Here is a 115,343-nt window from a genome sequence, read left to right on the forward strand (position 1 = left end):
AATCACGGTTAATCAGAATTTGTGTGATCAAACCGCCCAGAGAATGGCCGATAATGATCGGTTTTTCGGGTAATGCTTTGATGAAATCGGCATAATGGTCGACCAGCTCTTTGAATGTCAGACCGGCCAGTGCGGTATCGTTGGGTTGTCTGTCTCTCAGTTCAGCTGCGGGTGCATCTTTGTGGGGCCAGGCCGGTGCGTAAGTGGTGTAACCCTGGTCTTCAAAATACGTTTTCCATTGGTCCCAGCCATTGTGGCTTACGAATGCACCTGTTACAAATACGACGGTTTTGGTGTTATTGGCTTTCATGATTTCTATCGGTTAAAAGTTGATTTTCTTTCTCGTTCAATCTTTGAACATGACAAAATTCAGCACAAAGCCAGACTATATTCTTAACCCAAGTTAAGATCGTCATTTACCCACCATTCTTTTTCTGATCCGGCTCAAAGAAGGTGCCTGAATGCCCAGATAAGAGGCTATATGGTACAACGGGACGTTGTTAAAAATGTCGGGATGGTTCTGGATCAGTTCGAGGTAACGCTGCTCGGGCGTACGGAACATGAATTCCTCGGCACGGTTCATGGCCAGGTTAAATGCAGTTTCCGCCACCAGCCGACCGAAACGCTCCCAATGGTGTGACCTACCATATAATTCATTGAGATGATTTATATGAATGTACAGTACGGTCGACTCCGTCATCGATTCCGTATAATAGCTACACGGCGTTTGTGTTACGAAACTCTTATACGCTACCACCACTTGGTTCTTTGAAAAGAAAAAGACATTCTTCTCGTCCGCCGATTCGTCATCTATATAGTAAGTCCGGAACACACCGTCGAGGATAAACCCCAGGTACTTGCAAACATTTTTGTATTCATTATAAAACTCTCCTTTCCCGTAGGTCTTTCGTTGCCAGTACGGGGCCGACAATTCAAATGCTTCGGCATCGATCCCCGCGAACTGATTGAGGGCGTAGTTCAGGATTTGTGTTTCGGTCATGAGTTATGCAGGTGGTTGACGTATATTCCAAAAATAGCCAGCAAATGCATTATTTCCGAATCGAATCGGGCACTAGCCCACCGGGACCGGGATATTCATACAAAAACCTCATTACCAGCCACCTAAAATGCCGATTATTCGTTAAATTTGATTACCTCCCCTGACGATGCAGCTTCGGACCTCAAACGTTTCTTAACTATGCTGAGAAAGATTCTACCGCTCGTGCTGGTTTTCCTGGCGCAGGTCTGTCTGGCAAACCAGATCCTGATACCGATGGACAATACGCAAACCAACCATTTGAAGGCATACGGACTGGCTTACATTCTGCTGAAAGGGGATATTGAAGTCGATTGGCTGCTTAATTACCGGGGTGGTAGTTTTAAAATCCAATACAGCAAATCGATTGAAAATGAGTGCAAACTGAGGGCGGTTTCCTATGAAGTGCTTTCGGAGGCGGCAAGTGCCCAGATCGTAAACGAGATCAGCAATCCGAATGTGAATATGGATGTGGTGAAACTGTTCAAGGCGGCGAAAATCGCGGTGTACTCGCCGATCAAGATCAGTCCGGCCGAATTTGAAAATACCGACGCGGTGTTACTTGTGCTCAAATATGCCGAAATCCCTTTTGAAGTCATTTACGACGAAGAAATACTCCGCGGCGACCTTCCCAAATACGATTGGCTGCATTTGCACCACGAGGACTTCACGGGGCAATTCGGGAAAAACCTGCGCCGTACCAGTGAGGCCGATATCAAAGCCCAGGAAGCCATTGCCAGTCGTTATGGTTTCTCCAAAGTACCCAAAATGAAACTTGCCGTCGCCAAGGCCATTAAAGAGTTTTGCGCGGGCGGGGGCTTTCTATTCGCCATGTGCTCCGGCGCCGAAACGTTCGATATTGCCCTTGCAGCTGAAGGCGTAGACATTGTGGATAACCTCGACGGCGACGGCATAGATCCCGACGCCCAGTCTAAGCTGGATTTCGACAAGACATTCGCATTCTACAATTTCAAATTGCAACTTGACGAGTACGACGGGATGAATTTCTCGGATATCAATTCCGCGGCCGGCCGCTACCGGGGCTGGGGCGAAAACGATGCCTATTTCTCCCTATTCGATTTTTCGGCTAAATGGGACGTGATACCCGCCATGCTCGTGCAAAACCACGAGCACCTGATCCGCGAGTTTTTCGGACAAACCACCGCATTCTCCAAATACACCGTCAAACCGAGCTCGCTCGTCATGGGCACCAGCAGCAACTCCGACCGCTACATCTACGGTGAACTTGGTCGCGGGCAATGGACCTTCTACGGCGGCCACGATCCCGAAGGCCGCGGCGGAGGTGGTCGCCGGATGCCAACCGACCTGAACCTCTATCCCAACTCGCCGGGTTACCGGCTGATATTGAACAACGTGCTGTTTCCTTCCGCTCGAAAAAAGAAACGGAAGACCTGATCATTCAGAATGGGCATCTGCTCATCCGTTGTTGACTTCCGGTGGTATTTTGGGTAGATTTACTTAAAAGAACGCGCTATGCCCACAATCGTAACAGATATCAACGAACTAGACCTAAGCGGAACTTATACTTACGCCGATTATTTGCTTTGGCATTTCAAGGAGCGCGTGGAACTGATTAAGGGGAAGATTTTTAAGATGTCACCCGCGCCGAGTACCCGGCATCAGCAAATCTCAGCGAAATTACATTTGAGGATAGGTGGCTATTTTGAAAACCATTACTGTCAGGCTTTTTTCGCTCCGTTCGATGTAAGATTGCCTAGAAAGGACCAAAATGTCGCGGATCAAAAAATCTACACCGTGGTACAACCGGACCTGTGTGTAATATGCGACGAGGCAAAATTAGACGAGCGTGGTTGTTTAGGAGCGCCGGATCTGATCGTTGAAGTACTTTCTCCCGGCAACTCGAATACAGAGATGCATAACAAGTTTGAATTGTACCAGGAATCCGGCGTCCGGGAATATTGGCTTGTTGAACCGTCTCAAAATGCGGTGTTGGTATACGTGCTCGATAAGACAGGAAAATATGTGGGATTGCAGCCAGCAGTTGAATCGGTACAATCGTCCATTTTTCCCGAGCTAAAAATCGATTTGGAAAAGATATTCAACTAGGAACCCAATCCCAGCTCCATCTTAATATCCGCCCGTTTGAAGTTATGCCCCGTAAGCGGCACTTCTTCAAATCCCAGCTTTTTGTAGAGATTAATACCTGCCGCCGAGCCTCTCCGGTTGGAATACAGGATCACTTTGCTCGCTCCCAGCTCCCGCGCCTTCTCAATCACTGCATTACCCAGCAAATCGCCGATCTTTTTCCCCCGCATGCTTTTTGAAACAGTCATTTTGCTCATTTCAACTACATCGCCGTTGCGCTTTAACGCGCAGGTACCAACAGGCTCATCGCCGTACAGCGCGATCAGGATCGCGCCGCCGTCTTTCAGATAATAGGTTTCGGGATTGGAAAGCGTCTTCTCATCTTCCGGCTCTACTTCATAGGTCTCGGAAATCCAGGCGTAGTTTAGGTCGTAGAAGGCTTGTGCATACTCCGGTGTGTAGTCTACAATTCGAATGGCTGCATTGGTCTCCTCGTTTTCCATTCTTTTGTAGCGCTCAAAAAATCCTTCTTTGTTGAGTTGATATTCTGTTTCGTCCATAGCTTGCAAAAGGTTATTTGCATTATCGATAATCTGTTCCGCAGTTTTCCGGATTTTCCCCCAAACAGGCTGCATTTGCTCCACCAGGGCCTTGGCTTTCCCGGAAAGTCGCACCATACGTTTCCGTTCGTCGCGCCCGTCCTTAAATGACTCCACGAGCCCTTCTTTTTCCAGCTCCTTTAAAAGACTAATCGTGGACGGATGCGCGTATCCGATTTCCTCCGAAAGCTCCATAATACCCAAAGCTTCCTTCGCATGAAGCGCATAAATGACCGGAAACCATTTCGGTTCGAAGTTGATCCCATTGTGCTGGTAAATGAGCACGCCGTCCTTCCGGAACTGATCGCTCAGCCGCTGCAAACGCGTTGAAATTGCCAGAGCGCCTACTTCATTGAAGATGTTCATTTCAAAATATCATATTTTAAGTTCAAATATACGTAGACAGCTACGTAATTGCCAAACAGAGATACGTTTTGTGCTGCCTTTTTGTTTAAAGTAATTAATAAAAGGAAAAAACGATGGACACAACGATGGTTACGGCAGACTTCCAGGCACTTCCTGAGGATTTGAAAGTTATTGGAGATATTTAACTATTAAACCGCCTGTCCGTTCAGAAGCTCCCGCACCTCCTACCAACTCCGCAAGGCGTTCATAATCCCGCATTTGCCCTACATTTTTATCGCCGCCAGGCACAATGCATTTCAGCTCCGCCACGAGATTTTCTTCATTCAACTCATCCTGGATCAATTCCCGCACAGCCTCTTTCTCCAATATCAGATTTACCAGAGAAATAAACGGAATGCGGATCAGCCGCTTGGCCAATGCATACGAAATAGTGCTCGTGCGGTAGCAAACCACCTCCGGTACTTTGAGAAGAGCCGTTTCCAATGTAGCCGTACCCGAAGTCACGAGTGCCGCGTCCGCGACTGACAGCAGATCATAAGTACTTTCGTATACAATCGCAGTCTTGCCGCCGGATAAATGTTGATCGTACAATGTAGAAGGCAAATTCTTCACACCTGCAATCACATATTGATACTCCGGGAAATGCTTTTGTGTCGTCAGCATGGTGTCGAGCATGCCGATGATCTCCTGCTTGCGACTGCCCGGAAGCAATGCAATGATGGGCCGGTCATCGAGGTGGTGTTTCCGGCGAAAATCGGCATCGGGGCGAAATGCGGCAATAGCATCCATGAGCGGGTTGCCCACATAATCCACTTGGTAATCGTATTTTTTGTAAAAATCGATCTCGAACGGGAAAATCACGAACATGTGATCCACATTGGCCTTGATCTTCCAGGCGCGTTTCTGATTCCACGCCCAGACTTTCGGAGAAATGTAGTAGAACACTTTCAGCCCCTTAGACTTTGCAAATGATGCAATGCGCAGGTTGAAGCCCGGATAGTCGATGAGGATCAATGCATCCGGCTCATAATCGAGGATATCAGCCTTACATTTTTTGAGAAAACCGGTAATCGTCCGCAGGTTCATGACCACTTCCAGGAAACCCATAAAGGCGGTGTCCTTATAATGAGTTACTAGGCTCATACCCTCCGCCTCCATCATATCGCCGCCCCAGCCCCTGAATTCCGCATCCGGATCACTGGCCCTGATACCCTTGATCAGGTTGGAACCATGCAGATCCCCAGAGCGCTCGCCCGCGATCAGGTAATATCTCATAAACGACCGGCTGTCGATAGTCGGCCGGCGGCAGTCAACCTATTCCCCATAATACTCCACAAAGTTCTTAGGTGTCTCGATCAGCTTTATATAATGCAGTTTCGCATTCGGCGCGGCCTGCGCGATGGACGGTTCGAGGATATTCCAGATTTCCATCACGAATATTTCGCAGGAAGCCATCTTGCCTTGCATGAAATCCACGTCAAGGTTCAGGTTCTTGTGGTCAACCTTGTCGACGATCTGCTCTTTCATGATATCGCCCAGCACTTTCAGATCAATCACAAAACCCGTATCCGGATCCGGCTTCCCTTTTACGGTAACAATCAGCTCAAAATTATGCCCATGCCAGTTGTTGTTGGCGCAGGGGCCAAATACTTCCTGGTTTTTCTCATCAGTCCACGCCGGATTGTAAAGCCGGTGCGCCGCATTGAAATGCTCTTTTCTTGTTACGTAAATCATAAAACTTCCTGCCACTTGATAATTCTGGCGCAAAATTACACCTTGTATCCGTAGTTTTGTTTGTTAACAAGAGGATAACTAAAAAAAATCCTATTTCGATCTTAAAATTTAAGAGTAGATCGACGTGGTTCGCTACTCTTATCTGGCATTCTTTTTACCGTTTAACATATAATCTAGATGATTATCGTAACAGGAGCAGCCGGCTTTATTGGCAGCGGGCTTATCAGCCGCCTCAATCAGGACGGCTTTAAAAACATTATTGCAGTGGACGATTTTTCCAAAATCGAGAAAGCAGAGAACCTCGAAGGAAAGATTATCAAGGAAAAAGTAGAAAGGAATGCACTTTTCGAATGGCTGGATGCGAACAACCGCGACGTGGAATTCATTTTTCACATCGGCGCGCGTACCGATACCACGGAATTCGACAAGGAAATTTTTGATGAACTGAATGTAAATTATTCCAAAGGCATTTGGGAGAAATGCGTAGCATATCAGATCCCCCTCGTGTACGCTTCGTCCGCAGCTACTTACGGGTTGGGCGAGCACGGGTACGACGATAATGAATCGACGATCGGCCAGTTGAAACCACTAAACCCCTATGGCGATTCCAAAAACGAATTCGACAAATGGGCATTGGCGCAGGAGAAAAAGCCTTTTTTCTGGGCCGGCCTGAAATTCTTCAACGTTTACGGGCCTAATGAATACCACAAAGGCCGGATGGCCTCGGTGATATTCCATGCTTATAACCAGATCAATGCGACGGAGAAAATGAAGCTTTTCCGCTCTCATAACCCGGATTTTAAGGATGGTGAGCAAATGCGTGACTTCATTTATGTAAAAGACCTGATCGACGTCTGCATTTTCTTCATGCACCACCGCAAAAACTCGGGTATTTACAATCTCGGAAGCGGTAAGGCGCGGACTTTCAAAGACCTCGTTACCAACACATTCCTGGCAATGGGTAAGACGCCGGACATTTCGTTTATCGATACTCCGGCCGATATCCGCGACAAATACCAGTATTTCACCCAGGCCAATATGAGCAAGCTGCGCTCGGTAGGATATACCCGTCCGTTCAGCAGCCTGGAAGACGGTATCGACGATTATGTAAAGAACTACCTGTCGTCAAAAACCTATTTATAACGCTTTTCGCGTACCAAAAAACAAAAGACGCGTCTGGCCAGGCGCGTCTTTTGTTTTAATCGGTCGAAAACCTATTTCCACCTTCAGCTACCGTAATCTCCACAATTTTCCGTATTTTTGACCTTCTGATTAAACTCAATCCCACTTCTCTGTGTTAGCATTATACCAACCAGAGTGTGACATTATTACGACTATGAGCAAAGAAGAAGAATTGTTGGAGGAAATCACCAGTTCGGAATACAAATACGGCTTTGTAACTGACATTGAGGCAGATGAGGCCCCTCCGGGTCTTAATGACGATATTGTCCGGTTTATCTCTGCCAAAAAGAATGAACCCGAATGGATGCTGCAATGGCGCCTGAAAGCATATCATTTGTGGCTGACTATGGACGAGCCGAAATGGCCGAATGTGCATTATCCGGCTATCGATTTCCAGGCTATCAAATATTACTCTGCGCCAAAGAAAAAGAAGGCGGTGGAGAGTATCGACGACATCGATCCCGAGTTGCGCAATACTTTCGAAAGGCTGGGAATTTCTTTGAATGAACAAAAAAGGATTTCCGGCATTGCCGTTGACGCGGTAATGGACTCCGAGTCGGTCTTCACGACTTTCAAGGATACGCTCAAAGAAAAAGGCATCATTTTCTGCTCCATCAGCGAGGCAATTCGTGAGCATCCGGAGCTTGTGAAGAAATACCTGGGCTCGGTTGTACCTCCGAAAGATAACTACTATGCAGCCTTGAACTCGGCGGTTTTCTCCGATGGATCATTTGTATATATCCCCAAAGGCGTTCGCTGCCCGATGGAGCTTTCGACTTATTTCCGTATTAATGCGGCCGGAACAGGGCAATTCGAACGAACGCTGATCATCGGCGACCAAGACAGCCACGTGAGCTACCTCGAAGGTTGCACAGCGCCAATGCGTGATGAAAACCAGCTGCACGCTGCGGTGGTTGAAATCTTCGCACACGACAATGCAAATGTTAAATATTCGACCGTACAGAACTGGTACCCAGGCGATAAAGAAGGGAAAGGCGGTATTTACAACTTCGTGACAAAACGCGGCCTTTGCGACGGCCCCAATTCGAAAATTTCCTGGACACAGGTTGAAACCGGTTCTGCGATTACCTGGAAATATCCTTCGGTGATCCTGAAAGGCGACAATTCGATCGGTGAGTTCTACTCGGTAGCTGTAACCAACAATATGCAGCAAGCCGATACGGGCACGAAAATGATCCACATCGGTAAAAACACAAAAAGCCGGATCGTTTCCAAAGGTATATCTGCCGGAAAGAGCCAGAACTCTTACCGCGGTTTGGTTCAGGTGTTCAAAAAAGCGGAAAAGGCACGCAACTTCTCGCAATGCGACTCCCTGTTGCTCGGCGATAAATGCGGCGCGCATACCTTCCCTTACATTGAGGTAAACAACCCGTCGGCCACCGTAGAACACGAAGCGACCACTTCGAAGATCGGTGAAGACATTCTTTTCTATTGCAACCAGCGCGGTATTCCTACCGAACAAGCCGTTGCATTGATCGTGAATGGCTATGCTAAAGAAGTATTAAACCAGCTTCCGATGGAATTTGCCGTCGAAGCGCAAAAACTACTGGAAATCAGCCTGGAAGGAAGTGTAGGTTAAAATTTCCTATAAGATAAAACACAGAAAGCCTTTGATTCGTCGAAGGCTTTTTGTATTTTATTCATCTTAGTAAATTTTCCATCAACGATCCACCCCTTCATGACGCACGTTCCACAACTAATCATTGACCTATCTTTAATACTCACGATGGCGGGTATCATTACCCTGATCTTCAAGAAATTGAAGCAGCCTGTCGTGCTGGGTTACATTTTGGCCGGGTTACTTGTTGGTCCCAATTTCCATTTGTTCCCCACCATTACCGACATCAAAACCATCGAAATCTGGGCGGAGATTGGTGTGATATTCCTGCTCTTCAATTTGGGTTTGGAGTTCAGTTTCAAAAAACTGGTCAAAGTAGGCAACACGGCCGCCATTACCGGTTTATTTGAAGTCTCGATGATGCTGGGAACCGGCTTCCTGACGGGCCAATTGCTCGGTTGGAGTAAAACAGACAGCCTTTTCCTGGGAGGTATCATTGCCATTTCATCCACAACCATTATTTTCCGGGCATTTGATGAACTGGGCCTGAAAACCCAAAAATTCACCCGTGTGGTAATGGGGATTCTGGTTATAGAGGACCTAACCGCCGTGTTACTCATGGTCTTGCTGTCGACATTGTCCCTCAGCCAGCAGTTTGCAGGATTTGAATTAATCCAATCGAGCTTAAAACTCTTCTTCTTCCTCACAATCTGGTTTCTGGGCGGCATTTTTGTGTTCCCTACCCTGCTGCGGCGCTACCGGCACCTGATGAACGACGAAAGCGTGCTGATCACCTCTGTCGCGCTTTGTTTCGGAATGGTATTCCTGGTAACCCAGGCCGGGTTCTCCGCTGCATTGGGTGCGTTTATCATGGGTTCTATTCTTGCAGAAACTACGCATGCGGAGAAAATCGAACATTTGCTGAAACCGGTGAAGGACCTTTTTGGGGCTGTGTTCTTTATCTCCGTGGGCATGTTGATCAACCCCGGCTTATTGCTTGACTATGCGGTTCCGACGGCCATTCTGGTGCTCGTTGTAATATTCGGGAAAACCATGTTCGTTACACTAGGGGCGGTAATTTCCGGTCAGCCGCTAAAAAAATCGCTGCAATCAGGTATGAGCTTGTCGCAAATCGGCGAATTCTCGTTCATTATAGCCAATCTGGGCCTATCACTGAAAGTCACGAGTGGATTCCTTTACCCGATTGCCGTGGGAGTTTCCGTGATCACGACATTTGCAACACCCTACATGATGAAGGCCTCCGAACCACTGTATGAATGGCTGGACAGACGCTTGCCCGAAAAATGGCGGCTCTACCTGAACCGGTACAGCACCAGTACCGAAACCATTGTGCACACCACACAATGGAACCAAATCCTTAAATCTTACGCCCAAACGGTGATATTAAATTCGGTTGTTGTAGTCGGGATCATCCTCGCGTCGTCGCGCCAGCTCGCGCACCAGTTGCATACACGTGTACCCGAAACTTTCCTTACCAACTCGGTGCTATTTGGCATTACATTCCTCTTGATATCTCCGTTTTTGTGGGCGCTGGTTTTCAAAAGGGGCAACAGAAAAGCCTATTCCGCCATCTGGCTGAGCCGCAAATACAGCCGCGGCCCGCTTTTGCTGCTTGAACTTTCGCGGGTGATAATCGCCATTCTGCTAATGGCCTTCCTGCTCAATTCATTCTTCTCGACAAAGACCGCATTCATTGTAGCGGGCGGCATTATGGTACTGGGGTTCGCCATTTTTTATCAAAGGCTTCAACAGTTTTACCACAAAATCGAAGACCGGTTCTTGCAAAATCTCAATGCAAGGCAGCTTGAAGGAAGTGGTAAATCTAAAAGGATCCTGCTCCCCTGGGACGCGCATTTCGCATTCCTCGAAGTAAGTGCCGACTCCACCATGATCGGTAAAAGTTTGCAGGAGCTCAAAATCCGGGAAAGATTCGGAATTAACGTAGTGCTGATCGAGCGGGGAAGCAAGACCATCCACTTGCCCCGGCCCACCGAGGTGCTCTATCCCTGCGATCGCATTGAGGTAATCGGCACGGACGATCAGCTCGATGTTTTCAGAAGCCACATTGAAGTCAGTACGAATGGCGATGTGTATATGGCACACGAGGATAATATCGCACTCGAACGCGTTGAAGTGAAGACCCAGCACAATATCCGCGGCAAAACCATCCGCGCAAGTCAGATCCGGGAAATGACGCACGGCATGATCGTCGGCCTGGAAAGGAACGGCGAGCGTATTCTCAACCCGGATTCATCTATGGTAATTGAGAACCAGGATGTGCTATGGATCGCAGGCGACAAGGAGCTTATCAAGGAATTTATTTCCAATAAACCGGCCAATAACGAGGAAGAAGTCGAGGTGGCTACGCCCTGATCAAACCTTGCAATCCGCCGGTATGCACCGCTACAATCGTTGTTCCGGCTTTGAAATAACCATTTTTAATGAGGTCGAAAAGGCCGTAAAACATCTTGGCGGTATACACCTGCTCTAATTGGATATCAAATTCGGCCCGGAAATCTTGCATGAATTTCAGCAATTCATCGTTCCATTTGGCATAACCGCCGAAGTGAAAGTCGGTGAGCAATGTAAGGTGCCCGGGCCGCTTATATTCGTGCAGAAGCTCATGAATGTCTTTACTGAGAAAATCTCCGCCTTTTAATGCGGAAAAAGCAAGCACATCAGCTCCCGCCGAGAGGATCCCTGCCGCTGTACCGCCCGTCCCGGCTGCTGTTGCCATGAAGTCCGGCATTATTCCTAGCTGACCTTTTACCTCGCCGACCATTTCGGCGACGCCTTTCAGCGCGAGCCCGGTAGTACCTCCCTCAGGAATCATATATGGATTTCCATACTGCTCCGAAATCCGTTTGAGATAGTCTTCCGAATTGCGCTGCCTGTATTCTTCCCTCGTTACGAAATGTAACGCCATCCCTTGCTCGCGGCAAAATCGCAGGGTCGCATTTTGCTCACGTTCCAGTTCCAAGCCCCTTACAATGCCGATTGTATCCAGGCCTAGTGCGCGTCCCGCTGCCGCTGTTGCGTATAAATGATTGGAATACGCCCCGCCAAAAGTCAGCACTGCCTTTTCGCCACCGGCCTGTGCTTCGAGTAAATTGTATTTCAATTTCCGCCATTTGTTACCCGAAACAGTCGGGTGAATGAGGTCGTCGCGTTTGATAAACAATTGTACCGCCGCCCGCTCAATATCTCCATTAGAGAGCCGTTGCAGGGGCGTGGGTATCGTTGGACTTAGTAAATCCACTTATTTTGATAATTTTGTTGATAGTAACTCCAAAAAGAATGTCCGTAGAACTTGTTGATATTGCCTCGGAAGAGGATGATTTATTTGAACATTACCGCATCGTCGCCGACAAAGGTCAAAGCCTGATGCGGCTGGACAAATTCCTGAATCTTCACGTAGCCAACGCTTCCAGGACAAAAATACAAAACGGGATCGAAGCGGAGGCCGTAAAGGTGAACGGCCAGCCGACGAAGGCCAGCTACAAGGTCAAGCCTTTGGATGTGATCACGCTTTCGCTCCCAGAGCCTCCGCGCGACACGGGAATTGTGCCGGAAGACATTCCGCTGAATATCGTGTATGAGGACGACGTGCTGATGATCATCAATAAACCGGCTGGAATGGTTGTTCACCCGGCTTACGGCAACTGGACAGGCACGCTGATCAACGGTTTGGTATATCACTTCCAGCAACTGCCAACCGGCAGGAACGGTGAAGGTCGTCCCGGACTGGTGCACCGTATCGACAAAGACACATCCGGCTTGCTCGTGATCGCGAAAACCGAATTCGCCATGACTTTCCTGGCCAGCCAGTTCGCCGATCATTCAATTGAACGAACCTATCACGCGTTGATCTGGGGTGAACCCAAAGCCGAAAAAGGAACCATAACCGGTCACATCGGGCGCAGCGTGCGCGACAGGCGCGTCATGGACATATACGTAGACGGGAGCCAGGGCAAACATGCGGTGACGCACTACGAGGTTATTAAACCGCTTCGCTATGTGTCGCTGATTAAATGCAACCTCGAAACCGGTCGCACTCACCAAATACGCGCGCATATGAAGCATATTGGCCACCCGATCTTCAATGATCCGATGTACGGAGGCGACAAGATCCTGCGGGGTGTTTCGAGCGGCAGTTACAAGGCGATGGTCGAAAACGGATTCAGCCTCATTCCGGGACAGGCATTGCATGCAAAATCATTAGGTTTCATACATCCAACGACGCGGCAATGGATACAATTCGACACCGATCTGCCGGAAGGGTTCCAGGCCATCCTCGAAAAGTGGGAAAACTATGTGAACTCTCAGTAGGAAATAGTATATTCTCGATTCTTAACCTTTCTAATCAATAAAACGCTTATCATGAATATCTCGACCAGGCAGGGAACAGCTGAGGATATACCAGCAATTTTTGAATTGGTAAAAGAGCTTGCGATCTACGAACGGGCCTTGAACCAGGTGACCAACAATGTTGATAAAATGACCCGGGATTACAACGAAAAACTGTACGACTTTTTCGTTGCCGAAGTGGATTCGAAGATCATCGGGCTTTGCCTGTACTACTATCGTTACTCGACCTGGAAGGGAAAACGGCTTTACATGGAAGATATAATCGTAACCGAATCGATGCGTGGCAACGGGATCGGTAAGATTTTATTTGACGCAACGGTGGTTGCTGCAAAAAATGTAGGCTGTACGGGAATGATGTGGCAGGTGCTCGACTGGAATACGTCGGCGGTTAATTTCTACCGCAAATACGGCACCAATTTCGATAATGAATGGATTAACTGTAACCTGGATTTTTAAGCGATTACAGGCATAGTTAGGGGTCGGACCGCGTAGGTCGGGCCCCGTAGGCCGGGCCGCCCGTTGTCATTGCAACAGGTCCGGCCTTCTTTCCTTGGTTCTTTTGAGCGATTGCTCGTAACGCCACTCCTCGATTTTCGCTTCATGCCCCGACATGAGGATCTCGGGTACTTGATGCCCTTCAAAATCGGCCGGGCGGGAATATACCGGAGGCGCCAGGAGATTGTCCTGAAATGAATCCGTCAACGCGGAAGTTTCGTCATTCAAAACGCCGGGAATAAGGCGAATAATGGCGTCTGAAAGTACAGCGGCGGCGAGTTCTCCGCCCGAAAGTACGTAATCCCCAATACTGATTTCTTTGGTCACAAAAAGGTCACGCACACGCTGATCGACGCCCTTGTAATGCCCGCATAGCATCATCAGGTTTCCTTTTAACGAAAGCTGATTCACCATTCGCTGCTGCATTTGCTCGCCGTCCGGGGTGAGGTAAATGATCTCGTCGTATTCCCTTTCACCCTGTAATGCGCGAATGCAGCGCGCGATCGGCTCGATCTGCAACACCATTCCGGCACCGCCGCCGAATGCGTAATCGTCGATCGTACGGTGCTTATTAGTCGAGTAATCGCGGATGTCGTGGACTACCACTTCCACGTGATTTGCCTGCTGCGCCCGTTTCAGGATGGAATGCGCGAAAAAGCTGTCGAGCAGGTTCGGAACGCAGGTCAATATATCAATCCGCATCATCGGGAATGCTTTCTGATGAGTTATCGAGATAAACTTCCAACAGGCCCTCCGGCAGATTTACAAGCAGTGATTTAGCCTCCTTATCAGCTTTAATCACAATATCATTGGCTGTTGGGATCAGCACTTCCGAGCCCTGGTAATCCATCGCGATCAGGTCCTGACCATTCAAAGCATACACTTCGCGCACCACGCCAAGCTCGCCTTTCGTTTCGTCTACCACCGTGAAACCTTTGATTTCATGATAGTAAAACTCGTCATCGCCGAGCTCGTTCAGTTCTTCCAGAGGCAGGTAAAGCGAGCTTCCCACGAGCGCCTGTGCTTTTACGATGGTATCAACATCCTCAAAGGTCACAATCGCATTGCTTTGCTTCTGCAAGTTGATGTCTTCGATAAAATAAGGCACCAATTCGCCTTTGATTTCGATATAAACCGTTTCTAGGTCGTCATATTCGTCCGGATAATCCACATCCAGATAAATCACCACGTTGCCGGCAGTGCCGTGGGTCCGTACGATATAGCCCAATAAATAACAGTTGTCCTGTGTCATTTGCGGGATTTAATATTTTAGTTCTGTATAAAACAATATGAGTCTGTGCGGAATACCGACAGACCCATAAAGCATGTATGTAACATTAAATTATTCTGCTGACTCTTCTGCGGCCGGAGCTTCTGCTGCTGCATCCGTTGCGTCGATAGCAGCTTCGTCGGTAGCAGTTTCTTCAACCACTTCTTCGCTAGCTGGCGCTTCTTCCACAGGAGGAGCATTTTTCTTGGCGATCGCCTCAGCACGAGCGTCGTTAACTTTACGTTCAGCGTCGAGTTTTGCTTTCTTGTCAGCCTCTTTCTGCGATGCCAGTGTATCGGCAGCAGTAGCTTTACGATCTGTTTTCGAGCCTTTCCACTCTTCGAAACGTGAATCTGCAACTTCTTGCGAGATAGCACCTTTCAAAACACCTACTTGCAAGTGCTTGCGGAGCAATACACCTTCGTGTTGCAAAATTGAACGGGCTGTATCCGTTGGCTGAGCACCTTTCAAAAGCCAGTCAACTGCTTTGTCTGATTCCAAAACGATGGAAGCAGGGTTGGTACCTGGGTTGTAGATACCCAATTTTTCGATGAAGCGACCATCACGTGGTGCTCTGGCATCTGCGACTACGATATCATAGATCGCTTTCTTTTTGCGTCCCCGACGCGCTAATCTTATTTTAACTGCCATTTGTGAATTTGTTATGGTTGGGAGCTCGTCCCGTAATTAAACAGGGTGCAAAGGTACGCAAAACTTTCCTGTTTTTAAATAGAGGCAAACAAAAAAGGGAGACAATTTCTTGCCTCCCTTTTCAGTGTATTTCCCTAAACTACTAGCGGCGGAAACCAGCCGGGTAAGTAGAGCGGATTGTATTGTTAGGCAGAATCTTGATCTCAACACGACGGTTGGATTGAAGACCTTCCACCGTTGTGTTTTCTGCGATCGGACGATATTCACCGTAGTATTCAGTAATGATACGGCTAGGATCTGTCAAACCAGCACGAACCAGGAAGCGTTTTGCTGCATCCACACGACGACGTGACAGGGATACGTTGTAGCTGTCGGAAGCACGGGCATCCGTGTGACCTACGAGTACGATGCGGCAGTTGGTGCGCATGTTCAGGAGCTCAACTACTTTGCTAAGTGTTTCTTTCGATGGGTTGCGGATGATAGCCTTATCGGTATCGAATTCAATGTTACTGAACAAGGCTTCGCATTCGTCTTTCGGCAGGTTGTTTTTGATAGCGTCACGGATGATCTTGTCGATATCCAATGCTACCCCACCCCCTGAAACGATACTACCAGCAGGTGTATTCGCTTCTTTGTCGAACAGGTCGGCTACACCGTCACCATCAGAGTCAGTATAAAGACGTGGGTCAACCGGCTTAGGCATGTTAGCTTTCGCGATTGAATCCGCATCGTTCATAGTCGGGTTGTAAGGTACAGGGATCAGCTGTTGTGGGTTAGCCCAACGCAGGTGGTAACGACCCGCGGCTGCATCGTATTTGCCATCTTTGGCTCTTACCGCGTTCTTACCAAGCTTGTAGGTAAGCGCCAGTGACAGCATTCCGTAAGCATCGTTTTTCGAATCACCTTTTGCAAACGTCCAGATTCCCTGTTGGCTATCGTAGTCGCTCAATCCTCCAACAGTCGCATCCAGCTTCTCTGTATTCACAAAGTTATGGGTGTAATCCAGACCAAGGTCGAACCGTGAGCTAAGTTCGTAGTGAACGGTAAAACCAACCGGCACTACCCATTCGCGTGTGTAAGTGGATCCGTTTCGTTCCCATTTACCAGCTGTTTTCGAACTGGCATCGGTGTTGGTGGAAAAATGTTTTTCAGGACCTCCTTTGGTTACGTTGGTGTAGTCTACGTCCGTGTGGTAGTAAATGATACCACCTCCCAAATGCGCATCTACTTTCCAACGGCGCAATTTGTTGTAACCGAGCAGCAAACGGTTCACGTTAAGTGTTCCGTCCAATGTCAATTGAACAAATGATGGGCTGTTGAAAGTGGCACTGTAAGTATCACCGCTCAGCGAGCTCTGGTGATTGTCCTTGGCTCCCTGAAGACGGCCGTTGTAACCCGTCAGCTGGATACCCCAAAGCGGCGAAAGCTGCTTGTTGACTGAAAGCCCCCAACCACCTGTTAATTCTTCCCGGTCTCCACGCTTGAAGCCATTGTACTGGGTCAAATCTCCGAAGAATTTTGTAATACCTCCGTAACCTGTGATCGACCAAGTATTCATTTTGTTGGGTCCATCATACGTGCGATTTTGAGCGTACGTATTGTAACTCAGGAGGGTAGAACAAAGTAAAGCAACGTAAAGATTCTTTTTCTTCATGGGAAACACGCGTTATGTGATTCAATTCAAATATAGCATTATAAACAAATTCAAAAATCAGAAAAAAAGCCAAAGCCTATAAGCCGGATTCTGTCACTTCGATTGGTTGCCCGATCTCCGCTCCTGCCATTTATCCAGGATTCCGGTCACCCGGAACCTCTAACGATCTACCCGTGCCGGCGTCCCCGAGGGAACAGGGACGAGTAGCCCCATTAACCGACACCTATTTGATCTTTCAGCCCGTAAGGTTTACCATGCATTCCCTGTCACCAGGGAACCGGTGGGCTCTTACTCCACCTTTTCACCCTTACCGAGGCATACAAAAAATATGCCAGGGCGGTATCTTCTCTGTGGCACTTGCTGTCAACGGACCGTCGCCAGTACGTTGCCTTCCCGTTAGGAAGTACGGCACTCTGTGCTGCCCGGACTTTCCTCCCCGGTTTAAAAACCGCAGCGGCAGGACAGCTTAGACCTTTCCTCTGACCACAAAGCTAAGAAATACTTTCTTTCGATCAGCAGTCAATATACCATAAAAAGTAAAAAAAGATGGCACTCTGGCTGATTTTTGTACAAATTTCTGATCAGATTCCTTTCAATCCGTCGACTTTCAAATTCACTTTTCCAGTCGCAAATACAACAGAATAAAGATGTTTCGGAGTAAGGTAAACCTTATCGGGCACAATATCGGAAAGTATTCCCTTTACAACTACACCTTCGGTGACTTTGTAGTTAGCAAGTGTTTTCTGGATGGTATTTTTTGCGTCGGCAATCTGGCCGCCAACCGGAAACACCATCCGCTTTTCCATCATCCTGCTGAACTGCCCCTGCAAGAGCCAGCCGGCTGTCCGGACCATCGTATTTTTCGTATCCAGGTCGTAATCAAGGCCTTTGAGCGACAACTGCTGCGTGGCGGGATCATAGTAAGGGGTTCCCTTTAAATAAATATCGCCGCTAATGCTGCCTTTCAGCCCGGCTTTGATCACCAGCCGGTCGTTCTGCCCGTACATCTCAACGGAAGTAACCTCCACGTTATACTTTCCGCTCAAAAACGAGAACTTCTCGCCGGCAAACTGCCTGGTAGCCAATTTTGCCGCGTCTTCATACGACACCAGGCTGATCAACCCGATCTTGAAGTCGTCCTGGACCTTATCCACAATCCGCAAGTCGGGCAGCTTCTGTCCAGGCGCCACGGCGGGTTTCACTGCCGACGTAATAGTTTGCGTATAACCTTTAATACCAATGACCGAACGGAGGATATTATTTTTCGCAAGTAAGGGCGTCATCTCCACACCCGTGGGCACGATCACCAGCCAAGTATCATATTCCTTAGCGAGCATAACCGGCTGCCTCGCGATGTTCCAGGCCAGCTCCGCATTCTTTTTGAGTGCGAGGTTCGTTGCTACCTGCTCGTCGATGGCCTCGGTGATCTTATCAAAATTCTTGTTCAGCATACGGCTCACCATTCCCTTAATGGGGATATTGATGCCCGCCACGCGGATGTTCGGTTCGCTGAGCCAGTCGTAACTGTCAACATAGGTTTCCGATTTAATCTGCCACGACGGCGTAATGCCTATTTCGGAAATCAGCCGAATGCGGATTGAAAACTCGGTATCTTTGTATCCCGACATCGTCATGCCCAGCGGACTGACCTTATACCCGGCACTCACCCAGATTTTCAGTGGTACTTCAAATAGAAACGAAGAATCGATCGCGACGACTTTGATAGGACTGATCTTCCACACCTTCGCTTTCAGGTTGTCGTTATTCTCGTCCTCGTAACTGTCGTCGTCGTAGATCAACCCTTTGATCTGGTTGTTGATCTGCTTTTCGATTTCCGCAACCGGAATCTCGACCGGTACGTTCAGCACCGACAAATGTTTCTCGTTCTGGATCTCCTTATCCGAATATTTGTATTCTTCCATAGGGGCCTTAGGGGAGGTTTTTTTAGAACCGCAGCTCCAAAAAACAACGGCTGCCAGCGCGATTACCAGAAAATAACCGCGCCTGACGTATACATTACTTGATTTTGACGAGGGTTGCACCGTATCCGAATTTCTCTTTTAATGCATCTTTAAAAAATTGCACATGCTGGTTCTTTCCCAGCCTGCGGTGCAGCTCATTTTTCAAAGCGCCGCTGCCAGCGCCATGTATAAACGTAATTTCGTCCATTCCATTGGCAATGGCCGATTCGAGGTTACTCTCGAAAATATCCAGCTGCTTTTTCAGTATCGCGTCACTGGACAGGCTTTTGTGGTTGTTAACCAGCTTTTCGATATGCAGATCGACCAACTGATCGGGTTTGGGAAGGGTGTTTTGCTCCGAAACCGGTTGACCAAGCATACTCGCCTTGATTTCCCCTGCGATATCCTCCGAAATACCGGGCGACTCGCGTTTCAGATTTTCTTCATCCAGCTGATACACAAAGCCATCCTTCGCCAACACCGGCACTTTGCCTTTGTTTTTGTAAAACGACTGGGCACGGCAACGAATACGTTTGTTCAATGCGACGGGCAACTGGTGATTGCCTTCGCGGAAATACAATGCATGAATGTCGAAAACCGGCCACGACTCGAAATCCTTCATCAGTACTTCGGTCAGCTTTTGCGAAGTGCGCGGTTGCAAAACGCCGGCAGCGAGGCCGGTAGTCACCGATTCGGAAGCCGCTACGGCTGTGAATGGTAATATCCAGTCGGTATTGTTAATGACGTGAACAGTCAATGAACGGTCGTTCACGGAAATGAATGCCAGGTAAATGCCTTTTTCAGCGAATGGAGCATTGCGCGGTACGATCACATCCGCACGTGCCGCCACTGTCTTCGGTTCTTCGGGCTTGACCATTCGTTGCGATTCCACAGGCGAAATCGTCACAATTTCGTTTCTGAGAACGGGAATGCGAAACCCGTCCTCGATCTCGATTTCCACCACATTACCAGGCAAAAAAGCGTAAATAACACCCTCTTCCCTACCGTGCACCAACCGTACTCTATCTCCGATATTCATAGTAAATATTGCTTTCCGATCAGATGAACCACTTTTCGATTCAAATAATACTGTTAAAAATAAAATGGTTTGAAGTCCACGCCTTTCCTGCTGATCTGCAATGCAGGGGCTGGAATTTTGATGGAATTGGCCAGGAAACCCAGCGTCTTAACAAACTTGCTCCGCGTTTTGATCTTCGTGAGATCGATATCCAGCGATAAATAATATTGCCGGTAAGGCCGGTAACCCTTTTCAATGCTTACGTCTTTCTGAGCCGAGACCATATTCTGGATACCATAACCTACTGAAAAACACAGCCAGGCAGGCCAGTCGGAGCCCTTAAAAAACGACCTGGGGCTGGCCGAGAACCAGTAAGTCTGCCCGTTATAATCTTTCAGCCATCGCTCCGACCAGGTGCTTCCGAGCAATTGGGGCCTTATATGCGCAAGCGAAGTGTAGTGAAATGAAAACTTGGGCTGAATGCGAACCTCATCCCACAGCGCTACCTGGCCGAGGTATAATGCCGAACCCGTGATGTTCGCGATCATGTCCCCGGGCGAAAAACCATAGTCGGGCGAAAAGCCGTCGAGAATTTCGATCGGTGTTTGAAAAATAATCCCGGAAATGGCGCCATAAACCAACATCTGCCGTTTCGAAATACCTGTTTTTTTATACAATGCCGCAGTATGGCGGGCAATCTGGTAAGATGTGTAAAGGTGCCCCATTTTGTCCATTTGTAACCACTCGCGGCTGTCGTCTTCGATCGTGAATTTGGTCAACGGATTTTTGTACCACGATTTGCTCAATCCGTAAATAGTACCCAGGTAAATGGCCGACTGAGCGGCAAAAATACCACGTAGCATTTTGTAGTTGGGCCTCACCTGAGATACGGTGTCCCGGACAAGCGTGTCGCGGACAGGCGTGTCGCGGACAAGCGTGTCGACCGGCGGCACCTGCGCGCACACGGGAGACAGCGTTCCAGCCAGGAGGCAAATCAGTAAACAATGAAGAGTAAAACGCATTCGATCACACCGGGACCAGACATTAATAACCGCCATGGTATTTTCTAAGTCCCCATTCCGCTCCCAGCAATATTACGATCAGGAAGAACAGCCATTTCAGATAGATCAGCTCGACCATATCTTCGGTACTGTCCAGCCTGTCGGCCGGGCGGTCATTTTTAAGTTTTTGAATAAATTGTTGAAGTGATGCAGGCGTCATGAATGTTCCTCCCGACCGCCTCGCCAGATCGCGGAGCATTCCGAAATCCGCTGTGGTATTGCTCAGTTCAAGATCGGCGTTGCGGATCACAAACTGGCCCGAAACACGTTCCTCTTTACCTTTCATGATCGTCGACGCCGCGTAGCGGTAAACGCCATCGGCAAGCCCACTCACATTGAAACGGGGGGTCTCCTTCGAATGGGTGTAGGTAAATTGTTTGCTTTTACCCTTTTCATCCACCAGTTCCAGCTTCACTTCCTGACCAAAAATCGGCTCGTAAATATCGTTGTAAACTTCCGTCTGAAATGCTACCTGTTCGCCGGCCTCAAACTCATTGCTGATCGGGTACACCCGGAATTTCCGGCGGTCCTCCTTCACAGAAAGCACCTGGATCAGCTTCTGAAAAAGGTTATCCACTACTTCCTGTTTGCTTGTCTGGGCAAATTCCTCCTGTCGCCATTGCCAGATCCCCTCTCCTGCCAGCACGGCCGTTTTCTGATCACCATTGGTGTTTAAAACCAGCAGCGGCTTGTTCGTATTAAGCGTTCCTACCTTCTGGAAAAGGATTGTTTCCGTGCCCGAGGATATATTGTACTCTCCAAAAGGCACCGACAGCGGTGGAAGGCGTTCGAGCAATTTCAGGCTCTCCGCATCCAGATTTAGTTGTGAAAATGCAGGATTGAACCGCGCTGTAACCTTATCCACCTGGTTGTTGGCCGCCACATTGATGAACAGCGACCGGTTCAGCGAGCTCGCCAGCGGCACCGCCGATTGATTTCCCAGGATAAAAAACAGCGGCATTTTCGCATCCAGAAACTTGCGCACCTGTGCATTACCCAACCCGAGCACATTCGGGATCTGGTGCAGTATCACGAGGTCGTAAGGCTTAGTATTGGCCGGTGGGTTATTGGCAATGGATAAAATATTGATATCCAGCTCATAGTTATCGTTCGCCTCGATCACACTCCGGATACTTTTGATGTCGGGATGTGGTGCGAGCGCCATAAGCAATACCTTCTGGCGGCCATCGATAATGTCGATGTAAACATCCTTCCGGTTATTCCGGCCGGATGTTTCTCCCGAAACTGCGCCCAGCTCTATCGTATAGTGCTGAACACCTTTCTGGGCGGAAGATGTTTTGAAGTCGAATGCCTTGAAGTATTCCGCACGGTCGATGACGACGGGCTGGCTTTGGATCACACGCCCATTTTGCTTTAAAGTAATCGTCGTGCTTTTGCCTTGCAACCCATTCGCTCCGACCTCGGCCCTGACCGGGAACTCGTTGCCCAGGTACGCGATGCGGTTACTCACCACATCTTTAATCCGGATATCCAGCTTTGGAACCGAATCTCCGACTGCCAGCGCATTGATCCTGAACGGATAACGATTATAGGTGGGCGATATGCCCTGGTTCACGATGCCGTCCGACAGGAGTACGACGTCCGTCACGTTTCGGCCTTCAAAATTGGTACGGACCGTTTGCAGCAGCCCTGCCAGGTTGGTGCTATTCTGATTGAATGCAATCGAATCCGCATTCTTCCCGGCGCCTCCGAGCGATTCAATGCTTACTTCAAATCCTGAATCGTTCAGCTCGCGGGAAGCGGCTCTCACCAGCTCCATTGCTGCCTGTCCGTATTTACCAACAGATTCCGAGTTGTCGATCGCGAAAACGATCTTGGCCTTATCGACCGACGTTTGTGAACGCCGCACGAGCGGGCTCAGCAAAAGGAAGCAAATCAGCGCGACTACAATGCCACGCACAGCGGCAAGCGCGTAGTTCAGTTTCTTACCCCAGGCCGGTTGCGGCTGATACAGCAACCAGGCGTACGCCAGGCCCGCAAGCACGCAGAAAATGATGAACCAGTAAGGGGTTTGGAATATGAGCTCTGACCGCATGGATTGGGATTCAATAGCTGGCGATCCTACAATATACGGCGAAACCGCCAGCTATTTACTAACGAAGAAAGACTCTATGTTAACATACCACCGTCGACCTGGATTACCTGGCCGGTAATGTAGCGCGACATGTCCGAAGCGAGGAATACGCAGGCATCCGCCACTTCTTCGGGCTGGCCCCCGCGCTTCATCGGGATAGATTGTTTCCAATCGTCGACCGCCTTGGCATCGACCGCGTCGGTCATTTCAGTTTCGATAAATCCGGGCGCTACTGCATTTGAGCGGATATTTCTTGAACCCAGTTCCAGCGCGATAGATTTGGTAAAGCCGATGATACCGGCCTTCGAAGCAGCATAGTTCGACTGACCCGCATTACCACGTATACCAACTACCGATGTGATATTGATAATCGACCCGCTTTTGGCACGGATCATGGATTTCGTAGCAGCTTTGGTAACGTTGAAAACCGATTTCAGGTTGATGTTCACCACGGTGTCCCATTGCTCTTCGCTCATGCGCATAAGGAGCCCGTCGCGGGTAACGCCGGCGTTATTGATGAGCACGTCGAGCTTGCCGAAATCAGCAATAACATCGGTAACGAGCTGATCTGCCGCCTGAAAATCGGACGCGTCCGAGCGGTAGCCTTTCGCTTTTACCCCGAACGATTCCAGCTCCTTGGCCAGAGCCTCGCCCTTTTCGACGCTGGACAAATAGGTAAATGCGACATCAGCACCTTCCTGAGCCAGGCGCAACGCGATCGAACGTCCGATACCCCGCGAAGCTCCCGTTACCAATGCAACTTTATTTGCTACTAACTTCATAAATAGGATTAGAATCTGTCAAAATGTATACTGCCGGCAAAAATAGGATATTGGGGAGAGACCGGCAAATAAACGCCCTATGGTACTTTATCACAAAATGATGTAATATTCAGGCAAAATACCTTCTCCAACAATTTAACTTACACTAACATGAACACTACAAATGCCCAGAAAACCTCCGGAGCCTTCATTGCCGCGTCATGGATCGCATTGGGCGTAGGAATGGCCGGCTTCATCATCGGCCTTTGGCGGTCGGAAATGCTGCTGAGCGAAAAGGGATATTATTTTACGGTATTAATGTACGGGCTTTTCGCAGCGGTGTCAGTCCAGAAGAGCGTACGCGACCGGCTGGAAGGCGTTCCGGTGACGGCTATTTACTACGGTATCGCCTGGTTTTCGACCATCCTCGCCATTGTGTTGCTCGTAGTGGGCCTCTGGAATGCGACATTACTGCCGAGCGAAAAAGGCTTTTACGCATTCGCCTTCCTGTTGGGCATCTTCGGCGCTATTGCGGTTCAGAAAAATACCCGCGATACGGCGATTTTTGAAACCGGCAGCTCATTTTCCAAACCTTCTGATCATTGATGCTGTTAAGCCGTTACGTGTAAATTTTTGAAATAAAAACTCAGGTAATGGCAGAAACAATCAAAACAGCCCTGATCACAGGCGGTTCAAGGGGAATAGGATATGGTATTGCCGAAGCGTTGATCCGCGACGGGATCTATGTGGCAATTACGAGCCGGTCGCAACAAAATGCCGACGAAGCTGCACTAGCTTTGAACAAAATCCGTGCGGGTCACGCACTGGCTATCGAATCAGATGTAAGAAATCTGGAATCCCAGGAAAAAGCGGTGCAAACCGTGCTCGACCAATGGGGCCGGCTCGATTACCTGATCGCGAATGCGGGTGTCGGCCATTTCGCGCCGATTCACGAACTGAGCGCCGAATTGTGGCAAGAAACCATCGATATTAACCTCACGGGCGTGTTTTTCAGCGCGAAAGCGTCCATCGCTGCATTAACGGAGTCGAAAGGTTATTTTATCAACATCGCGAGCCTGGCAGGCACCAACTTCTTTGCCAACGGCACTGCCTATAATGCTAGCAAATTCGGCCTCGTCGGCTTTTCGCAGGCTATGATGCTCGATGTGCGCAATGCGGGCGTGAAGGTTACGACCATCATGCCGGGTTCCGTCGCTACGGAGTTCAACAACCACGAGCCTTCGGACAAGGATGCTTGGAAAATCCAGCCGGAAGACATCGGCCAGATCGTGTCGGACCTGATCAAAATGCCTGCAAGAACATTACCAAGCAAGATCGAAGTCCGCCCCACTACACCGAAATAAGCTCGCATCAAATGTGATTAAGTTGTCACGCTGATTTCTATGATAAAACCAAGTGATCTTGATAGGTTGCTTGGTTTTTTATTAGGGCAAAAATGGTGTGAACGATTTTGTTTCTTACTGCATTGAGAACTGACATTTTATTTTTTCCCTCGGCTACTTTCCTTAGATAGTAATCCCTGAACTTGTTATCAAACCGGATGGCACTCATTGCGGCCAGATGCAGGGTGCTTTTTATACTTTTATCTGCATAAGTCGATACTCGCGGCTGTCGTTTGATAGAAGTCCCGGACTGATGATCGAAGGGAACTATCCCGCAATAGCAAGCCATCTTTCTGGGTTCGGTAATTGTGGAAAAGCCCTCCGTTTTAGCGATCATTGTCCAACAGGTGACCGGGCCTACCCCTGGTACGGACCGTATTTGCCTGGCCTGCTCTTTGATCCTTTCATCTGCCTGGATAATTTTTTCTATCTCGGCTTCCAGTTTTTCGATCTGTTGCTGTATTGACTCGATCAGGCTCTGGTTCATCTTAATGAGTGGCTTTTCCAGGCCGATTGTCTTCATCAGCTTATAATCAGATTGCAGCCCTAGTAGCTGCCTTTTTATTTTGATCCTACCATTGCGCTCTGTTAACAACACTTTCATTTTCTGAATGTTAACCGATGTCGGTTTCCATGCCACACACTCGTCCTGGTTCTTCTGGATAAACTTACAGATCCGCTCCGCATCTACCTTATCGCTCTTGCCCCTAACGAGTCCCAGGCCCTTTTTTAAGTGCAATGCAGGGATTACATAGACTTCAAAACCGTATTGGGGCAGTGCTTCGTACAGCTGCCAGTTATAACGTCCTGTATTTTCCATAGCCACAACAACCTGTTGGCGGGCCAGTTTTTTGAAAAACACGTGAATCGCCTTCACTTGGTTAGCAATCGTAAAATGCGCTGACGAGCCTTCTGTGTTCAGACAGATATCGAGTGTTTTACTACTGATATCGATACCAAGAATGATCTTTTTCATAAATTAGTATTGGAAAAGTGAAGTGAGAAATTCATCAATTCAACTCAACTCCTTAATAATGGGCTCTGAGCTCGAATTTCTATTTGAGTTATTGATGAAAGGGGAAGTAAAGTCTAAATCAGCAGTATGAGTCATCAGCTCAGAGCGCGTGTCATAGTTTACTTTACTTCCCTTTCTCATTTCATTAAGTTACCTACACCAATCCTGTTTCCCAATACATCACGAATCTAAAGGAGCGAAGTCGAAGGGTATTTGCGAGATGCAAATAATGTTTCGACTTCGCTCAGCACGACAACAAGCGTCATTTTGCTCTTTTATACAACCTCTTTACATTTTATACCACCTGGGGAATGCATAAAGCGAGAAAGCAATGCCGAAAGCCGCCATCAACAGCAGCGGGATTTTGTATAATATAAGCAAAGTAAGGCCCACAAACCCAAACAGAAACACCTGCATCGCATTTTCCGGCAGTCCCGATCTTTTATAAAAATAGAGGTGTGAGACTATGAGGATGGTTAACCCGAGCACGTACAATTGTGCCACCTCCGCAAAGCCGAGGGCGCCACTACGCAGCACGACAAGCGTTTCGGGGACGATCAGGATCAAATGCGCCGTCACTACCCTGCCCCAACGCTTCCAGACCGGCACCGGCAGCGACCTGCCCCAAAGCCAGATTTCGCCTTCCCATTGAAACAGCTCGAACGAAAGGCCCAGATTTAGCAAATAGGCCAGCGACATGCCAACGGCCGGCATTCGGATGTCGTATTCGCCGGTGCTGTAATAAAGCATCGTCCCGGCCGCTACCAGCATAGCACCCAGTTTTCCTACCAACAAGGTAATCCCCCGCTCCCGCATCAGCCATTCCATCGACCAATAGAGCCACGACGTTGGCCTCCCAAACGGCCATTTGATCAGGCTTTTACCTTTGACAGGAACATACAAAACCGGCTTCCGGATGCGCCACTCAGCAAATAGCGCAAGCATGGCCGTTAAAATAATGTAGAAAGGAATGACCGGCCAGAGACGAGCCAGCAACTTTTCCTGAATGGCGATCATAAACAGGTAAACGCCGTAGTAAAGTATCGGTTGAAGAAAGCCTAATGCCTGCCCGGCAAACCTTCGCGCACGTGTGAGCGCGGGCCATGTGCGGGCATGGAAAATGAACGTGTATTCAGGCAGCTTCCAGGTGTTAACTACGAATTGCGCACATAAAAGGCCATAAACCAGCCATATCCCAAAAAGAGTGAGCATTCCATAAGTACCAGTCAGGAAAAACAGGGCGAAAGCATGGTGCTCGTTGGCGCTCAAAAATCCGAAAAGCACGCCGAGCAAAACGAGGAACGTCCCCGCCCGCTGCCTGAAAAAAGCTGAAACGGTAGAGGTCAGCAGCATTTTCATAGCGCGTCGGTAGCTATGAGTGTTTTGTCTTTCAGCCGGAAACTTTGCGAAACGTGCAAGCCTTCCTGCTCGAAAAGCTGGTGCGAGGACAACAGAAATGTGACGCCGTTGCGGTGGTATTCCTTGATCAATCCGAACAACACTTCCCGCGCTTCGCGGTCGATAGTAATGAGCGGCTCGTCGAGAATAATGAGCGAAGGGTCGCCCAGAAATGCCAGCAGTAGGGATACTTTTTTCACCATTCCGCTGGAACAACTTCCGAACGGGTTCGAAAGGTAGTTGATCCCAAAGGCCTCGGTGAGCTTTTCACTTTGCTTGCGGGGCGCTCCTTGTGCTTCTGCTACGAAAGCAATGAGATCGGCAGGTGTCAAAAACGATGGATAGAGTGGTTCGGCTTCTCCGAGGTTGAGGCGCAACCGATATTCGACCGGATCTTTTTTAAGGTCATAACGCCCGTCGAGCTTTACAGACCCTTCGAATGGCAGCATACCGGCCAGCGTCCTGAAAAGCGTTGACTTACCTGCACCGTTTTCTCCCTGTATCCAGTAAATGCCTTTTTCAATCCCAAAAGACGGGATCGAAAGGATTTCCCGCTCACCATACCGCTGCCTCAGCTGATTGATTTCCAGTACCATATCGCGGGATGGCGGCTACTTATGGATGAATATTGAACTCGTCTTTCAGTGCCTGCAACGCTACGGATTCTTCATAACGGTAAAGATCCTTATCGAAAAGCGCATTATGGCCGGCATTCTGCATACTAATCCAGCTGTGGGTCGCGTAGGGATCGTAATCGAAATGCTTAAAGGTATGGCCCAAATTGTTCATATCGGCAAACCATTTAACACCCACATCGAGGCGGTCGTAAGCCCCGAATGCGGCACCTTTGCCGATGGGCATCGTGTCGTTCCGCGTTTTTTCGAGATCGATCATCGCTACATATTCATTGAGCCGGCATTCGGGCAACGGCCATGGCGCAGCGCGGTCGACCACCAGCTTGTACTCATGCGTGCGTGCCTGCGGGTAGGTGGCAGCCAGTTGCATCAGTTCTCCATAATCCGGCTTGTATTCCGTATATGTTTCAGAATCGCAGAGGCCCGCTTGCTTTGCGGGGCACACCCAGCATTGCCCGATGCTCCCGATACCCGATGCAGTGCCAATACCATTGACATATTCCCCTACCAGGTCACCTTTGAAATACACATCGTTATGGATGACGAGCAAGTATTTCTGATCCGACTGCTCCCAGGCATATTGGTAGCGGACCGCATGCCGGTAACGCTTGAAATTCAACAAAAAATCGAATTTTACGTTTTTTGTCCAAAGCCAGACATTAGGCTTATAGTACACGATCTTATCCCCGAAATGATCGAAAATGAATTTGAAATTCGGCGGCTCGGGCTGCTTTGCTTCCTGTACGAAATAGATTTTATTGATCCATTGGTGTGAATGCTTCATGAGCGTCAGCAGTGTGATTGCCGTCTGGTACGGCTTGCCATAAGCATTGATTGCCACATCTACACATGCCTTTGGAGAGTTCGTCATCGTGTGTTCCGTTCGTTTTTCTGAAACAAGTAGCCAAAGGTTGCCATTAAATCAGAAACCATCTGTTGTTAGATTGAAAAATTTAGTAAGTGCCCAAAAGCCCCTGCAAGTGCTGCTTTTAAACTGTTACAGTGCAAATATTTCAAAATAAGGGACTTCGACCAACAGATCATATGAAATTTCATATTTTAATTGATCACAAATTTCGTGAGATGTATATTTGAAAAAATTTTAATTAAAGTCCCGAGATATTTTTAAAATTTTGCAAAATAGATCTTGCTACTCTAAACCCGTTATGCCGGATACCATGAAAACGAATCGTAGATCCTTCCTCCGCCTGTCGGCTTTTGCCCTCCCTTTCACGCGGGTAAACCAGTTGTTCGCCAAAACACCAAAGGCCGCCAATCCGGTGGCCGGTACCCCGGTGGCCGCCGCCCCGGTCGTTATTTCTACCTGGGACAGCGGGCAGATCTCGAACGCCGCCGCATGGCCGGTGCTGGAAAAGGGAGGTCGTGCCCTCGACGCCGTGGAACAAGCTGCTATCGCCATTGAAAACGACATCAACTGCTGCGTCGGCCTGGGTGGCAATCCCGATCGCGACGGGCACGTGACGCTCGACGCGTGTATCATGGATGAAAAATCCAACTGCGGGGCGGTAGCATTTCTGGAAAGAATTAAACATCCAGTTTCGGTTGCCCGCAAGCTGATGGAAACGACCCCGCACGTGTTCCTCGTAGGCGCTGGCGCACAGCAGTTCGCATTGGCCAACGGTTTCAAGCTGGAATCCGGTAAACTTTCGCCCGACGCGGCCGATGAGTATAAAAAATGGCTCAAAAAGGCTGAGTACAAGCCGGTTATCAATATAGAACACAAACAATCGAAAGGCCACGGCCCATTCGCCCCGGCGCGTCTTGACAATGGGGATTTCAACCATGATACCATGGGGACCCTTGCTTTGGATGCGCAGGGCAATCTTTCGGGCATGTGTACCACCAGCGGCATGGGCTTTAAAATGCGCGGCCGTGTGGGCGATTCGCCTGTTATCGGTGCAGGACTTTTTGTCGACAATGAGATCGGCGCGGCAACCTCTTCCGGCCAGGGAGAGGAAGTGATCCGCGTTGCCGGGACGCATTTGGTAGTCGAGTTCATGCGCAATGGTTCTTCTCCGGAAGAAGCGTGCAAAAAAGCCGTCGAAAGGATTGTAAAACGCGACCCGGAGCGGGCCAAAACTTTCCAGGTAGGCTTTCTGGCCATCAGCAAACAGGGAGAAGTGGGTGCCTATTCCGTACAGTCCGGATTTGCCTACACCATTACCAGCGGCGATGGCAAAGGCAAGGTTGTGGCTTCCAAAAGCCATTTTGCGTAAACCCTCATACAGCAGTATTTACCAAACACTTAACCATTCCAATGAATCTTAAATCCACAGCTATCCTTCTTGCAGGGCTGCTATTTGCTTCCGGATCGTATGCGCAGCAGCATTCGGAACAAAACCACTCCAAATACGTTGCGCCTACCGACCCGCTCGTGCAGCAAAAACTCTCCAAATGGCAGGATATCAAATTCGGCCTGCTGATGCACTGGGGGACGTATAGCCAGTGGGGCATTGTGGAATCCTGGTCGCTATGCCCTGAGGACGAAGGCTGGTGCGAACGCCGCGGGCCGCATTCGCACGACTGGTATGAGTATAAAAAGGCTTACGAGGATATTTCCAAAACCTTCAACCCGGTTAAATTCAACCCCGAGCGTTGGGCTAAGGCGGCCAAAGGTGCCGGTATGAAATATGTGGTGTTCACTACGAAGCACCACGACGGTTTCTCGATGTTCGATTCGAAATACACCGATTACAAGATTACCAATACCCCCTTCAAAACCAATCCCAAAGCGAACGTTACCAAGGAAGTGCTTGCGGCATTCCGCAACGAGGGCTTCATGACGGGTACCTATTTCTCCAAACCCGACTGGCACACCGACTCCTACTGGTGGCCCTATTTCCCGCCGAAGGACCGCAACGTTTCCTACGACCCGAAGAAGCGCCCCGAACTCTGGAACAAGTTCAAGGATTTCACCTATAACCAGATCGAAGAGCTGATGTCGGATTACGGCTCCGTCGACATCCTCTGGCTCGACGGCGGCTGGGTACGCCCGTTCAGCAGTATCGATACCACCATTAGCTGGCAGAAAACTATTCCCTACGACCAGGACATCGACATGGCACGCATTGCCAAAATGGCCCGTTCGCACCAACCCGGGCTGCTCGTAGTGGACCGCACCGTTACCGGCGAATTCGAGAATTATGTAACGCCCGAGCAATCCATTCCCGATCATTATATGTCGATCCCGTGGGAATCGTGTATGACCATGGGCGACTCGTGGTCTTATATTCCAAAAGAAAACTTCAAGTCGACGCAGAAGCTTGTTCACACATTGGTTGATATCGTCGCCAAAGGCGGTAACCTGCTCCTGAACGTGGCTCCAGGCCCCGACGGAGAATGGCACGAAGAAGCATACACGCGCCTCGAAGAAATGGGTAAATGGATGAATGTAAATGGTATTGGTATTTACGAAACCAAACCGCTGGCCCCTTACCGCGCCGGCAAATGGGCGTACACCAAAAAAGGCGCCACCACCTACGCGTTCTACCTCGCCGAAGCAGGCGAAAAACTTCCTGCCAGCCTGAAACCGGAAGGGCTGGAAATTCCCGCCAAAGCAAAAATCACATTTGCGGGTAATAAAAAGGCATTGAAAGTGAAGAACGGAGCGATTGAACTACCGATGAAGACTGTCGCCGAAGTAGGCGCGCAGCCGGCATATTTGTTTGTGATTAATCAAGATCCGATAGGAAAACGGCGATAGATTTGGTGAACTCGCCTAAAAAAAACGATCTTCACTTCCGATTTGCATCACCCCCATCTGTATCATCAGAAACACCTTTTCAAATGATCAAACAAATAACCGGTCTCCTCTGCCTGACGGCGTCGATCGCTTTTGCGCAAACACCTCCGAAACCCTATGGCGCACTGCCGGCACCCCGCCAGGTCGCATGGCATGAAACCGAAGTTTACGGCATCATGCACTTTACCCCTACCACATTCGAAAACAAAGAATGGGGCTATGGCGATGCCGATCCCAAGACCTTCAACCCATCGGATTTCAATGCAGAGCAGATCATTCAAGCTGCCAAAGCAGGCGGTTTGCGTGGGATTGTACTCGTAGCAAAGCACCACGACGGCTTTTGCCTCTGGCCCACCAAAACGACCGACTATAATATCGCCCAAAGCCCGTTCCGCCAGGGCAAGGGTGACCTCGTGCGCGAAGTAGCGGACGCCGCGCGCAAGCACGGCCTGAAATTCGGGGTGTATTGCTCGCCCTGGGACCGCAACAATGCCAAATATGGCACGCCGGAATACATTAAAATTTACCGCGAGCAGCTTCGCGAGTTGTATACCAATTATGGCGACCTGTTTATGTCATGGCACGACGGTGCCAATGGCGGGGACGGCTACTACGGCGGTGCGCGTGAGAAGCGCTCGATCGACAATACTACCTATTACCAATGGGATTCGACCTGGACTAACTACACCCGCAAACTGCAACCTAATGCCAATATTTTCAGCGATATCGGCTGGGACGTTCGCTGGGCAGGCAACGAGGACGGCAGCGTGAACCCTACTTCCTGGGCAACACTTACTCCGAAGCCTTCGGAAGGGCAGAATGTAGCAGTACCCGGCCAGGCCAATGCAACTGAAAACCCGGGCGGTACACGCGGCGGGAAGTTCTGGATCCCTGCTGAATGCGACGTTCCATTGCGCAAAGGCTGGTTCTACCACGCCAACGAGAAGCCGAAAACGCCCGAAAAGCTATTCGACCTCTATTTGAAAAGCGTAGGACGCGGCGCCGCACTCGATTTGGGACTGGCACCCGACACCCGCGGCCAGTTGCATAACGACGACGTAGTAGCGCTCAAAACATTCGGCGACCACGTCAAAAACACATTCGCAACCAACCTGATCGGTCGCGCGTCTTCCAAAGCCGTAAACGTGCGTGGTTACAACTCCATTTACAGCGCCAAAAACCTGCTCGACGGCAAACCCGACACCTATTGGGCCACGGACGACGATTTCAAAACACCGGAAGTGGTGATAGAAATGAGCCAGCCGGTCGTTTTTGACGTCATCAGTCTGCAAGAATATATCAAGCTCGGACAGCGTATTGAAGAATTCGCCGTAGATGCCTGGATCGGCAATGACTGGAAAGAGGTTTACAAAGGTACCAGCGTAGGAGCCAAATGCCTCGCGAAGCTCGATGTACCCATCACTTCCAACAAAGTACGCCTCCGCATCACCAAATCGCCGGTTAGTATTGCTATCAGCGAATTTGGGGTTTATAAGGACTCGGAATAGTACGTACAACAATGTGCAAAAAGCGCCGGTTGAGTTTTCGACCGGCGCTTTTTGCTTTCTTTCCTTACCTTATTGTGCGGTCAGCCTTTCCAGCCGCGCATACATTTCCAGCATCGCCCCCTGGTCTATCAGCGTTTTCACAGGTTTGCGGCCCAGAAGGTTTTTCCCATCGCGTTCTTCTTTCCAGATCCGCTCGGCTTCGGCGACAAAGATCTGGTAATCCCCGGCCTGGGGATCTATTTTATGAAGTTCCTCGAAGCCCCGGAGCAGCACCACGTTGAACCAATAGTTGTCGGGCAGCTTATTGTTCTTATAAAAATACTTTTTCGACCCCTCTGCCAGGGCTTTTGCCTCAACGAGATATTCCTTGTTACCTGTGATGTTATGCAGCATCACAGCCGATTGCAGCATGGTGCCCGTATTGTAGGAGTACTTCGCCGAATCGATTTTCAATGACGGAACTTTGATAGCGTCATAATAAGTACCGTCGCCCGCGCGCAGGTTCTTTTTAGTCCAATCATAAAGGTTAATCGCCGTTTTCAGGTATTCCGGCTCCTTCTTAATTTGATAGAGTTGCAGCGCAACCAGTATTCCAGGGCCGTTGGAACAGGTATTTTTCGTGTTCTTTTCGTCTTCTTTCCAGTACAGCCCGCCGCCCGCTTTATCGTCGTAGCCGGTCATCATGAAGCGGTAGATTTCCTCCGCGACGACCAGGTAATCTTTATCGCCCGTGCGGTTGTACGCGTCCAGGCACGCGATCGCGATCCATTGGTTGTCGTCGTAGAACCGGGAATCCTTTTGCTCACTCGTCACATACGCCTGGTAACCAGGAGCAGGTGCAGCGGTATTGTAATATTGTTTGATGGCCCCGAGCACCGGTTTCATGTATTGCTTGCCCGGGCTCACTGCCTCCGACTCGGTGGCTGCTTGGAGCAATGCACATAGCGGCCACAAGTACGAATGCGGCTTTTCGTTCTTGCCATTGGTTTCAATAAAAAGGCCTGTGGATGACTCGTAAAATACGCCTTCGATGTTGTGGAGAATCTGCCCGCGACGCGATTTGTAATCGGGAGCGGTCTGCGATACGGCGAGGTCGAAGCGGGCTATGCCGAGCAAAACCAGCACCGTTGTGTACATACTTTTCATAAATAGTTCCGATTTTTTTGAGTAGAAGAAGGCCCTGCAAGGTTCTCTACTTGAAAGCTCCTCTGCAAAAATTGCTGGTCCAGAAAACGCGACCAACTGTTTTCTGGTAAAATAGAATAATAAAATTTGGTTATTCTAATAATATACAAAACACTGTTTTATATCCAGCACACATCACCTATTTTTGACTTAATCCCCCATTAACCTGACCGCCTTCTTGACCGCATTTGGCAAACATACCGACGATGCAGTGCTATGGAATTCGTTCCGTGGTGGGGACGAGCACGCATACACGGAGCTTGCCCGGCGACATTACCGGACGCTTTTCCAATATGGCCAGCGGTTCACGCACAATATGCAGTTGATCGAAGATGTGATCCAGGATCTGCTGGTACATCTCTGGCTCCACCGCACCACCATTAATGAGACTCCATCGGTCAAATTTTACCTTATCAAGGCATTCCGGCACCGGATGCTGAAAACGATCAAACCACTCTCCGACGAGACAGGTTTGACCGACGAATGCGACAATTTGCTGTCCGAATTTTCGAGCGAGGAAGATTGGATTGGGCGGGAGAATGACCTGGCTTTGAAACAACAGGTCAGAACGGCGATCGACCAGCTCCCTGCCCGCCAGCAGGAAGTCATTTACCTCCGTTTTTTCCAGAACCTGATGCCCGAGGAAATCGCGGGGCTGCTGGCGATCAACGCGCAATCGGTGAGTAATATCATCCAGCGGGCATTGTCCAACCTGCGCGGATTCTGGCGCACTCCTCCTTCTATCTCCGTCATACTTTGTTCTTTCTGCCAAATTTTCGCACAGTTTTAAATTAAACTGAAAAATTTTTCACACCCAACCGAGTATTCCGGCAGAATAAACGGATAATGTATAAAAACGCATTGTTCGATGTCACCCGATCCATCCGGTCATTTACTACAATCACTTCTCGGAAACCCTGCATTCAGATGCTGGGCGGAAGGAAAATGCCCCGAAGATGGTCCCGCTTGGAACAAATGGGCTGAGGAGCATGAGAACGGGCAAGATATTCTCCGACAGGCTGTGGAAATCGCGCGGGCCGTGCCAGTGCGTGACGAGCATTTGACAGACGAATACATTCACCATAAGGTACAAGAAGCGCTCCAAGCCGCGAAAAGGCGGGAGCAACGGGAGAACAGGGAAGGAAGGGAATCGTTTTTCCCGGTGTTCGTGTCAGGCTGGAACATCGCCGCGAGCCTTCTCATCATCGCCGGGCTCTGCTTTGCGCTGTTGCGCATATACAATCATACGCAACCGGCTGCGACAGCCGGGCAACCTTCCCGGTTGACGACGCCCGCTTTAAAGGAAGTCGCTAATACGGAACGACCGTTCAAATATGTACAGCTTCCGGATGGCAGCTCCGTGGTATTGCAGCGGAACAGTACATTGAAATACCCACAGGCCTTTTCCAGCGCAAAACGGGAGGTTTACCTTACCGGCGAGGCGTTTTTTGAAGTAACCAAAAATCCTGATCAGCCGTTTTTCGTCTACGCCGGTGAACTTGTCGCGAAAGTGCACGGCACCAGTTTCAGTATCAGGGCAATTGCCGAGGAAAAAGAGATCACCATCGCCGTCAAAACCGGGAAAGTATCGGTGTTCACCGAGCAGGCCTCCCCAACCCTCCTGCTTACCCGCAACCAGCAAGCCACCTTCGAACGTGCGCAGGCCAGGCTCGTGCGCTCCGCGCTTAAAAGCTCCGCACTGCTGAATATTCCCATTGAGAACCAGGAATTCACCTATTCGGAAACGCCCGCCGCAGAAGTTTTCGACGCGCTCGGGAAGGCTTATGGCGTAAATATCGCATTTGACCGTAACAGCCTGGCGCATTGCAGCATTACCGCGACGCTCGGCGACGAACCGCTCGAAAATAAGCTGAAATGGCTTTGTACCATCCTCGAAGCGAGTTACACCATCAACCAGGACAACATAACCATTACCGGAACCCCATGCGACTGATTATTCACTTCAAAACCCTGCTATTTGAATAAAAAAACAAAAGGTGAACGATGCTACCAACATCATTCACCCGATTAAAATCCCCCTCATTCTATGCTGGCGCTAAGAAATCCCGGACTGAAAGTCCAACAGGGACAAGAGAATTATTTTGCCGATTTTTTAAACCTACAAAACAGACAAAAGTATGAAAAAAACCTTTGACCGGCAGAGTTACCTGCTCAAAATTATGAGAATCAGCCTCATACAATTGTTTATCATTATCCAGGTTTCCGGGCTGGCCGTGGCGTTCGACGGTTTCGGACAGGAACTACTCAACCGTCGTTTGACGGTAAACATCCGTGAACAGAAAATTGGCGCGGCATTGGAGCAGATTGGCAAAATTTCCGGCGTGCATTTTATGTACAGCCCGGAGCTCATCCGTTCACAGCGTAAGGTCACTTTCAGTGCCAGAGAGGAAAAACTGGAAACGATACTCAACAACTTCCTTACGCCATTGCAGGTGTCTTACGAAGTTTCAGGCAAACAGATTTTGCTGAAAAGAGCCGTTTCGAAGCCTGCGTCTACCCTGCCCGAAGGAGCAGGCACGTCCATCAAAACGATCCAGTCTATTGATTTTCAAATTAAAGGAAAGGTGAAGGACGCAACAGGCGGCACCATTCCCGGCGCGACGGTCGTCCTCAAAGGCAGCTCGTCGGTGGGAACTACGACCGATGCCGACGGCGGATTTGCATTGAATGTACCCGATGGCAGTACGACCCTCGTGGTTTCGTCGATCGGCTTCCTGACCCAGGAGATCGATATTACCAGCAAAACCCTGGTGGAAGTAACCCTCCAATCCGATATTAAATCACTTTCGGAAGTAGTGGTAACGGGTTACTCGTCCCAATCGAAACGCGACATTACCGGCGCAGTTTCTACCGTTGACGCTACCGAACTCACCAAAGTGGCCGCTCCGAACGTGGCTCAGCAGTTGCAGGGCCGCGTGGCCGGTGTAACCGTGACATCCAACAATACACCCGGCGGCGAGGCGACCGTCCGCATCCGCGGTTTTGGCACGATCAACAACAACGACCCGCTTTACGTCATCGACGGCGTACCTACGAAAGGTGGTTTGAACAGCATTAACCCGAACAATATCGAATCGATGCAGGTATTGAAAGATGCTTCTTCGGCTTCGATCTACGGCTCACGCGCTGCAAACGGGGTGATTATTATCACTACAAAAAAAGGAAAAGTAGGTGCCCCAAGATTTACATTCAATTCCCGCGCGGGCTTCCAGACCGGGAAAGTTGATCTCGACCTGATCAAAGACCCGCAGCAATTCGGCGACCTTCTTTGGACGCAGCGTAAGAATGCGGGCGTGCTCACGAACGGCAACCCGTCGCACCAGCAATATGGCAATGGGCCATCGGCGGTTGTGCCTGATTACATTCTCGCAGGTTCGAGCTACGGATTGAATATCAAGACAGATCCATCGAACCCAAACAGCCCCGATAATCCGGCCGTGCTAGCTCTTGTCGATCCCTCCCGTTACAACTACAACCGGTCCGGTTTTTACCAGATCGTAAAGGCCAATAAGGAAGGTACAGACTGGCACAAGGAAATCCTGCGCCCGGCGGCGATCCAGGAATACAATATCGGAGCAAACGGCGGTACGGAGAACGGGCGTTACGCGCTTGCACTCAACTATTTCAAACAGGACGGCGTATTGATCCACACCTCATTCGACCGCTATTCGATCCGTTCGAATACCGAGTTTAGTTTCAAAAAACGCATTCGTCTGGGCGAAAACCTGGAATTGAGCTATACCGAAAACAAAGGTTACTACAATGCGAACGGTACTGCCAGCTCTACCAACAACCAGGATGGCAACCCGATCGGCAATGGCTACCGCATCCCCTCGATCATTCCGGTGTACGACATTGCGGGTAACTTCGCCGCCACCCGCGCGGCAGGTCTTGGCCCCGCTACCAACCCCGTTGCACAGCTTTGGAGAAGCCGCAACAACCAGACCAATACCCTGCGTGCTTTCGGGAATGCCTACCTGGAAGTGGATATTTTAAAAGACCTGACCGCCAAATCGAGCATTGGTATCGACTTTATCAACGCCAACCGCGTGGGTTATACTTTGCTCGACCTCGAAGAAGCGGAGATTGAAGCCGCCAATGCGATGACCAACGGAAATGCCTACGACATTAACTGGACGTGGTCGAATACACTGAACTATACGAGAAACCTCGGCGCCTCACACAAACTGAGCGTGCTGGCTGGTACGGAGGCGATCAAAGGCACCGGCCGCGACTTCTCCGCCACCCGCACGACCTTTTTCTCCGAAGACCCGTTATATATGTACCTCAACTCGGGAACCTCAGGTATTGCCAACACCGGTGCAGGCTATCAGTGGGCATTGTTCTCCGTTTTTGGGAAAATCAACTATGCATTCAAAGACCGCTATTTGCTCGAAGCTACCGTGCGCCGTGATGGTTCTTCACGCTTCGGACAGAACAACCGCTACGGTACATTCCCGGCGTTCAGCGCAGGATGGCGCCTGTCGGAGGAAAGCTTTATGAAGAGCATTCCCTGGCTGGATGATCTGAAACTGCGTGCTGGGTGGGGACAAACCGGAAATCAGGAGATTGGTAACTACAATGGTTTCAGCACTTACCGTTCGAGCCTGAGCCAGTCGTCGTACCCGATCGACGGTTCGAACAATGCCGTGCAGCCGGGCTTCGATACGGAAGCATTCGGCAACCAGAACGCGAAATGGGAGACCACCACGCAGACCAACGTCGGTATCGACGCCACTTTCCTCAAAGGGATGTTCGGCCTGAACCTCGATTTGTACAACCGTACCACTTCCGACATGCTTTACCAGGTTGCATTACCTGCAACACAGGGTGTGGCGACCATTCCGTTTGTGAATGTGGGTGAAATGAACAACAAGGGTATCGACCTCGCCATTGACTTCCATAACAAAGCACTGAACGGCGATCTCACCTACTCGATAGGCGCCAATTTTTCGACCTACAAAAACGAAGTAAAACGCCTGAACGCCAGCTCTACCGCGGTACTTCTTGGCCCTGCTATCCGCAGCTACACCTGGACCCGCTCCGTAGCAGGCATGCCGCTTTACTCATTTTACGGCTTGCAGATCGACGGCATTTATCAGAACCAGGGCGATGTGGACGCCGGTCCGAAATACCCGGGCTATGCGGCTGCGGGTAAATACAAATACCACGACACCGACGGTGACGGCACCATCACCGACAACGACCGCAAGTTCCTCGGCAACCCGCATCCGGACTTCACTTACGGTATCAACCTGAATGCCGGCTACAAGAACTTCGATTTTTCGGCATTCTTCCAGGGCGTAAAAGGTAACCAGATCATCAACATGGTGAAGCGCTGGGTGGATTTCAACAACCAAGCCGGTAACCGCAGCCTCCGCATGCTCAACGACTCGTGGACGCCCGAAAATCCGGATGCAGTATTGCCCATCCTGGACGCCAACGACAGCCGCAGCCAGCAGCCTTCGAGCTATTTTATCGAAGACGGCTCCTATTTCCGCATGAAAAACCTCACGCTGGGCTACACGCTGCCTGCAGGGGTATTATCGAAAATCGGTTTCGAGAGTGCCCGCGTGTATGTACAGGCGCAAAACCTTTTCACGATCACCAAATACAGCGGCATCGATCCCGAGGTAACGTCGGTAGGCTCTACGCCGGGAAGCACCGTTCTGGGTGTGGATCAGGGTAATTATCCCAATTCGAAGATGTACCAGATCGGTATCAATTTCGGGTTCTAGTTTGGTTTAATAAAATTCTTTTAACACGGTATCATTTCAATTATCGATATGAAAAAGAGCGTATTAGCATTAACAGCAATGGTCTGCGTGGGTGTGTTCACCTCCTGCGGGGACAGTTTTCTCGAAACCACGCCGCTGGGTGTGGGGAACGAGGCCATGCTTGCCAATAAAACGGGGGTCAATGCGGTATTGATCGGCGCATACAGTCTACTCGACGGCGTTGGTTCCGGGCCGGTAAACACTTCGTCTGTCAGCAACTGGATCTACGGCTCCATCGCGTCCGACGACGCCTACAAAGGCAGCGACGTGGGCGACCAGGCGCAGATCACCACCATCGAACGTTACATTCCCCAGGCCGATATCGGTGCCTATAACGACAAATGGGTGGCGGTTTACGACGGCGTTTCGCGCTCCAACAACGTGATCAACCTCATCGCCAAGGCTACCGACATGACCGCACCTGAAAAAGCGCAAGCCCTGGGCGAAGCGCGTTTCCTGCGCGCCTGGTACCATTTCGAAGCGAAAAAGCTCTGGAATATGGTGCCTTATGTGGACGAAACGGTCGTTGATTACATTAACCTGCCCAACGACAAGGATATCTGGCCCAATATCGAAGCCGACATTCAGTTCGCGATCGACAACATTTCGGCGACCAAAGCACAGGCAGGACGCGCCAGCAAATGGACAGCGAAAGCATTCCTGGCCAAAGTGCATATGTACCAGCAGGACTACCTCGCCGCCAAACCATTCCTGGACGACGTGATTAACAATGGCCCGTTCTCGCTCGTGAACAGTTTCCACGACAATTTCCGTATTACCACGGAGAACAATGCGGAATCTATTTTTGAGGTACAAATGTCGGTAGCCGACGGCGGTGCCGGGCAAAACGGCAGCTGGGGTGATAACTACAACTTCCCTTATGGCTCGGCACCAGGTGGTTGCTGCGGGTTCTTCCAACCTACCCAAAACCTGGTGAATGCATTCAAAACCGACGCCGCCGGGCTTCCGTTGCTCGATACATTCAATGATGTAGATGTTAAAAATGATGAGGGGCTTGCTTCCTCCGACGCATTCACACCATACGAGGGTACTTTGGACCCACGTCTCGACTGGACGGTAGGACGTCGTGGCCTGCCGTTCCTCAACTGGGGAACGCATCCGGGCAAAAACTGGATTCGCGACCAGAGCTTCGGCGGACCTTATACGTTCAAAAAATTCTTTGCTTACAGCGGTGAAAACGCGGGTGCCGAATCGCCACGTGCCAATGCCAACAACTACCGCGCCATTCGCTTCGCCGACATCCTGCTGATGCGTGCGGAAGTGGCTGTGGAGGACAATGACCTTGCTACCGCTTTGAAGCTCGTGAACCAGGTACGCACAAGAGCCGCCAATGTGGTGGTGCTCGACGCAGCCAGCAAACCCGCCGCCAATTACCTGGTTAAAACCTATCCCGCATTCGCGAACCAGGAATATGCGCGCAAAGCCGTCCGTTTCGAGCGCCGCCTGGAACTGGCGATGGAAGGCCACCGGCATTTCGACCTAGTACGCTGGGGCAATGCGGATGTGGTGCTGAATGCCTATTTAACCAAAGAAAGCAAGAAACGTACGTACCTCTCCGGTGCCACTTTTGTAAAGGGTAAAAGCGAGTTTTTCCCGATCCCTCAGGCGCAGATTGACATCATGGGTGCAAACGTTTTGAAGCAAAATCCATAAAAGTGACAAATTTTTAATATTATTATCCAAAATTATCACAAATGGAACACCACGAACAGGATACCACCTCCCGGCGCGACTGGCTCAAAACCATTGCATTAGGTGGTGCAGCGGCGATGACCAGCCATGTTGCACAGGCAGAAACGGCTCCTGCCGCCCCCACAGCGCGCAGGATACCCATCGCTGTCTCGACTTATTCCTACTGGCATTTCCAGGAACAGAAGTATCCCGTTGATAAGGTGATCGAAGATGCGGCGCGGCTGGGCTTCGACGGCGTGGAGATCCTGCACCGGCAAATGGACAACGAAACCATTCCGTATATGAACAAGCTGAAAAGGCTTGCATTCGACAACGGATTGGCGCTTCCGTTACTTTCTATCCATCAGAGCTTTGTGCAGCCGAAGCCGGAAGATCGCAAAAAGGACATTGAACATACCCTGAAATGTATTAACCTTGCCACCCAAATGGGCATTCCGGCGATCCGGATGAACACCGGAAGCTGGCGGACGGTGAAGCGCGATGCCAACTATTACAAGGATGGCAAAGAGCCGCCGATCCAGGGCTTCACGGATCAGGACGCTATTAAGTGGTGTATCGAATCGATGCAGGAATGCCTCGTAGCTGCCGAAAAGGCGGGGGTCGTTCTGGCAATCGAAAACCACTGGGGACTGTCGTCGAACATCGATCACCTGCTTGAAATTTATAAGCCGCTGGCATCGTCTCCGGCCATGGGCATGAATGTCGACACCGGTAATTTCGTGGGCGATCCCTACCCGCAGTTCGAGCGCCTGGCCCCCTACGCGACGATCGTTCAGGCCAAAACCTATTACGGCGGCGGGCATTATTACGACCTCGACCTGGATTACAAACGGATCGCAGGCATTTTGAGAAAAGCGAATTTCAAAGGTTACGTATCGCTGGAAATGGAAGGAAAAGAAGACCCGGCCACAGCGGTGCCGAAGAGCTTGAAAGTATTAAGGGAAGCATTGAGCTAACCCCTTAAAAGAGTTTCATAATTATATTCTGTAGTTAATAAAGTGCAGCTTCTCTGGGGCCGCACTTTTTGTTTTAATAGTGATACTTACACTGAGCTATCGTGATGCACCCATCCGCAACCTTATACACCAACCGATGCTCATCGGTAATCCTCCGAGACCAGAAACCGGAATAATTCGAGCGTAGCAATTCCGGCTTTCCCTTTCCTTCGAACGGTGTCCGCAAACATTCCTTGATCAATTCGTTGATTCGTTTTGCAATGTTCCGGTCGATCCGCTGCCATTCGACGTAATCCTCCCACGCATTAGGATGCCAGGAAAGGATCACAGATCAGTAAGATCGCGGGAAAAAATGTGGTTTCCTGATTCGATATCCTTCATTGCTTCCAGCAAACGGGCTTTGTTAGCCGGACTTTTCATGAGATAGGCAGTTGTATCCATTTCCTGATCCGCCATCGCGGTCTGGCGACGGTTCAGGAACTTGAAGAGATTAAATATGGATTGCCTCTTTTTCAATGGAAGAGCGAGTTTCATGTCTTTTTATTTCAGTGTGTTTGATAAATTTCGTTTAAAGTTAAGCTCTAAATGTCTGTCATCCAAACCTTCTAAACACGCCGCCGAGACGATCCCCGGACAATCAGCTCCGTACTCAAAACCCGCTTTTCATTCACGATAATGTCCTCCGCATCTACCAGTTGCAAAACCCATTCCGCTGTGGTGTGCCCGATTTGCAGAGTTGGCTGCCGAACGGTGGTCAGGCCCGGGCCAATATAGGCCGATTCGGCATTATCGCTGAAACCCACCACGCCGAGCTCATCGGGAATTGAAATACCTTTTTCCTGAGCCATCAGCATGATTTCAATGGCAGAAGAATCGTTTACGGCAAATATCGCATCGGGGCGCTCGGCGAGGTCGAGGAGGTATTGGCCGTAAATGCGGGCTTTCTGCTGGGTTAGCATGCCCTGAATGATCATGTGGTCCTTGATGGTCTTACCGTACTTTTCCATCGCCGCCTTGTAGCCCCGTAACCGCTCCTGGCTTACCTGCAACGTGAGCGGCCCACCGAGGTGGGCGATCCGCTCGTAACCATTCAAAATAAGGTGTTCTACCGCCTGAAACGATGCTTCAAAATCGTTCACAACCACTTTCGGCACGTCGATCTGGTCGCATACGCGGTTGAATTGAATCAGCGGAATGCCGCGTTTCGCAAAAAGGCTCAGGTGATCGAAGTTATTGGTTTCCTGGGTGAGCGAAATAAGCAGCCCATCGATCCGGTTTGCCAGCATTGCCTTGGTATTCGAGATTTCGACCTGGTACGACTCGTTGCTCTGCATAATCGTAAGGTTGTAACCCGCCTGCGTGAGCACTTCGTGTGCGCCTATGATCACGTTCGGGAAAAACTGGTTCTGAAATTCCGGAACGATCATTCCAATTGTATTAGTCCTGCTTTTTACCAGGTTGTAGGCAAGCTGGTTAGGTTGGTAATCGAGCTGGGCAGCCTTATCGAGCACGGCCTGGCGTGTTTCCGGGCTAATGTCCGCATGCCCGTGCAACGCCCGCGAGACGGTCGAGTTCGAAACGCCGAGTGATTTGGCCACGTCGATAATCGTCGTCTGGTGCCGTTTGCGTTTTACGAGGGATTGGATCGAATCGTCCCTTTCCGAATGCGTGAAATAGTAATTGCACCATTTGCACAGGTATCGCTGCTTGCCCCGCACGTAACCCGCCTTCATGATGCCATCCACCTGCGCACACTTCACACACTGAATCATAACCCTTGTACTTTTTAAATAAATACCCTTTCAACTACCCAAATCAATGCCCTCTTCAACACAGATTACAAAAATATAAAAATCTCCTATTAATCATCAGCAAAACCATATATCGGTAACGTCTCCGCAAACGTTACCGATACTTTTTGTTCAATTCCCGGAATTTTCAGCTCAAAAACCATATTGATACCGCCTCCCGTGGCTGCTATATTTAGGTAGAAACCGCATTTAAGCACGGTTTGTCATAAGTAATGGTAGCCCACAGCAATGCCAATTCAATGCTACAAAATTGCACTTTTCCCATTTTATCAATTTTGATCAAACCCTAATTTTCAACTACATGAAGAAAAAAATACGTGACTTGTTCCTGCTCAGCATTCTGTGCCTGGGCATTACGCAGTCGCTGCTCGCGCAGAACGTGACAGTGAAAGGCAAAGTGACCGACGATAAAGGCGAAATGATTCCCGGTGCAAGCGTGACTGTAAAAGGCTCTCAGCAAGGAACACTGACAGACGCAGAAGGTGCGTACTCAATAGATGTGGCAGGTAATGCGACGCTCGTATTCTCATTTCTCGGATATCTGAAAGAAGAAGTGCCCGTATCCAACCGCTCGACGATCGACGTTTCGCTTAAAACCGACACCAAGGCGCTGGAAGAAGTGGTGGTAGTTGGCTACGGAACACAGCGCAAGATCGAGACGACCGGCTCCATTGCTTCCGTAAAGGCGGCCGACCTCGTGCAAACACCCGTCGCGAACGTAGCCCAGGGCCTTCAATCGCGGATCGCCGGCGTGCAGATCAACCAGAACACCGGCTCGCCCGGGGGTAATGTGAGCGTGCGTATCCGCGGTACCAACTCCATCAACGGCTCTTCCGAACCGCTTTATGTGGTGGACGGTATCCAGATTTCAAATGGCGGCGGTATCAACGACGTGAGCCCGCTTTCGACCATTAACCCCAATGATATCGAGTCCGTGGAGGTATTGAAAGACGCCTCTGCATCAGCAATTTACGGCGCACGCGCAGCCAACGGGGTAATCCTGATCACAACTAAACGCGGTAAAAGCGGCGCCACACGTGTTACCTACGATGGCTACTATGGTTCTCAGAAAGTAAACAAAATGCTGAAAGTCCTGAATGCGGCGGAGTTTGGGCAACTGGAAAATGAGGTATTCAAAGACAATTATTATGCAAACCCGGCATCACTCGGCGAGGGTGTCGACTGGCAAAAGGTAATCTTCCGCAAAGCGCCTATTCAAAACCATCAGCTGTCGATCAATGGAGGAAGTGAAAAAACGCAGCTCGCATTGTCGCTCAACTATTTCGATCAGGACGGTACCATGCGGGGATCGGCGTTTACACGCTATTCTTTCCGTCTCAATCTCGACCATCAGATCAATAAGAACATCAAAATCGGAACCAGTATCCTTGGGAGCCAGTCGGTCGCGGATGGCATTCAGACAGGCAGTACCGACATCGGCAACGCGGGTGTGGTTACCGCTACGGTATTGGGTGCGGCCGTCGGCGCTCCTCCTACCCTGCAACCTTACCGCCCCGACGGCACTATTTTCCCATTCGGAGAGCAAGGCAATGGCCGGTACCGCGAAGTAACCAACCCGCTGAGTTTCATCGAAGTACTCAACAAGCGGAGCATCAAACGCGTACTGGCGAACCTTTACGGGGAGGTCAAATTGTTCAAGGGGCTTACCTATCGCGCCTCATTCAATCTCGACCAGAAAGGCGAGCTTTATAACTATTACTCGCCCCGCAGTATTGTCAACAAAAGCGACCTCACCGATGCTTCGGGATCGGCAAGCAAGGGCAACTACAATAACCTGGCGCTGCTCCACGAAAGTATCCTGACTTACAGCACCAATTTCGGCAAAAATCATTCATTCAAAGCGACGGCGGTATTTGGTACCCAGGGCGAGCAATACAACGAAAACGTCATGAGCGCCCAGGGATTTCCCAACGACGCAACACAGAACGAGGCTATGCAGCTTGCGCTTACCCGCACAGTGGGCAGTTTCCGGAGCAGCCAGCGGCTGGATTCCTACATGGGACGGGTCAACTACGGATTCAAGGATAAACTCTTCGTAGACGTCACTGCGCGGATAGACGGGTCGAGCAAATTCGGGGCAAACCTTAAATATGGGATTTTCCCCGCCATATCAGCGGCATATCGCCTCATCGAAGAGCCGTTTATGAAAGATCTAACCTGGCTTTCGGACTTCAAACTTCGCGGAAGCTTCGGGCTTACCGGTAATGCGGGCGGCCTGGACCCTTACCAATCCCTGGCCACAGTGGCTGCCAACGGTAGCAATTACATGCTCAACCACCTTTACGCAACCGGTATCGACCCGTCCAGGATCGCCAATAAAGACCTCCGCTGGGAACAATCGGTGCAAACCAACTTTGGTGTCGACGTAAGTTTGCTCAATAACCGGATCAGCCTTATTGCTGATGTTTATTACAAGAAAACAGAAGACCTGCTATTTGAAAAGACGCTGCCGATGAGTTCGGGATATACCAAGATCAATGGCAACTTCGCGGGTCTTCAAAACAAAGGGCTGGAACTGGCAGTTAATGCGCGCATTCTCGATGGTCCATTGAAATGGGATGTTTCAGCGAACACAACCATCAACCGTAACAAGGTCACAACGCTGGACGGCGGCGTGACGAGCGAGCGTTTCATTAATACTTACAGCCTTTTGAAAGTAGGCGAGCCACTGGGCATATTCAAAACTTATGTGTTTGATGGCATTAACCAAACTGGCGAAGCGATTCTCCCCGGATATGACGGGCGCCTGGGCGGGCAAAAGGTGAAGGACATGAATGGCGACGGGAAGATCGATGCCAACGACCAGGTTATTACCGGCAACCCTAATCCTAAATTCATTTACGGCTTCTCCACCAATCTTTCTTACAAAGGATTCGACCTGGCCGCATTCCTTTCCGGTTCGCAGGGGAACGACATCTACAACGCAAGCCGACTTTCCTTCGAGAACCCGCTCGGACAGCGCAATTTGCTCGAAGGCGTCGTGAACCGCTGGTCGCCTACCAACCCCAACAACCAGTATGCAAGTGCATTTCAGGCCGGGCGGCTGCCTATTTCGGACTATGTCATGGAGGACGGTTCTTATCTCCGCTGCAAGAACATTACGCTTGGCTACAAATTGCCCGCATTCAAAGGCGTGCAGAGCATCCGCGTGTACGTGAGCGCCAACAACCTGTTCACCGTTACCAATTACAGCGGTTTCGACCCGGAGGTTAACACTTTCGCTGGTTCAAACACGCAGATCGGGGTCGACAACTTCGTATATCCGCAAGCCAAATCGTTCCTGGGCGGTATCCAGGTTTCATTCTGATTATTCCGAATCCTTTTGCCGAACAAAGGCTAAAACGACATGAAAAAGCTACTAAAAATTACCACATATCTGGGCATGGCCGGGACCGCGCTTATCGCCCCTTCCTGCAAGCTTGACGAAACGGTTTACTCGTCGATCTACACAGAAAATTTTTATAAAACCGCCGCCGACGCCGAGAAAGCATTGATTTCCGTGTATGGCGCGCTGGGAAGTCTGGGCGGCGGGCCCGCGTTGACGCTCATTGCCGATTTCAGCGATGATCAGACATACCCCCGCGGCGTGGTAGGCCGTAATACGCTGACCCAGTTTACCTACGATCCCAATTATACGACGCAGAAAAGCAACTCGCGGGTGAACGAATCGCCGCAGCAGATCTGGCAGTCGTGTTATGCCGGTATCGAAAAAGCCAACTGGGTCATTGCCAAGGTGCCGGACGCCACTATGGACGAAGCGCGCAAAAAGCAGATCATCGGCGAGGCCTATTTCCTGCGGGCGTTCTACCATTGGTTTTTGAGTAAAAACTTTGGGGATATACCGGTCAAAATCACGCCGAGCTATTCGGAAGCGGATGCCCTGACGGCGAAAAGCTCCAAAGCGGATGTTTACAAGCAAATTTACGCCGACCTCGACCAGGCTTTGAATGCGGGACTACTTTCCTACCCCACTGTGGAGAAAGGCCGCGTAGCGAAAGAAGTCGTTAATGCATTGTATGCCAAAGCTGCTTTGTACAACGAGGATTGGGCCAAAGCGTTGGAACAGGCCAAAGTTGTGATCAACTCGGGCAAATATGTACTCCTGGACGATGTGCGCGACGTGTACAAATATGATAAAGAGGATGCCGCGCGCATTGAAAACATGTGGGCATTCGAGGTAGATCCTGTTTCTCCCGGCCTTGGTCACCAGCTCACGGGCCTCTGCGGCCCTCCGGGAAGCGCCGGGCCCGAATATGCCCGCACTTCCTATGGTTCGATGTTCGCCTACCAGGCATTTTTCGACTCCTTCGACCCTACCGACAAGCGCCGCACCTTGCTGGACACCAATTACACCGACAAATCCGGCAAAGTGGTCCCGCAGAAAAGCATTACGCCCATTACCACGAAAGGCGTGCTGATCAAGAAATACCAGGATCCCATTTCGACCGTAGGCATGATCCCGAACATCCCGATCTTCCGCCTGCCCGATGTGTACCTCATCGCCGCCGAAGCGGAAGCTCGCCTGAATGGCGCCACGACCGCGGCTTACGATTTCATCAATCCGGTGAGAAAGCGCGCCGGCCTGGCCAATCTAAAAACCGGCCTGACCAAGGACGCATTCATCGAAGCTGTCTTACAGGAGCGCGCATGGGAATTTTTCGCGGAAGGCGATCGCTGGTACGACCTCACCCGCACGGGCAAATTCCTGACCGTGATCCCGAAAGCGGTCAACGATGTGTATCCGACCCGGAACGTTACGGCCAAAAACAAATATTTCCCGATCCCCCTCGACGAGATCAATGCCAACCCGAAACTGGAACAGAACCCTGATTGGAAATAGGTTATTGAAATAATGATGCTGATCGCCCAAGTACTACTCTTCCTGGCAATGCTTACATCCGTTCCTTTTCCCGACAGGCAAAAGGAGCGGGTCAGGGAGTTCACGGTCACCGAGAACGACACATTAACCTACACCCTGAAACTCGCGCTCGACGATAAGGGGCAGCCGCAGTACTTTTTCAGGAACATCTTCACACCGGTTTGCTATACCAATGAATGCAAACCGGTGTATATCAATTTCTATTGGGACCTGCTGGGCAATTACGAACGCTATGACCTTCCCGAGGGCAAAGTGCTCACCAAAGTCGATCACGACGAATTCAAGGAGGCGGATTACCAAAAGTTACAGGATATTCTTGCTCAAACGAACTCCATTTTCGCGGACCTGAAAATGGAAGACCTGATCTCCAAAGGCACGGATAATCTGACCGACTCCGTCGACGCGAAAGCTGGCGCGACTTTAAAAACCATTAAAAACCAGGTGATCGACGGCGCGGTCTATACCTGTTACACCCTTTGGCATATCGCGTATGGTAAGGCGGTACCCGAAATGCGGAAGGCCATCGAAACCTATTCCAACGACGCATTGCTGCACCGGTTTCTGGAAAGCAAAAATCACCATTACCAGTATTGGGCAATGGCTAAGGTCATGGATGCAAGCGGATCTGTGAAAAGGCCTTTTGAAAAAGACATCGAGGCGATCATCGCCGGCAAGAACGGCTTCATTGCCAAATATGCGTTGCAGCATGTAGGAACCGACTTTTTCCAAACGGAACAAAGGCAAAACTGGCTTTGGGAAACCTATCAGAAAACGGGTTATGCCACGCAAATAGCCATACTGAAAAGGCTTAATACCGACACCATCTCAATCTCGAAGCCCCTTGCAGCAAACCTGCAAACCAGCTTATCTAATGCCAATGAAGAACAAACGCTACTAATTCAAAAAATCCTGCAAAAACAATGAATATCTCCCATAACCCAAGGCTTATGCCTTGGGATCCAGACGCCCCAGGCACCCGGACCAACCCAAGGCTTAAACCTTGGGCTATGACACTCCTGCTAGCCTTGCTCGCCCTACCCGCCCTGGCGCAAAACCATATCCTCGTTGAAACAGAATCCTTCGAGGACAAGGGCGGCTGGGTGATTGACCAGCAGTCTTTTGTGGTCATGAACTCGTCCTATATTATGGCCCACGGAATGGGACGACCGGTGAAGGATGCTGCTACCACTGTAAAATTCCCGAAAACCGGGAAGTATCATTTGTGGGTCCGTACCAAAGACTGGGCGCCATTTCCGAAGGGGCCCGGCAAGTTTCAGGTGCTGGTGGACGGCAAATCCGTGGGCCAAACTTTCGGCGAAAGCGGCTCCGATGCCTGGAAATGGTACGACGGCGGTGTAATCGATATTCAAAATACCGATACAAAACTGGCATTGAAAGACCTTACCGGCTTCAACGGCCGCTGCGATGCATTGCTTTTTACGGACGATTCGAAATTTACCCCGCCAAACGACCTCGAAGCATTAACGGCATTCCGCAGAAAGCTACTGAACCTAACCGATAAGCCACAGGAGGCCGGCCGCTACGACCTCGTGGTTGTAGGCGGTGGCATTGCGGGAACCTGTGCGGCCATTTCTGCCGCGCGAATGGGCCTTACCGTAGCATTGATCCAGGACCGCCCCGTGCTTGGTGGCAACAACAGCTCCGAAGTACGTGTGCATTTGATGGGCGATGTGGATAAAAACCATTACCCTAAGCTCGGCCGCATTGTCCGCGAAATGGATAATGGCGACCCGGGGAACGGCAACCCCGACGCCAAGGAGTATGGCGATGCACGTAAAATCTCTATCGTAAAAGCGGAAAAGAACCTGTCGCTATTCCTGAATACCCACGTTTTCAAAGTTGAAAAAGAGCATGACATTATTACGGCGGTAGTAGGCCGCGACATTGCTACCAACCAGGAACGCCGCTTTTCCGGCTCGTTCTTTTCCGATTGCACCGGCGACGGCACGGTGGGCTTCCTGGCAGGCGCCGAGTTCCGTATGGGGCGTGAAAGTAAGGATGAAACCGGCGAATCCCTCGCGGCAGACAAAAGCGATGATTTCACATTGGGTACTTCCAATTTATGGGCTTCCGTGGATCGCGATACCGTTTCATCGTTCCCCGAAACACCCTGGGCCATGCAGTTTTCCGACGAGTATCACATCGACGAACCGAAGTCGGACTGGCAATGGGAAACCGGGTTCGGAAACTTCAACACCATTACCCAGGCCGAACAAATCCGCGACCATAACCTGCGCGCCATTTACGGCAACTGGTCGTATTTAAAGAAAAACAAAGCTGCTAAATACGGTAAAAAGGACCTCGCCTGGGTGGCCTACATCGGTGGCAAACGGGAGTCGCGCAGGATCATCGGCGACTATGTTTTGAATCAAATGGATATCCAGGAAGGCAAATTTTACCCCGATGGCTCGGTTACGGCTACCTGGACGATCGACCTGCATTTCCCCGATGCCAAAAACAGCAAGTATTTCGAAGGGCAGGAGTTTTTCGCGGGGACCAAGCACATCAAAGTGGCGCCCTATACGATTCCATACCGCTGTCTTTATTCCAAAAACATCCAAAACCTGTTTATGGCTGGTCGGAATATCAGCACTACGCACGTAGCGTTCGGGAGCACCCGCGTCATGCGTACGTGCGGGATGATGGGCGAGGTCGTGGGATTCGCTTCGTACATCGCGGCCAAATACAAAACCACCCCGCGAGGAGTTTACAAAGACCATCTGCCTGAACTGACAGGCATCCTGAAAGGCGAAACGTTGGCCCCTCAACCCTGATTTGTATTGAAATACGCTGTGATCCATATTGCCGGAGTAATATCCGCCCTCATCTCGATGATGCTGCCGTTGGCGACAATGGCAGCCATCGATGAGGGTATGATTTCAATCGACGGCGAGGCGCAGGGTACTACCTATCATATCCGTTATTTCGATCCGCAGAACCGCAATTTCAAGCATGCCATCGACTCCATCCTGACCGATTTCGACAAATGCCTGTCGCTATACCGGCCCGATTCCGAACTGTCGGATTTCAATGCAAATGCGAAACATGCGTTCCGGTCTCCGTGGTTTCATGAGGTTTTGGTTAAGTCAAAAGAAATCCACGCCGCTACGGGCGGGGCATTTGATCCCACCGTTATGCCGCTTTCGGAGGCTTATGGTTTTGGAAATAAAAAGAATGTCGACCCGGAAAACGTGAACGTCGACTCGTTGCTGCAAAGCATTGGTTTTAAGTACATTAAATTCAATAACAAACAAATAGAAAGCCGTCCTGGTGTAAAACTGGATTTCAATGGCATCGCGCAGGGCTACTCGGTGGATATACTGGGAGAATTTCTAAAAAGCCGCAATATCGACCGTTTTATGGTTGAAATCGGCGGGGAAGTGCTCTGCTCGGGCACCAAAAACGGTAATGTGCCCTGGGTGACGGGCATCGAAAATCCTCTAAAACCTGCCGCATTGGCGGCTACCGTAAAGCTTACCGACCGCGCCATGACCACCGCGGGCAATTACCATAACCACATCACCCGCAACGGAATCACTTACAACCACATTATCGACCCGCGCACCGGATCGATGGAGCAGACCCCGCTGCTGAGCGTGACGGTGTTTGCGAAAGATGCCATCACTGCCGACGGCTACGATACCGCATTCTTCGTGATGGGCCTCGTAGCGACCAAAACCTTTTTAAAAAACCGGAAAGATATCGATGTGTACATGCTTTACACCAATGAAGAAGGGCACTTAATGTCCTTCGCCACTGACGGTATCAGAGACCTTATCCAGGAAAAATGAAACGAATAACCCTGTTACTACCCATTTTACTCAGCGTTTTAAACGTTTTGCAGGCCCCGGCCCAACGCACGTCCGTAAAGGCATTGTCCAACCATTCGATCCGCGTTCAGTGGCGGGAGACGGACGGTGCATTGAAGATCGAAGCGATTGCTGTCAATAAAAAAGGCCAATGGACGAAACTGGCAGCGCCTTCAGGCGAGTACACGTTGCTTTATTCCGAAACCAAACCTTCGACCGAATCAGCCGAAACCTTTGAGAAGATCACCGGAGGCAAATTCCCCGAGGAAGCATACCATTACCAGCAAACCCAGTGGAAAGAAAGCACTACCGGCGTGGCGCTGAACACCGTCGGGCGAGCCATTCACTTTTTCCCGCAAACAGGCGCAGCAAAGGATAACGGATTGGAATTCAAATCGGAAACCGATGTGGCGGGTATCACCGCGCATTGGAGGATCGACCCTCGTTTCCCCGGCGACGTACTGGTAACGATGACTTTGAATGCGAAGAAAAAAGGCTACTTCTCGCTGGCTACGCCCACCCTGGCCGCATTGCCTATCGACCAAATGAGCTGGGCGTCGGTGCCGGGTTATTTTCAGGGAAATTTTATACAAAAGAACTTTGTACTGGCCTACGCTTACGGCCATGGTATCCCCGACCGCCCGGTCGTGTACCGCGAGCGTTGCGCTTCAACGCTAAGCCCGCTGGTGAGCAGCAAAGACGGCATTACGCTGTCGGTCGTGCCGGAACCCGGCCTCGCGCGTGACCCGTGGGCGAAAGACCGGATCACGCAGACTGACTGGCACCTCGGCCTTTCCCACATGAACCGCAAGGCACAGCTTTCGCCGACGCTGTATTATCCTGTTTTGGGGGAAGAAAAGTCTGAAATGGAGGCCGGGCAATCGGTTTCTTACACGTTCCGGTACAGCCTTATCGCGGGCGACTGGTTCCAGGCCACTAAGCACGCGGCCGTCGATATTTACAAGTTCCGTGAGACCCTGGCGCTCCGGCAAAGCAAGCAGGCGCTTACGGACCGGATCGAGAAAATGCACCATTACCTCATCGATCCCAAGACTTCGCTCTGGAATATCGAAGAGTTCAAAGGCAAGCAGATAGGCGCACAGTCGTACCTCGGCGGCGTGGTGGGTTCGGACAAGGATGCGATGAAAAACTCAGATTACGGCGCGATGTGGATGCTGGCCAATACGACCAGGGACCCCGAACTGATCCAGAAAGTCCTTCCGCCGGCTCAGAACTTCAAGCTCGTTCAGCAGCAAACCGCCAAAGGTTTCTTCGAGGGAGCTGTCGAAGGCCAGTACTATTTAGCTAAAAAGAAGAAGTTCGTTGAAGAATGGGGCGAGGTGGTCGAGCCTATTGCATTGACTTACTATGTGATGCTCGATGTAGGCAATATGCTGCTTTTCGAACCGGACAATGCGGAGCTGAAAGAGCGTTTGACGCTAGGCGCCGAAAAACTGCTCAGCTGGCAGCGCGAAGACGGCAGCTTTGCCGTGGCCTACGACCGAAAGACCGAGCAGGAGACCTTCAAGGATATTCAGGATGTGAGGCCAACGTTTTACGGGCTGATCGTCGCTCACCGCATTTTGAAAGACGAAAAGTACCTGAAAGCCGCTGAAAAGGGAGCCGAATGGTTTCTTAAAAATGCCGTCGAAACCGGTGCCTTCCTGGGCGTCTGCGGGGACGCGCGCTATGCCCCCGACTTTGCTACCGGCCAGTCGGCACAGGCACTGCTGGATTTGTTTGATTTAACCCAAAACAAAAAATACCAGGATGCAGCCATTACCTGCGCGAAAATTTACACCTCGTCCATTTACACGCACCCGATTGCCGACCATAAACCCAAGACTGTAAACGGAACCGTCCGGGAGGATTGGGAGATCAGTCAAACGGGCCTCAGCTTCGAACATGGCGGCATTTTCGGTTCTGCTACCCGCCTCGGGCCTATTCAGCTGGCCAGTCACGCGGGATTGTTCATCCGCATTTATCAGCTCACCGGCGAGCAGCTTTTCGCCGATATGGCCCGTGCGGCGGCCATTGGCCGGGATGCATTTGTGGACAGTAAAACCAGCGTGGCCTCCTACTACTGGAACGCCATGAACCGCGGCGCCGGCCCCTATCCGCACCACGCCTGGTGGCAGGTGGGCTGGATCACCGATTACCTGCTTTCCGAAGCTGCATTACGCTCGAATGGCAAGGTTACATTCCCACGAGGTTTTGTGACACCCAAGGTAGGGCCGCACCAGACCTACGGCTTTGCGCCGGGCGATGTTTTCGGGGATAAGGCGAGCCTGGTTATTCAAGAAGGCTTCATAACCGCCGACAGCCCATCCATCGACCCTATTATTTCAAAATCAACTACTCAAAACATTTATTACGTGACGCTCCTCAACAACAGCCCGCAGCCGACGGCTTTCAACCTGAAAATCGACCATGGCAAAGTGTCTGAAAGTCATGCGGCCGCAAGCATGAAATGGGCCGAGACAAACCAGAAAGCGGCCATTGACAATATCAAACTCCCGGCATTCGGAAGCAGAACCCTTCAACTCAACTATTAACAAAGCCGACAGCCGACCGCTGAAAGCCGACAGCCTATGAACAATACCACCGATACCATCGTCATTCTCGTATTCTCCGCATTTGTAATGGGGATCGGGATGCTTTTTGCCAGGACGGGGCGCAATTTGAAATCGTTTTTCGCGGGGGGCGAGGCTGTTCCGTGGTTTATCGGAGGGTTGTCGCTGTTTATGAGCTTTTTCTCGGCGGGCACGTTTGTAGCCTGGGGCTCCATTGCCTATAAACATGGTTGGGTGGCCATTACCATTCAATGGACGATGTGTATCGGTGCGCTCATTACCGCCATTTACCTCGCTCCACGCTGGAAACGGACCGGTGCATTGACGGCCGCCGAGTTCATTCGCGAGCGGCTCGGACTGCCGGTTCAGAAGACCTACATTTTCATTTTTACGCTGGTTTCCGTGTTCATCAAAGGCTCGGTATTGTATCCGGTGGCCAAGCTTGTGAGCGCCTCGCTCGATTTACCGCTGGTACCCTGCACAATCGGATTGGGACTTTTTATGATCGCCTATACGGCAGTGGGCGGGCTTTGGGCGGTGATGGTGACCGACATTCTGCAATTTGTCGTACTGTCGGCTGCCGTATTCATTCTGCTTCCGCTTTCATTTAACAAAGTCGGCGGCTGGGAGGGGTTTACCAACAACATTCCCGACGACTTTTTCAACCTGCTCAATGGCGAATACACGCTCGGTTTCGTCGCCGCATTTGTGATTTACCACATTTGCTACATCGGCGGCAACTGGACCATGGTGCAGCGCTACACGAGCGTCGACAGCGAAAAATCAGCAAAGAAAGTCGCTTATCTGTTCGCCGGCCTCTACCTGATCAGCCCGGTGATCTGGATGTTCCCGCCGATGATTTACAAGGCAATTAATCCCACATTGACCGGCCTGGATACCGAAAACGCTTATCTGATGATCTGCAAACTGGTGCTTCCTCCCGGACTGCTGGGCCTGATGCTCACCGGCATGTACTTCTCCACCTCCGCCAGCGCCAATACGGCACTCAACGTCGTTTCGGCTGTTTTCACGAATGACATTTATAAGGGAATGGTCAATCCTGCCGCCTCCGACAAGCAGCTCATAGGCGTTGCACGTGGCTCGTCCTGGTTTTTTGGGTTGGGGATGATCGGCATTGCATTGCTGGTACCGGCAGCGGGCGGCATTGTGGAGGTGGTACTAAGCATTTCCGCTATTTCTGGCGGCCCGCTGCTCGCACCACCGCTCTGGGCGTTGTTTTCCAAAAGGTTGAATGGCAAGACCACGCTCTGGATTACCTGTATCGGGCTGTGCGTCAATCTGTTTTTCAAAACCCTCGCCCCGCTCCTGCTCGACTTCAAATTATCGCGGGGAATGGAGACGATCGTGGGTGTCGGCTTGCCGCTCCTCCTTTTGCTCGCCTATGAACTTTGGGCAAGGTCGAAAGACATCATCGCCGATGAATACACCATTTACACGCTTTCCAAAGACCAGCGCAGGCAGGAGGCGACAGCTGCCAATCCGGAAGAGGCATTGGAAATCCAAAAGCAAAATCGTTTCGGCCTGCAGGTCATCGCCGGGGCGCTGCTGTTTACGGCGGTGATGCTCTTCATTCTGAGCTTCCTGACCACCGACGGCGCAATGGTCACGGCAGGGATTGCGACGGTAGTATTGTTCTCGGCATTGATACCGTTTTGGGCAGCGCGGAAGGTGGTGTTGGTGAAAGAAGATGAGGCGCGGATTGCCGCATAAATGTCGTCAGGCATGCAACAACAAAGCGAACTGAAAGGAGTTGAACGGTCTTCAAGCCGAGGTTTCAACGCATTTGTAGGAAAATGCTTTTTACAAAAAACAAAAAATCAATCCCAAAAAACAAAACCGTAACCGAACGACACTCACACAATGAAACGCTTAACCCTTTTAACCTTCTCATTACTATTATCATTAACCTGCACGCGGCTGACGGCCCAGCCGGGTGCGGCCCAGCCGGGTGTGGCTGAGTACCACATCCGGCAGCCGAATGCGATCACGCTGCATGGTGAATGGTGGTTCCTGCTCGACCCGGCCGGGCTGGGCGTTGCCAACCAGTGGTACCGCGACGGTATTGCACAGGAAAGCCGCCAGGACAAGGTAACGGTGCCGCATTGCTTCTCGACTGACCCGCGTTATGAATTTTATACCGGTACGGCCTGGTACCGCAAGACTTTTGCATGGAAACCTGCCGCCGGAAAACGCGTGATCCTGCATTTCGACGGTGCCTACTACAAAACCAATGTGTGGCTGAACGGTCAGAAAGTCGGTGAACACGAGGGCGGCTACACGCCTTTCAGCTTCGATGTGACCGACCAGTTGAAAGACGGCAACAACCTGCTCGTAGTGGCTGTGAATAACGATACCTGGAAAACAAACACGATCCCCGGCATTAAGGACAAGGGCGATATCAACGACGGATTTGTGGGTTGGGTGAACTATGGCGGCATTATCCGGCCGGTTTACCTGACGATTGAACCGGAGGTTTATGCCGAAAACGTGAAGATCGACCCGTTACCTGATTTGGCCAAAGGCTCTGCGGTAGTGAAAGCTAAAATCAGGGTGCGGAATGCGTCGGCGAGCGCGACCAATCCCAAAATCGACTTCTCCGTTTGGCAAGACAAAAAGCCTTTGGCGCTGAAATGGAAAACGAACGAGGCGAGCATTCCGGCAGGGCAAACCGCGATGATTGAAGCCGAAGCTGCATTGACGGCAGCGCAAACCAAACTTTGGGACCTCGACCAGCCCAATCTGTATGAATTGAAAACCATCATTGGTGGCGATACGCTGGCTTCGAAATTCGGGATCAGGAAAATTGAAGTAAGCGGCACGCAGATTCTCCTGAACGGAAAGCCGGTGAGAGTGGGTGGTGGCAACCGGGTGATCGATTATCCTGGCCTCGGCTCGCTGGAACCCGATTGGCTGATCGAGAAGGATTTCAAATTGATGAAAGAGGCCGGTATGGAATTCCAGCGTCTGACGCATTACACACCGTCCGAATATTTCTACGACCTGGCCGATCGCTACGGCATGCTGATCATCACCGAAGCCGGTAACTGGCAGCTTACGCCCAAGCAAATGGATAACGACTCGATGCGGACGAAATTCCGGTCGCAGTTCCGCGAAATGGCCGAACGCGACTGGAACCACCCCAGTGTGATCGCGTACAGCGTGGGTAATGAATACGGCTCTACCACTGCTTCCGGCCAGCGCTGGACGAAAGATATGATCGCCTACGCACGCGAGCTCGACCCTACGCGCCTGTACACATTCGCCAGTATGCTCCTGAATTCGCTACCCGAGAAACCGGAAGACGAGGCCAGTCAGTATGTCGATTTTGTTTCTACTAATACTTATGGCGGCCATGCCAAATCACTGGACCATATTCACAAGCTGTATCCTAACAAACCGGTGTTTATCAGCGAATGGGGCACGCGGTCGGATGGCAAAGGCGGTGAGCAGGGACAAGCTCAACATTTAACAGATGTAATGGCGGAAATCCGGAAACGCCCGTTCGTAGCCGGTGCGTCGTGGTGGACTTATAATGACTATCGAAGCAAGCTTTTCGGCACAAATGTGAATGGTTTCCGTCCATGGGGCATTGTAGGACCCGACCGGTCTCCGAGGCTGGCCTATCCGGTCCATCAGAAAGAATTTTCCCCTGTTTTGATTGAAAAAGCAAGTTTCAAAACCGGCGGTCAGGGGGTTCATCAACTGGTTTTAAAAGTCACTTCCCGTGGTGATTTCCCTTCAAAAACCCTGCGTGGGTATATTCTGAAGGCGGGCGAGGCAAGCATTGTGGTACCCGATCTGAATCCAGGCGAGAGCAGGGAGATCGCGATACCCATCCGCGGGTTCGATAAGCAAATACATATTACAGTAATTAAGCCGACCGGCTTCATTACCATCCAAACTGACATTGACCTTAAATAATGCCGCCGTAAATGACTGGCAGACTATGACATATAAAGACCTGACAAGATGATAATAGGAGAATCGACACACAAAAGAGAACCCAAAACCATTGCGCTCGCGGCAGACCTGGTGATTGTAGGAGGCGGATTGACAGGCACCTGCGGGGCCATTACGGCGGCACGGGCCGGATTGAAGGTAGTACTGGTACAGGACCGGCCCGTGTTGGGGGGTAACTGTTCGAGCGAGGTGCGGCTATGGATATTGGGTGCCACCTCGCATATGGGAAACAACAACCGCTGGGCGCGTGAGGGTGGCGTAATTGATGAAATTATGCTTGAAAACGCCTACCGCAACCCCGACGGCAACCCGTTGATCTTCGATACGGTTTTACTGGAAAAAGTAACACAGGAAGACAACATCACGCTACTGCTCAACACGGCGGTTTACGATCTTGACAAAACACAAACTGGCGATAAGATCGAAGCTGTTCATGCATTTTGCAGCCAGAATAGTACCAAATACTCAATAACCGCGCCGCTTTTCTGCGATGCATCGGGTGATGGCATCGTGGGGTTTCTGGCGGGCGCCGCGTTTCGGATGGGTGCCGAGCCGATGGAGGAATTTGGTGAAAAGTTCGCGCCGGACAAGGGGTATGGCGAGTTGCTGGGACATTCTATGTATTTCTATTCCAAAGACATAGGCCGGCCGGTGAAATTCGTTCCGCCTTCCTTTGCTTTGCAGGACATTACCGAAATTCCGCGCTATAAGACTTTCAATCCCAAAGACTTCGGTTGCCGGCTGTGGTGGCTGGAATACGGCGGCAGAATGGATACCGTGCACGATACCGAGAAAATCAAGTGGGAACTTTGGAAGGTCGTTTACGGCGCCTGGAATTATATTAAAAACTCCGGTGAATTCCCGGAAGCGGATAATATGACGCTCGAATGGGTCGGTGCTATCCCCGGAAAGCGCGAGAGTCGTCGTTTTGAAGGCGATTATCTCCTGAAACAACAGGACGTGGTCGATCAGCAGGTATTTCCCGACACGGTGGCATTCGGCGGTTGGAGCCTCGACCTCCACCCCGCCGACGGTGTGTATTCCGACCAGGCTGGCTGCAACCAGTGGCATAGCAAAGGCGTTTACAGTATCCCCTACCGATGTTTTTACAGCAAAAATATTGAAAACCTGTTCATTGCGGGCCGCATTATCAGCGCTACGCACGTCGCGTTTGCGTCCACGCGGGTAATGGCCACCAGTGCCACCGGCGGACAGGCGGTCGCGATTGCGGCGGCGGTTGCTAAAAAGCATAACTGCTCACCGCGGGAAGTGGGCGAAAAGCATTTGGAAGAACTGCAACTGGAACTTTGGCGCTCAGGTCAATACTTGCCACAAACCGCGATTTCAGACCCTGACAACCTGCTAAATCACGCGCAAATAAAGGCTTCTTCTACACTGGAACTAAAAGAACTGGCCGGTTCCGACCTTTGGAAACCGATCGAGCATTCCGTCGCGCAAATGCTGCCTGTAAAGGGCGATATACCTGCGGTGACAGTGTGGGTTGAAGCTTCGCAGGATACAGAACTGTTGGTGGAACTCCGCAAAAGCAGCAAAGCATTCAATCACACGCCTGACGTGACTTTGGAAACCAGAAGCTATCGTTTGATAGCGGGCAGGCATGAACTGGTTCTGGATTGGGACAGCTACTTTCCGGAGGAATGCTATGCGTTCGTTTGCTTCCTGAAAAATGAGCACGTCAGAATCCAGTACAGCGAACAGCGCGTAACCGGGCTGGTAACCGTTTTCAATGCAACCAATCCGGCGGTTTCAAATTACGGCAAGCAGGAGCCGACCGAGGATTTAGGTGTGGACACCTTCGAGTTCTGGTGTCCGCAACGCCGGCCTGCCGGTTTAAACCTCGCATTTGCATTGAGCAAACCTGTTTCACTCTTTGGCACAGAAAACCTACAAAATGGTTGGCACAGGCCCATTGCCGGGCCGAACGCCTGGGTAGCCGCCATCGGCGATCGCAATCCTGAGTTAAACCTGCAATGGAATGAAAATCAAAGCATTTCTAAAATAGATTTCGTATTCGACACCGATTTTGACCACCCGATGGAGAACGTGATTTACGTCCATCCTGAAACGGTAATGCCTTTCTGTACCCAGCATATAGAGGTCCTCGATGATGCAGATAATGTGATCGGAACAATAAATGACAACCACCTGACGAAAAGAACATTGACGTTGACCATGCCGGTAACGACGCATTCGCTGAAAATCAGGCTGCAAAACAGCCACGCACATGTGCCGGTATCGCTCATGGAAGTCCGCGTTTATTAGCGCGGCTTCCGTTTTATTCTTTGAAAACTAATAAATTGATCTTAAATTTGCCGTCCTGAAATAGCAAACATCTGTTTGCTATTTTCTTGAAAGTTTACTCTATAATTATAGTATACTACATAGACTTTGAAGGAAGCGGCGGATTTTACACCCTCAACTGAAAACAGCGAAAAGAATTGGGATTCGTTACACGTTGCTTATATCGCAAGTGGTGATCCTGAGGAAGATCGGCGTTTGGCTGTGCTTGCGCGTGAACAGGGGAAGGTGGTTTTTCTGCGTGATCTGCCGGAAGAATCGGACGACATCTTCCAGCAGGCCGGAAACAGCCCCGTAAATGCCGGCCCAGCATATTCGACTTCTAAAAATAATCCAAAAATACCCCTTACCTGGGAAACCATCCAGCAAAAGCTTTGGGCAGCAACCGTCCGCAAACGGAGCCGCACCGAAGTAGCGGTTAACATCTTCTCTGCGATCGCATTGATGATTGTCGGGCATTTGCTTTTCACCTTTTTCTCCTACGACCGTCTTACGTTACTCTGGAACGAGCTCGAAGTGAGCGAAAGCTTTTTTTACTATATCCTTGGCGGCTTTGTAGCCCAGATGATCGACGGCGCGCTGGGCATGGCCTACGGCGTTACGGCATCCACCTTCCTGCTGACATTGGGTGTTCCGCCGTCGGCCGTGAGTGCCAGCGTCCACACTTCCGAGATCTTCACGAGCGGCGTTTCAGGTTATATGCACCTGAAATTCGGGAACGTGAATAGCAAGTTGTTCAAAAAGATACTCTTCCCCGGCGTGCTCGGTGCGATCGTGGGTGCCTATGCCCTATCGTCCCTCGAACAATACATTTACATTATTAAGCCGTTGGTGGCAATTTATACGCTGATACTGGGAATCCTTATTATCCAGAAAGCGTTAAAGAAACGAGTTGAAAAAAGGCCGATCAAGAAGATCGGCTGGCTGGCGATGGCAGGCGGAACGCTGGATTCCATCGGCGGTGGCGGCTGGGGACCTATTGTAACCTCTACGCTGATTGCGCGAGGAAGGCACCCCAAATACACCATCGGATCGGTGAACCTCGCAGAGTTCTTCGTGTCGCTGGCAAGTTCGGTCACATTCATCAGCATCATCGGATTTTCACACTGGCAAGTGGTATTGGGCCTTATCCTCGGTGGTATGGTCTCCGCCCCGATCGCCGCCACACTATCCCGCCGCCTGCCGATCAAGACCATGATGATCATGGTAGGGACGATCGTCATCATCGTCAGCGTGAGGATTATTTATATGGTTTTAAGCAGCTTATAACATACCGGTGCATTCCGGAAATCATCAATTATAAATCAAAGCTGACCGCCGAAAGCCGACAGCCGAAGTATCCACATCATGAAAAAACAGACCAAAGCGATACGCACCCAGACCAGTAAAACCAAGTATCGCGAGCATTCGACTCCCCTTTTCCTGACCAGCAGCTTCACATTCGAGAGCGCAGAACAGGGAAAAGCGCTTTTCGAGGAAACCGAAGAAGGTAACATTTACAGCCGCTTTTCGAACCCTAGCGTGCAGGAGTTCGTGGATAAGGTTTGTATGCTGGAAGGTCTGGAAGACGGTGTGGCAACGGCAACCGGTATGGCGGCGGTGTTCGCAAGCATGGCTGCATTGCTGAAAAGCGGCGACCACATCCTGGCTTGCCGTGCATTGTTCGGCTCCGCGCACCAGATTATTACGCAGATACTACCGAAATGGGGCATTACACACACATACCTGGATGCGGACGCAAGCGAAGCAGAATGGGAAGCGGCAGTACAGCCAAACACCCGTATGATCTACCTCGAAACCCCGTCCAATCCGGGACTCGACCTGGTAGACCTCGCGATGATCGGTCGCATTACCAAGAAGCATAATATCATTTTCAATGTAGATAACTGTTTTGCCTCACCGGCATTGCAAACCCCGGCCGATTTCGGTGCCGACCTCGTGCTGCATTCCGCCACGAAGTTCATGGACGGACAAGGCCGCGTTTTGGGGGGTATAGTTGTAGGTAAAAAAGAATATATCAAGGAGCTGCGCTTTTTCTGCCGCCAGACCGGGCCGTCGATGTCGCCATTCAACGCCTGGGTTTTGAGCAAAAGCCTTGAAACGCTGCACCTGAGAATGGAGAAACATGCTTCCAACGCGTTGGCATTGGCCACGGCTTTGGAGAAGCATCCGGATGTAAAATCGGTGAAATACCCATTCCTGGAATCGCACCCGCAATATGCGCTTGCGAAGCAGCAAATGAGCGCCGGCGGATCCATCGTGACCATCGACCTCGAAGGCGGTTTCGAACGTGTGGCGGCATTTATGGATGCATTGGAGATCGCATCGCTGTCGTCCAACCTGGGCGACACCCGCACGATCGTTACCAACCCGAACACGACCACCCACGCGAAACTGAAACCGGAAGAGAAAGCCGCATTGGGCATTACCGAAGGTTTGATCCGCATTTCGGTTGGTTTAGAGGACATTGAGGACCTCATCGAGGACTTCACGCAGGCCGTGGAAGTGTCGGTGAAAAGTGATATATTGGAATAAGCATTAAAGTGGGTTGCTATGCGGCCCGATATTCACCATGAACGAAACATTAGCATCTTTAAACGCCGCCATCGAGGGTAAAAGTGAAATCGAATCGCTCGCGATACTGGCGGATCTTTTTCCCGGTGAAGTCGTTTTTTCAACCAGCCTCGGGTATGAGGACCAGGTGATCAGCGACCTCATTTTAAAGAATAACATCAATATCGGCATCTTCACATTGGATACCGGAAGGCTTTTCGCGGAGACATATATGACTCTGCAAAAGACCAATAACCGGTACGACACCAAAATAAAGGTGTATTACCCGCAAACGGAGGCGGTAGAGAACATGGTCAGCACGAAAGGGCCCCTCAGTTTCTACGAGTCGATTGAGAACCGGAAGGAGTGCTGCTTCATCCGTAAGGTAGAGCCGCTGAACCGTGCGTTGAAAGGTGCGAAAATCTGGGTGACGGGTATCCGGGCAGAACAGTCGGGAAACCGTCATGATATGCCGAGGCTCGAATGGGACGAGGCGCATCAGCTTTTCAAGTTCCACCCGATTCTGCATTGGTCGTTCGAAGAGGTGAAACATTATGTAAAATCAAACGGCATTCCCTATAACCCATTGCACGACAAAGGTTTCGTGAGCATCGGCTGCGCACCTTGTACACGTGCGATCCAGGAAGGCGAGGATTTCCGCGCCGGAAGATGGTGGTGGGAAGACGAGTCGAAGAAGGAGTGCGGGTTGCACGCGAAGTAACCCATTAACATTTAAATCAATAACCAAAAATATGTCAATTTCAGTGAACGAGGCCTCCGACATCCAACGGGAGATTAGTGAACGCAGCGCTCCGGATTACCTGGATCAGCTGGAAGCAGAGGCCATTTACATTATGCGTGAAGTAGCCGGCCAGTTTGAGCGCCCTGCCCTGTTGTTTTCAGGAGGTAAGGATTCGATCACATTGGTTCATTTGGCTAGAAAAGCATTCGCACCCGGCAAAATCCCCTTCCCGCTCGTGCACGTCGATACCGGTCACAACTTCATTGAGGCGATCGAGTACCGCGACACGCTGGCAGAGCAGATCAATGCGAAACTGATCGTTCGTTATGTAGAGGATACCATCAAAGCGAAAGGTTTGAAAGAGCAAACCGGCAAGAATGCAAGCCGTAACTGGCTGCAAACCTTCACGTTGCTGGATACCATCGAAGAATTTGAATTTGACGCATGTATTGGCGGCGCACGCCGTGACGAGGAAAAAGCACGCGCGAAAGAGCGTATCTTCTCGTTCCGTGACGAGTTTGGTCAATGGGACCCGAAACGCCAGCGCCCCGAGCTTTGGAATTTGTTCAATGGCCGGATTCAGAAAGGTGAAAACGTGCGCGTGTTCCCGATCTCGAACTGGACCGAATTGGATGTCTGGGCTTACCTGAAAAGAGAAGGAATCGAGTTGCCTTCGATCTATTTCGCACATGAGCGCGAACTGATCCTCCGCGACGGCAAATTGTTGAACAATACGCCGGTAATCGAACCCGATCCGGAAGATCAGATCGTAACACGCCAGGTACGTTTCCGTACCGTGGGCGATATGACCTGCACCGCGGCAGTAGAATCCGCAGCAGCCACCCTGGACGAAGTAATCGCTGAAATCACCATTTCCCGCATCAGCGAACGCGGCGAAACCCGGATTGACGACCAGCAGACGGAAGCGGCGATGGAAGACCGTAAGAAGGGCGGATATTTTTGATTTAAATTGAACAAACAAAGTGGATTTACTAAGATTTATAACAGCAGGCTCGGTTGACGATGGCAAAAGCACATTAATCGGTCGCTTGCTTTACGATACAAAAAATATCCTGGCCGATCAGATGGAAGCCATTGAGCGTGCCAGCAAAACCCGTAATGCCGGTGAAATCGACCTCGCATTGCTGACGGACGGTCTGCGTTCGGAGCGCGAGCAAGGCATTACCATTGATGTCGCTTACAAATATTTCCAGACGCCGAACCGCAAGTTCATCAGCATCGATGCGCCGGGGCACATTCAGTATACCCGTAACATGGTTACCGGTGCTTCCAATGCGGATCTGGCCATTATTTTGGTGGACGCGCGCCACGGTGTGGTAGAGCAAACCCGCCGCCACTCACTGATCGCCTCCATGCTCGGCATTCCGCACGTGATCGTGGCGGTGAACAAAATGGATTTGGTAGGAAACTCGGAGGATGCGTTCCTTGAAATCGCTCAAAGCTATAAAACATTAGCTGAGAAACTTGCCATTAGAGACCTTACCATTATCCCGGTAAGCGCCCTGAATGGCGACAATATCGTCGACCGTTCGGAGAGCATGTCGTGGTACACGGGTGAAACACTGCTTTCGGTTCTGGAAAATGTGAATGTGTTGAAAGACCAGAACCAGGAAGACGGCCGTTTCGCGGTACAATATGTAATCCGCCCTCAGACCGACGAGCTGCACGACTACCGCGGTTATGCCGGACGTGTCCAGAGCGGTACTTTCAAAAAGGGGGACGCCATTAAGGTATTGCCCTCTGAGAGAGAATCTAAAATCGCTAAAATCGAATTTGGCGGAAACGAAATACCGGAGGCGTCTGTTCTTGAGTCTGTAACGATATTACTCGAAGACGATATCGATATCAGCCGCGGCGACACCATTGTTTCTGTTAACAACTCGCCGATCGTGAGCCAGGATATCGAAGCATTGATTTGCTGGATGGACGACAAGAAGACGTTGAAACCAGGTAACAAATACGTTTTGCAACACGGCACGGCACGTTCACGTTGTTCGATCCGTGGCATCGAATATCAAATCGACATCAACTCTTATGAAAAACTGGATGAGGTGGAGGCCCTGAAATTGAACGACGTAGCAAGAATTGTGCTCAGGACGGCCCAGCCCATCGCATACGACCCCTATCAGAAAAACCGTGCAAACGGCGCAGCGATTTTGATCGACGAAACGTCCAATGTGACGGTCGGGGCTTGTATGATCGAGTAATGTCACGCTGAGCGCAGTCGAAGCGCGTGCGATATCGCAAATATCCTTCGACTACGCTCAGGATGACATAGAACGCACTATTGAATAAAAATATACTATCCCGATAGACGATTAGAATATCATCATGAGCGATTTAATCATTTCTGACAAAGTATCCGCCGTTGCGAAGCGCGATATCATTGACCTGCAACAAAAGATCGGTGGTTTCTACTCCGGTGAGACCCCGGAAGAGGCGTTCCGTAAATTCCGTCTGACACGCGGTGTGTATGGTCAGCGCCAGCCCGGCGTGCAGATGATTCGTATCAAACTGCCTTACGGTCGCATTACAGCCGATCAGCTGGTTCGTATTGCAGATACTTCCGACAAATTTGCGACGGGCAACCTGCACGCAACGACACGCCAGGACATCCAGCTGCACTTTGTAAAACTTGCAGACTCGCCCCAGTTGTGGGCCGACCTGGAAGATGCAGGCATTACTTTGAAAGAAGCTTGTGGGAACACAATCCGTAACGTTACGGCATCGTCTGTCGCGGGTATCGATCCGGATGAGCCGTTCGATGTGACGCCGATCACCCATTCGATCTTCTCCTATTTCCTCCGTAACCCGATCAACCAGGATATGGGCCGGAAGTTTAAAATAGCCGTATCTTCCTCTGAAAAAGACAGCGCATTGGCATTCATCCACGACGTGGGTTTGATCGCCAAAATGGGTCAGAATGAAGCGGGTGAAACAGTTCGCGGCTTCAAAGTGCTGATCGGCGGTGGACTTGGCGCACAGCCATTCTCCGCGCAGACTGCATTCGAATTCCTCGAAGAAGACAAAGTCATCCCGTTCATCGAAGCGATGCTTCGCGTGTTCGACCGTTACGGCGAGCGCGTACGTCGCCACAAGGCACGGATGAAGTTCCTTTTGAACGACCTCGGCCTCGAAGGCATGATGGAAAAAGTGGAAGAAGAACGCAAAGCGGTTCGTAACAAGGTATTCCAGATTCCGGAAGATTTGTTTGGAACCAATGAATATGAGGCGATCAACCACGCACCTCGCCCGGCATTGTCGGAAGCGGAAATCCTGAAAATCGCAGCCGAAAGCATCGACGCCGACAAGCTCGATATTTTCACCAAATGGCTGCGTACCAATACATTTGAGCAAAAACAAAAAGGCTGGTATGCCGTGCAGCTGCGCGTCTTGCTGGGTGATATGCACTCCGACACGGCCCGCAGCCTTGCCGACGTAGTCCGTAAATATGCTGCCGACGATATTCGCGTAACCGTAAACCAGGGTTATCTCCTGCGTTTCGTAAAAGGTGAAGATCTGGTAGCCATTTACCACGAACTTGCCAAATTGGGGCTTGCTGCGCCGGGCTTCGACAGCACGATGGACATTACCACATGCCCCGGAACAGATACGTGTAACCTCGCGATTTCGAGCAGCTACGGGATCACCCGCGTGCTCGAAGACGTGATGCGCGATGAGTTCCCTGAAATGATCTATAATCAGGACATTAAAATCAAGATCAGCGGTTGTATGAACGGTTGTGGCCAGCATAATGCAGCCAACATCGGTTTCCACGGCAGCTCGATCAAGAATGGCAAGCTCGTCTTGCCCGCATTGCAAGTGTTGCTTGGCGGCGGTTTCTCCGGCGACGGCATTGGACTAATAGGTGACAAAGTAATTAAGGTACCTACCAAACGCGGCCCGGAAGTATTGCGCCTGCTTTTCAATGACTACGAAGCCAATGCGTTGGATGGTGAGTATTTCAACCAATACTACCTCCGCCAGACTAAAAATTACTTCTTCCAGTTGCTGAAACCGCTGGCAGACCTGACGACCGTTCAGGACGACGATTACCGCGACTGGGATCACGATGAGCTGTTCAAAACTGAAATCGGGGTAGGAGAATGTGCTTCCGTGCTCGTTGACCTCGTGGCGACTACCATCATTGAAGGCCAGGAGAAACTGAACCTTGCGAAAGAGTCTTTCGAATCGGGTGTCTGGGCGGATTCGATTTACCATGCTTACAACGTGTTCATCACTGGGGCAAAAGGTCTTTTAATGTCGAAAGACGTGACCACCAACACGCAGTATGGCATTATTAACGACTTCGAAACGCATTTCGGGCAGGAGTTCAAATATGATGTTCCTGCGGAATTTGCAGTAGAAAATCAGACTGAAGCTCCGTTCAAGTCATTGGTATTCAGTATTAATAAATTCGAGCCAAGCGAGGCATTCGCCAGCTATTTCATCAATACTGCCGAAACCTTCCTGAATTTCGTTCGCGAAACCCGCGAGTCTCAATTGATCGAAACCGGGGAGCCTGCCTTGCAAGAGCTCTCGTTTGGAAAGGATAGCTAATAAACGGCGGTCGGTGGTCAGCGGTCGGTGGTCGAAGTTATTGACCGCCGGCCGCCGACCACCGACCGCGTCATCACCATGAAACTGACACTTATCGGTGCGGGTCCGGGCGATCCCGACCTGATCACCCTCAAAGGGATCAAGGCCCTGCAAAAGGCGCGGGTTGTCTTGTACGATTCCCTTGCACACCCCTCTTTACTGGATTACTGCCCGGAAGATTGCGTCAAGATCCTCGTCGGCAAACGCTTCGGCAAAACCAGCTGCGGTCAGGACGATATCAATGACCTGATCGTCGAAAAGGCGCGTCAATACGGCGAAGTGGTGCGGCTGAAAGGCGGCGACTCCTTCATATTCGGTCGCGGTTATGAGGAGATTCTTTTCGCAGCTGAGCACGGCATTGAATCGGAAGTCATTCCCGGCATTTCGAGCAGCTACGCAGCCCCGGCATTGGCAGGCATCCCGTTGACTTCACGCGGCATGAGCGAGAGTTTCTGGGTGATTACCGGTACCACCAAGCACCACGAACTTTCCAAAGACGTCCAGCTTGCCGCTCAATCGACGGCAACGGTGGTCATTTTAATGGGCCTTCACAAATTGCAGGAAATCGTCTCCATTTATTCGCAACTGGGCAAATTCGACGAATCCATTTCCATCATCCAGAACGGTACGCTGGAAAACCAGAAGGTGGTTACCGGCAAGATCGGGAATATCGTACCGCTGTCGCAAGTAAGCGAAATGGCCTCTCCGGCGATTATCGTCATCGGAAAAGTGGCGGCACTGCCGGATCTTTCATACGGAAAAGTACGGGAACTGATGCAGGATTCGCAGTCGGTGAATGGCCTGACGAATTAAAGCAGGCCTAACAGCCAGTCGAGATTGATGCTGTTTTCGTGGCCTCTGAATTCGACGAAATAGATAATCCCGGCCAAAATCACATAACTGATAAACAGCCATTTTTTCTTCACCTCATACTGATCGCGGTGGTGAAAATAGTCGTACACCATCGAGGCCGTGAAACCGAAGATCATCAGTACAAAACAGAGCATGCCGCAATCCTGGCGGTAATGCTTGTACACGTGCAGCGCGGGCGCCCCCAGTACGAGGTACATCAGCCACATTCCGAAACCAGCGCGGTACAGATAAACGCTTAATCGGCGATCATTCTTGATATCAAATAATCCTTCCAGCATAGCATTAATTCTACTGTTTGAACCAGTGAATATAAGAAAAAAAATTGATCGGAAGTGCTACCTTTGCCAACCGGTTATTGGTTTGCAAATGAAGTAATCTCAAATGAAAGCGTTTTTTACCCACTTGTCCCTGAATGTCCTTAATGCGATTTCGAGACTATCCTGGGCAAAAATTTACAAGCTCTCCGACATCTTCCGGTTCCTCATTTTTGATATCGGTCAATACAGGAAAAAGGTCGTATTAAGCAATCTTCGAAACAGTTTCCCCACCTACGACGAACAATCCATTCAGGCGATTGCAGGCAAATTTTACCGCAATTTCACCGATATCATCTTCGAAACGATCAAACTCAAATCTATTTCCATGGAGGAACTCTTGGCCCGGATCGACCTTGATGTGGCTATTCTGGATTATTATTATGAGAAAAATCAAAACCTGGTCGTAGTGGCTGGACACCTGGGAAACTGGGAAATGCTCAACCTCTTCGGCTCGGTACGGCTGTCGCACCAGATGGTCGTAGTCTATCACGAACTTCAGAATGATGTATTTGAAGACTGGTTCAAAAATGTCAGGACACGGTTCGGCACCGAAATGGTAACCATGAAGGAAGCCATTTCCAAAGCCATGCAACCTCGCGACCGGCCGTTTATATTTATCCTGATCAACGACCAATCGCCCGTACCGGAAAAAGCATTCTGGACCAAATTCCTGAATCAGGACACCGGTGTATTTCGTGGCGTGGAACTGATCGCACGGCGGCTCAATTCTCCGGTCTTATATATGGCCGTTTTAAAGAATGAAGCAAAAAGAGGATTTTATAGAGGTTATTTCAAACTGATCACCGAATCGCCGAAACAGGCGCCCAACAATAGCATTTTACAGGCACAGATTGGATTCCTGGAACAGGATATCATCCATCAACCCGAAAACTGGCTCTGGTCGCACAAGCGCTGGAAACACAAAAAGCCGGAAAATCTGCCGCAATCACAGTTACTTCAGGAAATATAAAGTGAATAAACCGGTCAAATTCCTCGTCCTGCGCTTTTCCTCCATTGGCGACATCGTGCTCACGACGCCCGTAGTACGCTGCCTGAAAAAGCAGATGCCGGAGGCCGAAATCCATTATTTTACGAAAAGCAAGTTCGAATTCCTGCTCCGCGACAATCCTTACATAGATAAGGTATGGCTGCTCGAAAAAGGTAACGCCAGCGAAATCCTGTCGCTCCTCAAAAAGGAGAAGTTCGACTATATCATCGATCTCCACCGCAATATCCGCACGCTCCGCATCAAATGGACGCTCGGTGTGCCCGCATTCAGTTTTGAGAAGCTCAATGCGCAGAAGTGGCTGATGACGCAGTTCAAAATCAATTACCTGCCCGATACGCACATTGTAGACCGGTGTTTGGATACTTTAAAAACATTCAACATTAAGAATGACGGCGAGGGGCTCGACTATTTTATTCCTTATAAAGACCAGGTAGAGCTCGAATGGCTGCCTGAAACGCATCGGGAGAGCTACGTCGCCTACGCGATCGGCGGGCAGCACTTCACCAAGAAAATGCCTGCGTCCAGGATGATCGAGCTTTGCCGTAAGATCAACCATCAGGTAATTTTGCTCGGCGGGCCGGAGGATTTCGAAGCTGGCGAGGCGATTCGCCTGGCATTAGGCGACGCGCAGATTTTGAATGCCTGTGGTAAATACAATTTCAACCAATCGGCTTCCCTGATACAAAAGGCGTTGATCGTCTTCTCGCACGACACGGGGTTGATGCACGTTGCGGCCGCATTCAGGAAGAAGGTTTATGCTATCTGGGGTAATACGATACCGGAATTCGGGATGTATCCATATCGGACTTCATTCGAGAAGCTGGAAGTCAAGGGCCTCGATTGCCGCCCGTGCTCGAAGATTGGCCATAGCAAATGTCCGAAAGGCCATTTCAGATGTATGAACGATATTTCGTTCGATTTCCCGATCCCAGAACTCCCGCAGCAAAATTAGTGTTGCATTTCAGTCCGTTATTCATCCACACAAACATCCAAAATGGCAAAAAAAGTAAACATTGGTCTGGTGCAAATGAGTTGCACTTCGGACGTTGATGCTAACTTTCAGAAGGCTACCGAAAAAATCCGCGAGGCTGCGCAAAAGGGCGCAAATATCATCTGTCTGCAAGAGCTGTTCAAATCGCTCTATTTCTGCGATGTCGAAGACCATAGCAATTTCAGCCTGGCCGAGGCTATTCCGGGTCCTTCTACTGAGTCGCTGGGTGCATTGGCGAAAGAGTTAGGCGTGGTGATCATCGCCTCGCTGTTCGAAAAACGGGCGCATGGCTTGTACCACAACACCACCGCCGTACTCGACGCGGACGGCGCTTACCTGGGCAAATACCGCAAAATGCACATTCCCGACGACCCGGGTTACTATGAAAAATTCTACTTTACCCCCGGCGACGCTCCCGTATCCGAGCAGGACACAGACGGCTACCGGATCTTCAATACCAAATTTGCCAAAATCGGCGTGCTGATCTGCTGGGACCAATGGTACCCTGAAGCGGCCCGCATTACCAGTCTCATGGGCGCGGAAATTCTCTTCTATCCTACTGCCATCGGCTGGGATGTGAACGAAACCGATCCCATTATCAATGAAGAGCAATACGGCGCCTGGCAAACCGTGCAGCGCGGGCATGCCGTCGCAAATGGTGTGTACGTGGTGTCCGTGAACCGCGTCGGCCGCGAAGCCGACCAGCAGTTCTGGGGCGGATCGTTCATCGCTAACCCGCAGGGAAGGCTGCTTTACCTGGCCCCACACGAAGGCGAAGTGACGCACGTGGAAGAACTGGATCTCGAAAAGCTCGATTTCTACCGCACTACCTGGCCCTTCCTGCGCGACCGCCGCGTGGATTCCTACCGCCCGATCTTGAAGCGGTTTATAGACTAGTCCTGATGTAGGAATATAACTATTTTAATACTCGCAAAAAGAGCGCCCCGGCAACAGGGCGCTCTTTTTCGTTAATGCACACGTTTGCATACCCCGGTGCACGAATAATGCCCCGGTAACCAGATGTTACAATTTTATAAGTATCACAATTCGATAAACATCTATATTTAAGACAATTACGAGCAGAAAATTAGGGCATTAATCTATAAAATTAGTAGGAAGGGTTAAAAATCGGATTAGTAAAACTATTTATCGAATTATTACAATAATAGTCTGTATTGATTTTAAATCACCAATTTTTATTGCAAAAAACTTCAATTTTTAAATCTAATCTCTTGCATTATTTGACATTGTCAGTATATTTGAAAAGTCATTAAACGAATGACAGAACTTCTGAACCGATGATATATTCCAGCCGCACATGAATATATCTGACCGTGTTGAGAGGGCCTTGCAGAAAACCGGATGAGCCGAAACATGGACGCCGGGCAAGTTACGCTCCAACACAATATAATTTTTTTAATACAGGTTGCTTAATACCGTGGACAAACACCGCTTGTCGACGTCTGGCTTTTTTATGGCCTTGCTGAAACTATTCGAACTGTTTGTCCTCGATTAAAGAGGGTATTGCTTTCCGGAAAAGCAGTGTTGCAAGCTTATGGCTGTGTTGTTCTGTCCACGCGAAAGTGTGTGCGGCGCACGGAAGTGTGGACGCCACACAGCCATAACTTTTTCTCCTCCTACTACCACCGAATACCTAACAATTTAACTCTGATTCCCCCATGCGTAAAGTTCTACTCTTATTTATATGGGCTTGTCTGTGTTCTCCGGTCGTTCTCGCACAAGTGCGGCAACTGTCCGGCAAGGTAACGGCAGCCGAAGATGGTCTTGGACTTGCAGGCGCGTCAATCATTTACAAAGGCACCAATGTAGGTACAAATGCCGATGCTGACGGTAATTTCAGCTTTTCGGTTCCAGGTGACGGCACGCTCGTCATCTCATATGTAGGTTTCCTGATCAAAGAAATGCCGATCGGAAACCAATCCAAATTCGACATCAAACTGGACGCCGACACGCGACAGCTTGCCGAGGTGGTCGTAACCGCATTCGGTATCGAGCGCGAGAAAAAGGCGTTGGGATATACAGTACAGGAAGTGAAAGGAAGCGCATTGACCGAGTCGCGTTCAACGAACGTAGCCAATGCACTTTCGGGTAAAATAGCCGGGGTACGCGTTCAGTCGAACGGCGGCCCGGGCAGTGGCTCAACCATCCAGATCCGCGGGGCGTCGTCCGTTTCGGGCAATAACCAGCCGCTGATCGTTATCGACGGTGTACCTATGGAACAGACTGCAAGCAAAACGTGGGGTGGTGGTATTTCGGAGATCAACCCCGACAATATCAAGGAAATGTCCGTTCTCAAAGGGCCAAACGCGGCTGCATTGTACGGCTCGCGAGCTGCCAACGGCGTTATTTTGATTACTACTAAAAACGGCCAGGGTACGAAAGGACTTGGTGTGGATATCAACTCCAACATCACTTTCGAACGTCCGTGGATCAAACCGAACTTTCAGAACACTTATGGTGGGGGTAATGGCTACCGCACCTGGTATACCGACGGATGGAGCGGTAACATCACCGATCCGGCAGAAATTGCGCAATACCGCGCCGTTTACGACGCAAGATATCCTCTGGTGGGATCAGAGGGAACCGACGAAAGCTGGGGAGCTCCGATGGACGGGCGCCTGGTGAGACAGTGGTGGACGGGTGACGATGTTGCACCACTGACTCCTCAGCCCAACAACTGGGACGAGTACTGGAATACCGGTCGTACTACTACGAATAGCATTGCGCTCAATGGTGGTAATGATAAAGGTTACTTTCGCCTCGGCCTGAGCCGCGTGGATCAGACGGGCATTATGTATTACAATGATTTCCATCGTAATAATTTCCGCATTAACTCGGGCTACAACCTGACCAAAAACCTGAGCATTACGCTTTCGGGCGAGTATATCAAATCGGGCTCCGACAACAAGAGCTACGGCAGCGGACAGGAGTTCATCTGGTCGCACCGGCACGTTTCGTGGGCGCAGTTACGCGACTATGAGAGCTATATGGGTGTTCACAACCAGCGAGGCAACGACACCGACCCACCTAACTGGCAGCATACTTTCTTTACCAACCCCTATTTCTCGCAAAAGAAATTGCCTCAGAGCAACGAGAAAGACCGCCTGTTGGGCAACATCGCGTTGAACTACAAAATATTGCCTTCGCTGAGCCTGATGATCCGAAGCGGAACCGATTTCTGGTCGGATACCCGCATTAATGTGTCCAATTTCCTGCGCGTCCGCAACGGCGTGCGCACACCGGGCCGCTATTCAGAAGAAGTACTCCGCAGCCAGGAAACGAACTCGGATTTCATGTTGACCTACAACAAGAATATCTCACCCGATTTTGGATTGAATGTACAGGTGGGAGGCATTAAAAGGACTAATTATTACAAAAGAAACTATTTCTATGTAGGCGAGCTCGTGGTGGATGGCCTCTACAATGCCGGAAACTCGGTTCCGAGCCAGAACACGATCGAATCGGAGATCCGCAAATCGGAAACGCAGAGCTTGTTCGGAACGGCTAATCTGTCCTGGAAAGACGCATTGTTCCTTGACCTGACCGCCCGCAACGACTGGTCGAGCACGCTGCCTGCCAATGCACGCTCGTACTTCTACCCATCCGCCTCATTGAGCGCGGTACTGACAGAGTTGTTCGATGTGAAAAGTAATGTATTCACATTCGGCAAAGTCCGCGCCAGCTATGCTCAGGTGGGTAACGATGCCACGCCTTACCAGCTCGCGCAGACCTACCTCGCCAGCGGTTCATGGAATGGTGCCGTTCCGAAATTCTCTGAAAACATCCAGATCGCCAACAGCGGCCTGAAACCGGAGATTACAACCGGCCTCGAATTGGGTGCTGACTTGCGCTTTTTGAAAGGCAAAATTGGTTTGGATGTGACTTATTACAGCCAGACTACCAAAGACCAGATCCTCGGTGTAGAAATCTCGAAAGCCAGCGGCTACAATACCCGTATCCTGAATGCAGGAAAGATCACCAACAAAGGGATCGAAATTTCGATCAGCGGAACACCCGTGAAGCTGCCCGGCGGTTTCAGCTGGGATGTGTCGCTCAACTGGGCGCGTAATCGCAACAAAGTGGTTGAACTCGCGGAAGGGCTCACCACCTACACGCTGGCAACACAACGTGGTATGTCGTCGGAGGCACGTGTAGGCCAGCCTTACGGCACATTCTACGGCGTAGGTTTCCAGAAATACAATGGACAAGTGGTTTACGGCGCAAATGGTTTGCCATTGACAGCCGCAGGACAAAAATTGGGTAACATCCAGCCCGACTGGATCGGTGGTATGCTGAACACACTGAATTACAAGGGCTGGTCGCTGAGCGCATTGGTGGACGTTCGCATGGGTGGCGACATTTATGACGAAGGCACCGGAACCGCCCGCTGGACAGGCCAGTATGCCGAAACCGCATTGGGCCGCGAGGAAGGTGTGATCGGTCAGGGAGTACGTGAAGTGACGGCTGCCGATGGATCGAAATCGTACATTCCTAACGACATTATTGTCACTGCCAATCAGCTTTATGGCTATTCCAACCCCCGTAACTACCACGAGTCGGCGATTTTCGATGCGAGCTATGTGAAACTGCGTGAAGTATCGCTTGGCTACACATTTGCCCCTTCGCTTTTGAAAAAGGTAAAAATCCAGTCGGCCAAGATATCGCTCGTGGGCCGGAACGTTTGGATGATCTTCAAAAACACCCCGCATATCGATCCGGAGATCGATGCGAAAGGTGGAAACCAGCAAGGATTCGGTTATGGCGAGCTGCCTAGCTCCCGCAGCATTGGTGCCAACCTGTCGCTGTCGTTCTGATCCTGTCCAAATTATTTGAAGACCTAAAATCACTTCGAGATGAAAAGCATTTTAACCCATAAAAACATCTGGATGACAGCCCTGGCAGGCGCATTGAGCATCACCAGCTGCACCAAGGATTTCGACAGCATGAACGTGAGCCCGAACAGCCCTACGGCCATCGGCCCGCAGTACCTGCTCCCTACCGGCATCGAAACCTCCATTGACCGCTACTGGGGCCACCGCGACCGCTTCGAGCGCATCAATATCGATGCAGCCGAACTATACGTGCAGCATCTTACCCGCAACATTTACAGCAACGAAGGCGACGACTACACCGTTTCTCCCGCATTGCTGTCCAACAACTGGAAAGGCTTTTTCAACGATGGCCTGCTGAACTTCCAGCGGATTATCAACCAAACCAATGCGGAATCCGCTTCACCTAACGCTAATTATGAAGGAGTCGCGCTGGTCATGCGTACCTGGGTATTCTCGCTGCTCGTGGACATGTACGGCTCCATTCCTTACACCGACGCCATCAAAGGCACGGCGGGGACGCCGGTTTACACACCGAAATACGATTCGATGGAAACCATTTATGCCGGCCTGCTGAATGACCTGAAAACGGCGAACGAAAAGCTATCGGTTGGCGGTCCGGCTATCGCGGGGGACATTTTGTATTCAGGCGACATTCTCAAATGGAAGAAATTCGCCAACTCTCTCCGCCTGCGCCTTGCCAACCGCCAGGCTGCCAAGAAACCGGCCGAATCGAAGGCGATCTTCACCGAAATCCTCGGCGACGCGACCAAGTTCCCGATTTTCAGCAGTAATGCCGATAATGCCTCGCTGAAATGCACGACTGTGCTCCCGAGCAACAACGAATGGAACCAGATCCTGATCCAGGGCGGCCGTACCGACTGGAACATCAGCAAGACACTGGCCGACAAAATGAATGCATTGGGCGACACCCGCATTACCGTGTATGCCAACCCTAACAAAGATGGCCTGTATCAGGGCCACGCCAACGGTCTGCCCGACGCCATTGCTACCGGCTATCTCGCAACAAGCTCGACCATCGGAAAAGCATTTACCGACGCGGCCGCGCCCGAAGTGATCATGACCTACGCCGATCTCAACTTCGTCCTGGCCGAAGCGGTTATCGACGGCGATATTACCGGCGACGCCAAAAAGTATTTCGAAACCGGCATTACCGCCTCTTTCGCGCAATACGGCCTCACGCCGCCTGCCGACTACATGACCAAAGCAGGACCGGTAAGCAAGGAAAAAGTCCTCGAACAAAAATGGATCTCGCTCTTCGGACAAGGTGTGGAAGCATGGATCGAATGGCGCAGAACGGGCTTTCCGGTATTCCCCGCACCCGATCCGCGCGCAGTGCTGAACAATGGAGGAACGCTCCCTACACGCTTCAACTACCCGGCGTCCGAGTATTCCCTGAATGCTGCCGCAGTAGGCGACGGTGTGAAACTCAACGGCGGTGCCGACGACATGAAAACCAAACTGTGGTGGGCTGAGAAATAACGGTTTATTCCCAATTCCAAGACTTCGAAGATTATGAAAAATATCAAATCGCTTTTCCCTTCTGCTTGCCTGCTACTCGCATTGTCGCTCGGGTTTGTGTCCTGCAAAGAAGAAGATCCGTTTCTCGACCGCGATGTGGCTCCGGTGTTGGTGGACATCGTAGGAGCACCTTTCGGGGCTCCCATTGCCAGCGAACCGACCGTGGCCTATGCCGCCACCGCTGAAAAACTGACACTTTCGGCAAGGTTACTGGAACTCGACAAGACCAATATTCTGGATCATACCAAAGGCATCGACTCCATTCCCGTTCCGAATTTGGCCATTAAAATCACCCTGCGCACAGGCGCGGTTCTGGGCGAGGTTAGTTCCGATGCACAGGGAGTGGTCAAGCTCGACAAAACCTGGGCGGACCTCGGCGTAACCGCACCAAAAGCCGGCAGCATCATCAAAATATCCTGGTCGGGCAGCCACAAGGGAATTGCATTTACGCGATTCTCGCAAGTACAAGCTAACTAATTGACAAACAAGCCACATAGCCATTTACATTGGCTACATTATTTGTAAATTGAAATAAGGTTTTCACTCCTGAATATTAATCGTCACGTACTTAAACACTTGAACAATGAATCAAAAAATTGACCGTCGGAACTTGTTAAAATCCGGTTTAATGGCATTAGGCGGCATCGCCGTAGCCCCACACCTTACTGCTGGCGCATTCGAAAACACCCCGTTGGCAATGGATCCTGAAAGCCGTATTTACCGCAGCCCAATGGTGAGAGAGCATTTCTTGCCGGCTGATTTCAAAGCGCCCAAGATCATTGCCAAACTCAGTGCCAATGAAAACCCTTACGGCCCGCCCATGTCGGCCCAGAAGGCAGTAGCGGAGTCCGTGAAAAACGGTAACCGTTACGCATGGAAAGAAATGTACGACCTCATCGATAAAATTGCCAAGAAAGAAGGCGTTACCGCAGACCACATTATGATGGGCCCCGGCTCTTCCGATTTGCTCGAAAAAGTGGCATTGGTAACTTTCATGAAAGGTGGCAATATCGTTTCGGCTGACCCCTGCTATATGTCGCTCGTGAGCGTGGCGAAATCGGTAGGTGCTACCTGGAAGCCCGTTCCCTGTACGGCAGACTGGTCGCACGACCTGAAAGCGATGGAAGCAGCCATCGATAAGGATACCAAACTCGTTTATGTTTGTAACCCAAACAACCCGACCGGCGCTATTACCAAAGGCCAGGACCTGCTCGACTTCTGCTCACGCGTTTCCGAAAAAGTACCGGTATTTGTGGACGAAGCTTACATCGAGCTCGCGGTAGGCGCCGATACGCAAAGCATGGTTTCGCTTCTGGCACAGAAGAAAAACGTAATCATCGCCCGTACTTTCTCGAAAATCATGGGAATGGCCGGTATCCGCGTAGGTTACATTGCCGCGCAGCCTGAGTTCCTCGAAGGCATCAACAAAATCACCCGCGGTGGAATGGGTATTTCCTACACGTCGATCTTCGCGGCATCTGCCAGCCTCGACGACAAAGACTTCCAGGGCAACACCCGCAAGCTGAACCACGAGGCAAAAACTTACCTCTACGAAAACCTCGACAAGATGGGTTACAAATACATCCCGTCATACACCAACTTCGTGCTCTTCCCGATCAGCATTCCGGGCAAGGAACTACTCGGCAAAATGACCGCCAAGGGAATCGCCGTACGCTCGTTCGACATCCAGAGCAAACCATGGTGCCGGGTTAGTATCGGTACCATGGACGAGATGAAGGCGTTTGTGGGCGCATTAAGCGCGCTGAGTTAAGCCTTTGAATGCATAACGTTCATGTCATCCTGAACGAAGTCGAAGGATAGTTGCGTCATCGCCTCGCACTTCGACTTCGCTCAGTGTGACAATGCGACTTCGCTCAACATAACACTTCGACTTCGCTCAGTGTGACAATGTGACTTCGCTCAGTGTGACAGTGCGAATGCGCTCAGGATGACATTTTGCTTCTGTCAGTCTGAGCGAAGTCGAAGACAGTCCTTACCGCATTTCACTCCTGTTACTACAATACCTCGTTACAACATCATCGCGAAAGCAACACTCCTCTTTAATCTTCGATACACTCCTATTACTCATTAAATATTCCCAACCATGAGTGACGCATTACAAAAAACCATTACGCTGTTATTATTAATTGCTTTGGGATTGTTGCTCAAAAGCAAATTCAAGAATAAAGACCAAACCAATGGCATCAAGGAGATTATCCTCTCCGTGGCGCTGCCCTCAACGATATTTATCTCTTTAATGAAGATCGACATCGATTCGTCGATGTTCGTCATCCCGCTCGTTACACTTGTTTTCAACTTCCTGATGTTCTTTTCCGCACCGCTTGCATTCGCGCTATTTGGGATAGAAAAAAACAGCCCTACCGGTCGCACATTGATGATGCTCATTCCTTCCTTGGCGCCGGGTTTGTCGTGTTTTCCATTCATCGCGGAGTTTTTGGGTGAAAAAAGCCTCGCTATCGCGGCATTGGCAGATGTGGGTAACAAGTTTTTCGTACTCATTTCGCTTTACATTCTGGCGATGAATATGTTTCTCAAAAACAGCGACGACAAGGAGACCAAAATGGGCGGAAAACTGAAAAGCCTCTTTGCCAGCATGTTCCAGGAGCCGATCAACCTGCTTATTTTCGTCGCCATCATCCTGCTGAGCCTGGGCATCAATTACAGCTCGCTGCCGCCGGTCATCGTAGATATTTTTGATAAAACCAGCGCTATGATGACGCCGCTCGTATTGCTCTTCATCGGCCTGGCCGTGCAACTAAAAGAAGGGAAGAAGCGTATCGTTGCAAGTATACTGTTCTTCCGCGCGGGCATTACGATGCTCATCAGCGCGGGGATGATCTACGTCCTGAACATCAACGACCAGAACATGGTGTTGCTTTCGATCGTGATTCCCCTGAGCGCCGCCAGTTTCTGGCCCCTCGCCCACATTTCCGCGTTCAACCTGCGGGAAGATGCCAAGGCTATGCCGAAGGAGAAAAGAACATTTGATCTGGAACTGGCCGTGTTGTTACTTGCATTCTCATTACCATTCTCAACGATATTAATTTTAGCGATTTTGTCTTCGGGTTCGTTTTTCGCGCATACTTCCACACTCATAACCGCCGGCCTGGTGCTGATTTGCCTCGGCGCGGTACCGAATGTGCTCAGCAAGGTATTCGTAAAAATGTCCAAGGCATCGTCATAATCCAACCCATATGAAGGTCCTGACCACCAGTATTTTTTCACTCCTGTCACTTACAGTCGTTGCCCAAACCGAGATCGCGTCCGTCAGCAGCATTCAGTCGCAGGCTACGATCCGGATTTCGAAGAGTACCAAGCGGTGTAAGTATTTCTCGGCCAATGCGCCGGTGACAATGGCCGACGGCAGTCTCAAATCCATCGCCGATGTACGCGTGGGTGAGCATGTAAAGACGTGCAAAGACGGCAAAACGACCAGCACGCAGGTGAGGCAGATCGATGTTTTCAACCAGCCGACTTCACCATTGACAGCCGTGTATTTGCGCCCGGCGGAAGGTAATGCGACCTCCGGCTCACCGATCGTACCCGCTTTGTTGCTCGAAGCAACGCCGTACCACCTGGTTCAAACCAATCATGGAAGAAAACGGATGAAAAAGCTGTCGAAAAAGGATATTCTTTACCATTATGAACCGTCCACGGGTATCGTGTCGTCCTGGAAAGTGGGCGCGGTCCAACAGAATGCGAGGCGGGTGAGTAAAGCCTACAACCTCGAAACGGTGGACGGCACTTACCTCGTCGATAATGTGATGGTTGCCAACAACTGATCTTATTATTTGCTCAACAATCCGGTAAAGCCTCGTTCTCGGGGCTTTATTTTTTTGGTCTGCTTCGAAACCTTTTACGACCTTTGCACTTCATTTTTGAGCAGAACAAATACATTGCATATTCCGTGAAGGCAAATACCGCTTCATCAACACCCCGCGAATTGGGTTTTACATTTCCGGCCGAATGGGCACCGCACCGCGCCACCTGGCTTACTTTCCCGCATAACGACGCATCGTGGCAAGGAGATAAGCTGTCCAAAATGCGGCCGCAATACCTGGCATTCATCAAGGCGATCAGCCAGGGAGAAAATGTAGGGATAATCGCCAACGACGAAGCATTGAAGCAATTCATCACTGGCGAGCTAGTGAAAACGGGGATTGATCTTGCTAAAATCGAATTTATAGTAAAACCCACCAACGACGCCTGGTGCCGCGATCACGGTCCTTCTTTTGTGGTAAAACCTGAAACCGGCGAAAAAATGATCGTCGACTGGGGGCATAATGCCTGGGGCGGCAAATATCCGCCGTATGACGACGATAACCGGACGCCACGCGCGGTGGCCGAATACCTGAACCTGCCGGTCGTAAACCCGGGCATTATCATGGAAGGCGGTTCGGTGGAATTTAACGGAGCGGGAAGCCTGTTAACGAGCAAATCATGCCTGCTGAACCCCAACCGTAACCCGCATTTGAACCAGGACCAGATCGAACAGCTACTGTGCGATTACTACGGTATCGAGCAGGTTTTGTGGGTGGAAGACGGCATTGTCGGCGACGATACCGACGGGCATATCGACGATACGACGCGTTTTGTAAATGAAGATACCATCGTGGCCTGCGTCGAAACCGACCGTAATGATGAAAACTTTGCGGTTTTGAATACCAACCTGCAAATGCTGAAGGAAATGCGTTTGCTGAACGGAAAGCAACCGAACATTATCGAGCTGCCTATGCCGAAAGCCGTCATTATCGACGATTTCCGCACGCCTGGCTCCTATGCCAACTTTTTGATTTGCAATGCAGGCGTTATCGTGCCGGTATTCAACAACCCGCACGACCAGATTGCGATCGATATACTGGAAAAAGCATTTAATGGCAGGCAAATCATTCCGCTTTTGGCGACGGAGATCATCTGGGGACAGGGCAGCTTCCATTGCCTGAGCCAGCAGGAGCCGCTGGTTTAATATAGAAAGCCGGGAAGCCATTGATAAGCTTCCCGGCTTTTCTTTTACATATCCGGTTTCTTACGGGTAATAAGAACCTCTTCCAGCACATATTTCCTCGTAGCGGAAGCGCCATCATCCCATCTGAAATGTAACGACGGCCGCGCGGGGTTGGCATATGCCAGCACGTTGTCTATCAATACGGGCCGGTCGGTAAGCGTGATATTCCCGCCCGATTTCAACACCGTCAGATTGAATTTCTTGCTGCTTAGATTGAGCGTTACGATAATGGTATGCGAAACACCGGTGGGAATGTTGCCCAACACCTGCTCTCCCCCGGAAAAATTCGTCATCATACTCAACTGCCCCGTCTCAGTAATAAACATTCGCGTGATCATCCCCGCAGAGCCATCGGTAACGTCAATGAGCATGCGCTCGCCCGAGCCCGAATGCGTGGCCGTGAACATAAACCACAGGGTCTGGGTAAAATCGGTAGAAATACCTTTAAATGACAGGAACTGATTATGGGCGGTAAGTCCGGGCGTGTTGATCTCCGTGAAAGTAAGCGATTTCTGGCTGGCCGTTGCCGAGTTGCTGACTTTTATACGCGGTTGAAGTTCCGTGCTATATTCAATGGCGTCACCAGAAGGGTCGCCGGGGATATCTTTCGTCGGTAAGGACCCGACGGTTTCACTTTCAAACTTCGCGGTTAGGATGGCCGTTGTTTTGCACGAGGTAAATAACGAGACTGCCAACAACGCGTAGAGAAACAATCGAAAGGTTTTCATATGTGTATTGAGTTTGATGTTAACCAAAAGTAACACCTCACACACCTGGCTTTCAGCGTAGTTATACCTACCTGATTATCCGGTTTTTACTACGCATTGAGATAGCGAAATTACTCCGCATCCGCCAAATTTTCCCAATCGGTACGCTCGTGCAGGAATACATTGTAATCCACAAAACCGCGGATCCCGTCTACCCAGCCTTTTTCGCTATGCTGCCAAAACAACACGTGCGCGTCGGACGCGAGATCGTTCAGGTGCGTGCGCGAGTAGCCTGCTAACCAGAGCGGGTATTCGTCGAAGTTGCCGGAAATGTATTTTTTATAATAATGCTCATTTACGTAAATAATGGGTTTCACCCCGTAGTGCGCCTCTATGAGCGTTAGCCAGTTGCGGACACCTTTAATGATGATGTCGTCCGGCTTGCCGCCATTCACTTCCAGATCGAGCACAGGCGGCAGGTCACCCGCTTCCATTCTTACCTGGCCGATGAAGTTGTCTACCTGGCGGTCGGACATCACGCGCGGGTTATAGAAATGGTAGGCGCCACGCTTCATCCCGACCCTTTTTGCTTCGGCCCAGTTTCGCTTAAACTGCGTATCGAGGTGTGTTGCGCCTTCGGTGGCTTTGATATAGACAAAATCAATCCCCACATTTTCGGAGCGGGCGCTTTTGAGTTTATCCCAATTGATCTTCGCGTTATGGTGAGAAACGTCGATACCATGCACTTTGTAGCGTAATGGCAGTTTAATGCCGAACTTGCTGATGAACTCCCATTGGTTTTCGTCCGTCCTGTCGTTCCACCAGATCAGCCCGCCAATTACGATCACAATAGCCCCGATAATGGCCCAGCCCTTTGCCGGGAGGGGTTTCAGATAATTTACTTTACTTCCCGAGGAGCGGGTTTTCTTTTTTGTCATACCCTGCAAAATTAAGAAAGATCGTTATTCCCGACATACCGCCACTCATTTTCCCTGGTTACCATTCATGTACTTTGCATTACATAGTACCTAGTATTGCCCATATATTTGAATCAACAAAACGGAATTATTAGCCATCTTTAAAACAACATAGCCATGAAACCTTCAATTAAATCCATCGCAATGACAATGGTAATCGCTGCCACCTTCGCTTTCAACTCTTTCGCAGACGACAAGGAAAGCAAAAAAGCAGCCGCATTCGGAACCGGTATTTTCGCTTCGAACAGTGGAAAAATCCACGTCAATGTTGACAAATACACCGACAATCGGGCAGTGGTGCTGATCAGCAACAAAAGCGGAGAGGTCATGTATCGCGAAACGATCGACCGTAATACTGCCAAGTTCAGAAAAACCTTCAATGTGAAAGAATTGCCCGCCGGCACTTACACGATCGAGGTTTCTGCTAATGGTCAGAAAGCCGAAAAGGATTTTGAAGTAACCGAGATCCGCACCGAACGCCAGATTTCCGTCAAGTAACCAGCCCTATCCAGTAAGCAAAATGGCCAGCTCCGACACCGGGCTGGCCATTTTATTTTGTATTTCAATGCCAAATCAGATCACTACGTTCACGATCCGCTTCGGCACTACGACTACTTTCTTGGCCGGCTTGCCTTCCATCCATTTCTGAACCGCTGCATCCGCCAAAACCTCTTTCTCGATTTCGGCCGGCGGCGTATCCAACGGGAATGTCAGCGAAGCGCGGACCTTCCCATTGATCTGTACCGGATATTCGAATACCGATTCCTGCACATATTTCGCTTCGAACACGGGGAACGCCGCTTTGGAAACCAATCCGGCCTCGTTACCCAGCGCCGCCCACAATTCTTCCGAAATGTGCGGCGCGTAGGGCGAAAGCAGGATTACCAGTTGTTCCAGCACTTCTTTGCTCTGGCACTTCTGGCCGCCCAGTTCATTCACACACACCATAAATGCACTTACTGCCGTATTGAACGAGAAGTTTTCGATATCCTCGCCAATCTTCTTGATCGTCTTATGCAGCGTTTTCAACTCCTCCGGCTTGGCAGGAACGTCTTTGACCTGCCACTGACCGGTTTCGGTATAGAACAAACGCCACAGCTTGCGGATAAAACGGTAGGTGCCGTCGATACCGTTGGTATTCCAGGGCTTCGCCTGATCCAACGGGCCGAGGAACATTTCGTACAAACGCAGGGTATCGGCTCCATAGCGCTCCACGATGTCGTCCGGGTTCACAACGTTGAACTTGGATTTAGACATTTTCTCCACTTCCACACCGCAGATATATTTCCCATCTTCGAGGATGAATTCCGCATTCTCCCCGGAAATATCATGGCGGGTAGCCTTGAATTTCTCCACATCGAGCACGTCGTTTTCAACGATATTGACATCCACGTGTAATGCAGAAACTTCGTATTGGGATTTCAAACCTGCGCTTACAAATACCGGCCTGCTATAATCATCTCCTTTAACCCGATACACAAAATTGCTGCGTCCCTGGATCATCCCCTGGTTGATCAGCTTCTTAAAAGGCTCCTCCTCCTGGACAAAGCCCCGGTCTTTCATGAATTTATTCCAGAAACGGCTGTACAGCAAGTGGCCCGTCGCATGTTCGGTCCCGCCGATGTACAAATCCACGTCTTTCCAGTAACCGATCGCTTCTTTCGACGCGAACTCATTTTCGTTTTTTGGGTCCATGTAGCGGTACCAGTACCAGCTGCTGCCCGCCCATCCCGGCATGGTGCTTAGCTCATAGCCGTTGCCAGAGCCGTGTTCCCAGCCTTGCGCACGGCCCAGAGGAGGCTCGCCGTTTTCCGTCGGCAGGTATTTATCGACTTCCGGCAAATTCAAAGGCAATTCGTTCAAGTCAAGCAAATAAGGTACCGGCTGGCCTTCGCTGTCGTTTTTGTAATAAACAGGCACCGGCTCGCCCCAGTAACGCTGGCGGCTGAACACCGCGTCGCGCAGGCGATAATTGATCTTCCCTTTCCCTATCTCTCTTTCTTCCAGCGAATCGATCAACTTTTGGGTTGCTTCTTTGTAAGTCAACCCATTGATAATACCTGAATTGATATATTTCCCGTCCTTCGTTGCGTCGGCCTGGGTTTCAGTCTCTTTTTGCGCGTCGAGGATCGGGATAATGGGCAAGTTGAAATGCTTCGCGAAGTTCCAGTCGCGCTGGTCGCCGGATGGCACTGCCATCACCGCACCGGTTCCGTAGCCGGCCAAAACGTAATCCGCAATGTAAACCGGCACTTTCTCCCCGCTGAACGGATTGAGCACATAGGCGCCCGTGAATGCGCCCGAAACGGTTTTGACGTCCGACATCCGGTCGCGCTCCGATTTCTTCTGCGTCATCGCAATGTACGCGTCGATTTCCCCGCGCTGTTCCGCCGTCGTAATCACATCCACCAGTTCATGCTCAGGTGCAATCACCATGAACGTTACACCGTAGATCGTATCGACACGAGTTGTGAATACTTCGATGTAGGGAGAAAGGGAGGAAGGGGAGGAAGGAGTATTCCCTTGTCCCTTTCCTCCATCCTCCCTTTCATCCCAAACTTGAAATTTGACCAACGCTCCAACAGACCGTCCGATCCAGTTGCGTTGCTGTTCTTTCAATGACTCCGTCCAATCCACGGTATCCAGCCCGTCGATCAACCGTTGGGCATATGCGGTAATACGCATCATCCATTGGCGCATCAGTTTCTGGATTACGGGGAAGCCGCCGCGCTCCGAAACACCGTCTTTCACCTCGTCGTTCGACAATACCGATCCCAGGCCGGGGCACCAGTTTACGGTGGCGTCGGCCACGTAGGTCAGGCGGTATTTCAATGTCATTTTATATTTTGCCTCTTCCGACCATCCATTCCACTCTTCGGCGGTGAATGCAGGGGTATCCTCGTCGGCCGGCGCATTCACTTTCGCATTACCTCCCTGCGCAAACTTCGCAGTCAGCGTTTCGATGGGCTCTGCCTTGTCGGTGTCATTGTTGTACCAGCTATTGAACAGTTCGGAAAAAATCCACTGCGTCCATTTGTAATAGCCCGGGTCGGAAGTCCGCACTTCACGGCTCCAATCGTAGCTCAACCCGAGGTTTTTCAACTGCTCGATGTAACGGGTAATGTTCTGCTCCGTCGTGATGGCCGGGTGCTGGCCGGTCTGAATCGCATATTGCTCGGCGGGCAAGCCGAAGCTGTCGAAACCCATCGGATGCAGCACATTGAAGCCTTTCAGCCTTTTGTAGCGGGAATAGATGTCCGAGGCGATGTACCCCAGCGGGTGGCCCACATGCAGCCCCGCACCCGAGGGGTAGGGAAACATGTCCAACACATAATACTTAGGCAGGTCCGACTCGTTCGACACGCTGAATGTGCCGTTCTGCTGCCAGTAATCCTGCCATTTTTTTTCTATTTCCCGATGACTGTACTCACTCATATCGTGTTAGTTGTTATGTTTTTACCGGGCTACCGGTGTGCATATCCGCCCAGCATCCTGATTATCAGAAGGTAAAGCTTTTGTTTATTTTCTGTTCTCGCAAATAAACCGCAAAAATAGCGTTTTTTGGTCGGATTAAGGTTGTCCGCCATATTATTAGGTCGCGATGACATGCGGGCGCCTTAAGGTGCACCTCCTCGCAACGATGCCGATCTGTGTGAACGGTCCCGTTTTTTTGTAATGCATGGATGCCGAATACAAGGCTATTTCTACTTTTGTGTTTCATTCGTTAAATTGCCTGTAAGCAAAATCGCACAAAATCAGGCTCATATATCAGCACTGTGGCTATTAATCAAGATAATGTAAGACTGGTTTTCGGACTCAAACTCAAACAGCTCCGGCTCGACAAGGGGATGTCGCTCAGCGAACTTTCCCAGAAATCGGGGTTGTCGATCTCCTATATCAATGAAATTGAAAAGGGGAAAAAATACCCGAAATCCGATAAGATCCTTGCATTAGCAGGCGCCATGGATGTCGATTATGATACGCTCGTTTCGTTAAAACTGAGCAAGCGGCTGGAACCGATTTCCGACCTGCTCAGCTCAAATGTACTGACGGAGCTCCCGCTCGAACTGTTTGGAATAGACCCCGCAAATCTGCTTGAAATCCTCTCCGACGCGCCTACCAAAATCAGCGCATTCGTGGGAACCCTCATTGAGATCGCGCGGAATTACAATATGTCGATCGAGAAGTTCTATTTCTCGGCACTGCGGACTTACCAGGAAATGCACGACAACTATTTCGAAGACATCGAACTCGAAGCGGAGCGTTTTCTGACGGAGCATCATGTAGAACCGGCCCGGCTGCTCGACGAACAGCAGCTTGAAAGCATTCTGAAAGAGCAGTACCATTACACGATCGAGCCTATCAACGAGCGTACAAATCCCGAGTTTGCCACCGTGCGTTCGCTGACGATCACCAATGCAAACGGTACACGGCTTCTGATAAATGCACATTTATCCTCCGTCCAGCGTGCATTTATCTACGGGCGTGAGATCGGATACTTGTATCTCAACCTGAAAAACAGGCTACATACGACAGCGCTGGTGGAAGCAGAGTCGTTTGAGCAGCTTTTGAACAACTTCAAAGCTTCCTATTTCGGCAGCGCGATCATTATTAAAAGAAGCCTGCTGGTACCAGCCATTGCCGATTTTTTTGCGCAAACAACCTGGCAGCCCGATAAACTGATCCAGCTTATCCACGATTTCAATACCACCCCGGAGTCATTCTGTTACCGGCTCAGCAATATCCTGCCGCGCTACTTCGGCATTAACCAGATCTTCTTTTCGCGTTTCAACAACTTCGTCGGGCAGAATATCTTCCATATGACCAAGGAAATGCACATTTCCAGGAAGCATTACCCGCACACCGTCCGCGATGAGCATTACTGCCGCCGCTGGGTTGCCCTCACGATCCTGAACGATCTGGGCGAGATTATTCAGGCTAAACAGCCGCCCCGCATCCTCTGCAAAGCGCAAAAATCGACGTACATCGATACGCAGGACCAGTATCTGGTAGTGAGTTTCGCGCAGCCGATGTCGCCGGCCCCTAACCTGAACGTGAGCGTGTCGATGGGTATTTATCTCGACGAGCAGACGCGGGAGAAGCTTGCATTTCTCGACGATCCGGCCCTGACATCCCGCGAAGTAAACCAGACCTGCGAACGCTGTTCACTGTTCGATTGCCGGGAGCGCATTGCCGCGCCGGTAATCCTGCAAAAACGGCACAAGAACGAAGAGCTCAGAAAAGCCTTAAAAAGAATGATTAACTAATCATTTTTGGTTACTTATAATATTTAAAGAACGTAAACCCGGGAAAATCTGAACCTTCAATGGGGGTTTCCTGTCAAATGAATGTCTAATAAGTAACCTGCCAGTTCTATTAGAAAAATCTTAGAAATAGGAGGGTGAAATTTTACAGTTCTCTTCTCAACTATCTTTGTTTACTATTTGAAGAAATTGCTATGCCCGGCACTTATGATTTTGAGGACCTCATTTTAAAACTGTCGACGCCGTTTTATATATGTCTGATCGGTCTTGAGATCTTTTTAACACACAAAACACCACACGGGGAGCTGGCCGAACGTCCGGCCTATTCGTTCAGGGATACGTTCACGAATGCAGCCCTCATGCTGCTCAACGGAGGGATCGATCTGCTTTTCCGCGCCGCCTATATAAGCGTATTGATCTGGTTTTACAATTTCTCTTTCGTGGAACCGATCTCAAATCCCGCAATGTACTGGCTCGCGTTGTTCCTCGCCGAGGATCTCGCGTTTTACACATTACATTATGTGGACCACCATTGCCGTTTGTTCTGGGCCGTGCACGTGACGCACCATTCGTCGGAGCACTTCAACCTCACTACCGGCTTTCGGTCGTCGGTTTTCCAGCCGCTCTACCGTTTCATCTACTTCATTCCGCTTACGTTAGTCGGTTTCAATCCGGCTGATATTATCGTCATGTACTCCATCACGCAGATTTACGGCATTATCGTGCATACCGAATATGTGGGCAAGCTCGGCTGGCTGGAATACATTTTCGTAACCCCCTCGCACCACCGCGTACACCACGCAAGCAACGTCCGGTATCTCGATAAAAACATGGGGATGTGCCTGATCATTTGGGACCATATTTTTGGCACCTTTCAGGAAGAGCTGCCCACCGAGCCACCCCGTTACGGCCTCACCAAGTCGACAGAACAACAGGGCCTCAGCCAAACCGTTTTCCACGAATGGAAGGCTATCGGGGAAGACTTCAAACAACCGGTGGATTTTAAAACAAAGCTAAAATACCTCCTCAAGGCACCTGGATGGTCGCCGGACGGCTCACGGGAAACGAGTAAGGATTTGCAGAAGAAGCTTGCGGCTATGCCGTCAGCCGTCGGCGGTCAAGAAGAACGTCACTTAAACGCCCCAATCCCCGTAATTTCTGCCCCCAAGATCAGCAAATGAATATCGTGCGTTCCCTCGTACGTGATCACCGATTCGAGGTTCATCATATGCCGCATAATGGGGTATTCACCTGTGATGCCCATGGCGCCGAGGATTTGCCGGGCTTCACGGGCTATGTTCAGCGCCATTGCCACATTATTTCTTTTAGCCATTGAAATCTGTACGGTCGTTGCATTGCCTGCGTCCATAAGCTGGCCAAGGCGCCATGCAAGCAACTGCGCTTTGGTAATTTCCGTCAGCATTTCGGCCAATTTTTTCTGTGTCAACTGGAATGCGGCAATGGGTTTGTCAAACTGAATGCGTTCAACGGCATACTTCACTGCTGTTTCATAGCAGTCGATAGCCGCCCCGACAGCACCCCAGGCGATGCCATACCGCGCTTTGTCGAGGCATTGCAATGCGGCTTTCAGGCCGATGGCGCCGGGGAGAATATGCGATTCGGGAATCGATACATGGTCAAAAACCAGCTCGCCCGTCGCACTCGCGCGTAGCGACCATTTGTTATGGATTTCCGGGGTTGAAAAACCTTCCATTCCCCGCTCGACGATCACGCCTTGCACCCTACCCTCTTCATTCCGCGCCCACACCACACCTACGTGCGCGAAAGGCGCATTGGAAATCCACATTTTGGAGCCATTAAGTACATAACCGCTATCCGTTTTGGCCAAATGCGTCATCATCCCGCCGGGATTCGAGCCATGATCAGGTTCGGTCAATCCGAAACAGCCTAACCATTCGCCCGAAGCCAGCTTCGGCAAATATTTCCGCTTCTGTTCCTCCGAACCAAATGCGTAAATCGGCCACATCACCAGCGAGCTCTGTACTGAAACCGTCGACCGCATGCCTGAATCGCCTCGTTCGATCTCCTGGCACATCAAACCGTAACTGGTATAATCCAGTCCACCCCCGCCATATTCTGCCGGAATAGTGGGGCCAAATACGCCCAGCTCACCAAATTTTGGTATTAAATACAATGGAAACGCTGCTCGCTGGGCAAAATCTTCGATAACGGGCTTGATTTCCCGATCAGAAAAGTCTCGCACAGCCTGCTGAATGAGGCGCTGCTCTTCGGTCAGAAGGTCGGAGATGCTGAAAAAATCGGTCTGGGTCATTGGAAATGAGTCAGGCGTGCATGAGCTTGCCTTTGGCTTTTGGGATCTCTCGACCTAACTCTTTTGCCGTTGTAAGGCATTCGTCGATCGCTGTTTGCACATTGGCTAGCGCCTCGCTCTGTGTTGCGCCATCAGCCATACATCCCGGAAGCTCGGGGACTTCAACAAGAAAAGACCGATCCTCCTCGCTCCAATACATAATCAATTCATACTTACTGTTCATAGCTGAAAAGTTTGTATTCTAAAATAATTGCCCTGACCTGCTTAACTTGATAGGGTTTCGCCTTGCTATCCAAAGGCTGAATATTTACAATTTCTGAAATATTCTCCTTATAAAAAATTGTATGGCTGCCTGAACCTATCCCCCAAACACCTTCTTCACATAAACCAAATCCTCCTTATGCGCCTGCACGCCGTCCATCGTCTTCGGCGAAGTTTTTTCTAGGCATTGCTCCAAAACCAGATGCGGTTTTACGCCCAGGCCGTCGAGCGCCTGCACCAATCTTGGATAGTCGATATCCCCTTCCGTGAACGTCTCCTGCCAGATACCATCTTTCGATTGCCGTAAATGCAGCTCGGCAATGCGTTTGCCGTACAATTTCACAATATCAAACAATGCCACCTGCGAATTGCCGGAACCGCGGTAAATCCAATGCACGTCGAGGCATAGCGATACGTTCTTGGGGTCGGTGGCTAGCAGCATATGATGAAACTCCCGTGCGGCTGCGCGCAGCTCCACGTCGTGCGTGTGATATGCGAGGGTGATCCCACGCTTTTTCAACTCCGCACCGAGCTTATCAAGGTTTTTCGCCTGCTCGGTCAGTTGTTCGTCGGATTTGTTCTTGTCACTTCCCCATTGAATAGGATTAGGGTTTGTCACGATGATTTTCGTATCCGCAGGTTTGAGTGCATCCGCGATCGCCAGCACAGACCCGATCGATTTGGACGCTTCCCCTGCTTCGTGCAATGAGGTATTGACGTACACGGAGGGCATCGCGAGCCGGTATTTTTTGAGTACCGGAAACAGTTTCGGCACCTCGTCGGCGTTGTTAAATGCGGGCTCATAGGCTTTCAGGCCCGTCTGGGCAAATTCCGCGAGTGACGCGTCCGGGTCTTTGCCCCAATCTTTGCCATCGCGGGCATAGAAGGTGATCCACGAATATTGGTTGCACGATAACGGCAGCGCAGCGGCATTTTGCCCGGCACGGGCAGCTTCGGAAAGCACTGCGGCCCCGGCGGAAACAGCCAGCGTGTTCAGGAATTGGCGGCGGTTTTGCGACATGGTTACACGGGTTTGGAAGTTTGCTTGATCGTCGTCCTGCATAAAAGGAAAATCGGGTGGTTTGTTACCCGGCGAGCGGGAATTGTCAGGGGGGCGGAGATCGTGATCTGTTGTCTGGAATCATCAAAAGTGGTCATCTGCGTTCAGAAATTGTCTGCTGTGAAAGTATGCGTACCTTTGCGGCATTAAAGGATAAATGCCTTTCCATCATATGCATCATACGCTTCAACTGACATTGGCGCCGGAAATCGCGCTGGACGACGACAATTTCCGTCGATTCGTAATTCAGAAACTCCGCCTGCGCGAAAGCGACAACCCGTTTATTCGTAAGACACGCCAATCGATAGATGCCCGTAGTCGGCAGGTAAAAATTAATGTTCAAGCCGAAGTTTACACCGGAGAAGCCCCACCCGCCTTGGCAGGCACACGTATTGTGTACCCGGATGTGAGCAAGCGCCCCCAGGCATTGGTCGTCGGTTGCGGACCGGCCGGTATGTTTGCCGCATTGCGACTGATCGAGCTGGGTATCAAGCCTGTTTTGTTTGAAAGAGGAAAAGATGTGCGTACCAGGCGGCGCGATCTGGCGGCTATTAATAAGGAACATCATGTCAATCCGGAATCGAACTATTGCTTCGGGGAAGGTGGCGCCGGAACTTATTCGGACGGCAAACTTTACACCCGGTCCAACAAACGCGGCGATATTCGCAGGGTGCTGGAAATATTCGTCGCACACAGCGCCAGCGAGCAGATATTAATTGACACGCACCCGCATATCGGCACCAACAAGCTGCCGGTTGTCGTTTCCGAAATGCGCGAAAGCATTTTGAAAGCAGGTGGGGAAATTCATTTTGACACCAAAGTCACCGACCTCATTGTCAGCGATAACCGCATTACCGGTGTGGTTACCAATGACAAAGATGAACATACAGGCATCGGCGTCATATTGGCCACAGGCCATTCGGCCAGGGATATTTACGAACTGCTGCATGCTAAAAACATCCTTATCGAAAGTAAGTCGTTCGCAATGGGCGTCCGGATCGAACATCCGCAAAATACGATCGATAAAATCCAATATCACTGTGAAACCGATCGCGGCCCGTATTTGCCGGCGGCGTCTTACAGCCTGGTGACGCAGACCCACTATAAAGGCGTACAACGGGGTGTTTTCTCGTTCTGCATGTGTCCGGGCGGGTTCATTGTACCGGCGGCCACTGCGCCCGGCGAGGTGGTCGTAAATGGCATGTCGCCCTCGCGCCGCGACTCGCCCTATGCCAACTCGGGCATGGTCGTAACCATCGAGGAAGCGGATCTTGCACCCTACAAAGATTACGGCCCGATGGCAGGCTTGCAACTTCAACGCGAACTGGAACAAGCCGCTTGCAAACTCGGAGGAGCCACACAAACTGCGCCGGCGCAACTGGCGGTTGATTTTATTAAAGCCCGTACCTCCGCCCACCTGCGTGACACTTCTTATCAGCCCGGTCTGCAATCCGTCGATTTATACGACGTGCTTCCCGGCCATATTGCATTCCCGTTGCGCGATGCATTGTCGGATTTTGGCCGTAAAATGCGCGGTTACCTCTCCGGCGATGCCCAGCTGATCGGCGTCGAAAGCCGCACTTCCTCCCCCATCCGCATCCCCCGTGAGCGTGAAAGCTGCGAGCACCCTGAAATCAAAGGTTTGTTCCCTTGCGGCGAAGGTGCGGGATACGCAGGCGGCATTATGTCGGCAGCCATGGACGGCGAAAGATGCGCAGAGCAGCTTGCGAAGCTGTATGCCGGAGCGCCGGCCTAGACGGTTACAATCGACGTAAGTAATTGTTATATTTGCATACATTGATTGCAACAACTATCACACACTTGTTATGCCTGAAATTTTCAGAATGTTCGGCATGAAGTTTTTCATCTATAGCCTGGAACATCTACCATCCATATTCATGTCAGGAATGCAGACGGAACTGCCAAGTTCGAGAAGATTTGAGCCTCGAAAGCTTTTTCGACTTCAAAAGAGTGCTCAACTACGCAAAGATTTAGGTTTCGTACGTTAACTTAGGCGTAATGTTCTGCCACCTAACTCTTCAACACCTCAGCCAACATGGCCCCATTGGAATCATTTTCCTCTTTTACCGAACAATTAACCCAAAAATTGAAGTATCCGCTACCTGGTGAGACGGCCCACCAGGTGATGCAGGCTTCCTCCCGGCTTCGACTGACTTTCAAACCCAATGCCCGCACACGCAAAAGTGCCGTTCTCATCCTTTTTTATCCCTACCAGAACCAAATTTACTTCCCGCTGATCCTCCGGCCAGCCTATGACGGCGTGCATAGCGGGCAGGTCGCATTCCCTGGCGGGCGTTATGAGCTGAGCGATGAGAACCTAATCCGCACTGCCTTGCGGGAGGCGCAGGAAGAGATCGGTCTTCGGCTGACGGATGTCAAAATCCTGGGTGCATTAACGGAGCTTTTCATTCCTGCGAGTAACTTCCATGTGCTGCCGGTAGTGGCCGCGATGCCCTACCGTCCCGACTTCTATCCCGACGCGCGAGAGGTAGAAGATATTTTTGAGATCAAACTCGAAGAAATTTCTGATATTAATATTATCGGTTCGAGTGACATCCAAATACGTGGAGAACAGGTACATGCGCCGCATTATATGGTGCAGGGTTACAAAATTTGGGGTGCTACGGCCATGATGGTCAGTGAGCTACTGGCTGTGCTGAATGCGCCGGACAACTAAGTTTTATTGCTTAAATTGCTATATTAGCAGTTAATTCAACCTGATCTTCCGGTAAACTTCACCCTGTTTCCTTCTTTTTGAATGAGCCAGTCCCCCAATGAAGACCGGGAAGCGGATGGCTGATCAATTTTTTCTGGATACTTAAAACCTGGTTCCTCCTGCATTTATGGACGAAAACGGAGCTGCGCCCGACGTAGAAGACAGCGGATTGCATGATAAACTGCCCATTTCGGGCTTATACGAAAACTGGTTTCTTGATTATGCCTCTTATGTAATTCTGGAACGTGCCGTTCCGGCGATCGAAGACGGTCTGAAACCCGTTCAGCGGCGCATTATGCACGCGCTCAACGAGATGGACGACGGCCGCTTCAATAAAGTGGCCAATGTCGTAGGCTCGTCCATGCAGTACCACCCGCATGGAGACGCGTCTATTTACGACGCGATCGTCAATATCGGGCAAAAGGAACTGTTGTTCGATACGCAAGGTAACTGGGGCGATATCCGGACAGGCGACGGCGCTGCGGCGGCACGTTACATTGAGGTCCGGTTGTCGCGCTTCGGGAAAGAGATCGTTTTCAACGACGACACTACCGAATGGCAGCTTTCCTACGATGGCCGCAAACGTGAGCCGATCACACTGCCGGTCAAATTCCCGCTGCTGCTTTCGCTGGGCGTGGAAGGTATCGCGGTAGGTTTGTCGACCAAAATACTCCCGCACAACTTCTGCGAGCTCATCGAGGCCTCCATCAGCATTCTGCAAGGCAAAGACGTGACTATTTACCCTGATTTTCTCACCGGCGGCCTTGTCGACGTTTCCAACTACAACGACGGCCATCGCGGCGGAAAAGTGCGGGTACGTGCCAAAATCGAAGAAGAGGATAAGAAGATGCTCGTCATCCGGGACATTCCTTTTGGCACCACTACTACTTCCCTCATCGAATCGGTCATCAAAGCGAACGACGCGGGGAAAATCAAGATCAAAAAAGTGGTGGATAACACGGCGGCGGATGTGGAGATCCAGGTCCATCTCGCGACCGGTGTTTCGCCCGATATTACGATGGACGCCCTGTACGCATTTACCGAATGCGAGGTTTCCATTTCGCCGAATGCGTGTATTATCATCGCTGAAAAGCCGCATTTTGTCGGTGTAACCGAGATTTTAAAATACAACACCCAGCAGACCGTCCATCTCTTGCAGCGCGAGCTGGAAATCAAGCGGCTGGCATTGCTGGAAAAAATACTCTACGGCTCGCTCGAAAAGATCTTCATCGAAAACCGCATTTACCGCGACATCGAGGAATGTGAAACTTTCGAGGCTGTGATCCGGACCATCGACAAAGGTTTGGAACCTTACAAACCACAGTTTTACCGTGAAATCACCGACGATGATATTGTGGAGCTCACCGAAATCCGCATTAAACGGATCTCGAAGTACGATGGCTTCAAGGCCGACGAGCTGATGCGCAAATGGCAGGAGGATTTGGCGGAAACCGAGGACAACCTGGCACATATCACCCGTTTCGCGATCGAATATTTCAGGGATTTGTTGAAAAAATATGGCAAAGGCAGAGGCAGAAAGACCGAAATCCGTGCATTCAACCAGATCTCAGCGAATATCGTGGCCGCCAATAACCAGAAACTGTACGTCAACCGGGCGGAAGGTTTTATCGGTTACGGCTTGAAAAAAGACGAATACGTGATGGATTGCTCGGATATCGACGACGTGATCGTATTCCGCGGCGATGGTTGTTGTGTGGTCACAAAAGTACAGGACAAGGTTTTTGTAGGAAAAGACATTATCCACTGCGCTGTTTTCCTTAAAAATGATGAAAGGAAGGTCTATAACCTGGTGTATGTCGACGGCAAAACCGGCGTATCCTACGCCAAGCGCTTCCAGGTAACGGCTGTCACCCGGGACCGCGAATATGACCTCACGCAGGGAACGCCGAAATCGAAGATCACGTATTTCACGGCGAACGACAACGGTGAGGCCGAAATCATTACGGTTAATCTCCAAGCCCAAAGCAAAGCGAAGGTCAAGCAGTTTGACTATAATTTCGCCGAACTATTGATTAAAAACCGAAGCGCGATGGGTAACATCCTGACCAAATATCCCGTCCGGAAACTTACCCTGAAACAAGCCGGCCGCTCGACGCTTGGCGGTGTGGATATGTGGTTCGACCCAATCATCGGCCGCCTGAACCGCGACGAGCGCGGCGAATACCTCGGCAATTTCGGCCCGACCGACAATATCGTCGTCATTTACAAAGACGGCAGCTACGAGCTCACGAACTTCGACCTGACCAACCATTATGAGCCGCACGAGGTATTGCTGGTCAAGAAATTCGACACCAAGCTACCGATTACCGCCATTTATTATGATGCGGGCCAAAAACAGCATTTCATCAAAAGGTTCAACATCGAGACCTCTTCGCTGGACAAGAAATTCCTTTTCATCAGCGATTCGAAAAACAGCAAGCTGATCCTCGCCAGCACGGATATTCGTCCGCGACTGGAAATCGTTTATCCCAAAACAGCTCAAAAAGAGCAAAGCACCGAGGAATACCTGGTAGAGGAAATGGTCGATATCCGCGGATGGCGCGCGCAGGGCAACCGCATCCCGAACGACAAGTTCAAGGACATTCGCTGGCTCGAACCGCTCACAGTACCCGTGGAAGAGCCTGAGGTCGTGGCCGGCGATCCGGCGGCAGGCGATCCGGCGGCAGGCGATCCGGCGGCAGGCGATCCGGCGGCCGGCGATCCGGTATCAGAGGAAGTCGCCGACGAATCTGCCGACGATGCGGCGAATGCTTTCGAAGAAAATACTGTTGATCCGGAAGAGGATGAAGATGGTGGCGATTCATCAGATGACGCGGATTCTGAACCCAAAGGCGAGCCAAAGCCAAAGAAAGAAGGCAAAAAAGGTTCTGACCCAAAAAGTCAACTAGGGCTGTTCGAATGACCACCGGCTGAACCGGTAGCTAATCCACAAGCAACAAAAGTACCCGCCGATCGCGTACATCAGATTTAAACGCCGATGTACGCGATGCGGCAGAATTTCCAGGAACTGAAAATTCAAAAAGGCAACACGCGTACAGGTGAAAAAATTGATCAAAATCATATTAGCCTTATTATTTGCCTGCATGGTTTTCATCCTGCTTTGTAATTTCTGGGTAGTGTATTGTACGCGGCAATACTCCTATTTCTCGATCGAAAACCTGCCACCGAACGACGTGGCGCTGGTGTTGGGTACGAGCAAAAAGTCGGAGAAAGGAGGCGAAAACCTTTTTTTCAAATACCGTATGGAGGCCACCGCCAGGCTTTTCAAGGAAGGAAAAATCAAATACATCATCCTCAGCGGAAACAACGATTCGCAATACTATAATGAGCCGCTGGATATGCAGCGTGCGCTGCTGAACCTGGGCATTCCGGAGAATGTGATGACCCTCGATTACGCCGGTTTCCGCACGTTCGATTCGATCATCCGCTGCAAAGAGGTGTTCAATCAGGACAATTTCACCATCATTTCCCAGAACTTCCATAACGCCCGGGCGCTATATATTGCGCATAACGAAGGCATTAACGCCATTTCTTTCGCCGCGCAGGATGTTCCCGACGGCTATTCCTTTCGTACGCTCATACGCGAGTACCTTGCACGCCCGAAAGCCGTGCTCGACGTTCATATCCTGCGCCCGGCAGCGGACGTTACTTCTAATATCCAAATAGGCAAAAATGAGCATGAGGAATGAGGCCGCGCCGGAACATAGCCGCCCTGATCTTTCTCGTTGGCCTCTTTTGCACGAAAGGCTTCTCGCAAACGACTTATACCATTAAAGGCCGGATTACCGATGCCTCCACGGGTGACCCTATTCCCTTTGCGAACCTCGGCATCCGCGCGCAGCTCGGCGGCACCACGACCAATTTTGATGGCATCTACGAGCTGAAATTCACTCCTCCTGCTGATTCTGTGACTGTGACGTACGTGGGATACACGAGCCGCAGCAAGGCTATCATGCCCAATCTGCCCGAACAGGTCATCGACATCCAGCTTTCGCCCGGGACCACGCAGCTACGCGAGGTTAAAATCCTGGCAGGCGAAAACCCAGCCTACGCAGTAATGCGAAAGATTGTGGCACGTAAGAAGGCCAACAATCCCGATGAACTGACGGCATACGAGTACGAAGCTTACAATAAGATCCAAATCGATATCGATAACCTTTCGAAGGGGTTCAGAGACCGCAAGTCGGTCAGGAAAATGACCCATGTGCTGGAAAAATTCGACGAGGTGAAGGGAGAAAATGGGGAGACAATTATCCCGATCTTCATTTCCGAGTCCGTTTCCGGCGTTTTTTACCGCCGCGATCCGCAGAAAAAGAAGGAGGTCATCAATAAAACAAAGGTTTCGGGTGTGGGGCTGACGGACGGCAGCGTCGTTTCCCAGCTTATCGGCTCTACATTCCAGCAATATAATTTTTATAACAACTGGCTGAATATCCTGCAAAAAGACTTCGTTTCGCCCATTTCCGACAACTGGAAACTTTATTACGAATATTACCTGGCCGATAGCGTCGACAATGGCTCGGGCTACGATTACCACATTGAATTTGAACCGCGGCAAAAGCAGGACCTCGCATTCACGGGCTCACTGTGGGTCGACGGGCAGACATTCGCATTAACGCAGATCGATGTGAGCGTCGACAAGCGGGCAAACCTCAACTACATCGACCGCATCAAAATCCAGCAGTCTTACGAATTATCGGAGGATGAAAAGAGCTGGCTGCCGCATAAAACCCGCGTATTGATCGATGTGGCCGAGCCTGCCCCGCAAGCCGCTGGTATGCTGCTGAAATTCTATTCAGCCCAATCCAAATACAAGATTAACTCGCCGCGCGACAGCCGGTTTTACGACACGGCCATTGAACTAGCCGAAAATTACCGCGACCATGATTCTACTTACTGGGCAAAAAACCGCCCGGAAGACCTGAGTCCGACGGAAAAACTGACTTTTGAACTGATCGATTCGCTGAAAGCCCTGCCGGTTGTTAAAACCTACACCGAGCTCCTCAACATTTTTGTCAACGGCTACAAAAGGATCGACAAATGGAATATCGACGTGGGGCCGTATCTGTTTTTATATGCCAATAATAAAGTAGAAGGCCACCGTTTCCGTCTCGGCTTCCGAACCGATCCGGGATTTAGCAAAAAATGGATTTTCAGCGGCTACGGCGCGTATGGCACGCGCGACCACGACTTCAAATACGGCGGCGGGCTCGACTACATCATCAGCAGAAAGCCCTGGACAATGGCCGGCGTTTCTTATTCGAAAGACCTGGAACGGCTGGGTTTGTCCCCCGAAGCGATCGGCCCCAGCACTATTTTCGGTGCATTATCGAGGTTCGGCGCATTCCGGCGTCCATACTGGCAGCAGGATATCTCCGCCTATTTCAAAAGGGAAGTCGTGAAAGGGCTTACCGGCAGTGTGCAGCTCCGTCACCGCACCTTTGACCCGCTCTTTGCATTCACCTACCGCACCGATCCGGCAGCCCGTGAAGATTCCCCTGTGAAGAGTGCGTTCGACATTACCGAAGTAAATTTCGAAGCGCGGCTCGCTCAGAAAGAGACCTTCTTATTGAATGATAATGAACGAATTAGCATGGGGAATGGCAACTCGCCCGCATTTACGCTGCGCTACACGCACGGCTTCAAACATTTGCTGGGCGGGGATTTCAATTACAACAAATTTTCCTTCAATATCCGGCAGAGCTTCCGCGCGGGAGTGATCGGACGTACCTATTACAATGTTACGTTCGGCTATATTCCTTCCATCCTGCCCTACCCGCTGCTTTATACACCGCTGGGTAACGAATCATTCTTTTATGTGGAGAATGCGTTTAACCTGATGCGCTATTTCGAGTTTATCAGCGACCGGTATTTCGCCTTGCGTATGGAGCACAATTTTGAAGGTTTTATATTAAACCGCATTCCGGCTATCCGGCGGCTGAAACTGAGGATGCTGGCTACGGGCAGGTTGTTCTATGGAAGTATCAGCCATGCCAACGAGACACTTACCACCACTACCGACGAGTCGGGCAAGCAGGTACTGGCATTCAACCGGTTAAATTCAAAACCTTATATCGAACTCGGCTACGGGATCGATAACATTTTCCGCACCGGGCGCGTCGATTTCATTCACCGGCTGACCTATCTGGATAACCCGAATGTGACACCATTTACTGTGAAAATTTCCTTCTGGTTTAAATTGTAGGGATTACAAAATGCTTTTGAGGTCTTTGGAAGCATAAGTCAAATGCACTTCCTGCCCGATTTCGAGGTCGGGTTTGTTACGGTAAAAGGATAACTGCTCTTTTCCTTTAATACAACGGATTTCCCAATGGTTGCCGTGGAAACGCACAGCCTCTACTTTGCCTATCCAACGGCTTTTTTCCGGGTTACGCGTCGGCTTGATCTTTTCGGGGCGAATGTAAAACTGCTTTTTGCCTTTTTCGCCGGCGATCCAGTTAATATCGCCTGTCAGCTCAGCCACGTAGCTGTTTGCCGGGTTGTTGTACACTTCCTGCGGCGTACCGATCTGGATAATTTCACCATCCCGGAGCACAGCGATCCTGTCCGACCAGGCCAGCGCGTCGGCCGCCTCGTGGGTGACGAATATGCAACTCATTTTCTGCTGCCGGCGCAAGCGCTCGATCGCGTCTGCCAGTACGCGACGGTTATGGTTGTCCAAATGGGCGAAAGGCTCGTCGAGCAGCAGCACATCCGGACGTTCGGCAATCGCCTTGGCAATGGCAGTGCGCTGTTTTTCACCGCCGGAAAGGAGTTTGGCCTTGCGGTCTTTCACACTCTTCAATGCGGTCGTTTCCAGCAACTCCGCCACTTTTTCGAGTCGGTAATCCGGCTCATAAAAGCGCAGGGAATATGCGATATTCTCCTCGACCGTCTGATTGGGAAACAGTTCAAATTCCTGATGAATGAGCCGGATCGCCTCGTGGCCCGGCATGAGCTCGCTCGCCACCGGTTTCAGCAATTGTCCCTTGAAAAAAACATCACCTTGCTCCGCATCCAGGAAACGTCCCAGAATGCGTAGCAAGGTGCTTTTCCCCGACCCGCTCTCGCCCAGAATGCCCAGCCACTCGCCCGGCGCGAGTTCGAGGTCGATGCCGGCCAGGACGGTGTCTGTACCAAATGTTTTGGTGATCTTTTGTGCGCGCAGCGTCGGTCGGGACTGTTTCATGCTCAGGCCCAGGTGATTTTTTCTTCGATTGTGCTATTGCGGCGTACCGGCGTTTCCGGGGCATTGTGGTAGCCGAGGTAATAAAGGCCCAGGCATTTCTGTCCTTCGGGCAAGCCCAGGAATTCGCCCAGCTCTTTCAATACCGCGGGGCTGCTCCAATACGAGCCAATGCCGTACGCAGTGGCGGTAAGCCACATATTTTGCACCGCACAGGCTACCGCGGCTGTTTCTTCCCACTCGGGCAGGTCGTTCGGGTGAAGCTCCGCATTGATAGCGATCACACAGGCCGATTTCAATATCTTTTCGCCGGCAGCCTCGTAACGCGCCTGCGAGAATGATTCTGCGGGCGTATTGTTGCGGTACCGGTCCATGAAGAAGCTCGCCAAATGCTGCAACTTCTCCTCGCCACGGAACACAATGAAGCGCCAGGGTTCCGTGCGCTTGTGTGTAGGCGCGTAGTTGGCGTTTTCGAGGATATTTTCGATCACTTCCTGCGGGATCTCCTTTTGGATGTAGTTCGGTGGGAAAATGGCCCGGCGTGTGCGGATGATATGATTAATGGTATCTACTGTCTGTTCCATTGTAAATTGTTTTACTGCTCAAATCTGGTCAAAGGGCAAAACTAACGATTATACCCAAAATTCACCCCGAACTCGTGTTACTTTGCCGCTAAACCATTATTTTCAGCCTCCTCTTTGGCAAAACCCGTAATTTGGCCCGTCAAAACCAACACCAACCAAACTTCAACTCGCATGCTTGTTACTACTACCCCGAACATCGAAGGTAAAAGAATCACAAAGTATATCGGACTGGTGAATGGTGAAGCCATTATCGGGGCCAACTTCGTCAAAGACTTTCTGGCCGGCATCCGCGACGTCGTGGGCGGGCGCTCCGGCTCGTACGAGCAGGGGCTGCGCGAGGCCAAAAGCATTGCTATCCGCGAAATGATGGAACAGGCGCAGCGCCTGGGAGCCAATGCGGTGATCGGCGTGGATATCGACCTGGAAACAATCGGAAATGGCAGCTCGATGCTCATGGTGAGCGCCAACGGTACCGCGGTGTGCTATGAATAACAGCGCCGCGGCGCATTAAATTTAGAATACGCCCCGGGCGATCTGCGATACGTTATCGGACTTGCCCATTGTATAAAAATGAAGCACCGGCACGCCGTAGGCCATCAGCTCCTTGCATTGCTGAATGCCCCATTCGATACCTACCTGACGTACTTCTTTATCCGTTGCGCATTTTTCAACTTCGTTCACTAGGTCTTGCGGGAATTCCAAATGGAATATATCAGCCAGCACCGTCAGTTGTTTCCTCGTTGATAACGGTTTCAGGCCGGGAATAATCGGTACGGTAATGCCCTCGGCGCGGCAGCGCTCTACGAAACTGAAATATTTCTGGTTATCGAAAAACATCTGGGTCACAATGTAATTAGCGCCCAGCTCGATTTTCTTCTTCAATGCCGCGTAGTCCGAATCGAATGACGCCGCGTCCAAATGTTTTTCAGGATAGCCGGCGACGCCGATGCAAAAGTCTGTCGGCGACATTTCGGTTTCGGCGTTGAGTAAAATTCCTTTATTCATATTGTCAACCTGCGTTACCAGCTCCGAAGCATAGGTGTGCCCGCCTTGTTTCGGTCTGAAAACACCCGCCGATTTCTCAGGGTCGCCGCGCAGCACCAGCACGTTGTCGATGCCCAGGTAATGCAGGTCAATCAACACATCTTCGGTTTCGTCTTTGGTAAAGCCGCCGCAAATCACATGCGGCACCGCATCCACCTTGAAACGTTCCATCAGTCGGGCGCAAATCCCGACAGTGCCGGGACGCTTGCGGATCGGGATACGTTCAATTGTACCGTCGGGACCGACGCGGTCGATCAGCTCTTCGCGGTGATAGGTTACATCTACAAAAGGGGGATTGAATTCCATCAAAGGTTCAATGGAATTCAGCAGCTCATTGATATTCTGCCCTTTCAGCGGCGGGATGATCTCGATCGAGAATAGGGTTTTGCCTTCCGCACGGCGGATGTACTCGGTAACTTTGGTCATCTAGGATGATGTGGTGTGTTGTAAAGGAGTACAAAGAAAGCAAAAAAAAATGGCCTACCGCATTACAGTAGGCCATTCCACGTAAACCCTCCTCTATCAGTGTTCGTCAAAAATGTTAATTGGGTTTCTGACAGGGCGTCAGGCCCAAAGCAACAATTTGCTTGACTGAATACTAATAACTAAAATTCTGTGCCAAATTAGGAAAGAATGCGCTTATGAGCAATTTATATCAAACTTTTTTTATTGAAATGTAGATAAGCTACTACATTTTTTTCAAAAATCCTGTTTTAACAGCGTTTTAACACATTTACCAGTTACATGCAGTGTTTACTAATTCACCACTTTTGGGAAATCATTCCCCAAAAGGTTACACATCTTGTAATTTCTACTGAATTGCCCTCGTCATTTCGATATGTTCGATATCATCTTCCAGATAAATCTCGCTCGACTGCCTGAAACCGAACGACTCATAGAACCTTTTGAGGTACAGCTGTGCCCCTATTCGGATCGGGACCTTGCCATATAATTCTTCCAGTTTTTGAATAGAAGCATTGAGCAGTTTGATACCATACCCTGCCCCGCGCCCGCGCGGCGACACGACGATACGCCCGATTGCCGGATATTCATACGACACTCCGGGTGGAACAATGCGTGAAAATGCCATCAATTCACCATCACGGTAGCCCGAAAGATGGTGGCTTAATTGATCCTTGTTATCCATATCGAGAAAGCAGCACCGCTGTTCGAGGACGAAAACCTCGCTTCGCAAGCGTAGAATGCCGTAGAGCTCAATTGTAGTAAGTTCGTCGAAGGTTTGAAAGCGCCAGTCTAGCTGATAATTCATGAAAGTATTGAGCAAAAGAATTTATTTTATCTGATATTGACCGTTTTTATAAATTTGCGCACAATTAGCAATACCAAGGTACCAACATTAAAATAACTAATAATACATTACAAGTATGGGAAGGGCTTTTGAATACAGAAAGGCACGGATGTTCAAGCGGTGGGACAAGATGGCCAAAACTTTCACCAGGATTGGCAAGGAGATTGTTCTCGCCGTGAAAAACGGGACCGCCGACCCGGCCACCAACTCCAAACTCCGGGTGCTGCTGCAAAACGCAAAAGCAGTGAATATGCCCAAGGAAACTGTCGAAAGGGCTATCAAACGGGCCTCTTCCAAGGATCAGGAGGACTACAAGGAAATGGTGTATGAAGGTTACGGCCCTCACGGGATCGCCATTCTCGTGGAAAGCACCACCGACAACCCCACACGCACCGTTGCCAACGTAAGGAGCTACTTCAACAAGCTGGGAGGAAGCCTCGGCACAATGGGCATGCTCGACTTCATCTTCGACCGTAAATGCATTTTCAAAATCAAAAACACCGGCAAGGACATCGAAGAGCTGGAATTCGAACTGATCGACGTAGGCGGAGAAGAGGTGTTTTTGGATGAAGAGACCAATCTGATCAACATTTACGGAGAGTTCCCCGCCTTCGGTGCATTGCAGCATTATTTTGAAGAGAATGGCTACGAAATCGTCGAAGCGGATTTCGAACGCATTCCGAACGATACCAAAACATTGAGCGACGAACAGGTTGCAGAAGTCGAAAAACTGATCGAGAAGATTGAAGAAGACGACGACGTGGTACGTGTGTTCCACAACATGGCTTAATGCAGCGCCACAATCCGGTGTTGTTTTTTCATAAATTCAAAAAAAGTCCCGGGCTCCTTACCTAACAGGGAAGCGCCCACGGGCGATGAAGATGAGACTGCTATCACGGTCTCATTTTCTATTTTAACGGCTCCCAGGCTCACGGCGATAAAGAACCACCCGGCTGTCGTTTCCAGCAGCGAGCCTACCGAGCTGCGTGCAGCCGCACTGCGCACCGGTGCATCGCTTTCGCCGATCTTTTCGAGGATCAGCCGCTCCTGCCGCGCCTGCTCGTACTGCCGCGCATGCATATTGCGGTCAAGCTGCCCCATCGAGCGCGACGTTTCATATTTATCCCCCATCGAGCTCTTACCCTGATCGTTCGCCGATTCCTGCGCCGCCTCCATGGCGCTCCACGCTACCTGCATGCGCTCGTCGAGAAGTGACTTTATGTGGGCGATTACCGTTGCCTTATCCATTTTCCAAATTGTGTTTGCCACAAATATAACAAGGCACTCGGCAATTATCCTTCGATCCGGAACGCAACCGGGCAATCACCCATAGCCGCAAAAAATCTCGCTCTTCAATTACGAATTATTTCGATAATAGACTACACCAAAAAGCGAAATAATACAATGGATATGAAATTATTTATCAGGATATCCAGAGCTACATTTAAAATCACACAACTTACTGAACATTAAGCCAATAAAGCAGAAAAATACCTCAAAATAACTGCCGGTTTATTAGTATTTCATCTACAATAATTTTAATTTCTGTCAGAAAAATCTCCATCTATCATCATGAAATATTTATACTACATAGTATCAATGGCGATGTGGGCCTCGTGCACTGTCTGCCTGGGTCAGTCTATCAAAATTAATGAGTTGATGGCTTCTAATTCCGCTTCCTATCTGGATGAAACCGGCTCCGACGAGGATTGGATCGAGCTTTACAATGCAGGCGGGGTCGCGGTCGACCTGGGCGGTTACTACGTCAGCGACGACCCGGGCGAGTTGAAAAAGTTTCAGTTACCCAGCGGCACGGGCAATCTGATCATCCAGCCCGGCTCATTCCTTATCCTCTGGGCAAGTGGTGTGCCGTCGCGAGGGCCGAAGCACCTGGGATTTGGCCTCAGCGGAGACGGGGAGCAGTTCCTGCTCGTTGCGCCGGACGAAACGATTATCGATCAGGTCATTTTTCCCAAGCAACGAACAGACGTGTCGTTTGGCAGGAAAACCAACGGGTCCGTTGAAATCGTCTATTTTTCGCCATCCTCGCCCAACGCGAGTAATGTGGCGGCTAATTCCTATACAGGCTTCGCCTCCGCACCGATTATGAGCGTGGAAAGCGGCTTTTTCCAAAACAGTTTTAATCTGACTATTTCCACGGCCGCGCCGGGCGCGGAAGTGTACTACACAACCGACGGCTCCCAACCGGACAAGGACAATATCACGCCGCCTGGCAAAGCCTATCAATACAAAAACCAGTACCCGAAAGACCCTGGACAATCGGCTGGGCCTACATTCACCAACAATTTCCTGACGCTGAAACAGAATTCGCCGGTCGATATCCAGATTACCGACAAGTCGGCCCAGCCGGATGTATTCGCGTCGATTTCCGCCACCAACGATTTCACCCCTACCTATAATTCGGTCCCCATGAAACCGGTATACAAGGGCACAGTTATCCGCGCGAAGGCTTATGAGGCCGGAAAACTGCCCAGCGATACGGAGTCGCGTACATACCTGTTCACGGCGGACGGTCAACCGAAATCACAGCTCGCGGTATTCTCGATCAAAACCGACCCGGACGATATGTTCGATTATGAGGATGGCATTGGTGTTGCGGGAAAGGATTTTGTGGATTGGCGCAATAGCAACCCCGGCGCCGGATCGTTCGGCGTTCCGGTCGGCAATTACCACCGCGGTACCGAAATCCCGTCGAACGTGGAAGTACTGATCAACGGTAGCGTGGTGATCAACCAGGACCTGGGTCTGCGCATTCATGGGCAGGGATCAAGAGCCCACGACAAGAAAAGTTTCCGGCTGTACTCCACCGGCCCGAATGCATCGCAAAGCGATATCGACTATCCCCTTTTTCCCGCGTTACCATTTCACACATTCAAGCGGGTTATCCTCCGGAACTCAGGAAATGATTACGAGCGAACACTCATGAAAGATTCTTACATCCACCAGATCGCCAAAGGGCTGGACATGGAATTGCAGGAATACCGGCCCGTTACCACTTACCTGAACGGCGAATATTGGGGCATTCACGACCTTCGGGAGCGGGAGGACGAATACTATTTCGCGAGCCATTACGCGCTGGAACCCGAGAACATAGAGTTTTTTGCAGATCCCGACATTGAAAACAACTCCGGGCATTACGCCGACCTGTCCAATTTTATCAAAAGCAATAATATGGCCGATGCCAACAACTACAACTATGCTTTGGACCGGATGGATATGGACAATTTCATAGACTACTGCATTCTCGAACTCTATTGCGCTAACTGGGACTGGCCGTATGGCAACATCACTTACTGGCGCCACAAAGTGCCCTACAATCCATCCGCCGGTAAGGGCAAAGACGGACGCTGGCGCTGGGCGCTGTTCGATGTAGACCTGAGTTTTGAGGATGTGACTGCCAACCAGTTTCCGAAAGCATTGGGTGCTCCGGATCATTTGCTCCAATATCTCCTGCAAAACCTGACTTTCCGGAACAAATTCATCAACCGCTACGCCGACCTGATCAACTCCCACTTTCTACCAGCCCGGCTTCTTGCCCAGATTGATGTTTGCAAAAACCTTATCGCAAACGAAATACCTAGAAATATCGAGCGGTGGAACCGCCCTTCGAGCTATGCTACCTGGGAATCGAACGTCAATCTCATGGTGAATTTCGCTACGAACCGGCCGGGTGTCGCGCGGAGCCATATTCAAAGCCAGTTCAACCTCGTCGACGGCACACGGTCCCTCACCGTCAACGTCTCGAACCCCAACCACGGCTATGTGCGTGTCAATACGATCGACATCCTGCCGACCACACTCGGCGTTGCTGCTACCCCCTATCCCTGGACTGGTACCTATTTCAAAAACGTGAATATTACATTGACAGCGGTTCCCAAGCCGGGCTATAAATTCCTGCAATGGGAAAACGCCTCAAACCAGGTTGTTTCCAACACTGCAGCAATTACGTTTGCCCCCTCCTCCACGACGCCCTTATTTCGCGCCGTGTTTGCTGTGGATGTCGCACCCGTGCAGGTCCCAGCTCCCCTGGACGCCGGCGCATGTGTATACAATTTCAACGCCTGGCTTGCCACGGCTACCGGAAATACCTTTCCCGACAATATGCGGTTTGTCTATATGGAAAACGACGATCCCGGCCTTACCTCGAACGTAGTGGGCTTCACAAGCGGCGTTTACAACCTCACCAGCCGCACACGGATCAACGGCCTGAACGACGCCGGTATTTCATTTATCAACACGGGCAACGCAGCGGGTAACCCCGGCTACCCCGGCATGAAACTCGGAGGAGCTATTCTTGCATTGAACACGACGGGAAAAACGCAGGTCAGCGTAAAATGGACGGGCGGTACGATTACACCCAATACCAGGCCGTACGCGCTCCGCCTGCAATACCGTCTTTCCGAAACCGGGCCATTTACGGACGTCCTGAACACCAGCAACCAGCCGGTGGAATATGTCCGGTCGGCTACGGCGGGGCATGAGCAGGTAATCAACTGGGTAGCGCTTCCCGCAGAGGCACTGGACAAACCATACGTTCAGTTGCTGTGGCGGTATTACTGCACCGACCCTACTGCCACCGGTGCCCGGGATGAATTGCGCCTCGACGACATTACCGTACAAACCTGCACCAACCCATTGCCGGTAACACTGCTAAACTTCAACGCAAAGGCGGTAGAAGAGAAGGTGTTGCTGACCTGGGTAACCACAGAGGAAAAAAATAGCGACTATTTTGATGTGGAGCGATCCAACGACGCACGCAGATGGGCAAGTATCGGCCGCATCAGCGGAAGAGGGACTATCAGTGCATTCAGCGAATATCGGCTTGAAGACCCGCAGCCGCTTCCCGGAACCAGTTACTACCGGCTCAAACAGGTAGATACCGACCAATCCTTTACCTATTCGCATATGATACCGGTTCAGCGTCCTGGTTTTGCGGTGAGTGTTTTCCCGAATCCTGCGGATCACATATTGTATATTAAACTGGCTAATCAAAAAGACCGTTTCAGCTATATTATATCCGATGTTTCCGGGCAGGTCAGATTGCGTAGCTATGCCGCGCAGGGGCGGTCGTCGATACCCGTCGGAAGCCTCTCTTCGGGACTGTACCTGATACGGATACAGAACAATGACGGGACGGCTACTTCACTGAAATTTATCAAGAAATAAGTACCCGCTCAAACTCCGGCCTTGCCTTAAAGTGGCAGGGCCGGAGTTTTGTTATCCGAAAATCACCTTCGGATTTTCGCATTGACCGCTTCCTTATTATCTTTGCCAAACTTTCTTGAATACAAACAATGACACAACTTTCGGTCCGGCACTTACTTGGAATTAAAAACCTGAACGAGAACGACATTCAAACTATCTTAGATACAGCGACTCAGTTCAAAGAAGTCATTAACCGTCCCATCAAGAAAGTCCCTTCCCTTCGCGACATTACCATTGCCAACGTTTTTTTCGAAAATTCCACCCGTACAAGGCTCTCATTCGAGCTGGCGGAGAAAAGGCTTTCTGCCGATGTAGTGAATTTTTCGGCTTCCGGCAGTTCGGTAAAAAAGGGGGAGACATTGCTCGACACGGTCAACAATATCCTCGCCATGAAAGTGGATATGATCGTGATGCGCCACAGCAGCCCCGGGGCGCCGCATTACCTGTCTACCCGCATTCCGGCGAACGTCGTAAATGCAGGTGACGGCACGCACGAGCACCCTACCCAGGCATTACTCGACGCGTTTTCAATGCGTGAAAAACTCGGAGACCTGACCGGCAAAAAAATTGCGATCATCGGCGACATTACGCATTCACGCGTGGCATTGTCCAATATTTTCTGTTTGCAAAAATTAGGCGCGGAAGTGATGGTATGCGGCCCATCAACGTTGATTCCTAAACATTTGGGCGAACTAGGCGTGAAGATCGGACATAATGTGAAAGAGGCATTGCAATGGTGCGACGTCGCGAACGTGCTGCGTATACAGCTGGAACGGCAGCAGATCAAGTATTTCCCTTCGCTGCGCGAGTATTCGTTGTATTATGGAATCAACAAAGCCATGCTCGATGAGCTGGACAAAGAAATCGTACTAATGCACCCGGGACCTATCAACCGCGGCGTGGAACTTTCATCCGATGCGGCAGATTCGCAGCATTCGATCATTTTGAACCAGGTCGAAAATGGGGTGGCCGTACGAATGGCCGTACTCTATTTATTGGCGCAGCAATAACCCGCCGGTCAACACCTTACTTCCTTTCGTTTCCTCCCGAGAAGGCCTTTGTCCCATGTTTTTTGAATGTAGTCGGGCGGATATGGCACTTTGCATTCGGTATTGCCGACGTCAACCTTCACTTTCCCAATCCTTTTACCAACTTCCATCGCCTTCTCTGCCAGCGGCGGATAATAGGAGCCCACCGCGATCACGAAGCCATTCATTACATACCGCACGCGGTTCTGAGCGGAATGCACTTCGCGTTCGACCCGGTTGAGCAATCGCTCGATTTCGCCTTTGTCGAGCTGATCGTCCGGCGTTAGGGCCAAAATGCACCCCCAGGTCGCCCACCCTGCATCGGCTGTCAGTTCGTCATCGGACTCGATCCATTTTCGGGCCATTTCAAATTTATAAGGACTTTCGGCTGCATTCCAGGCCACCGTGTACTCGCTG

At 50.6% G+C, this 115,343-nt stretch carries 91 protein-coding genes and 1 other RNA gene (2 of these 92 cut by a window edge); 55 read left to right on the forward strand and 37 right to left on the reverse strand.

Translation table 11 applies throughout. The features are described 5' to 3' along the window. Positions 1-310: the 5' portion of an alpha/beta hydrolase gene (locus ACTJJJ_RS22320; protein ID WP_440703071.1), read on the reverse strand. Its footprint begins 476 nt before the window's first position; the window shows 310 of its 786 coding nt (coding positions 1-310); the start codon lies at positions 308-310; its stop codon lies off the left edge, out of view. 102 nt (positions 311-412) lie between these two features. Then, a complete protein-coding gene (locus ACTJJJ_RS22325; RefSeq protein ID WP_188935781.1) occupies positions 413-1,000 on the reverse strand; it encodes a Crp/Fnr family transcriptional regulator in 588 nt (195 codons plus the stop codon). Positions 1,001-1,198: 198 nt separating this feature from the next. On the opposite strand from ACTJJJ_RS22325, the gene ACTJJJ_RS22330 reads away from it, so the two are divergent. Together ACTJJJ_RS22330 and ACTJJJ_RS22335 are read left to right on the forward strand one after the other, a co-directional pair. After that, on the forward strand, positions 1,199-2,452 hold the full coding sequence (locus ACTJJJ_RS22330; protein ID WP_188935783.1) for an asparagine synthetase B: 1,254 nt from the start codon (positions 1,199-1,201) through the stop codon (positions 2,450-2,452). Positions 2,453-2,530: 78 nt separating this feature from the next. Then, positions 2,531-3,124 (forward strand): Uma2 family endonuclease, encoded by a 594-nt coding sequence (locus tag ACTJJJ_RS22335; protein ID WP_188935785.1) that lies wholly within the window; start codon positions 2,531-2,533, stop codon positions 3,122-3,124. Here the strand turns inward: ACTJJJ_RS22335 and ACTJJJ_RS22340 are convergent. The 3 genes from ACTJJJ_RS22340 to ACTJJJ_RS22350 all read right to left on the reverse strand — a co-directional run bounded on the left by ACTJJJ_RS22340 (position 3,121) and on the right by ACTJJJ_RS22350 (position 5,802). Then, positions 3,121-4,068, reverse strand: coding sequence for a bifunctional helix-turn-helix transcriptional regulator/GNAT family N-acetyltransferase (locus ACTJJJ_RS22340; protein WP_440703072.1), 948 nt, complete (start codon positions 4,066-4,068; stop codon positions 3,121-3,123). The two genes, ACTJJJ_RS22335 and ACTJJJ_RS22340, sit on opposite strands and share 4 nt — an antisense overlap. A 168-nt stretch (positions 4,069-4,236) precedes the next feature. Then, positions 4,237-5,343, reverse strand: a complete 1,107-nt coding sequence (lpxB, locus tag ACTJJJ_RS22345; protein WP_440703073.1) for a lipid-A-disaccharide synthase — start codon at positions 5,341-5,343, stop codon at positions 4,237-4,239. A gap of 39 nt (positions 5,344-5,382) precedes the next feature. Further along, positions 5,383-5,802, reverse strand: coding sequence for a 6-pyruvoyl trahydropterin synthase family protein (locus ACTJJJ_RS22350; protein ID WP_188935791.1), 420 nt, complete (start codon positions 5,800-5,802; stop codon positions 5,383-5,385). Positions 5,803-5,979: 177 nt separating this feature from the next. Between ACTJJJ_RS22350 and rfaD the strand changes: the two genes are divergently transcribed. The 3 genes from rfaD (at position 5,980) to ACTJJJ_RS22365 (ending at position 10,957) form a co-directional block, all read left to right on the forward strand. After that, entirely contained in the window at positions 5,980-6,945 is a 966-nt protein-coding gene (gene rfaD / locus ACTJJJ_RS22355; protein WP_188935793.1) for an ADP-glyceromanno-heptose 6-epimerase, read from the forward strand. Between the two features lie 193 nt (positions 6,946-7,138). After that, positions 7,139-8,584 (forward strand): Fe-S cluster assembly protein SufB, encoded by a 1,446-nt coding sequence (gene sufB / locus ACTJJJ_RS22360; RefSeq protein WP_188935795.1) that lies wholly within the window; start codon positions 7,139-7,141, stop codon positions 8,582-8,584. A 99-nt stretch (positions 8,585-8,683) separates the two neighbouring features. Beyond that, positions 8,684-10,957: a cation:proton antiporter domain-containing protein gene (locus ACTJJJ_RS22365; protein WP_440703074.1), complete on the forward strand. Its 2,274-nt coding sequence runs from the start codon at positions 8,684-8,686 to the stop codon at positions 10,955-10,957. On the opposite strand, the gene ACTJJJ_RS22370 is transcribed toward ACTJJJ_RS22365, so the two are convergent. Continuing rightward, positions 10,947-11,843: a 1-aminocyclopropane-1-carboxylate deaminase/D-cysteine desulfhydrase gene (locus ACTJJJ_RS22370; protein ID WP_440703075.1), complete on the reverse strand. Its 897-nt coding sequence runs from the start codon at positions 11,841-11,843 to the stop codon at positions 10,947-10,949. The two genes, ACTJJJ_RS22365 and ACTJJJ_RS22370, sit on opposite strands and share 11 nt — an antisense overlap. A 38-nt stretch (positions 11,844-11,881) precedes the next feature. Here ACTJJJ_RS22370 and ACTJJJ_RS22375 point away from each other — a divergent pair, with 38 nt between their 5' ends. Next, positions 11,882-12,913 (forward strand): RluA family pseudouridine synthase, encoded by a 1,032-nt coding sequence (locus tag ACTJJJ_RS22375; RefSeq protein ID WP_440703076.1) that lies wholly within the window; start codon positions 11,882-11,884, stop codon positions 12,911-12,913. A 51-nt stretch (positions 12,914-12,964) separates the two neighbouring features. Then, positions 12,965-13,408 carry a GNAT family N-acetyltransferase gene (locus ACTJJJ_RS22380; RefSeq protein WP_188935799.1) on the forward strand — a complete coding sequence of 148 codons (444 nt, stop codon included), beginning with the start codon at positions 12,965-12,967 and terminating at the stop codon, positions 13,406-13,408. Positions 13,409-13,474: 66 nt separating this feature from the next. On the opposite strand, the gene trmD is transcribed toward ACTJJJ_RS22380, so the two are convergent. The 10 genes from trmD to fabG all read right to left on the reverse strand — a co-directional run bounded on the left by trmD (position 13,475) and on the right by fabG (position 23,939). Continuing rightward, a complete protein-coding gene (gene trmD, locus ACTJJJ_RS22385) occupies positions 13,475-14,149 on the reverse strand; it encodes a tRNA (guanosine(37)-N1)-methyltransferase TrmD (protein ID WP_440703479.1) in 675 nt (224 codons plus the stop codon). Beyond that, on the reverse strand, positions 14,139-14,699 hold the full coding sequence (rimM, locus tag ACTJJJ_RS22390) for a ribosome maturation factor RimM (protein WP_188935800.1): 561 nt from the start codon (positions 14,697-14,699) through the stop codon (positions 14,139-14,141). The genes trmD and rimM overlap by 11 nt, the downstream gene beginning before the upstream one ends. 90 nt (positions 14,700-14,789) lie before the next feature. After that, positions 14,790-15,368: a 30S ribosomal protein S16 gene (locus ACTJJJ_RS22395; RefSeq protein WP_188935801.1), complete on the reverse strand. Its 579-nt coding sequence runs from the start codon at positions 15,366-15,368 to the stop codon at positions 14,790-14,792. A 142-nt stretch (positions 15,369-15,510) separates the two neighbouring features. Continuing rightward, positions 15,511-16,926 carry an OmpA family protein gene (locus ACTJJJ_RS22400; RefSeq protein ID WP_426295832.1) on the reverse strand — a complete coding sequence of 472 codons (1,416 nt, stop codon included), beginning with the start codon at positions 16,924-16,926 and terminating at the stop codon, positions 15,511-15,513. Between the two features lie 159 nt (positions 16,927-17,085). Next, positions 17,086-17,495: RNase P RNA component class A (gene rnpB, locus ACTJJJ_RS22405), an RNA gene on the reverse strand. Positions 17,496-17,603: 108 nt separating this feature from the next. Next, positions 17,604-18,944 (reverse strand): DUF4403 family protein, encoded by a 1,341-nt coding sequence (locus ACTJJJ_RS22410; RefSeq protein ID WP_440703077.1) that lies wholly within the window; start codon positions 18,942-18,944, stop codon positions 17,604-17,606. A gap of 94 nt (positions 18,945-19,038) precedes the next feature. Beyond that, the gene (locus ACTJJJ_RS22415; RefSeq protein ID WP_440703078.1) at positions 19,039-20,022 is read right to left on the reverse strand and encodes a DUF2027 domain-containing protein; all 984 of its coding nucleotides are present in this window, start codon (positions 20,020-20,022) and stop codon (positions 19,039-19,041) included. 53 nt (positions 20,023-20,075) lie between these two features. Further along, positions 20,076-21,023: a DUF2279 domain-containing protein gene (locus ACTJJJ_RS22420; RefSeq protein WP_440703079.1), complete on the reverse strand. Its 948-nt coding sequence runs from the start codon at positions 21,021-21,023 to the stop codon at positions 20,076-20,078. A 22-nt stretch (positions 21,024-21,045) separates the two neighbouring features. Continuing rightward, positions 21,046-23,118 carry a VWA domain-containing protein gene (locus ACTJJJ_RS22425; RefSeq protein ID WP_426295834.1) on the reverse strand — a complete coding sequence of 691 codons (2,073 nt, stop codon included), beginning with the start codon at positions 23,116-23,118 and terminating at the stop codon, positions 21,046-21,048. A 74-nt stretch (positions 23,119-23,192) separates the two neighbouring features. Continuing rightward, on the reverse strand, positions 23,193-23,939 hold the full coding sequence (gene fabG, locus ACTJJJ_RS22430; RefSeq protein WP_188935813.1) for a 3-oxoacyl-[acyl-carrier-protein] reductase: 747 nt from the start codon (positions 23,937-23,939) through the stop codon (positions 23,193-23,195). 150 nt (positions 23,940-24,089) lie between these two features. Between fabG and yiaA the strand changes: the two genes are divergently transcribed. Further along, positions 24,090-24,524: an inner membrane protein YiaA gene (yiaA, locus tag ACTJJJ_RS22435; protein WP_188935816.1), complete on the forward strand. Its 435-nt coding sequence runs from the start codon at positions 24,090-24,092 to the stop codon at positions 24,522-24,524. Positions 24,525-24,571: 47 nt separating this feature from the next. Further along, entirely contained in the window at positions 24,572-25,282 is a 711-nt protein-coding gene (locus tag ACTJJJ_RS22440) for an SDR family oxidoreductase (RefSeq protein ID WP_188935818.1), read from the forward strand. A gap of 37 nt (positions 25,283-25,319) precedes the next feature. Here ACTJJJ_RS22440 and ACTJJJ_RS22445 read toward each other — a convergent pair whose 3' ends face one another. The 4 genes from ACTJJJ_RS22445 to ACTJJJ_RS22460 all read right to left on the reverse strand — a co-directional run bounded on the left by ACTJJJ_RS22445 (position 25,320) and on the right by ACTJJJ_RS22460 (position 29,240). Then, on the reverse strand, positions 25,320-26,297 hold the full coding sequence (locus ACTJJJ_RS22445) for an IS110 family transposase (protein WP_440703080.1): 978 nt from the start codon (positions 26,295-26,297) through the stop codon (positions 25,320-25,322). A gap of 327 nt (positions 26,298-26,624) precedes the next feature. Then, positions 26,625-27,695, reverse strand: coding sequence for a hypothetical protein (locus ACTJJJ_RS22450; protein ID WP_440703081.1), 1,071 nt, complete (start codon positions 27,693-27,695; stop codon positions 26,625-26,627). Continuing rightward, the gene (locus ACTJJJ_RS22455; protein ID WP_440703082.1) at positions 27,692-28,330 is read right to left on the reverse strand and encodes an ABC transporter ATP-binding protein; all 639 of its coding nucleotides are present in this window, start codon (positions 28,328-28,330) and stop codon (positions 27,692-27,694) included. Before ACTJJJ_RS22455 ends, ACTJJJ_RS22450 begins: the two co-directional genes overlap by 4 nt. A gap of 19 nt (positions 28,331-28,349) precedes the next feature. Beyond that, complete coding sequence (locus tag ACTJJJ_RS22460; RefSeq protein WP_188935823.1) at positions 28,350-29,240, reverse strand: hypothetical protein; 891 nt, start codon at positions 29,238-29,240, stop codon at positions 28,350-28,352. Between the two features lie 307 nt (positions 29,241-29,547). Here ACTJJJ_RS22460 and ACTJJJ_RS22465 point away from each other — a divergent pair, with 307 nt between their 5' ends. The 3 genes from ACTJJJ_RS22465 (at position 29,548) to ACTJJJ_RS22475 (ending at position 33,640) form a co-directional block, all read left to right on the forward strand. Then, positions 29,548-30,606: an isoaspartyl peptidase/L-asparaginase family protein gene (locus ACTJJJ_RS22465; protein ID WP_440703083.1), complete on the forward strand. Its 1,059-nt coding sequence runs from the start codon at positions 29,548-29,550 to the stop codon at positions 30,604-30,606. Between the two features lie 41 nt (positions 30,607-30,647). After that, complete coding sequence (locus tag ACTJJJ_RS22470; RefSeq protein ID WP_440703084.1) at positions 30,648-32,093, forward strand: alpha-L-fucosidase; 1,446 nt, start codon at positions 30,648-30,650, stop codon at positions 32,091-32,093. An 83-nt stretch (positions 32,094-32,176) separates the two neighbouring features. Next, on the forward strand, positions 32,177-33,640 hold the full coding sequence (locus tag ACTJJJ_RS22475; RefSeq protein WP_440703085.1) for an alpha-L-fucosidase: 1,464 nt from the start codon (positions 32,177-32,179) through the stop codon (positions 33,638-33,640). A 69-nt stretch (positions 33,641-33,709) separates the two neighbouring features. Here the strand turns inward: ACTJJJ_RS22475 and ACTJJJ_RS22480 are convergent, their stop codons facing one another. Next, the gene (locus tag ACTJJJ_RS22480; RefSeq protein WP_440703086.1) at positions 33,710-34,786 is read right to left on the reverse strand and encodes a glycoside hydrolase family 76 protein; all 1,077 of its coding nucleotides are present in this window, start codon (positions 34,784-34,786) and stop codon (positions 33,710-33,712) included. A 217-nt stretch (positions 34,787-35,003) separates the two neighbouring features. On the opposite strand from ACTJJJ_RS22480, the gene ACTJJJ_RS22485 reads away from it, so the two are divergent. The 5 genes from ACTJJJ_RS22485 (at position 35,004) to ACTJJJ_RS22505 (ending at position 43,292) form a co-directional block, all read left to right on the forward strand. Next, the gene (locus ACTJJJ_RS22485; RefSeq protein ID WP_188935830.1) at positions 35,004-35,615 is read left to right on the forward strand and encodes an RNA polymerase sigma factor; all 612 of its coding nucleotides are present in this window, start codon (positions 35,004-35,006) and stop codon (positions 35,613-35,615) included. A gap of 78 nt (positions 35,616-35,693) precedes the next feature. Continuing rightward, positions 35,694-36,779, forward strand: a complete 1,086-nt coding sequence (locus ACTJJJ_RS22490) for a FecR family protein (RefSeq protein WP_440703087.1) — start codon at positions 35,694-35,696, stop codon at positions 36,777-36,779. A gap of 184 nt (positions 36,780-36,963) precedes the next feature. After that, on the forward strand, positions 36,964-40,584 hold the full coding sequence (locus ACTJJJ_RS22495; RefSeq protein WP_440703088.1) for a SusC/RagA family TonB-linked outer membrane protein: 3,621 nt from the start codon (positions 36,964-36,966) through the stop codon (positions 40,582-40,584). A gap of 48 nt (positions 40,585-40,632) precedes the next feature. Next, positions 40,633-42,297, forward strand: coding sequence for a RagB/SusD family nutrient uptake outer membrane protein (locus ACTJJJ_RS22500; protein WP_440703089.1), 1,665 nt, complete (start codon positions 40,633-40,635; stop codon positions 42,295-42,297). A gap of 41 nt (positions 42,298-42,338) precedes the next feature. Next, positions 42,339-43,292 carry a sugar phosphate isomerase/epimerase family protein gene (locus ACTJJJ_RS22505; RefSeq protein WP_440703090.1) on the forward strand — a complete coding sequence of 318 codons (954 nt, stop codon included), beginning with the start codon at positions 42,339-42,341 and terminating at the stop codon, positions 43,290-43,292. Positions 43,293-43,365: 73 nt separating this feature from the next. On the opposite strand, the gene ACTJJJ_RS22510 is transcribed toward ACTJJJ_RS22505, so the two are convergent. The 3 genes from ACTJJJ_RS22510 to ACTJJJ_RS22520 form a co-directional block, all read right to left on the reverse strand. Next, entirely contained in the window at positions 43,366-43,617 is a 252-nt protein-coding gene (locus ACTJJJ_RS22510) for a Txe/YoeB family addiction module toxin (protein WP_188937282.1), read from the reverse strand. Beyond that, the gene (locus ACTJJJ_RS22515) at positions 43,617-43,826 is read right to left on the reverse strand and encodes a hypothetical protein (RefSeq protein WP_188935841.1); all 210 of its coding nucleotides are present in this window, start codon (positions 43,824-43,826) and stop codon (positions 43,617-43,619) included. Before ACTJJJ_RS22515 ends, ACTJJJ_RS22510 begins: the two co-directional genes overlap by 1 nt. 71 nt (positions 43,827-43,897) lie before the next feature. Continuing rightward, complete coding sequence (locus ACTJJJ_RS22520; protein ID WP_440703091.1) at positions 43,898-45,064, reverse strand: substrate-binding domain-containing protein; 1,167 nt, start codon at positions 45,062-45,064, stop codon at positions 43,898-43,900. 340 nt (positions 45,065-45,404) lie between these two features. Here ACTJJJ_RS22520 and ACTJJJ_RS22525 point away from each other — a divergent pair, with 340 nt between their 5' ends. From ACTJJJ_RS22525 to cobA, 16 genes are all read left to right on the forward strand, one after another. Continuing rightward, positions 45,405-48,431, forward strand: coding sequence for a SusC/RagA family TonB-linked outer membrane protein (locus tag ACTJJJ_RS22525; protein WP_440703092.1), 3,027 nt, complete (start codon positions 45,405-45,407; stop codon positions 48,429-48,431). A gap of 39 nt (positions 48,432-48,470) precedes the next feature. Then, complete coding sequence (locus tag ACTJJJ_RS22530; RefSeq protein ID WP_440703093.1) at positions 48,471-49,964, forward strand: RagB/SusD family nutrient uptake outer membrane protein; 1,494 nt, start codon at positions 48,471-48,473, stop codon at positions 49,962-49,964. Between the two features lie 12 nt (positions 49,965-49,976). Next, a complete protein-coding gene (locus tag ACTJJJ_RS22535; RefSeq protein ID WP_440703094.1) occupies positions 49,977-50,927 on the forward strand; it encodes a hypothetical protein in 951 nt (316 codons plus the stop codon). A gap of 83 nt (positions 50,928-51,010) precedes the next feature. Then, the gene (locus ACTJJJ_RS22540; RefSeq protein WP_440703095.1) at positions 51,011-52,798 is read left to right on the forward strand and encodes an FAD-dependent oxidoreductase; all 1,788 of its coding nucleotides are present in this window, start codon (positions 51,011-51,013) and stop codon (positions 52,796-52,798) included. A gap of 6 nt (positions 52,799-52,804) precedes the next feature. Beyond that, entirely contained in the window at positions 52,805-53,815 is a 1,011-nt protein-coding gene (locus ACTJJJ_RS22545) for an FAD:protein FMN transferase (RefSeq protein ID WP_440703096.1), read from the forward strand. Beyond that, the gene (locus ACTJJJ_RS22550; protein ID WP_440703097.1) at positions 53,812-56,388 is read left to right on the forward strand and encodes a glycerophosphoryl diester phosphodiesterase; all 2,577 of its coding nucleotides are present in this window, start codon (positions 53,812-53,814) and stop codon (positions 56,386-56,388) included. The genes ACTJJJ_RS22545 and ACTJJJ_RS22550 overlap by 4 nt, the downstream gene beginning before the upstream one ends. Before the next feature lie 36 nt (positions 56,389-56,424). Further along, positions 56,425-58,137, forward strand: a complete 1,713-nt coding sequence (locus ACTJJJ_RS22555) for a sodium:solute symporter family protein (protein ID WP_440703098.1) — start codon at positions 56,425-56,427, stop codon at positions 58,135-58,137. 150 nt (positions 58,138-58,287) lie between these two features. Continuing rightward, positions 58,288-60,348, forward strand: a complete 2,061-nt coding sequence (locus ACTJJJ_RS22560) for a glycoside hydrolase family 2 protein (RefSeq protein ID WP_440703099.1) — start codon at positions 58,288-58,290, stop codon at positions 60,346-60,348. Positions 60,349-60,396: 48 nt separating this feature from the next. Further along, the gene (locus tag ACTJJJ_RS22565; protein ID WP_440703100.1) at positions 60,397-62,670 is read left to right on the forward strand and encodes an FAD-dependent oxidoreductase; all 2,274 of its coding nucleotides are present in this window, start codon (positions 60,397-60,399) and stop codon (positions 62,668-62,670) included. A gap of 126 nt (positions 62,671-62,796) precedes the next feature. After that, positions 62,797-63,975, forward strand: coding sequence for a sulfite exporter TauE/SafE family protein (locus ACTJJJ_RS22570; RefSeq protein ID WP_229222818.1), 1,179 nt, complete (start codon positions 62,797-62,799; stop codon positions 63,973-63,975). Positions 63,976-64,053: 78 nt separating this feature from the next. Further along, positions 64,054-65,241: a trans-sulfuration enzyme family protein gene (locus ACTJJJ_RS22575; RefSeq protein WP_188935859.1), complete on the forward strand. Its 1,188-nt coding sequence runs from the start codon at positions 64,054-64,056 to the stop codon at positions 65,239-65,241. Positions 65,242-65,278: 37 nt separating this feature from the next. Next, the gene (locus tag ACTJJJ_RS22580) at positions 65,279-65,980 is read left to right on the forward strand and encodes a phosphoadenylyl-sulfate reductase (protein WP_188935861.1); all 702 of its coding nucleotides are present in this window, start codon (positions 65,279-65,281) and stop codon (positions 65,978-65,980) included. Positions 65,981-66,011: 31 nt separating this feature from the next. Further along, on the forward strand, positions 66,012-66,965 hold the full coding sequence (gene cysD, locus ACTJJJ_RS22585; RefSeq protein ID WP_229222826.1) for a sulfate adenylyltransferase subunit CysD: 954 nt from the start codon (positions 66,012-66,014) through the stop codon (positions 66,963-66,965). A 19-nt stretch (positions 66,966-66,984) separates the two neighbouring features. Beyond that, positions 66,985-68,229, forward strand: a complete 1,245-nt coding sequence (locus ACTJJJ_RS22590; RefSeq protein ID WP_440703101.1) for a sulfate adenylyltransferase subunit 1 — start codon at positions 66,985-66,987, stop codon at positions 68,227-68,229. Positions 68,230-68,353: 124 nt separating this feature from the next. Further along, positions 68,354-70,582: a HEPN domain-containing protein gene (locus ACTJJJ_RS22595; protein WP_188935865.1), complete on the forward strand. Its 2,229-nt coding sequence runs from the start codon at positions 68,354-68,356 to the stop codon at positions 70,580-70,582. 78 nt (positions 70,583-70,660) lie between these two features. After that, positions 70,661-71,434 carry a uroporphyrinogen-III C-methyltransferase gene (gene cobA, locus ACTJJJ_RS22600; RefSeq protein WP_426291636.1) on the forward strand — a complete coding sequence of 258 codons (774 nt, stop codon included), beginning with the start codon at positions 70,661-70,663 and terminating at the stop codon, positions 71,432-71,434. On the opposite strand, the gene ACTJJJ_RS22605 is transcribed toward cobA, so the two are convergent. Next, entirely contained in the window at positions 71,431-71,772 is a 342-nt protein-coding gene (locus ACTJJJ_RS22605; protein ID WP_188935869.1) for a hypothetical protein, read from the reverse strand. The genes cobA and ACTJJJ_RS22605 overlap by 4 nt on opposite strands. Positions 71,773-71,875: 103 nt before the next feature. Between ACTJJJ_RS22605 and ACTJJJ_RS22610 the strand changes: the two genes are divergently transcribed. The 10 genes from ACTJJJ_RS22610 to ACTJJJ_RS22655 all read left to right on the forward strand — a co-directional run bounded on the left by ACTJJJ_RS22610 (position 71,876) and on the right by ACTJJJ_RS22655 (position 85,190). After that, a complete protein-coding gene (locus ACTJJJ_RS22610) occupies positions 71,876-72,781 on the forward strand; it encodes a lysophospholipid acyltransferase family protein (protein WP_440703102.1) in 906 nt (301 codons plus the stop codon). 1 nt (position 72,782) lies between these two features. Continuing rightward, complete coding sequence (locus tag ACTJJJ_RS22615; protein ID WP_440703103.1) at positions 72,783-73,772, forward strand: glycosyltransferase family 9 protein; 990 nt, start codon at positions 72,783-72,785, stop codon at positions 73,770-73,772. 42 nt (positions 73,773-73,814) lie between these two features. Beyond that, the gene (locus ACTJJJ_RS22620) at positions 73,815-74,708 is read left to right on the forward strand and encodes a carbon-nitrogen hydrolase (protein WP_440703104.1); all 894 of its coding nucleotides are present in this window, start codon (positions 73,815-73,817) and stop codon (positions 74,706-74,708) included. A gap of 782 nt (positions 74,709-75,490) precedes the next feature. After that, the gene (locus ACTJJJ_RS22625; protein ID WP_440703105.1) at positions 75,491-78,646 is read left to right on the forward strand and encodes a SusC/RagA family TonB-linked outer membrane protein; all 3,156 of its coding nucleotides are present in this window, start codon (positions 75,491-75,493) and stop codon (positions 78,644-78,646) included. A gap of 39 nt (positions 78,647-78,685) precedes the next feature. Beyond that, a complete protein-coding gene (locus ACTJJJ_RS22630) occupies positions 78,686-80,164 on the forward strand; it encodes a SusD/RagB family nutrient-binding outer membrane lipoprotein (protein ID WP_426291640.1) in 1,479 nt (492 codons plus the stop codon). 33 nt (positions 80,165-80,197) lie between these two features. Beyond that, positions 80,198-80,680 carry a hypothetical protein gene (locus ACTJJJ_RS22635; protein WP_188935879.1) on the forward strand — a complete coding sequence of 161 codons (483 nt, stop codon included), beginning with the start codon at positions 80,198-80,200 and terminating at the stop codon, positions 80,678-80,680. A 106-nt stretch (positions 80,681-80,786) separates the two neighbouring features. After that, positions 80,787-81,974 carry a pyridoxal phosphate-dependent aminotransferase gene (locus tag ACTJJJ_RS22640; protein ID WP_188935881.1) on the forward strand — a complete coding sequence of 396 codons (1,188 nt, stop codon included), beginning with the start codon at positions 80,787-80,789 and terminating at the stop codon, positions 81,972-81,974. Between the two features lie 333 nt (positions 81,975-82,307). Then, complete coding sequence (locus ACTJJJ_RS22645; RefSeq protein ID WP_188935883.1) at positions 82,308-83,408, forward strand: hypothetical protein; 1,101 nt, start codon at positions 82,308-82,310, stop codon at positions 83,406-83,408. Positions 83,409-83,418: 10 nt separating this feature from the next. Next, entirely contained in the window at positions 83,419-84,006 is a 588-nt protein-coding gene (locus ACTJJJ_RS22650) for a hypothetical protein (protein WP_188935885.1), read from the forward strand. A gap of 125 nt (positions 84,007-84,131) precedes the next feature. Then, on the forward strand, positions 84,132-85,190 hold the full coding sequence (locus tag ACTJJJ_RS22655) for an agmatine deiminase family protein (RefSeq protein ID WP_440703480.1): 1,059 nt from the start codon (positions 84,132-84,134) through the stop codon (positions 85,188-85,190). Between the two features lie 44 nt (positions 85,191-85,234). Here the strand turns inward: ACTJJJ_RS22655 and ACTJJJ_RS22660 are convergent, their stop codons facing one another. Together ACTJJJ_RS22660 and ACTJJJ_RS22665 are read right to left on the reverse strand one after the other, a co-directional pair. Continuing rightward, positions 85,235-85,957, reverse strand: a complete 723-nt coding sequence (locus ACTJJJ_RS22660) for a hypothetical protein (protein WP_440703106.1) — start codon at positions 85,955-85,957, stop codon at positions 85,235-85,237. 110 nt (positions 85,958-86,067) lie between these two features. After that, complete coding sequence (locus ACTJJJ_RS22665; protein ID WP_440703107.1) at positions 86,068-86,874, reverse strand: glycoside hydrolase family 25 protein; 807 nt, start codon at positions 86,872-86,874, stop codon at positions 86,068-86,070. Positions 86,875-87,030: 156 nt separating this feature from the next. Here ACTJJJ_RS22665 and ACTJJJ_RS22670 point away from each other — a divergent pair, with 156 nt between their 5' ends. Then, complete coding sequence (locus ACTJJJ_RS22670; protein ID WP_229222835.1) at positions 87,031-87,411, forward strand: hypothetical protein; 381 nt, start codon at positions 87,031-87,033, stop codon at positions 87,409-87,411. Positions 87,412-87,486: 75 nt separating this feature from the next. Here the strand turns inward: ACTJJJ_RS22670 and leuS are convergent, their stop codons facing one another. Beyond that, positions 87,487-90,348 carry a leucine--tRNA ligase gene (gene leuS, locus ACTJJJ_RS22675; protein WP_440703108.1) on the reverse strand — a complete coding sequence of 954 codons (2,862 nt, stop codon included), beginning with the start codon at positions 90,346-90,348 and terminating at the stop codon, positions 87,487-87,489. A 341-nt stretch (positions 90,349-90,689) separates the two neighbouring features. Between leuS and ACTJJJ_RS22680 the strand changes: the two genes are divergently transcribed. After that, positions 90,690-92,180 (forward strand): helix-turn-helix domain-containing protein, encoded by a 1,491-nt coding sequence (locus ACTJJJ_RS22680; protein ID WP_440703109.1) that lies wholly within the window; start codon positions 90,690-90,692, stop codon positions 92,178-92,180. Between the two features lie 134 nt (positions 92,181-92,314). After that, positions 92,315-93,358: a sterol desaturase family protein gene (locus ACTJJJ_RS22685; RefSeq protein WP_440703110.1), complete on the forward strand. Its 1,044-nt coding sequence runs from the start codon at positions 92,315-92,317 to the stop codon at positions 93,356-93,358. On the opposite strand, the gene ACTJJJ_RS22690 is transcribed toward ACTJJJ_RS22685, so the two are convergent. The 3 genes from ACTJJJ_RS22690 to ACTJJJ_RS22700 form a co-directional block, all read right to left on the reverse strand. Next, on the reverse strand, positions 93,307-94,470 hold the full coding sequence (locus ACTJJJ_RS22690) for an acyl-CoA dehydrogenase family protein (RefSeq protein WP_426291646.1): 1,164 nt from the start codon (positions 94,468-94,470) through the stop codon (positions 93,307-93,309). The genes ACTJJJ_RS22685 and ACTJJJ_RS22690 overlap by 52 nt on opposite strands. Before the next feature lie 10 nt (positions 94,471-94,480). Then, positions 94,481-94,693 (reverse strand): type II toxin-antitoxin system HicB family antitoxin, encoded by a 213-nt coding sequence (locus ACTJJJ_RS22695; RefSeq protein WP_440703111.1) that lies wholly within the window; start codon positions 94,691-94,693, stop codon positions 94,481-94,483. A gap of 135 nt (positions 94,694-94,828) precedes the next feature. Next, positions 94,829-95,752 (reverse strand): sugar phosphate isomerase/epimerase family protein, encoded by a 924-nt coding sequence (locus tag ACTJJJ_RS22700; RefSeq protein ID WP_440703112.1) that lies wholly within the window; start codon positions 95,750-95,752, stop codon positions 94,829-94,831. A gap of 211 nt (positions 95,753-95,963) precedes the next feature. On the opposite strand from ACTJJJ_RS22700, the gene ACTJJJ_RS22705 reads away from it, so the two are divergent. The 5 genes from ACTJJJ_RS22705 (at position 95,964) to ACTJJJ_RS22725 (ending at position 104,754) form a co-directional block, all read left to right on the forward strand. Next, positions 95,964-97,547 carry an NAD(P)/FAD-dependent oxidoreductase gene (locus ACTJJJ_RS22705; RefSeq protein ID WP_440703113.1) on the forward strand — a complete coding sequence of 528 codons (1,584 nt, stop codon included), beginning with the start codon at positions 95,964-95,966 and terminating at the stop codon, positions 97,545-97,547. A 300-nt stretch (positions 97,548-97,847) separates the two neighbouring features. Further along, a complete protein-coding gene (locus tag ACTJJJ_RS22710) occupies positions 97,848-98,489 on the forward strand; it encodes an NUDIX hydrolase (protein WP_188935901.1) in 642 nt (213 codons plus the stop codon). A gap of 166 nt (positions 98,490-98,655) precedes the next feature. Continuing rightward, positions 98,656-101,451 (forward strand): DNA gyrase/topoisomerase IV subunit A, encoded by a 2,796-nt coding sequence (locus ACTJJJ_RS22715; protein ID WP_440703114.1) that lies wholly within the window; start codon positions 98,656-98,658, stop codon positions 101,449-101,451. Positions 101,452-101,632: 181 nt separating this feature from the next. Further along, entirely contained in the window at positions 101,633-102,238 is a 606-nt protein-coding gene (locus ACTJJJ_RS22720) for a SanA/YdcF family protein (protein WP_188935903.1), read from the forward strand. Continuing rightward, positions 102,235-104,754: a DUF5686 family protein gene (locus ACTJJJ_RS22725; protein WP_440703115.1), complete on the forward strand. Its 2,520-nt coding sequence runs from the start codon at positions 102,235-102,237 to the stop codon at positions 104,752-104,754. Before ACTJJJ_RS22720 ends, ACTJJJ_RS22725 begins: the two co-directional genes overlap by 4 nt. Before the next feature lie 3 nt (positions 104,755-104,757). Here ACTJJJ_RS22725 and ACTJJJ_RS22730 read toward each other — a convergent pair whose 3' ends face one another. Both ACTJJJ_RS22730 and ACTJJJ_RS22735 read right to left on the reverse strand, forming a co-directional pair. Continuing rightward, the gene (locus ACTJJJ_RS22730; protein WP_440703116.1) at positions 104,758-105,738 is read right to left on the reverse strand and encodes an ABC transporter ATP-binding protein; all 981 of its coding nucleotides are present in this window, start codon (positions 105,736-105,738) and stop codon (positions 104,758-104,760) included. A 2-nt stretch (positions 105,739-105,740) separates the two neighbouring features. After that, positions 105,741-106,319: a nitroreductase family protein gene (locus tag ACTJJJ_RS22735; protein WP_188935909.1), complete on the reverse strand. Its 579-nt coding sequence runs from the start codon at positions 106,317-106,319 to the stop codon at positions 105,741-105,743. Positions 106,320-106,490: 171 nt separating this feature from the next. On the opposite strand from ACTJJJ_RS22735, the gene ACTJJJ_RS22740 reads away from it, so the two are divergent. Next, positions 106,491-106,811, forward strand: coding sequence for a heavy metal-binding domain-containing protein (locus ACTJJJ_RS22740; protein ID WP_090377922.1), 321 nt, complete (start codon positions 106,491-106,493; stop codon positions 106,809-106,811). A 21-nt stretch (positions 106,812-106,832) separates the two neighbouring features. Here the strand turns inward: ACTJJJ_RS22740 and metF are convergent, their stop codons facing one another. Both metF and ACTJJJ_RS22750 read right to left on the reverse strand, forming a co-directional pair. After that, a complete protein-coding gene (gene metF, locus ACTJJJ_RS22745) occupies positions 106,833-107,789 on the reverse strand; it encodes a methylenetetrahydrofolate reductase [NAD(P)H] (RefSeq protein WP_440703117.1) in 957 nt (318 codons plus the stop codon). 385 nt (positions 107,790-108,174) lie between these two features. Further along, positions 108,175-108,633: a GNAT family N-acetyltransferase gene (locus ACTJJJ_RS22750; RefSeq protein ID WP_440703118.1), complete on the reverse strand. Its 459-nt coding sequence runs from the start codon at positions 108,631-108,633 to the stop codon at positions 108,175-108,177. 115 nt (positions 108,634-108,748) lie between these two features. Here ACTJJJ_RS22750 and ACTJJJ_RS22755 point away from each other — a divergent pair, with 115 nt between their 5' ends. Further along, positions 108,749-109,462, forward strand: a complete 714-nt coding sequence (locus ACTJJJ_RS22755) for a YebC/PmpR family DNA-binding transcriptional regulator (protein ID WP_188935915.1) — start codon at positions 108,749-108,751, stop codon at positions 109,460-109,462. Here the strand turns inward: ACTJJJ_RS22755 and ACTJJJ_RS22760 are convergent. After that, positions 109,459-109,920: a transcription elongation factor gene (locus ACTJJJ_RS22760; RefSeq protein WP_440703119.1), complete on the reverse strand. Its 462-nt coding sequence runs from the start codon at positions 109,918-109,920 to the stop codon at positions 109,459-109,461. The genes ACTJJJ_RS22755 and ACTJJJ_RS22760 overlap by 4 nt on opposite strands. 357 nt (positions 109,921-110,277) lie before the next feature. Here ACTJJJ_RS22760 and ACTJJJ_RS22765 point away from each other — a divergent pair, with 357 nt between their 5' ends. Both ACTJJJ_RS22765 and ACTJJJ_RS22770 read left to right on the forward strand, forming a co-directional pair. Further along, entirely contained in the window at positions 110,278-113,859 is a 3,582-nt protein-coding gene (locus tag ACTJJJ_RS22765) for a CotH kinase family protein (protein ID WP_440703481.1), read from the forward strand. Positions 113,860-113,987: 128 nt separating this feature from the next. Then, positions 113,988-114,908 (forward strand): aspartate carbamoyltransferase catalytic subunit, encoded by a 921-nt coding sequence (locus ACTJJJ_RS22770; protein WP_188935922.1) that lies wholly within the window; start codon positions 113,988-113,990, stop codon positions 114,906-114,908. 8 nt (positions 114,909-114,916) lie between these two features. On the opposite strand, the gene ACTJJJ_RS22775 is transcribed toward ACTJJJ_RS22770, so the two are convergent. Continuing rightward, positions 114,917-115,343 carry the 3' portion of a DNA alkylation repair protein gene (locus ACTJJJ_RS22775; RefSeq protein ID WP_188935924.1) on the reverse strand. Its footprint extends 284 nt past the window's final position, so the window shows 427 of its 711 coding nt (coding positions 285-711); the start codon falls outside the window, past its right edge — the gene reads right to left on this strand; its stop codon occupies positions 114,917-114,919.

The sequence above is a fragment of the Dyadobacter sp. 22481 genome, from assembly GCF_052044875.1.
Taxonomy (GTDB): Bacteria; Bacteroidota; Bacteroidia; order Cytophagales; family Spirosomataceae; genus Dyadobacter; species Dyadobacter endophyticus.

Coding starts and splice junctions, on each gene's coding strand:
- ACTJJJ_RS22325 (WP_188935781.1), bottom strand. CDS start 1,000: ATGACCGAAACACAAATCCTGAACTACGCCCTCAATCAGTTCGCGGGG.
- ACTJJJ_RS22330 (WP_188935783.1), top strand. CDS start 1,199: ATGCTGAGAAAGATTCTACCGCTCGTGCTGGTTTTCCTGGCGCAGGTC.
- ACTJJJ_RS22335 (WP_188935785.1), top strand. CDS start 2,531: ATGCCCACAATCGTAACAGATATCAACGAACTAGACCTAAGCGGAACT.
- ACTJJJ_RS22340 (WP_440703072.1), bottom strand. CDS start 4,068: ATGAACATCTTCAATGAAGTAGGCGCTCTGGCAATTTCAACGCGTTTG.
- lpxB (WP_440703073.1), bottom strand. CDS start 5,343: ATGAGATATTACCTGATCGCGGGCGAGCGCTCTGGGGATCTGCATGGT.
- ACTJJJ_RS22350 (WP_188935791.1), bottom strand. CDS start 5,802: ATGATTTACGTAACAAGAAAAGAGCATTTCAATGCGGCGCACCGGCTT.
- rfaD (WP_188935793.1), top strand. CDS start 5,980: ATGATTATCGTAACAGGAGCAGCCGGCTTTATTGGCAGCGGGCTTATC.
- sufB (WP_188935795.1), top strand. CDS start 7,139: ATGAGCAAAGAAGAAGAATTGTTGGAGGAAATCACCAGTTCGGAATAC.
- ACTJJJ_RS22365 (WP_440703074.1), top strand. CDS start 8,684: ATGACGCACGTTCCACAACTAATCATTGACCTATCTTTAATACTCACG.
- ACTJJJ_RS22375 (WP_440703076.1), top strand. CDS start 11,882: ATGTCCGTAGAACTTGTTGATATTGCCTCGGAAGAGGATGATTTATTT.
- ACTJJJ_RS22380 (WP_188935799.1), top strand. CDS start 12,965: ATGAATATCTCGACCAGGCAGGGAACAGCTGAGGATATACCAGCAATT.
- trmD (WP_440703479.1), bottom strand. CDS start 14,149: ATGCGGATTGATATATTGACCTGCGTTCCGAACCTGCTCGACAGCTTT.
- rimM (WP_188935800.1), bottom strand. CDS start 14,699: ATGACACAGGACAACTGTTATTTATTGGGCTATATCGTACGGACCCAC.
- ACTJJJ_RS22395 (WP_188935801.1), bottom strand. CDS start 15,368: ATGGCAGTTAAAATAAGATTAGCGCGTCGGGGACGCAAAAAGAAAGCG.
- ACTJJJ_RS22400 (WP_426295832.1), bottom strand. CDS start 16,926: ATGAATACTTGGTCGATCACAGGTTACGGAGGTATTACAAAATTCTTC.
- ACTJJJ_RS22410 (WP_440703077.1), bottom strand. CDS start 18,944: ATGGAAGAATACAAATATTCGGATAAGGAGATCCAGAACGAGAAACAT.
- ACTJJJ_RS22415 (WP_440703078.1), bottom strand. CDS start 20,022: ATGAATATCGGAGATAGAGTACGGTTGGTGCACGGTAGGGAAGAGGGT.
- ACTJJJ_RS22420 (WP_440703079.1), bottom strand. CDS start 21,023: ATGCGTTTTACTCTTCATTGTTTACTGATTTGCCTCCTGGCTGGAACG.
- ACTJJJ_RS22425 (WP_426295834.1), bottom strand. CDS start 23,118: ATGCGGTCAGAGCTCATATTCCAAACCCCTTACTGGTTCATCATTTTC.
- fabG (WP_188935813.1), bottom strand. CDS start 23,939: ATGAAGTTAGTAGCAAATAAAGTTGCATTGGTAACGGGAGCTTCGCGG.
- yiaA (WP_188935816.1), top strand. CDS start 24,090: ATGAACACTACAAATGCCCAGAAAACCTCCGGAGCCTTCATTGCCGCG.
- ACTJJJ_RS22440 (WP_188935818.1), top strand. CDS start 24,572: ATGGCAGAAACAATCAAAACAGCCCTGATCACAGGCGGTTCAAGGGGA.
- ACTJJJ_RS22445 (WP_440703080.1), bottom strand. CDS start 26,297: ATGAAAAAGATCATTCTTGGTATCGATATCAGTAGTAAAACACTCGAT.
- ACTJJJ_RS22450 (WP_440703081.1), bottom strand. CDS start 27,695: ATGAAAATGCTGCTGACCTCTACCGTTTCAGCTTTTTTCAGGCAGCGG.
- ACTJJJ_RS22455 (WP_440703082.1), bottom strand. CDS start 28,330: ATGGTACTGGAAATCAATCAGCTGAGGCAGCGGTATGGTGAGCGGGAA.
- ACTJJJ_RS22460 (WP_188935823.1), bottom strand. CDS start 29,240: ATGACGAACTCTCCAAAGGCATGTGTAGATGTGGCAATCAATGCTTAT.
- ACTJJJ_RS22465 (WP_440703083.1), top strand. CDS start 29,548: ATGAAAACGAATCGTAGATCCTTCCTCCGCCTGTCGGCTTTTGCCCTC.
- ACTJJJ_RS22470 (WP_440703084.1), top strand. CDS start 30,648: ATGAATCTTAAATCCACAGCTATCCTTCTTGCAGGGCTGCTATTTGCT.
- ACTJJJ_RS22475 (WP_440703085.1), top strand. CDS start 32,177: ATGATCAAACAAATAACCGGTCTCCTCTGCCTGACGGCGTCGATCGCT.
- ACTJJJ_RS22480 (WP_440703086.1), bottom strand. CDS start 34,786: ATGAAAAGTATGTACACAACGGTGCTGGTTTTGCTCGGCATAGCCCGC.
- ACTJJJ_RS22490 (WP_440703087.1), top strand. CDS start 35,694: ATGTCACCCGATCCATCCGGTCATTTACTACAATCACTTCTCGGAAAC.
- ACTJJJ_RS22495 (WP_440703088.1), top strand. CDS start 36,964: ATGAAAAAAACCTTTGACCGGCAGAGTTACCTGCTCAAAATTATGAGA.
- ACTJJJ_RS22500 (WP_440703089.1), top strand. CDS start 40,633: ATGAAAAAGAGCGTATTAGCATTAACAGCAATGGTCTGCGTGGGTGTG.
- ACTJJJ_RS22505 (WP_440703090.1), top strand. CDS start 42,339: ATGGAACACCACGAACAGGATACCACCTCCCGGCGCGACTGGCTCAAA.
- ACTJJJ_RS22515 (WP_188935841.1), bottom strand. CDS start 43,826: ATGAAACTCGCTCTTCCATTGAAAAAGAGGCAATCCATATTTAATCTC.
- ACTJJJ_RS22520 (WP_440703091.1), bottom strand. CDS start 45,064: ATGATTCAGTGTGTGAAGTGTGCGCAGGTGGATGGCATCATGAAGGCG.
- ACTJJJ_RS22525 (WP_440703092.1), top strand. CDS start 45,405: ATGAAGAAAAAAATACGTGACTTGTTCCTGCTCAGCATTCTGTGCCTG.
- ACTJJJ_RS22530 (WP_440703093.1), top strand. CDS start 48,471: ATGAAAAAGCTACTAAAAATTACCACATATCTGGGCATGGCCGGGACC.
- ACTJJJ_RS22535 (WP_440703094.1), top strand. CDS start 49,977: ATGATGCTGATCGCCCAAGTACTACTCTTCCTGGCAATGCTTACATCC.
- ACTJJJ_RS22540 (WP_440703095.1), top strand. CDS start 51,011: ATGACACTCCTGCTAGCCTTGCTCGCCCTACCCGCCCTGGCGCAAAAC.
- ACTJJJ_RS22550 (WP_440703097.1), top strand. CDS start 53,812: ATGAAACGAATAACCCTGTTACTACCCATTTTACTCAGCGTTTTAAAC.
- ACTJJJ_RS22555 (WP_440703098.1), top strand. CDS start 56,425: ATGAACAATACCACCGATACCATCGTCATTCTCGTATTCTCCGCATTT.
- ACTJJJ_RS22560 (WP_440703099.1), top strand. CDS start 58,288: ATGAAACGCTTAACCCTTTTAACCTTCTCATTACTATTATCATTAACC.
- ACTJJJ_RS22565 (WP_440703100.1), top strand. CDS start 60,397: ATGATAATAGGAGAATCGACACACAAAAGAGAACCCAAAACCATTGCG.
- ACTJJJ_RS22575 (WP_188935859.1), top strand. CDS start 64,054: ATGAAAAAACAGACCAAAGCGATACGCACCCAGACCAGTAAAACCAAG.
- ACTJJJ_RS22580 (WP_188935861.1), top strand. CDS start 65,279: ATGAACGAAACATTAGCATCTTTAAACGCCGCCATCGAGGGTAAAAGT.
- cysD (WP_229222826.1), top strand. CDS start 66,012: ATGTCAATTTCAGTGAACGAGGCCTCCGACATCCAACGGGAGATTAGT.
- ACTJJJ_RS22595 (WP_188935865.1), top strand. CDS start 68,354: ATGAGCGATTTAATCATTTCTGACAAAGTATCCGCCGTTGCGAAGCGC.
- cobA (WP_426291636.1), top strand. CDS start 70,661: ATGAAACTGACACTTATCGGTGCGGGTCCGGGCGATCCCGACCTGATC.
- ACTJJJ_RS22605 (WP_188935869.1), bottom strand. CDS start 71,772: ATGCTGGAAGGATTATTTGATATCAAGAATGATCGCCGATTAAGCGTT.
- ACTJJJ_RS22610 (WP_440703102.1), top strand. CDS start 71,876: ATGAAAGCGTTTTTTACCCACTTGTCCCTGAATGTCCTTAATGCGATT.
- ACTJJJ_RS22620 (WP_440703104.1), top strand. CDS start 73,815: ATGGCAAAAAAAGTAAACATTGGTCTGGTGCAAATGAGTTGCACTTCG.
- ACTJJJ_RS22625 (WP_440703105.1), top strand. CDS start 75,491: ATGCGTAAAGTTCTACTCTTATTTATATGGGCTTGTCTGTGTTCTCCG.
- ACTJJJ_RS22630 (WP_426291640.1), top strand. CDS start 78,686: ATGAAAAGCATTTTAACCCATAAAAACATCTGGATGACAGCCCTGGCA.
- ACTJJJ_RS22635 (WP_188935879.1), top strand. CDS start 80,198: ATGAAAAATATCAAATCGCTTTTCCCTTCTGCTTGCCTGCTACTCGCA.
- ACTJJJ_RS22640 (WP_188935881.1), top strand. CDS start 80,787: ATGAATCAAAAAATTGACCGTCGGAACTTGTTAAAATCCGGTTTAATG.
- ACTJJJ_RS22645 (WP_188935883.1), top strand. CDS start 82,308: ATGAGTGACGCATTACAAAAAACCATTACGCTGTTATTATTAATTGCT.
- ACTJJJ_RS22650 (WP_188935885.1), top strand. CDS start 83,419: ATGAAGGTCCTGACCACCAGTATTTTTTCACTCCTGTCACTTACAGTC.
- ACTJJJ_RS22660 (WP_440703106.1), bottom strand. CDS start 85,957: ATGAAAACCTTTCGATTGTTTCTCTACGCGTTGTTGGCAGTCTCGTTA.
- ACTJJJ_RS22665 (WP_440703107.1), bottom strand. CDS start 86,874: ATGACAAAAAAGAAAACCCGCTCCTCGGGAAGTAAAGTAAATTATCTG.
- ACTJJJ_RS22670 (WP_229222835.1), top strand. CDS start 87,031: ATGAAACCTTCAATTAAATCCATCGCAATGACAATGGTAATCGCTGCC.
- leuS (WP_440703108.1), bottom strand. CDS start 90,348: ATGAGTGAGTACAGTCATCGGGAAATAGAAAAAAAATGGCAGGATTAC.
- ACTJJJ_RS22690 (WP_426291646.1), bottom strand. CDS start 94,470: ATGACCCAGACCGATTTTTTCAGCATCTCCGACCTTCTGACCGAAGAG.
- ACTJJJ_RS22695 (WP_440703111.1), bottom strand. CDS start 94,693: ATGAACAGTAAGTATGAATTGATTATGTATTGGAGCGAGGAGGATCGG.
- ACTJJJ_RS22700 (WP_440703112.1), bottom strand. CDS start 95,752: ATGTCGCAAAACCGCCGCCAATTCCTGAACACGCTGGCTGTTTCCGCC.
- ACTJJJ_RS22705 (WP_440703113.1), top strand. CDS start 95,964: ATGCATCATACGCTTCAACTGACATTGGCGCCGGAAATCGCGCTGGAC.
- ACTJJJ_RS22710 (WP_188935901.1), top strand. CDS start 97,848: ATGGCCCCATTGGAATCATTTTCCTCTTTTACCGAACAATTAACCCAA.
- ACTJJJ_RS22715 (WP_440703114.1), top strand. CDS start 98,656: ATGGACGAAAACGGAGCTGCGCCCGACGTAGAAGACAGCGGATTGCAT.
- ACTJJJ_RS22720 (WP_188935903.1), top strand. CDS start 101,633: ATGGTTTTCATCCTGCTTTGTAATTTCTGGGTAGTGTATTGTACGCGG.
- ACTJJJ_RS22725 (WP_440703115.1), top strand. CDS start 102,235: ATGAGGCCGCGCCGGAACATAGCCGCCCTGATCTTTCTCGTTGGCCTC.
- ACTJJJ_RS22730 (WP_440703116.1), bottom strand. CDS start 105,738: ATGAAACAGTCCCGACCGACGCTGCGCGCACAAAAGATCACCAAAACA.
- ACTJJJ_RS22735 (WP_188935909.1), bottom strand. CDS start 106,319: ATGGAACAGACAGTAGATACCATTAATCATATCATCCGCACACGCCGG.
- ACTJJJ_RS22740 (WP_090377922.1), top strand. CDS start 106,491: ATGCTTGTTACTACTACCCCGAACATCGAAGGTAAAAGAATCACAAAG.
- metF (WP_440703117.1), bottom strand. CDS start 107,789: ATGACCAAAGTTACCGAGTACATCCGCCGTGCGGAAGGCAAAACCCTA.
- ACTJJJ_RS22750 (WP_440703118.1), bottom strand. CDS start 108,633: ATGAATTATCAGCTAGACTGGCGCTTTCAAACCTTCGACGAACTTACT.
- ACTJJJ_RS22755 (WP_188935915.1), top strand. CDS start 108,749: ATGGGAAGGGCTTTTGAATACAGAAAGGCACGGATGTTCAAGCGGTGG.
- ACTJJJ_RS22760 (WP_440703119.1), bottom strand. CDS start 109,920: ATGGATAAGGCAACGGTAATCGCCCACATAAAGTCACTTCTCGACGAG.
- ACTJJJ_RS22765 (WP_440703481.1), top strand. CDS start 110,278: ATGTGGGCCTCGTGCACTGTCTGCCTGGGTCAGTCTATCAAAATTAAT.
- ACTJJJ_RS22770 (WP_188935922.1), top strand. CDS start 113,988: ATGACACAACTTTCGGTCCGGCACTTACTTGGAATTAAAAACCTGAAC.